This window comes from Acinetobacter sp. 226 (genome assembly GCF_048147925.1).
Taxonomy (GTDB): Bacteria; Pseudomonadota; Gammaproteobacteria; order Pseudomonadales; family Moraxellaceae; genus Acinetobacter; species Acinetobacter pecorum.
This window is the reverse complement of the sequence record NZ_JAYWYX010000014.1, coordinates 1-87,980: the sequence shown is the minus strand read 5'-3', so window position 1 is coordinate 87,980 and position 87,980 is coordinate 1. Positions and strand designations below refer to the sequence as shown.

Annotated in this window: 86 protein-coding genes and 1 riboswitch; of the genes, 27 read left to right on the top strand and 59 right to left on the bottom strand. The window is 43.4% G+C overall.

Translation table 11 applies throughout. The annotated features are described in order from the left end of the window. Positions 1 to 254, top strand: a 254-nt coding sequence (locus tag VXP95_RS08505; RefSeq protein WP_416711843.1) for a hypothetical protein, incomplete at its 5' end; no start/stop codon positions are given. Positions 255 to 291: 37 nt separating this feature from the next. On the opposite strand, the gene VXP95_RS08500 is transcribed toward VXP95_RS08505, so the two are convergent. Genes VXP95_RS08500 through ppx form a run of 5 tightly spaced genes read right to left on the bottom strand, consistent with a single transcriptional unit; the run spans position 292 to position 5,408 of the window. Continuing rightward, entirely contained in the window at positions 292 to 861 is a 570-nt protein-coding gene (locus VXP95_RS08500; protein ID WP_064094707.1) for a YggT family protein, read from the bottom strand. 19 nt (positions 862 to 880) lie between these two features. After that, positions 881 to 1,720, bottom strand: a complete 840-nt coding sequence (proC, locus tag VXP95_RS08495; RefSeq protein ID WP_064102320.1) for a pyrroline-5-carboxylate reductase — start codon at positions 1,718 to 1,720, stop codon at positions 881 to 883. Positions 1,721 to 1,722: 2 nt separating this feature from the next. Beyond that, positions 1,723 to 3,096 carry a tRNA lysidine(34) synthetase TilS gene (tilS, locus tag VXP95_RS08490; RefSeq protein ID WP_416711842.1) on the bottom strand — a complete coding sequence of 458 codons (1,374 nt, stop codon included), beginning with the start codon at positions 3,094 to 3,096 and terminating at the stop codon, positions 1,723 to 1,725. Then, complete coding sequence (locus VXP95_RS08485) at positions 3,033 to 3,857, bottom strand: acetyl-CoA carboxylase carboxyltransferase subunit alpha (RefSeq protein ID WP_064102318.1); 825 nt, start codon at positions 3,855 to 3,857, stop codon at positions 3,033 to 3,035. The genes tilS and VXP95_RS08485 overlap by 64 nt, the downstream gene beginning before the upstream one ends. A 30-nt stretch (positions 3,858 to 3,887) precedes the next feature. Beyond that, the gene (ppx, locus tag VXP95_RS08480) at positions 3,888 to 5,408 is read right to left on the bottom strand and encodes an exopolyphosphatase (protein WP_416711841.1); all 1,521 of its coding nucleotides are present in this window, start codon (positions 5,406 to 5,408) and stop codon (positions 3,888 to 3,890) included. A 261-nt stretch (positions 5,409 to 5,669) separates the two neighbouring features. Here ppx and trxA point away from each other — a divergent pair, with 261 nt between their 5' ends. From trxA to VXP95_RS08465, 3 genes are all read left to right on the top strand, one after another. Next, positions 5,670 to 5,996, top strand: a complete 327-nt coding sequence (gene trxA, locus VXP95_RS08475) for a thioredoxin (RefSeq protein WP_064094712.1) — start codon at positions 5,670 to 5,672, stop codon at positions 5,994 to 5,996. 324 nt (positions 5,997 to 6,320) lie between these two features. Next, a complete protein-coding gene (rho, locus tag VXP95_RS08470; protein ID WP_004278267.1) occupies positions 6,321 to 7,589 on the top strand; it encodes a transcription termination factor Rho in 1,269 nt (422 codons plus the stop codon). 401 nt (positions 7,590 to 7,990) lie between these two features. Continuing rightward, positions 7,991 to 8,278, top strand: coding sequence for a hypothetical protein (locus VXP95_RS08465; protein WP_064094713.1), 288 nt, complete (start codon positions 7,991 to 7,993; stop codon positions 8,276 to 8,278). Positions 8,279 to 8,377: 99 nt separating this feature from the next. Here VXP95_RS08465 and VXP95_RS08460 read toward each other — a convergent pair whose 3' ends face one another. The 3 genes from VXP95_RS08460 to pheS all read right to left on the bottom strand — a co-directional run bounded on the left by VXP95_RS08460 (position 8,378) and on the right by pheS (position 12,167). Beyond that, complete coding sequence (locus tag VXP95_RS08460) at positions 8,378 to 8,674, bottom strand: integration host factor subunit alpha (RefSeq protein WP_004783565.1); 297 nt, start codon at positions 8,672 to 8,674, stop codon at positions 8,378 to 8,380. Continuing rightward, positions 8,671 to 11,052: a phenylalanine--tRNA ligase subunit beta gene (gene pheT / locus VXP95_RS08455; RefSeq protein WP_416680324.1), complete on the bottom strand. Its 2,382-nt coding sequence runs from the start codon at positions 11,050 to 11,052 to the stop codon at positions 8,671 to 8,673. The genes VXP95_RS08460 and pheT overlap by 4 nt, the downstream gene beginning before the upstream one ends. A gap of 134 nt (positions 11,053 to 11,186) precedes the next feature. Then, positions 11,187 to 12,167, bottom strand: coding sequence for a phenylalanine--tRNA ligase subunit alpha (pheS, locus tag VXP95_RS08450; protein ID WP_004278272.1), 981 nt, complete (start codon positions 12,165 to 12,167; stop codon positions 11,187 to 11,189). Between the two features lie 159 nt (positions 12,168 to 12,326). On the opposite strand from pheS, the gene VXP95_RS08445 reads away from it, so the two are divergent. Next, positions 12,327 to 13,352: a hypothetical protein gene (locus VXP95_RS08445; RefSeq protein WP_064094715.1), complete on the top strand. Its 1,026-nt coding sequence runs from the start codon at positions 12,327 to 12,329 to the stop codon at positions 13,350 to 13,352. A 350-nt stretch (positions 13,353 to 13,702) separates the two neighbouring features. On the opposite strand, the gene VXP95_RS08440 is transcribed toward VXP95_RS08445, so the two are convergent. The 6 genes from VXP95_RS08440 to VXP95_RS08415 form a co-directional block, all read right to left on the bottom strand. Continuing rightward, a complete protein-coding gene (locus VXP95_RS08440; RefSeq protein WP_416680328.1) occupies positions 13,703 to 14,185 on the bottom strand; it encodes a GNAT family N-acetyltransferase in 483 nt (160 codons plus the stop codon). Between the two features lie 153 nt (positions 14,186 to 14,338). Further along, positions 14,339 to 14,698, bottom strand: a complete 360-nt coding sequence (rplT, locus tag VXP95_RS08435; RefSeq protein WP_004647525.1) for a 50S ribosomal protein L20 — start codon at positions 14,696 to 14,698, stop codon at positions 14,339 to 14,341. 11 nt (positions 14,699 to 14,709) lie between these two features. Continuing rightward, entirely contained in the window at positions 14,710 to 14,904 is a 195-nt protein-coding gene (rpmI, locus tag VXP95_RS08430; RefSeq protein WP_004278281.1) for a 50S ribosomal protein L35, read from the bottom strand. A gap of 185 nt (positions 14,905 to 15,089) precedes the next feature. Then, on the bottom strand, positions 15,090 to 15,512 hold the full coding sequence (locus VXP95_RS08425; RefSeq protein ID WP_004278284.1) for a YqaA family protein: 423 nt from the start codon (positions 15,510 to 15,512) through the stop codon (positions 15,090 to 15,092). A gap of 7 nt (positions 15,513 to 15,519) precedes the next feature. Next, positions 15,520 to 15,810 (bottom strand): hypothetical protein, encoded by a 291-nt coding sequence (locus tag VXP95_RS08420; RefSeq protein WP_064094717.1) that lies wholly within the window; start codon positions 15,808 to 15,810, stop codon positions 15,520 to 15,522. A 74-nt stretch (positions 15,811 to 15,884) separates the two neighbouring features. Next, positions 15,885 to 16,505, bottom strand: a complete 621-nt coding sequence (locus VXP95_RS08415) for a glutathione S-transferase N-terminal domain-containing protein (protein WP_064094718.1) — start codon at positions 16,503 to 16,505, stop codon at positions 15,885 to 15,887. A gap of 282 nt (positions 16,506 to 16,787) precedes the next feature. Here VXP95_RS08415 and VXP95_RS08410 point away from each other — a divergent pair, with 282 nt between their 5' ends. Both VXP95_RS08410 and VXP95_RS08405 read left to right on the top strand, forming a co-directional pair. Further along, complete coding sequence (locus tag VXP95_RS08410; protein WP_416680332.1) at positions 16,788 to 17,243, top strand: Hsp20 family protein; 456 nt, start codon at positions 16,788 to 16,790, stop codon at positions 17,241 to 17,243. Between the two features lie 103 nt (positions 17,244 to 17,346). Continuing rightward, entirely contained in the window at positions 17,347 to 17,898 is a 552-nt protein-coding gene (locus VXP95_RS08405) for a hypothetical protein (protein WP_416680334.1), read from the top strand. A gap of 42 nt (positions 17,899 to 17,940) precedes the next feature. On the opposite strand, the gene VXP95_RS08400 is transcribed toward VXP95_RS08405, so the two are convergent. From VXP95_RS08400 to VXP95_RS08380, 5 genes are all read right to left on the bottom strand, one after another. Continuing rightward, positions 17,941 to 18,627, bottom strand: a complete 687-nt coding sequence (locus tag VXP95_RS08400) for an HAD hydrolase-like protein (RefSeq protein ID WP_416711840.1) — start codon at positions 18,625 to 18,627, stop codon at positions 17,941 to 17,943. A 132-nt stretch (positions 18,628 to 18,759) separates the two neighbouring features. After that, the gene (infC, locus tag VXP95_RS08395; RefSeq protein ID WP_004647518.1) at positions 18,760 to 19,257 is read right to left on the bottom strand and encodes a translation initiation factor IF-3; all 498 of its coding nucleotides are present in this window, start codon (positions 19,255 to 19,257) and stop codon (positions 18,760 to 18,762) included. A 59-nt stretch (positions 19,258 to 19,316) separates the two neighbouring features. Then, entirely contained in the window at positions 19,317 to 21,239 is a 1,923-nt protein-coding gene (gene thrS / locus VXP95_RS08390; protein ID WP_416680337.1) for a threonine--tRNA ligase, read from the bottom strand. 227 nt (positions 21,240 to 21,466) lie between these two features. Beyond that, the gene (locus tag VXP95_RS08385) at positions 21,467 to 22,624 is read right to left on the bottom strand and encodes an alanine racemase (protein ID WP_416711844.1); all 1,158 of its coding nucleotides are present in this window, start codon (positions 22,622 to 22,624) and stop codon (positions 21,467 to 21,469) included. Positions 22,625 to 22,634: 10 nt separating this feature from the next. Then, entirely contained in the window at positions 22,635 to 23,921 is a 1,287-nt protein-coding gene (locus VXP95_RS08380; RefSeq protein ID WP_416711839.1) for a D-arabinono-1,4-lactone oxidase, read from the bottom strand. A gap of 233 nt (positions 23,922 to 24,154) precedes the next feature. On the opposite strand from VXP95_RS08380, the gene VXP95_RS08375 reads away from it, so the two are divergent. After that, positions 24,155 to 25,795 carry an acyl-CoA synthetase gene (locus VXP95_RS08375; protein WP_416711838.1) on the top strand — a complete coding sequence of 547 codons (1,641 nt, stop codon included), beginning with the start codon at positions 24,155 to 24,157 and terminating at the stop codon, positions 25,793 to 25,795. Positions 25,796 to 25,923: 128 nt separating this feature from the next. Here VXP95_RS08375 and trpB read toward each other — a convergent pair whose 3' ends face one another. Both trpB and VXP95_RS08365 read right to left on the bottom strand, forming a co-directional pair. Continuing rightward, positions 25,924 to 27,168, bottom strand: coding sequence for a tryptophan synthase subunit beta (gene trpB, locus VXP95_RS08370; RefSeq protein ID WP_144724093.1), 1,245 nt, complete (start codon positions 27,166 to 27,168; stop codon positions 25,924 to 25,926). After that, the gene (locus VXP95_RS08365; protein WP_416680344.1) at positions 27,149 to 27,793 is read right to left on the bottom strand and encodes a phosphoribosylanthranilate isomerase; all 645 of its coding nucleotides are present in this window, start codon (positions 27,791 to 27,793) and stop codon (positions 27,149 to 27,151) included. The genes trpB and VXP95_RS08365 overlap by 20 nt, the downstream gene beginning before the upstream one ends. A gap of 144 nt (positions 27,794 to 27,937) precedes the next feature. Then, positions 27,938 to 28,149, top strand: a riboswitch (cobalamin riboswitch). 36 nt (positions 28,150 to 28,185) lie between these two features. Here VXP95_RS08365 and VXP95_RS08360 point away from each other — a divergent pair. The 7 genes from VXP95_RS08360 to VXP95_RS08330 all read left to right on the top strand — a co-directional run bounded on the left by VXP95_RS08360 (position 28,186) and on the right by VXP95_RS08330 (position 35,804). Continuing rightward, positions 28,186 to 30,021: a TonB-dependent receptor plug domain-containing protein gene (locus tag VXP95_RS08360; RefSeq protein ID WP_416711837.1), complete on the top strand. Its 1,836-nt coding sequence runs from the start codon at positions 28,186 to 28,188 to the stop codon at positions 30,019 to 30,021. Positions 30,022 to 30,113: 92 nt separating this feature from the next. Beyond that, positions 30,114 to 30,698, top strand: a complete 585-nt coding sequence (locus VXP95_RS08355; protein ID WP_064102308.1) for a cob(I)yrinic acid a,c-diamide adenosyltransferase — start codon at positions 30,114 to 30,116, stop codon at positions 30,696 to 30,698. A 142-nt stretch (positions 30,699 to 30,840) separates the two neighbouring features. Further along, entirely contained in the window at positions 30,841 to 31,554 is a 714-nt protein-coding gene (locus tag VXP95_RS08350; RefSeq protein ID WP_416680347.1) for a glycerophosphodiester phosphodiesterase, read from the top strand. A 443-nt stretch (positions 31,555 to 31,997) separates the two neighbouring features. Beyond that, entirely contained in the window at positions 31,998 to 33,164 is a 1,167-nt protein-coding gene (locus VXP95_RS08345) for an acyl-CoA desaturase (RefSeq protein WP_064094732.1), read from the top strand. 133 nt (positions 33,165 to 33,297) lie between these two features. Further along, a complete protein-coding gene (locus VXP95_RS08340; protein ID WP_416711836.1) occupies positions 33,298 to 34,743 on the top strand; it encodes a protein adenylyltransferase SelO in 1,446 nt (481 codons plus the stop codon). Positions 34,744 to 34,816: 73 nt separating this feature from the next. Then, complete coding sequence (locus tag VXP95_RS08335; RefSeq protein WP_416680349.1) at positions 34,817 to 35,185, top strand: MmcQ/YjbR family DNA-binding protein; 369 nt, start codon at positions 34,817 to 34,819, stop codon at positions 35,183 to 35,185. 64 nt (positions 35,186 to 35,249) lie between these two features. Beyond that, positions 35,250 to 35,804, top strand: coding sequence for a GNAT family N-acetyltransferase (locus VXP95_RS08330; RefSeq protein WP_416711835.1), 555 nt, complete (start codon positions 35,250 to 35,252; stop codon positions 35,802 to 35,804). 233 nt (positions 35,805 to 36,037) lie between these two features. Here the strand turns inward: VXP95_RS08330 and VXP95_RS08325 are convergent, their stop codons facing one another. After that, positions 36,038 to 36,724, bottom strand: coding sequence for a response regulator (locus VXP95_RS08325; RefSeq protein ID WP_064094738.1), 687 nt, complete (start codon positions 36,722 to 36,724; stop codon positions 36,038 to 36,040). A gap of 13 nt (positions 36,725 to 36,737) precedes the next feature. Beyond that, complete coding sequence (gene baeS, locus VXP95_RS08320; protein WP_416711834.1) at positions 36,738 to 38,390, bottom strand: sensor histidine kinase efflux regulator BaeS; 1,653 nt, start codon at positions 38,388 to 38,390, stop codon at positions 36,738 to 36,740. Positions 38,391 to 38,525: 135 nt separating this feature from the next. On the opposite strand from baeS, the gene VXP95_RS08315 reads away from it, so the two are divergent. The 3 genes from VXP95_RS08315 to VXP95_RS08305 all read left to right on the top strand — a co-directional run bounded on the left by VXP95_RS08315 (position 38,526) and on the right by VXP95_RS08305 (position 43,186). Continuing rightward, positions 38,526 to 39,131 (top strand): hypothetical protein, encoded by a 606-nt coding sequence (locus tag VXP95_RS08315; protein ID WP_416711833.1) that lies wholly within the window; start codon positions 38,526 to 38,528, stop codon positions 39,129 to 39,131. A gap of 301 nt (positions 39,132 to 39,432) precedes the next feature. Continuing rightward, a complete protein-coding gene (locus tag VXP95_RS08310; protein ID WP_416711832.1) occupies positions 39,433 to 41,235 on the top strand; it encodes an acyl-CoA dehydrogenase C-terminal domain-containing protein in 1,803 nt (600 codons plus the stop codon). Positions 41,236 to 41,404: 169 nt separating this feature from the next. Beyond that, entirely contained in the window at positions 41,405 to 43,186 is a 1,782-nt protein-coding gene (locus VXP95_RS08305; RefSeq protein WP_416680356.1) for an acyl-CoA dehydrogenase C-terminal domain-containing protein, read from the top strand. A 61-nt stretch (positions 43,187 to 43,247) separates the two neighbouring features. Here VXP95_RS08305 and VXP95_RS08300 read toward each other — a convergent pair whose 3' ends face one another. Continuing rightward, on the bottom strand, positions 43,248 to 43,454 hold the full coding sequence (locus tag VXP95_RS08300) for a hypothetical protein (RefSeq protein ID WP_004278311.1): 207 nt from the start codon (positions 43,452 to 43,454) through the stop codon (positions 43,248 to 43,250). Between the two features lie 173 nt (positions 43,455 to 43,627). Between VXP95_RS08300 and VXP95_RS08295 the strand changes: the two genes are divergently transcribed. After that, complete coding sequence (locus VXP95_RS08295; protein ID WP_064094744.1) at positions 43,628 to 44,125, top strand: phosphate-starvation-inducible protein PsiE; 498 nt, start codon at positions 43,628 to 43,630, stop codon at positions 44,123 to 44,125. Positions 44,126 to 44,295: 170 nt separating this feature from the next. On the opposite strand, the gene VXP95_RS08290 is transcribed toward VXP95_RS08295, so the two are convergent. Further along, positions 44,296 to 44,748: an RcnB family protein gene (locus VXP95_RS08290; RefSeq protein ID WP_416711831.1), complete on the bottom strand. Its 453-nt coding sequence runs from the start codon at positions 44,746 to 44,748 to the stop codon at positions 44,296 to 44,298. 179 nt (positions 44,749 to 44,927) lie between these two features. Between VXP95_RS08290 and VXP95_RS08285 the strand changes: the two genes are divergently transcribed. After that, positions 44,928 to 45,386, top strand: a complete 459-nt coding sequence (locus tag VXP95_RS08285) for a hypothetical protein (protein WP_064094746.1) — start codon at positions 44,928 to 44,930, stop codon at positions 45,384 to 45,386. Positions 45,387 to 45,470: 84 nt separating this feature from the next. Here the strand turns inward: VXP95_RS08285 and VXP95_RS08280 are convergent, their stop codons facing one another. Both VXP95_RS08280 and znuD read right to left on the bottom strand, forming a co-directional pair. After that, a complete protein-coding gene (locus VXP95_RS08280; protein ID WP_416711830.1) occupies positions 45,471 to 46,934 on the bottom strand; it encodes a phospholipase D-like domain-containing protein in 1,464 nt (487 codons plus the stop codon). 105 nt (positions 46,935 to 47,039) lie between these two features. After that, positions 47,040 to 49,178 (bottom strand): zinc piracy TonB-dependent receptor ZnuD, encoded by a 2,139-nt coding sequence (znuD, locus tag VXP95_RS08275; protein ID WP_416711829.1) that lies wholly within the window; start codon positions 49,176 to 49,178, stop codon positions 47,040 to 47,042. Between the two features lie 141 nt (positions 49,179 to 49,319). Between znuD and VXP95_RS08270 the strand changes: the two genes are divergently transcribed. The 4 genes from VXP95_RS08270 (at position 49,320) to VXP95_RS08255 (ending at position 53,258) form a co-directional block, all read left to right on the top strand. Beyond that, complete coding sequence (locus VXP95_RS08270; protein ID WP_416680362.1) at positions 49,320 to 50,084, top strand: DUF4184 family protein; 765 nt, start codon at positions 49,320 to 49,322, stop codon at positions 50,082 to 50,084. Between the two features lie 162 nt (positions 50,085 to 50,246). Beyond that, complete coding sequence (gene aspS / locus VXP95_RS08265) at positions 50,247 to 52,031, top strand: aspartate--tRNA ligase (protein WP_064094750.1); 1,785 nt, start codon at positions 50,247 to 50,249, stop codon at positions 52,029 to 52,031. 114 nt (positions 52,032 to 52,145) lie between these two features. Then, the gene (locus VXP95_RS08260; protein WP_004278319.1) at positions 52,146 to 52,367 is read left to right on the top strand and encodes a hypothetical protein; all 222 of its coding nucleotides are present in this window, start codon (positions 52,146 to 52,148) and stop codon (positions 52,365 to 52,367) included. Positions 52,368 to 52,385: 18 nt separating this feature from the next. Beyond that, positions 52,386 to 53,258, top strand: a complete 873-nt coding sequence (locus VXP95_RS08255; protein ID WP_416711828.1) for a lysophospholipid acyltransferase family protein — start codon at positions 52,386 to 52,388, stop codon at positions 53,256 to 53,258. Between the two features lie 21 nt (positions 53,259 to 53,279). On the opposite strand, the gene VXP95_RS08250 is transcribed toward VXP95_RS08255, so the two are convergent. Then, positions 53,280 to 54,245, bottom strand: a complete 966-nt coding sequence (locus VXP95_RS08250) for a glycosyltransferase family 2 protein (protein ID WP_416680364.1) — start codon at positions 54,243 to 54,245, stop codon at positions 53,280 to 53,282. A gap of 659 nt (positions 54,246 to 54,904) precedes the next feature. On the opposite strand from VXP95_RS08250, the gene VXP95_RS08245 reads away from it, so the two are divergent. Both VXP95_RS08245 and VXP95_RS08240 read left to right on the top strand, forming a co-directional pair. Next, complete coding sequence (locus VXP95_RS08245; RefSeq protein WP_064094753.1) at positions 54,905 to 56,029, top strand: glycosyltransferase; 1,125 nt, start codon at positions 54,905 to 54,907, stop codon at positions 56,027 to 56,029. 1 nt (position 56,030) lies between these two features. Continuing rightward, positions 56,031 to 57,053 (top strand): glycosyltransferase family 2 protein, encoded by a 1,023-nt coding sequence (locus VXP95_RS08240; RefSeq protein ID WP_171254890.1) that lies wholly within the window; start codon positions 56,031 to 56,033, stop codon positions 57,051 to 57,053. 15 nt (positions 57,054 to 57,068) lie between these two features. On the opposite strand, the gene VXP95_RS08235 is transcribed toward VXP95_RS08240, so the two are convergent. From VXP95_RS08235 to mazG, 16 genes are all read right to left on the bottom strand, one after another. Further along, positions 57,069 to 58,121, bottom strand: a complete 1,053-nt coding sequence (locus VXP95_RS08235) for a glycosyltransferase (protein ID WP_416711827.1) — start codon at positions 58,119 to 58,121, stop codon at positions 57,069 to 57,071. A 6-nt stretch (positions 58,122 to 58,127) separates the two neighbouring features. Then, positions 58,128 to 58,940, bottom strand: coding sequence for a glycosyltransferase family 25 protein (locus tag VXP95_RS08230; protein WP_416711826.1), 813 nt, complete (start codon positions 58,938 to 58,940; stop codon positions 58,128 to 58,130). Positions 58,941 to 58,942: 2 nt separating this feature from the next. Then, positions 58,943 to 59,686, bottom strand: coding sequence for a hypothetical protein (locus VXP95_RS08225; protein ID WP_064094757.1), 744 nt, complete (start codon positions 59,684 to 59,686; stop codon positions 58,943 to 58,945). 38 nt (positions 59,687 to 59,724) lie between these two features. Then, positions 59,725 to 60,447, bottom strand: coding sequence for a hypothetical protein (locus tag VXP95_RS08220; RefSeq protein WP_064094758.1), 723 nt, complete (start codon positions 60,445 to 60,447; stop codon positions 59,725 to 59,727). Positions 60,448 to 60,575: 128 nt separating this feature from the next. Further along, the gene (locus VXP95_RS08215) at positions 60,576 to 61,502 is read right to left on the bottom strand and encodes a branched-chain amino acid transaminase (protein WP_416705543.1); all 927 of its coding nucleotides are present in this window, start codon (positions 61,500 to 61,502) and stop codon (positions 60,576 to 60,578) included. 24 nt (positions 61,503 to 61,526) lie between these two features. Then, positions 61,527 to 64,277, bottom strand: a complete 2,751-nt coding sequence (glnE, locus tag VXP95_RS08210) for a bifunctional [glutamate--ammonia ligase]-adenylyl-L-tyrosine phosphorylase/[glutamate--ammonia-ligase] adenylyltransferase (protein WP_416705542.1) — start codon at positions 64,275 to 64,277, stop codon at positions 61,527 to 61,529. Positions 64,278 to 64,360: 83 nt separating this feature from the next. Continuing rightward, entirely contained in the window at positions 64,361 to 65,629 is a 1,269-nt protein-coding gene (locus tag VXP95_RS08205) for a sensor histidine kinase (protein ID WP_416711825.1), read from the bottom strand. A gap of 712 nt (positions 65,630 to 66,341) precedes the next feature. Continuing rightward, complete coding sequence (yjgA, locus tag VXP95_RS08200) at positions 66,342 to 66,875, bottom strand: ribosome biogenesis factor YjgA (RefSeq protein ID WP_416680368.1); 534 nt, start codon at positions 66,873 to 66,875, stop codon at positions 66,342 to 66,344. Positions 66,876 to 66,877: 2 nt separating this feature from the next. Then, complete coding sequence (locus VXP95_RS08195; protein ID WP_064094762.1) at positions 66,878 to 67,147, bottom strand: HPr family phosphocarrier protein; 270 nt, start codon at positions 67,145 to 67,147, stop codon at positions 66,878 to 66,880. After that, positions 67,144 to 67,995 carry an RNase adapter RapZ gene (gene rapZ, locus VXP95_RS08190; protein WP_064094763.1) on the bottom strand — a complete coding sequence of 284 codons (852 nt, stop codon included), beginning with the start codon at positions 67,993 to 67,995 and terminating at the stop codon, positions 67,144 to 67,146. The genes VXP95_RS08195 and rapZ overlap by 4 nt, the downstream gene beginning before the upstream one ends. Positions 67,996 to 68,013: 18 nt before the next feature. Beyond that, positions 68,014 to 68,862, bottom strand: a complete 849-nt coding sequence (panC, locus tag VXP95_RS08185) for a pantoate--beta-alanine ligase (protein ID WP_416711824.1) — start codon at positions 68,860 to 68,862, stop codon at positions 68,014 to 68,016. Position 68,863: 1 nt separating this feature from the next. Further along, positions 68,864 to 69,673: a 3-methyl-2-oxobutanoate hydroxymethyltransferase gene (panB, locus tag VXP95_RS08180; RefSeq protein ID WP_416680369.1), complete on the bottom strand. Its 810-nt coding sequence runs from the start codon at positions 69,671 to 69,673 to the stop codon at positions 68,864 to 68,866. 53 nt (positions 69,674 to 69,726) lie between these two features. After that, a complete protein-coding gene (folK, locus tag VXP95_RS08175; RefSeq protein ID WP_416705540.1) occupies positions 69,727 to 70,212 on the bottom strand; it encodes a 2-amino-4-hydroxy-6-hydroxymethyldihydropteridine diphosphokinase in 486 nt (161 codons plus the stop codon). After that, positions 70,209 to 71,681 carry a polynucleotide adenylyltransferase PcnB gene (gene pcnB / locus VXP95_RS08170; RefSeq protein WP_191730397.1) on the bottom strand — a complete coding sequence of 491 codons (1,473 nt, stop codon included), beginning with the start codon at positions 71,679 to 71,681 and terminating at the stop codon, positions 70,209 to 70,211. The genes folK and pcnB overlap by 4 nt, the downstream gene beginning before the upstream one ends. A gap of 137 nt (positions 71,682 to 71,818) precedes the next feature. Next, positions 71,819 to 72,238, bottom strand: a complete 420-nt coding sequence (locus VXP95_RS08165) for a ComEA family DNA-binding protein (protein ID WP_416680371.1) — start codon at positions 72,236 to 72,238, stop codon at positions 71,819 to 71,821. After that, positions 72,198 to 73,010: a nucleoside triphosphate pyrophosphohydrolase gene (gene mazG / locus VXP95_RS08160; protein WP_416680372.1), complete on the bottom strand. Its 813-nt coding sequence runs from the start codon at positions 73,008 to 73,010 to the stop codon at positions 72,198 to 72,200. Before mazG ends, VXP95_RS08165 begins: the two co-directional genes overlap by 41 nt. 90 nt (positions 73,011 to 73,100) lie before the next feature. Here mazG and VXP95_RS08155 point away from each other — a divergent pair, with 90 nt between their 5' ends. Continuing rightward, positions 73,101 to 73,871, top strand: coding sequence for an SDR family oxidoreductase (locus VXP95_RS08155; protein WP_064094770.1), 771 nt, complete (start codon positions 73,101 to 73,103; stop codon positions 73,869 to 73,871). 20 nt (positions 73,872 to 73,891) lie between these two features. Here the strand turns inward: VXP95_RS08155 and VXP95_RS08150 are convergent, their stop codons facing one another. The 15 genes from VXP95_RS08150 to VXP95_RS08080 form a co-directional block, all read right to left on the bottom strand. Beyond that, positions 73,892 to 74,536, bottom strand: coding sequence for a 4'-phosphopantetheinyl transferase family protein (locus VXP95_RS08150; protein WP_416680374.1), 645 nt, complete (start codon positions 74,534 to 74,536; stop codon positions 73,892 to 73,894). A gap of 138 nt (positions 74,537 to 74,674) precedes the next feature. Further along, a complete protein-coding gene (der, locus tag VXP95_RS08145) occupies positions 74,675 to 76,084 on the bottom strand; it encodes a ribosome biogenesis GTPase Der (protein ID WP_005103252.1) in 1,410 nt (469 codons plus the stop codon). Between the two features lie 167 nt (positions 76,085 to 76,251). Next, a complete protein-coding gene (gene bamB, locus VXP95_RS08140; protein ID WP_416705536.1) occupies positions 76,252 to 77,400 on the bottom strand; it encodes an outer membrane protein assembly factor BamB in 1,149 nt (382 codons plus the stop codon). After that, positions 77,397 to 78,095 (bottom strand): YfgM family protein, encoded by a 699-nt coding sequence (locus VXP95_RS08135; protein ID WP_064094773.1) that lies wholly within the window; start codon positions 78,093 to 78,095, stop codon positions 77,397 to 77,399. The genes bamB and VXP95_RS08135 overlap by 4 nt, the downstream gene beginning before the upstream one ends. 30 nt (positions 78,096 to 78,125) lie before the next feature. Beyond that, positions 78,126 to 79,421 (bottom strand): histidine--tRNA ligase, encoded by a 1,296-nt coding sequence (hisS, locus tag VXP95_RS08130; RefSeq protein WP_416711823.1) that lies wholly within the window; start codon positions 79,419 to 79,421, stop codon positions 78,126 to 78,128. Positions 79,422 to 79,424: 3 nt separating this feature from the next. After that, entirely contained in the window at positions 79,425 to 80,546 is a 1,122-nt protein-coding gene (gene ispG / locus VXP95_RS08125) for a flavodoxin-dependent (E)-4-hydroxy-3-methylbut-2-enyl-diphosphate synthase (RefSeq protein ID WP_180038809.1), read from the bottom strand. A gap of 23 nt (positions 80,547 to 80,569) precedes the next feature. Then, positions 80,570 to 81,361, bottom strand: a complete 792-nt coding sequence (locus tag VXP95_RS08120) for a helix-turn-helix domain-containing protein (protein ID WP_064094776.1) — start codon at positions 81,359 to 81,361, stop codon at positions 80,570 to 80,572. Next, positions 81,352 to 82,152, bottom strand: a complete 801-nt coding sequence (gene pilW / locus VXP95_RS08115) for a type IV pilus biogenesis/stability protein PilW (RefSeq protein WP_005261820.1) — start codon at positions 82,150 to 82,152, stop codon at positions 81,352 to 81,354. Before pilW ends, VXP95_RS08120 begins: the two co-directional genes overlap by 10 nt. A 14-nt stretch (positions 82,153 to 82,166) precedes the next feature. Further along, the gene (rlmN, locus tag VXP95_RS08110; protein ID WP_064094777.1) at positions 82,167 to 83,402 is read right to left on the bottom strand and encodes a 23S rRNA (adenine(2503)-C(2))-methyltransferase RlmN; all 1,236 of its coding nucleotides are present in this window, start codon (positions 83,400 to 83,402) and stop codon (positions 82,167 to 82,169) included. A gap of 122 nt (positions 83,403 to 83,524) precedes the next feature. Beyond that, positions 83,525 to 83,956 (bottom strand): nucleoside-diphosphate kinase, encoded by a 432-nt coding sequence (ndk, locus tag VXP95_RS08105; RefSeq protein ID WP_064094778.1) that lies wholly within the window; start codon positions 83,954 to 83,956, stop codon positions 83,525 to 83,527. A gap of 109 nt (positions 83,957 to 84,065) precedes the next feature. Continuing rightward, the gene (gene iscX, locus VXP95_RS08100) at positions 84,066 to 84,266 is read right to left on the bottom strand and encodes a Fe-S cluster assembly protein IscX (RefSeq protein WP_064094779.1); all 201 of its coding nucleotides are present in this window, start codon (positions 84,264 to 84,266) and stop codon (positions 84,066 to 84,068) included. Positions 84,267 to 84,353: 87 nt separating this feature from the next. Then, positions 84,354 to 84,905 (bottom strand): phosphatase PAP2 family protein, encoded by a 552-nt coding sequence (locus VXP95_RS08095; RefSeq protein ID WP_144724064.1) that lies wholly within the window; start codon positions 84,903 to 84,905, stop codon positions 84,354 to 84,356. A 20-nt stretch (positions 84,906 to 84,925) separates the two neighbouring features. Continuing rightward, entirely contained in the window at positions 84,926 to 86,197 is a 1,272-nt protein-coding gene (locus tag VXP95_RS08090; RefSeq protein WP_416711822.1) for a glycosyltransferase family 4 protein, read from the bottom strand. 253 nt (positions 86,198 to 86,450) lie between these two features. Further along, the gene (locus VXP95_RS08085; RefSeq protein ID WP_064095173.1) at positions 86,451 to 86,858 is read right to left on the bottom strand and encodes a hypothetical protein; all 408 of its coding nucleotides are present in this window, start codon (positions 86,856 to 86,858) and stop codon (positions 86,451 to 86,453) included. Positions 86,859 to 86,866: 8 nt separating this feature from the next. After that, a complete protein-coding gene (locus tag VXP95_RS08080) occupies positions 86,867 to 87,916 on the bottom strand; it encodes a fimbria/pilus outer membrane usher protein (protein ID WP_416711821.1) in 1,050 nt (349 codons plus the stop codon). Positions 87,917 to 87,980 lie beyond the last annotated feature (64 nt).

Genomic DNA, 87,980 nt, shown 5'->3' with positions numbered 1-87,980 from the left:
GAAATTGCAAAAGTGCATATTCTAAAAGCGGACATTTTTACTTTGGAGAAACCGGACATTTCTATTTTGGGCTTACAGGGAGAGAGAGTGAAAACCAATATTATGTTAAAGGTATCCCCCTCTCCTTTCAGGAGAGGGTTAGGGAGAGGTTAATATCCCATCTTCTTCTTGTACAGCGATTAAAACTTGTTCACGGTTTGGGAAGTTTAACAAATCCCTCCCAACCTCCCTTTTCTAAAGGAAGGAGCAAATAAAAAAGGACGCCTCAGCGTCCTTTTCTTTTCATTCAGATTAAAAACCAGTTAACAATACAATTGCCACCTGGTTCATGATCATTTCAATCACAATCAAGGCCAGAATTGCCAGGATTGGAGACAGGTCAATCATGCCCATATTCGGCATAATCCGGCGGAAAGGTGCCAGTAATGGCTCGGCAAGTTCCTGAACTACTTCAATATAAGGTGAACGGGATTGGGTAAACATCACCACCCAGCTTAAAATAATGGTAGCGAAAATCAAGTAACGACAGAAACGGATCAAATCCTGCATCATGGTGACAAAAGTCAGAATGAGCAAATGCACAGGACCATTCGGCATGCCACCCGACAGATACATCATGCCGAAAATTTTCAGCAAATACAGCACCACTAAAAGTGCCAATGCCGCAGTATTAACCCGCCCTTTGCCCATCGTCGGGAAAATACGCCCGAATACATCTACAATTTTGGTTGCTTTGACGGTAGACAGAACGACGGGATTGTAAGGACTTACCGCAGCCAATTGCATTAAAAAGCGGAAGAATACGAGCAAAATCGCGACGTTAATGATAATGCCAAAAATTAGCGCAGAATTTGCACCCATACTTGAACTTTCCTAAAAATTAAACTGAAGATTTGCTGCTTTCACTGAGCTCTTGAGCCAGTTCCTGACTGCGTTTTTGCGCAGCAGCAAGTGCTGCCTGAATATTCTGAGAAATTTGCGCACGGTCGAACACTTCTAGTGCTGCCTGAGTCGTTCCATTTGGAGAGGTGACGTTTTTACGTAGCTCAGCCGGTGTATTTGAACTGGTGATGGCCATTTGTGCCGCCCCCAAAGCCGTTTGCAAAGTGAGTGCTGTGGCTACTTTTTCATCCAGACCTAAATTCTTGCCAGCACGAATCATACTTTCCATCATATAGAAAAAATAAGCAGGTCCCGAACCAGATACTGCAGTGACCGCATCAATCTGAGCTTCAGAGTCTACCCAAATTGTCAGGCCGGTAGAAGCTAAAACCTGACTCGCCAGCTCACGATCTTCTGCCTTTACTTCATCTTTAGCAAATAGACCATGTGCACCGGTTTGTACGAGTGCTGGTGTATTTGGCATGACACGGACAATACGGTCAGTCCCCAATAGTGCAGACAATGTTGCAATCTCGGCACCCGCAACGATCGAAATAATCAGCTTGCCGTCCAGCAAACCCTGTAATGGTTTCAATACCTCAGCTAATACCTGTGGTTTGACTGCAAACACGACAATATCCGCATTTTTGATGGCAGCACGATTATCATCGGTGACATTCACTTCTTTTTCTGCAAGCAGTGAACGTACTTTCTCGACCGGATCAGAAACTGTAATACGTGTTGGTGGCAATCCCCGTGAAATCAGCCCGCCAATCAAGGCTTGAGCCATATTACCGCCACCAATAAAGCCAATATTACAATTTAAAGCTGCACTCATGTTTAATGCTCGTCGTTGAATTCTAAAGTTGAAGAAACCGAAATGGGTAGCCACCCCCCTGCTTCACAATATGCAGATTGAGCTAACCAAAATCCTTTAGGTGTAAACACGCCTAGCATAACATTATCTGTGCTTAATATTTGAATAGTATGCCGAGTCCATGGAAATATTTGCGCTTCCTGAATGGCTTTCTTCAGAGGCCAGTGTCCAATCCGGCCATGCAGATGAATTTTCTCCCCGCCTTTGCGTGTGCGCAAATATAAGCGTTGACCGAATAAGGCGGCAGATAATCCGAAAGTAGCTGTTTGAATCTTAAATTGTCCTGAAGGCAGCTGGATCTGATCCTGTTCACGTAAAATAATCTGCTGTTCCGCTAGCTTCGGTTGCTGATCCGCCCGATAGACCTCAGCTTTTAAACGATGCAACTGCTGCTGATAACGCACATAATAAAAGCCTTGCCAATGTAAAGCTGCCTGCGCATCCAGTTTTGCCGCAATTACTTCATTCTGTACTCGCTCAACCATTTCTAGAGAAGGACGATATTGCCCTTCTCCTTTCATCCAGACAGAAAGTAGTTGGCGCTGCCGGGCTTTAGATAGGTTTAAAAATGCAGATAAATTCAGACTTTCGGCATTGCCACAGCATTTTAAATCCTGCTCCAGCACTTCCTGCAGAATATGCTGTGCATCCTGCATCAGCTCGCTGGTACGTACCAGGGCAGACTGCATTTTAGGATAACGTTCACTTAACATCGGCCAAAGAGTTTGACGGGCCCAAGCCCGGTCATAATGTATGTCCTGATTGGTCGGGTCTTCGATATTCTGAACATTCAGACCCGATGCCCATTGGCAAATCTGCTCACGGGAAACATCCAGCAGTGGCCGCCAAATCGTGAGATTTTCACGTATATCCAGCTGTTTCATTGCAGCCAGACCATCTATACCGGCACCCGATAATAGACGCAGCATCAAGGTTTCCGCCTGATCCTGCTGATGATGTCCGAGCACCAGAATTTCATCTTGCTGTAAATGTTGTAGATAGGCCTGATAACGTGAATTACGCGCTTGCTGTTCCAGGTTGCCATGAGCCACATGAACAGGCTGGAGGATGCAGGGAATATCCAGTTGCTGACACTGCTGCTGGACAAAAGTGCCCCATGCCCTGCTGATACTTTGCAGCTGATGATCCACATAGATTGCCCGAATTTTTCCCGGGCATAAAAAAAACATCAGATGCAGAAGCAGCATAGAATCTACGCCGCCACTGCATCCGATGAGAAATTTTGTTCCTGCAGGAAACTCCTGCAGCTGCTTTAAGATGCCAGACCTAAATTGTCGCTGCCAAACTTCATTAAACGCTGGTAACGTGCTTCGCATCGTGCTTGTGGTTCCATAGCTTGCAGTTCATTTAAGGCTTCTTTCAGTACCGCTTTCAAGCTGTTCATGACCTGATCCGGATTTAAATGAGCACCTTCACCCTCATCCACCACATATTCTACAATACCCATCTTCTGCAGTTTTTCTGCAGTCAAGGCTAAGGCTTCACTGGCCTGTTCCGCTTTTTCTGCAGTCTTCCATAGAATGGAGGCACAACCTTCCGGTGAAATTACCGAATAGATACTATGAGAGAGCATTACCACACGGTCAGCTACGCCAATACCGAGTGCACCACCTGAACCTCCTTCACCCAGGACAGTCGCAATTACAGGTACTTTCAGGTTAGACAGTTGCGCCAGACTGGTTGCAATGGCTTCAGCCTGACCACGTTCTTCTGCACCTACACCCGGGTAAGCACCCATGGTATCAATAAAGGTGAAAACAGGCAGATTAAAACGTTCTGCCATATCTAGCAGACGTTGTGCTTTACGGTAACCTTCCGGATTACTCATGCCAAAATTATGCTGTAATTTTTCACGGGTACTACGACCACGGTGCTGACCTACGATCATCACTGGCTGTCCATCGAAACGAGCCAGGCCACCGATCATTGCACCATCATCACCATAGAGACGGTCACCATGTAAAGCATCAAATTCAGTGAATATTTCACCAACATAGTCCAGAAATTGTGGACGTTCCGGATGACGAGCAATCTGTACTGTCGTCCATGCTTTTGATGGGGTAGCTTTATTTTTCATAGGTCAACCGTTTTCATCCCTATAAAGGTATTAATTAACAAATTGTTCAGATAGAACCGAGAGCTCAATCTCCCAATTTTTAAACTGCAACTGTTCATCATGCAGTTCAGCAATCAATAATGGCCATTGTTTGGCATCACCCGAAATACTGAGCTGCCATTGTTGCGCATTCTTGACCTTGAGTTCAATGGCAGGAAGCATCTCATCGCTACGACTGTGATTGACCAAAACCGCCAGACGAAGCAGTAAACACAGCTGTAAAAGTTTAGTTCCACCCACTTTCATCACGTCATGCTTGGCATCAGTGCGCAATTTACGCCGATGATGCGCGACCAAATGTGACAAATGATTCTGATCAACCTGTGAAAAACCGGCAATGTCAGAATGCTGCAATAAATAGGCACCATGACGATGGTAACCACTATGACTAATCGCCAGACCGATTTCATGGAGATACGCGGCTCGACGGAGTAGGTCACTATCATCACTATTCAGGCCAAGATCAGCCGCGACATCATCAAACAGTTTTTGCGCCGTTTGTACCACACGTTCTGCCTGCTTGGCATCGGCATTATAACGACCAATCAGGGCATGGACTGAACGATCACGGATATCTTCATGTTTGAAACGGCCTAACAGGTCATACATGACACCTTCACGTAATGCCCCATCAGAATAAGTCAGATACTCAATATCCAGCACATCAAAGACCGCATATAAAATGGCAATTCCTGCCGGCAAAACTGCACGGCGATCCTCTTTCAGACCTTCGAATTCCATATCCGAGACATATTTATATTTGAGCAGCTTATCTTTAAGCTTTTCCAGGCCTTCTCGCGTCAGCTGTTCGCGATCATTGCTCCATCCCATATTAATACAGATTTGGCGGCAGGCTTTAATTGTACCACTCGATCCGACGACAGCATCCCAACCGGCAGATTTATAGGTATTGGCAATTCCGGAAATTTCTTTACGTGCCGCAGTGACTGCTTTGTCAAAAGCTTTGGCACTGATTTCCCCATCCTGAAAATAGGCCTTAGTAAAGGCTACGCAGCCCATCTGTACTGATTCAGTATAAATAGGCTCGAACTCTTCACCGATAATCAGCTCAGTCGAACCACCGCCGATGTCAACCACCAGACGACGGCCCCTATTGGCCATGGTATGCGATACCCCCAGATAAATCAGGCGGGCTTCCTCACGGCCGGCAATAATTTCGATCGGTTTCGGCAAAATTTCTGCGGCTTTCTGGATAAACTCATGGCCATTTTTGGCTTGCCTTAGAGCATTTGTTGCCACGATCCGCAAGCGGTTCGGCTGAACCGCACCTAAACGCCCGACAAAACGGGCCAGACAGGCCAAACCGCGTTGCTGTGCGGCTTCCGTTAAATTTTTATTTTCGTCTAGTCCTGCGGCAAGCTGAACTTTTTCTGACATTGATGCCACTTTCTTCACTTCGCCATGATCCACCCGAGCGATGGCCAAATGAAAGCTATTTGATCCCATATCGATGGCAGCAAGTAATTCTTCATCAATCAAAAAGTCAGACATTCCAGAAATAAACCTTTAACGAATTGTGCTTAGAGTAATTCACATGCATGCAATTTAAAAGCCATTTGTAACGACATTTTTATGCCTTATTCTTTTTATGCATCGGGAACAATAGTGAGACACGATCATCACTATCGTGATCATCCATTAGACAAAATAACATTAAGCATTGAAAATTTACAGATTCCCCTACATTGTTAAAGATGGCTATGTAATACTAATAATTAGTTATCTTTAAAATATTAATCTGGAGCACATTCCATGTCTGGCAACATCGTAAACACTACTGACGAAAACTTCGAAGCAGACGTTCTTCAATCAGACGTTCCTGTACTGGTCGACTTCTGGGCAGGTTGGTGTGCACCATGTAAAGCAATTGCACCTGTACTAGAAGTACTTGCTGATGAATATCAAGGCAAGGTTAAAATCGTGAAAGTTGACGTAACTTCTTGCGAACAAACTGCTGTAAATTTCAACATTCGTAACATCCCGGCTTTGCTAATGTTCAAAAATGGTGAAGTTGTTGCGACTCAAGTCGGTGCTGCACCAAAATCTAAACTGACTGCATTTATTGATGACAATATCTAAGCAGATCATTTTTTAGTAAAAAAATACGCGACTTATGCTCGCGTATTTTTTTCGGCTATAAATTGACAAAGTCAGCATTTTCTCTTATATTTGCTACTCAAGAGATAAAGGATCCTAAATCCTGCCAATTTCTTACAAGACACATTACATAAGATGCCGCTCGGCAATAGAAATTGTTTTTCACATTTTTCTTTGAAACACTCAAACAGATCTCTGAATTGTTCTTTTTCAAATTCAATGGCTTTCGTTTGAATGCTTGTATGCGGCCGAATGTTACTCCCTTTCCAACCTGTACCTCAGAACTTTGATTCTATCTGACCACCTATGAATTTAACCGAACTCAAGAAAAAACCGATTGGCGAACTCATCAAGATTGCCGAGTTTATGGGCCTTGAAGGTATGGCCCGTAACCGTAAGCAAGACATTATTTTTGCCATCTTAAAACGTCATGCAATGAATGGCGAAGAGATTTTTGGTGATGGCGTTCTAGAAATTTTGTCAGATGGTTTTGGCTTTTTACGCTCAGCCGCAGGTTCTTATTTAGCAGGCCCTGACGATATCTATGTCAGCCCTTCTCAAATTCGTCGTTTTAACCTACGCACTGGCGACACCATTACCGGCACCATTCGTCCACCAAAAGAAGGCGAACGTTATTTTGCCTTACTTAAAGTCAACCAGATTAACTACGACACTCCTGAAAACTCACGTAACAAGATTCTGTTTGAAAACCTTACGCCATTATTCCCGACTGAACAGTTGGTGATGGAATTAGGCAATGGTACCACTGAAGATTTAACCACGCGTGTGATCGACTTAGTCGCACCGATTGGTAAAGGCCAACGTTCAATTATTGTGGCTCCGCCGAAAGCCGGTAAAACCATGCTGCTGCAAAGCATTGCTCAATCGATCGTTCGCAATAATCCTGAAGTCATCCTGATCGTTCTGTTAATTGATGAACGTCCAGAAGAAGTAACCGAAATGGAACGTACGGTTCGCGGTGAAGTCGTGGCTTCTACCTTTGATGAATCACCTGCGCGCCATGTTCAGGTTGCAGAAATGGTCATTGAAAAAGCGAAACGTCTAGTTGAGCATAAAAAAGATGTGGTGATTCTGCTTGACTCAATTACCCGTCTGGCACGTGCCTATAATACCGTGATCCCTTCATCAGGTAAGGTATTAACCGGTGGTGTGGATGCACATGCCCTAGAACGTCCCAAACGTTTCTTTGGTGCGGCACGTAATATTGAAGAAGGTGGCTCTCTAACCATCATTTCTACTGCCCTGATTGAAACTGGTAGTAAAATGGATGAAGTGATCTACGAAGAATTCAAAGGTACAGGTAACCAGGAAATTACCCTTGATCGCCGTATTGCTGAAAAACGCGTCTTCCCTGCAATGAACATCAAGAAATCTGGTACTCGTCGTGAAGAGCGCCTGATGTCAGAAGATAATCTTCGTAAGGTCTGGATTCTGCGTAAGCTGCTGCATACGCAAGATGAATTGGCGGCAATGGAATTCTTGCTGGACCGTATGAAAGAAACCAAAACCAATGATGATTTCTTTGATCAGATGAAACGTAAAGCTTCAAATTAAAATTTCAAATGAAAGGTCACCTAAGCGGTGGCCTTTTTTAAGTTGACATGAATTACACAATGAAACAATCGAGCTCTATTTATGTAAACTTATTTTTAAGTTTTTGATTAATAAAATAATCAGATTAAAAATTGTATAACTTTTAAAAACTTACCAAGCCTTTCTCCAATCTAAATGTTTCATTCCATTGTTATTTTCTGTTAAAAACTTCTTACTTTTTAGCATATTTCAGTACTTTTTTAAGCCTTGCTAGTAGCATTTAAAAAGGCGCAGTGATAGCATATTTGCAGACCAGTTAGACTGCTCCTGCATTGTTAGTACCTAACATAATTAGGAATAATAAAAGCACTTAACAGACTAACTTAGGTTTTTTTTAATCTCAATTTTTAGAGAGTGATGCCATGTTATTCAAAAAAATCGCTATTGCTGCTGCAGTTGCTACTACTTTAGCTTTCGTTGGTTGTGCTAAAAAAGCTGACGACGCTGCTGCTGACGCTAACCAAGCTGCATCTGAAGCTGTAGAAGCTGCATCTGAAGCTGAAGCTGCTGCTGACGCTGCTGCTGTAGAATCTACTTCTGAAGTTGCTGCTTCTGAAACTGCTGCTGTTGCTGAAGCTGACGCTGCTGCTGCTGTTGCTGTTGACGCTGCTGCTGACGCTACTGCTGCTTCTGAAGCTGCTGCTCAATAATCTTTTAGATTATTCAGTATAAAAAAAGAGAGCCTTGGGCTCTCTTTTTTTATTTTAAATACTGAAATTTAAAAAATAGCAGAATTTAAAAAAAGCAGATCAGTTGATCTGCTCATTTCCCACACGTTGACGAAACTTCTGTCCCGCACGGAAGGTCACTACACGGCGTGCAGAAATCGGAATCTCTTCACCCGTTTTCGGGTTACGGCCTGGACGTTGACGCTTGTCACGCAACTCAAAATTACCAAAACCCGAAAGTTTTACTTGCTCGCCTGAGATTAGCGCCTGGCTAATCTCATCGAAGAACAACTCAACCATTTGTTTTGCTTCACGACGGTTTAAACTCGTGAGCTCACTTAAATGATCAGCCATTTCTGCTTTAGTTAGTGCTGTCATGAAGCCCTCAATGTCGCTTGGTAAGTGTTTTCTAACACTTGAAGGATATTATCCATACCTGATTTAATTTCAGCATCTTCCAGTGTACGGCTTGGATGCTGCCAGAGAAGTGCAAATGCCAGTGAGCGTTTCCCTTCTTCTACTCCTTGTCCAGTGTACACATCGAACAACCAAGTTGAGTCTAAAAGCTCTCCGCCTGTTTTTTCGATAAGTCCCTGAATTTCGCTAACATTAATCTTATCATTAATTAAAAGAGCAATATCACGTCGAACCGATGGAAAACGTGATAATTCTGTAAAATTAGATACATAAGTTTGCAAAACAGCCGCTTGATCCAATTCTGCTACCCATGTGGTTGCCAGATCAAGCTCGTCTTCAAGTGAGGGATGTAAACGACCCAAGTAACCAATTGATTGACCATTCACGAGAATCTCTGCGGATTGTCCTGGATGCAACCAGCTACGCTCTGAACGTATATATTCCACTTTGACACGACCAGCAGCCAGAATTTCCTCTATATCGCCCTTAAAGTCAAAGAAGTCCATTGGCTGTGCCTTGCCATGCCAAGACTCAGGGGTACGTGCACCCGTTGCAATCAGGGCAAAGGTTGGAATCTGTTTTAAATCATGAATACTGTTCGCTTCTTGATAGTCAAAACGCAGACCTAGCTCGAAGAAACGTACCCGACTTTGCTGACGATTGATATTGTATTGAACACAAGGAATCAGGCTAGAGAGCAAGGTTGAACGCATTACCGCTAAATCACTTGAAATTGGATTCGCTAATGCTAAAGGTTTCACATGAGAATTAAGTTGCTTTTCAAGTTTTAGGTCTGCAAAACTAAAACTGATTGCCTCTTGGTAACCCAAAGTTACCGCGGTTTGACGAAGTTGGCCCAATTCGAATTGATCTTGATATTTGGCCAGCTTCACATCAATCACAGGCAAACTGATTTGAATATTGTCATAACCATGAATACGAGCGACTTCTTCAATCAAGTCTTGGTAAATCACCATATCATAACGATGTGATGGCGGCACTACAGACCACTCGCCTTCTGCTTTTACTGTAACTTCACAACCTAAACGGCTTAAAGCATCAGTAATGAACGCTGAGTCAACACTATAACCTAGCAGTTGATCAACTTGGGCTTGATTCAACTCAATTGCGTCGCGTGTTGGCAATAGGGCTGCATTTTCGGCAACTGTAATTGGCCCGAACTCACCGCCCGCAAGTTCCGCAATCAATTGTGATGCGCGGTGCATAGCGATCAATGGTAATTCAAAATCGACACCACGTTCATAACGCTGAGAAGCATCAGTATGCAGGCCAAAGCTACGCGCACGACCGGCAATATGCAGTGGCGCGAAGAATGCAGATTCCAGGAAAATTTCAGTGGTTGCATCGCTGACTGCTGAAGACAAGCCGCCCATAATACCAGCAATGGCCAATGCTTTTTCATCATCTGCAATCACCATCACTTTTTCGTTGAGTTCAACTTCTTGTTCATTGAGCAAAACTAACTTTTCAGCTTCTGTCGCTTGACGTACATGTACCGCACCTTGCACTTTACCACCATCAAATGCATGTAGCGGTTGACCCAGCTCCATCAGCACATAGTTGGTAATATCTACCAGAATGCTGTGCTGACGAATACCAGAGCGAGCCAATGCTCGCTCCATCCATACAGGAGTCACAGCCTTGGTATTGACGTTCTTGATCACACGACCCAAGTAGCGTGGGCAGCCTTCAGTCGACACAACGACTTTCTTTTCGTCGCTAATAGTCGCAGCTACTTCTTTAATTTCAGGGGCAGTCACTGGCAATTGGTTGATCACCCCAATTTCACGTGCGATCCCGCGAATACTGAAGCAGTCCCCACGGTTCGGCGTAATGCTGATGTCAATCACGTTGTCATCAAGATCCAGATATTCACGAATGTTCATACCCACTGGTGCATCTGCAGGCAGCTCTAAAAGACCGTCGATTTTATCTTCCAGATCAATTTCTGAAGCGCCGCACAGCATACCTTGTGACTCGATACCACGTAGCTTGCCTTTCTTGATTTTGAAATCGCCTGGAAGTACTGCACCAATGGTCGCAACTGGCGCTTTCATGCCGGCACGTACGTTTGGCGCACCACATACAATTTGCAGTGGCTCACCTGAACCGATATTGACAGTGGTCACACGCAAGCGATCTGCATCAGGATGTTGTTCTACTGTCAGGACTTCACCAACCACTACACCAGTAAAGGGTTTAGCTGCAGGTGCAAGCTCATCGACTTCCAGACCCAACATGGTCAATTGATCAGAAAGTTTTTCGCTATCGATGGCTGGGTTGACCCATGTGCGTAGCCAATTTTCGCTAATTTTCATTGATATAAAACCTGTAATTCAAATCTCTAGAATCCCCTCTAACTCCCACTTTCTTCCAAAGAGGGAGAGCCCTATGTCATATCTAGACACCCGTCTCCTTTTAGGAGAGGTTAGGGAGAGGTATAAATTTGTTTTTAAGCAAACTGGCGTAAGAAACGCACATCGTTTTGGAAGAACATACGTAAGTCATTCACGCCATAACGCAGCATTGCAAAACGTTCAACACCCAGACCAAAAGCAAAGCCTTTGTATTTTTCAGGATCAATGCCTGCAGCTTGCAGCACATTCGGATGCACCATACCGCAGCCCAGTACTTCCAGCCAGCGACCCCGTTCATCCATAATATCCACTTCCGCACTTGGCTCGGTGAACGGGAAATAAGATGGACGGAAACGTACTTTCAAATCTTTTTCGAAGAATTCGTTCAGCAGGTTAATCAGCAAACCTTTCAGTTCCGCGAAGCTGGTATTTTCAGCCACGTATAAACCTTCGATCTGATGGAACATCGGCGAGTGGGTTTGATCCGAATCACAACGGTAAACACGGCCTGGACACACGATCTGGATTGGTGGCTGCTGGGTTTCCATGGTACGAATCTGCACACCAGACGTATGCGTACGCAGCAAATGGTTCACATCAAAATAGAAAGTATCATGCATAGCACGCGCTGGGTGATGACCTGGAATGTTCAGTGCTTCAAAGTTGTGATAGTCATCTTCAACTTCAGGACCTGTTGCAACCGTAAAACCTGCCTTGGTAAAGAACTGGCAAATACGCTCTTGCACTTGGGTCACTGGATGGATACTGCCCACCTGCTGACCACGACCTGGTAAAGTAATATCAATGGTTTCGCTTGCCAGTTTTTGTTCTAAGGCAGCTTTATGCAGTTCTGCCTGACGTGATGTCAATGCAGCGGTAATGGTTTCACGTACAGCATGGATTTGTGCGCCGAAGACTTTACGTTCTTCAGGATCCATTTTACCAAGCGACTTAGATTGTTCCGCGAGCTGGCTTTTTTTCCCCGTAAATTGCACTCGTACTTGATCAAGTGCAGCAAGGTCTTGAGCTGCTGCAATCGCAGCGAGCGCTTCAGTGGTCAGGGCTTCCAGTGACATAGTAACTCTCAAAGCAACAGGTTAAAAAATATTTTAAAAACCCCATATTCTAACAGTTTTTAGACACTTTGATGAAGATGCGTTTTAAGGAAAATTAGATTGGCATGATTAAATATAAAAAGTATAAGATAAACACAATATCAATCAGATCAAATCACTATGGCACTCGATCAAATTTGGAAACAGCAACTGACCCTGGTCACTTATGGCAATGAATATTTGTCTCAGGGCCTGAGTTTCAATCGTTGGATTCAACATGCCATTTTTAATCAGCATCAGTTTGCCTTTCGGGATCTGATGTCACAACACCTGCTGGCTCAGCATTTTCAGATCTGGCTGGAAGGCCTGAAAAAACAAGGCGTACGCCGACTGAGCTTGCATCGCTCTGATTTACTGATTGATGAAAAAAATCCGAATGCCAATGTCGAGCTATTACCACTGGCGCATTTTATTGTCAGTCATGGTGCCAAAACCAAAACAGCCTGGATCATCGGCAAGGAACTGCCTGAATGGTACAGCGCAGACAATGATTACGAAGCTCCTAAATCACAGCAGTCCCCTTTACGCCATGAAACTTTCTGGTGTTATGAGTTAAATCCTAAACTGGCCAAGCGCATTGATGTCGATCTGGAAGCCCCAAACTGGGATGATATCCAGGCTTATACCGATCATGAACTGTTTGAAAGTAGCCTTGCCCAAGATTTTACCGAACCAGCGTATACCAATTTGCCCTATTACGGCACCATGCCTGCCATTCAGGCCGATAACGAAAGTCATTTGGCCTTAATTCCCACTGACTATTCAGCGGATTATGCTCACCAGACTTTGTACCGCCTAGACGCCTTAAATGACTTTATTCAAACAAAAATCCAGCATCCCTATCGTGCAGATGGCGAAGTACTCAGCCCGGAGCAGCAACTTAACCTGCGACATTTTTCGCAAAAAATTGATGATTTAAGTGCTAAATTCATCAGCAAAGTCGCCAACCACTATAAAACGGCACAGCTAACACCTAAAGTTGCGCCTGATCCATTTGTGGGTATGAGTACCGAAGACCGCTCACCAAAAATTTCTAAAGCAGAAAAACCTCAGGACCCAGGAAAATCCAGTTCGTCTGCAAATGTGCTGACCTTAATTGTGATTACCGTGATTATCTGTCTGATTGGCTACTATTTCGGCCTTTAACATTTTGCCAGAAAAGCTTACATCCCGGGCAGAATTCAATAGAGACGTTGATACTCAGGAGCAGACATCAGCTTGAAATAATGCTGAAGATTTTGTGATAGGTTTTGATTATCCAACCTATGATGGAATTAAGGTCAAGCAGCTGTCTGAAAATTGCAGCATTGTCGGAATGAGACCAAAGCTGTTATTTATGCTGATCGCCCGGAAATGCCCTTTTGATTGACTGGTGGAGATATTGAGATAAAAGGATAAATCAGCCCTACAGTGCAAGGGCTGATTTATTTCCCATCGTCTTTTTCCAGGGTTTAGATTTTTCTACGTTGAGCCAGCTTGCCCAGAGTCTTCAAAAATTAAATGTCCCACTGATAATATAAATCTTTAAGATTCTCACCCAGATCACTGGCATCTCCTTCACTGACAAAATAGGCGCCGGTCTTTTCATAAAAATAACGACTGGAATTCAGGTTCAATACGCTACATTGCATATGCTGATAGGATTTTTCTCGACTTAAGCCCAGACCCAATTGAACCAAATCACGTCCAATGCCGCGACCTTTAATATTTTGAAGCAAATAAAGTGCTCTCAATTCACTGATGGGTGCATCTACCGGAAAATTGAAAGCAGCAAAGCCCAGCACCTGAGCATTTTCTTCATAGACAAATACCCGTCGATTTTCCTGTTCAAGCACAGAACGCCACAAAGCGGTTCTTTGTTCTACACTCAACTTATCGAGAATTTCTTGTTTGATGATGTTTTTATAGCTTTCACGCCAGCTTTGTACGTGCACTTGGGCAATCGGCAGAACATCCTGTTGAGTGGCAAGTCGAATCATTATTTTTAAGCCTTATTTTTGATTATGCAGTTTAACAATGACTAAAAAATATAGGATTTACAATACTGATTTTTAAATAATATTTAAAATGACTACTTTTATTTAAGCATAAAAAAAGACCGCTAAAAGCGGTCTTTTTCAAGTCATAAAGACTTATGCAGCCAATGCATCTTTAGCTTTAGAAGCTAAAGCAGCAAACGCAACTGCGTCATGCATAGCGATGTCAGCAAGTACGCGACGGTCGATAATCACTTGAGCTTTTTTCAAGCCAGCGATCATACGGCTGTACGACAAACCATTTTGACGAGCACCAGCGTTGATACGTGCAATCCACAAAGCGCGGAATTGACGTTTCTTCTGACGACGGTCACGGTAAGCATATTGACCAGCTTTGATTACCGCCTGGAACGCTACGCGGTAAACGCGTGAACGAGCACCATAGTAACCTTTAGCGCGAGCAAGAATTTTTTTGTGACGGCGATGAGCCTGTACACCACGTTTTACACGAGCCATTTATAATCTCCTTAGATGTACGGGCACATACGACGAACTGAAGCAACGTCACTTACGTGAACCATTACACAGCCGCGCAATTGACGAATACGCTTAGCAGATTTTTTGGTCAAAATGTGGCGTTTAAACGCTTGTTTACGCTTAAAACCGTTAGCAGTCGCTTTAAAGCGTTTAGCTGCACCACGGCGAGTTTTCATCTTAGGCATAACAACCTCTTTTGAACACCTGTTCGGCTCGTTTGCACCATTACAAAACGACCTGCAGGTAAGGGAGCGAGTATTCTAAAGCATCTTTGTTTAAAACAAAAGCATCTTCACCCAATAAGCGAATTTAAAGAATGATTTCGCTCTGAAATAATATCCAAGACTGAATCAAGAAAATAGCTTCAGGCTTAGAACAAGGCAAAGGCCGCATAGACAAACAGATAACGTCCAATTTTAGCGATGCTGACCATCAGCAGAAAACGGGCGAAGTTTTCTTTTAATAGTCCCGCAATCAGGGTAATCGGATCACCAATGATAGGCACCCAGCTCAGCAGTAAAGACCAGTAACCATATTTCTGATAGGTCGTTTGCGCCTTGAGCATCTTGTCTGCCGAAACCGGAAACCACTTTTTATTCTTATAATGTTCAATCTTGAGGCCCAGATACCAGTTCACACACGACCCCAGAATATTCCCCAGACTGGCCACCGCAATTAACAGCACTGCATGCTGCTTGTTCTGCACTAAAAGCCCCAGCAAAACAGCTTCAGACTGTAAAGGCAATAAGGTCGCTGCACCAAAGGCCGACAGAAATAGCAGCAACAGACTCATACAGCTATTAACGGCTCAAACCCAACTTTTTCTTGGCTTTGCTGTATTCCCAACTCGACCAAATTACTGCTGCTACCATGACAATAATCCGCCCCCCTTTATACTGCTGAGTAATGGGTTCAATCGCTGCACGGAGAATTTGCTGATCTTTGGTATTCAAGGCTGCAATCACCTGATCAATATGCACAATTTCAGCAATATAAAGCACCAAACATGCAGCAATTCCAAAGAGGATACTCCAGTAAATTCGGGTATTGCTTTCAATAATCTTGGTAAAGTTCAGAAGAAAATCGTTCATATATCCATCCAATAAAAAACCACCGTAAGGGTGGCTTTATTTGCTTAAGACTATTTTAGCATAAAGGCTACAGCTTAACTGACCTGTATCGCCAGCGCTTTCTGAACTGCAGGACGTGCATTCAAGCGATCAATATATTTGGAAACCTCAGGATAATCTTCCAGGTTGATCTGCTGCCAGTCATATCGCAATAACCACGGAAATATCGCCATATCGGCAATCGAGTATTCGCCAGCCACATACTCCTGCCCGACCAGCTGTTTATTCAGCACACCATACAGACGTTTGCTTTCATTGACATAACGATCTGTTGCATAAGCAATCCGCTCAGGCGCAAAACGGCTAAAGTGATGATTTTGTCCGAGCATTGGTCCCAGACCGCCCATTTGCCACATCAGCCATTGTTCCACCTGAACACGCTTTACTTCATCAACTGGATAAAACAAACCTGTTTTTCGACCCAGATACTGCAAGATCGCGCCTGACTCAAAGATTGAAATCGGCTGACCATTCGGCCCATTCTGATCAACGATTGCTGGGATTTTATTGTTGGGAGAAATAGCCAGAAAATCGGACTGGAACTGATCATTTTCTAGAATATTGATGGGAATAATTTGATATTCCAGCCCCATTTCTTCCAAGGCTATACTGATTTTGTGGCCATTCGGAGTGCCCCAGTAATATAAATCGATCATTTTCTTTTAATACTCCCTGCACTTGTCACGTGCGATGATGTCTCCAACATAGAGGATTTAGAAGGAAACAACAAGCCTAGAGATAAAAATTATTTTATAATAAAAATCAATATATTATTAAAATTTTATATTTTTTATATTGGATATCTTGAAAATTTCAGCCACATACACATATTTATTTTTGCATAAGAATTAAGTCAGTCTTCTGCACTGTAGATGCCTCACCTGACAGATCTTATTTTCTTGTTTTTATAACTTTACTTAAATGAGAAGGTTCTAATCATGAGTAACTTAAATCTTCATCCCTTGTTTCGTCGTAGTATTGGTTTTGATCGCCTGAATGACTTTATTGATTACGCCATGCAAAGCGATACACCGAATTATCCGCCGTATAATATCGAAAAGCATGGTGAGAATAATTACCGCATCGTGGTGGCAACTGCGGGTTTTCGTCAGGAAGAACTCGACATTCGTCTGGAAAACAGGTTGCTGACCATCTTGGGGCAACCTGAAAATCAGGACAATAACGCTATCGAATTCCTGCACAAAGGAATTGCACGACGCGCGTTTAAATTGTCTTTACGCCTAGATGAGTATATTGAGGTACAACAGGCAGACTATGAAAATGGGTTGCTGATCATTGACTTGCAGCGCATTATTCCAGAAGAGAAATTACCTCGACAAATTCCGATCGGCAAGAAACTGCTCATTGAAAATATTGAAAAATCAGTGGAATAAGCTTGATTAGGCTAAAAAGCAAGGTCCGAAAGGGCCTTTCTTTTTGGCTACGGATTACCTAAGCTCATTGAGGCAATACGCTTTCTGATCATTAAAATAAGCCATGAATGCGCCAGAAAATATCCTGTTTCATCAAGCCAGCCCGATCATGCGCGCAACTGGATATCTGCTACTGTGCTGTCCGGTTGGAATATTCAGCATTTTCTATTTGAGCAGTACGGGTAGCAATTCCAGTTTTCTTCAAGGGCTGCTATTTTTATGGCAGGAGGCTCCTGGCTTTTATATTTATATTGGTGGCTTTCTTGGTCTTGCCGTACTTATGCTTGGAACTAAATTAAAAATTACCTCACACGCCATTTATTATACTCTGGCAGGTTTCCGAATCAGCCTGTGCTTAAAACGGCACTCGGTACAGTATAGTTTTCTGAATCCACACTATGATTCTCTCAAAGCACATCTCAAACGCTGGCTCTATAACATGCCAGCGCATGTCATCAGTCAACGCGATGGCACTTTGGATTTTAAATTGCACCACCCCGGTCGGATAAATCAATTTTGTCTTGGATTTTTCCGGATTCAACTGTCGATGTTTTCTCGTCAGCAGGCTCAACAGATTATGCAGGCCATACAAAGTGCCTGGAATTTCAGAGCATAAAAAAGCCATCAACTGAATACTTTTTTATACCGGGTAAACAGGTTATGGTAATAAACACGCTGTCAATTCATCCACTGTTTGACACAAATAGGTTGGTTTGGCCTCTGCCAATGCATGTGCATGGTTAAATCCCCATGTCACCGCGGCCACAGGCATACCTAAGGCTTGTGCGGAATGAATATCTGAAATTTGGTCACCAATATAAATGGCGCGTTGTGCTGAGCAATGGGTATGGCGTAATACCTTTCTAATTTGTCGCTGTTTACCATAAATTGAGGCATTTGGCATAATCCAGTCGAACAGAGCAAGACGCTGTTGGCCAAGACTGGCATGACAGTTCTCCAGCGAATTGGAGGTCACGACCGCCAAGCATATACCAGCTTGCTTTAACTGTTGCAGCAATTGATCTATTCCGTCGAACACAACAGGTTGCGGGCTGTGCTGTATACTCCGTTTACAATCCAAGGCTAAACGAATCGCGCTTAAACGTGACAAGCCCAACTCTCTACGAATGGTACGCGGTGGAAAAGATCTTAAATATTCAATGCGCTCAGCATTCAACTCAGCATATTGGTACTTGCTAGCATGCCGGTTGAATAAACCAATGAAGAGCGGGAAAGAATCGACCAAAGTACCATCCACATCAAAAATCACCACTTGATAGGGCAAGTGATGCTGATAATCTATCATCGAATCATTTTTAAAAAACTCTTTAACCCACTGCATCATAAAAAAATTATTAAATAATAAACGAATCAGGCTATAACAATTTTAATCTATCTGATTGTTTTATACTTTACATTTTCTGATTTTAATAAAAAAAGCCCTGCTGATGCAGGGCTTTTTTCGCTTAATGAGAGCTTACTTTTTCTTTTTAGGACCAAGCAGCATACCCATTTGACGGCCTTCCATTTTCGGCATCTGTTCAACAGTACCGAATTCAGCCACGTCAGCTTCAATTTTTTGCAATTGAGCTAGACCCAACTGTTGGTGTGCCATCTCACGACCACGGAAACGAAGCGTGATTTTCACCTTGTTACCTTCTTCAAGGAACTTGATGATTGCACGTAGTTTTACGTTGTAATCACCAACATCAGTACCCGGGCGTAGCTTGATTTCTTTCACCTGGACTTGATGTTGTTTTTTCTTCGCTTCTTTCTGCTTTTGCTTAAGATCAAACAAATGCTTGTTGAAGTCCATGATCTTACATACAGGTGGCTCAGCATTTGCTACGATCTCTACAAGATCAAGTTCAACACTTTCTGCTGCACGTAGGGCTTCAGCTAAGCTTACAATCCCTTTTTGCTCACCATTTTCGTCTACAAGACGGACTTCTTTCGCACGAATTTCATCATTCAAGGCAGGACGGTTTGATTTGTTACCGCCCTGTTGATTACGGTCAGGCTGTTTAATCGCTGTTACTCCACAATGTACCGGCCGCGTTCGGCTACGGCTGTTTTTACTAGATCAACGAAAGCATCGATTGACATAGTACCCAAATTTTTTCCTGAGCGGGTACGTACGTTTACTGTACCTTCCTCTACTTCACGGTCCCCAAGTACCAGTAAGTATGGAATACGCTCTAATGTACGTTCACGAATCTTAAAGCCGATTTTCTCATTTCTCAAGTCAGAAATTGCACGGATACCGTTTTCTTTAAGTTTTGCGACGACTGACTCACATGCCTCAGCTTGAGAATCGGTAATGTTCATTACACATGCTTGCATTGGTGCCAACCAAGGTGGCATGAAGCCTGCGTAGTGTTCGATCAGTATACCAATAAAACGCTCGAAACTGCCAAGAATTGCACGATGTAACATTACTGGCTGATCGCGGTCATTATCTTCAGTGACATAAGACGCATCCAGACGTTCTGGCAAGTTAAAGTCACACTGAATGGTACCACACTGCCAGACACGACCTAAGCAGTCTTTCAGAGAGAATTCAATCTTCGGACCGTAGAATGCGCCTTCGCCTGGTTGAAGTTCCCACTCAAGACCTGCAGCATCTAAAGCATCTGCCAAAGATTTTTCTGCCATATCCCAAAGCTTGTCATCACCCACACGTTTTTCAGGACGCGTCGACAACTTCATTTGTACTTCTTCAAAGCCAAAGTCTTTGTATACATCCAGTGTCAATTTGATAAAGTTTGCAACTTCAGGACCAATCTGTTCTTTGGTACAGAAAATGTGCGCATCATCTTGGGTAAAGCCACGTACACGCATAATGCCGTGTAATGAACCCGATGGCTCGTTACGGTGACATGAACCGAACTCTGCCAAACGAATTGGAAGATCACGATAAGATTTCAAACCCTGGTTGAACACCTGCACGTGACATGGGCAGTTCATTGGTTTCACCGCATAATTACGGCTTTCTGAATGCGTGGTGAACATGTTGTCTGCGTAGTTCGCCGCATGACCCGATTTTTCCCACAAGCTAAAGTCTACGATTTGTGGTGTTTTAATCTCTAGATAGCCATTGTCCTGCTGGACTTTACGCATGTACTGTTCAAGGACTTGGTAAATGGTCCAACCATTTGGATGCCAGAACACCATACCCGGTGCTTCTTCCTGCATGTGGAATAGGTCAAGCGCTTTACCGATTTTACGGTGATCGCGTTTTTCTGCTTCTTCAATACGCTTGATATAAGCTGCAAGCTGTTTCTTGTCTGCCCAAGCTGTACCGTAGATACGCTGTAACTGCTCGTTCTTCGCATCACCGCGCCAGTACGCACCTGACATCTTGGTGAGTTTGAACGATTTCAGGAATTTGGTGTTTGGCACGTGTGGACCACGACACATATCCACATATTCCTGATGATAGTAAAGACCCATTTGAGTCTCGTCTGGCATATCTTCAATTAGACGTAGTTTGTAATCTTCGCCGCGCTCGGTGAACACTTTGATCACTTCATCACGTGGCGTCATTTTTTTGATGACATCGTAGTCCTGATCGATGAGCTTTTTCATGCGCTCTTCAATCGCAGCCATATCATCTGGGGTAAATGGTTTTGCATTAAAAATGTCGTAATAGAAACCATCTTCAATGACAGGACCAATCACCATCTTCGCTTCTGGGAACAGCTGTTTAACCGCATGACCCACCAAGTGCGCACATGAGTGACGAATTATTTCGACGCCTTCATCATCTTTAGGCGTGATAATCTGTAAAGTTGCGTCTTCGGTAATTAAATCGCATGCATCAACCAGACGGCCGTTAACGCGTCCAGCGACTGTATTTTTTGCAAGACCAGGACCGATGCTTTGAGCAACTTCCATCACAGATACGGCATGATCAAACTGTTTTTGATCGCCATTTGGCAAAGTGATAATTGGCATAAGAAAATCCTTAAGGAGTGATGCCCCGTACCATGGAGCATATCACCGCGAGATTATGATCGAGGGAAAACCTCAAAAGATAAAAACGGTGGATAAATAAAAATCGATTCGAATTTTACACGGCTTGGCCGCATGATTAAACCTTTTCCCCAATAAAAATAAGATTTATCACCAAAACCATATCTGATTTAAAAAAACTTAAGCTCATTTTTTAGTTCAGAATTTTATTATTCCCGAAAAGTGTCCCACGCCATAAATTTTCCCTTGCTGTAGCTATAAAGCTGGGCAAATTGCGGAATGACAGCTTCACTTTGTGTCGGTCTCAAAAAGACGTAATCATCCACTTGTAGCCCGCAGTATTTAGGCACCAAAACCATTTCCTGATTACTGCTGCGACCATACAACATATGCGGTCGACTTTTTTCAGGATAACAGTAATTTGCCTGCCAATAACCGCCATAAATAAATAATGCTTTATGCGGATGTGGCAGACAATCAAGTATTTCGAGACCTGGAAGCTGACTATAAGGCAATACCTTTAGAATTGGCGCAGCAATCAATAAAGCACAGTTCAAGGTAGAGAGATGATCCAGATCAAAATCACTCGGTTTGAGCAGCATGGAACCAAAAGCCAGATCATTGCAGACACTTTGCTGGCAATGCTGCATAAAAGTAGTGCTTCCCCCACCATTAAAACACAGACCTTCATGCCATAAATCAGGGAATTGCTGCTGCAAAATAGTTTTATAGTGCTGATAAATCTGCTGCGATTGCCGATAGCTTTTTTCAGGACATTTCAGTATTTTTGGCAGTTTTGCCACATGCGCATCATAACCCATCAAGCCAGACAGTTTCAGATATGAGGAATATTGCTGAATCAGTTTAAGTAAGGCGACAAACTGTGCCTGACTGCTTACACCTCCGCGATGCAGGCCCACATCAATTTCAATGTTGACATTCAGGCAAAGATTCTGGCTTTGCGTGAATTGCAGATATTGCTTCAAACGCTCTATATCATCAATCAGCCACTGGATATTTGCTTTATTCTGACTAGAGGATTTTTGGTAAAAATGTTTTAGCGCCTGAACCGGCATGGGTTTTCCCAGCAAAATATCGGCCTGTTGAAATGTCCCTATAATCTCCAGCAGATGGGGCAAATGAAAGACCATAAAGCGCCGGGTATTCAGTTTCTCACTGGCCAGTTGAAGTAACGGGGGACTCGCCAAGGATTTTACTACCAGACGTGGTTTTAACTGCGCAGGTAATCTTGATTGTACCAGACCCAGATTATGCTGATATTGGGTCAAATCCAGAATCAGTTGCGGTGTACCAGTCCCCTGCTGTTTTAAGTCCTGCGTCAGTTGCTGAAAATACTCTGTTTGCATCGCCAAAGCCTCAGTTTCCAGATAAAAATAATTGTTTTAGGTACGGATTCAGCCATTTTTTCTGTGGATCCAGTTGCTGACGTACTCGCATAAAATTATCCCATTTCGGGTAGAGATCACGTAGCGAAGCAGCGCTCATGCTATGCAACTTGCCCCAATGCGGCCGTCCCTGATATTTCTGTAAAATCGGTTCAATCAGATCAAAGATGGTCCGGTAATCCTGTTTATAAAACTGGTGAATCGAAATCGAAACCGCGTCACACTGATAAAAAGGACTCAGCCAGATATCATCGGCTTTGACATAACGAAACTCGATGGGAAAAAACATCGGCACCTGATGTTTGCGTAAAATATGCAGAATCTCGTCCAGACACTGCAATCCCGAATCGACCGGAATCTGATATTCCATTTCATTAAATCTGGTCTTACGCGGAGTTGGAAAAATTCTGGATGACCAGTCTACATAACGAGTCGGTTTGACAAATACACCGAGCAGTTTTTGCAGATAAGGATTCGTCTGGGGGAAAAGCCGTGTCAACTCGGAACATAAGGTCAATAAAGTATCTTCCGAAGGCCAGCTCTCTTGCCTCGGCTGAACGTCATCTTCTGTTTCATCCAGAGTTTTCAGCATTACTTGATCAGCATGCAGAAAAGCCCAAAACTCAATATGTCGATGCTGATATTTCCATTGCTCAATATGCGTAAAAACATCTTTTAATGAACACAAACGGATTTGTTCTTTTAATTTGTAGCGTGGCCGATTTTGCAGGGTAATTTTGGTCAACACCCCCAAACTACCCAGTGCTACCCGTCCAGCCTGAAATATCTCGGTATTCTGCTGGGCATCGCATTGCAGCAGCTCTCCCGCTGCAGTCAGTAATTCAAAGCCTTCCACAAAAGCAGATAAACAGGGTAAATCGATACCGGTGCCATGGGTTCCGGTGGAAATTGCACCAGCCAGACTTTGCTGGTCAATATCACCCTGATTGATTAAAGCCTGATTAATGGCTGCTAGTTCTTTACCTAGATTATATAAACGGGTACCGGCCTGGACAGTGCATTGGGATTTCGCTTGATTAGAGGCCACCACACCTGTGAACTGATCAAGATTAAGCAGTCCTTTATCTGTTTTGGCGAGTGGGCTAAAGGAATGCCCTGCACCTACTGCACGCATCTGCGCCTGGGACTTCACCAAATTTTGTAATTCATTCATTTCTCCAGGCTGAAAAATGTGAGGAGAACTCAACTGGCTTCCTGACCAGTTTCGCCATGTGGCATCTGCCTGTTGTATTTTCATTATTATTCCTTGGCTTATATAATTTGAATGGCTCAATTAGAGTAAAATACCTAAAAAATCAAACATGGGAACCCATGGGTTCAAAACATTTAAACAGGATTAAATATTTACATTAATATTCAATTACTTAAAATTATTAAAATCGTACTCGACTAAAGCATAAATGCAAGATCCCCAAGAAGTACATATCTTTTCAGCAGGATATCAAAATAAATATAGAACGGAGTTTTACCATGGTTAGCGCATATGATGAATTACCGCGTACCCCCGCGAATTTTGTAGCTTTGTCACCTTTACGCTATCTGGATCGTGCAGCTTATATTTATCCAAATCAGAATGCGATTATCCACGGAAAGCGTCGGATCACCTGGCGTGAGAAATATAACCGTTGCCGTCAGTTTGCTCACCAGCTGCAAAAATTAGGCATCGGCAAAAATGACACTGTTTCTGTCCTGCTGCCTAATGTCCCTGCCATGATTGAAGCACATTTTGCCGTACCGATGGCAGGTGCAGTCCTCAACACCTTAAATACTCGTCTGGATGCCAAAACCCTTGCCTTCATGCTGGAACATGCTGAAAGCAAAGTCTTGCTGGTCGATCCCGAATTTACTGCACTTGCAGCAGAAGCCCTCGCCCTGATTTCACACGATATCTATGTCATTGATGTGGCTGATGAAGAGTTTGAAGGTGAAGAGCAGCGTATTGGTCAAATCGAATATGAAGACTGGATTGCCCAAGGCGACGCAAACTTTGAATGGCATTTACCCCAAGATGAATGGGATGCCATCAGCTTAAGCTATACCTCCGGCACCACCGGCAACCCAAAAGGTGTGGTCTATCATCATCGCGGTGCCTACATTAATGCAGCCAGTAATATTATTGCCTGTGGCATGACACCCCGCGCCACCTATTTATGGACCCTGCCGCTATTCCACTGTAATGGCTGGTGCTTTGCCTGGACCATGGCGGCCAACGGCGGAACCAATGTCTGCCTGCGTAAAGTCGATGCTGAACTGATCTTTAAGCTGATCGCTGAACATAAGGTTGATTACTTCTGTGGTGCACCGATTGTCCTGTCGATGCTGATCAACATGCCTGAAGAGAAAAAGACCAAGTTTGAGCACCGGGTCGAGGTCATGGTGGCAGGTGCTGCTCCTCCTGCGGCCATTATTGAGGGCATGCGCAATATCGGCATTAATGTAACGCATGTCTACGGCTTGACAGAAACCTATGGCCCTTCTGCACTATGTGCATCTCAGGCAGGCTGGAGTGATTTATCCATTCAGGAACAGGCACAGTTGCACTCCCGTCAGGGCGTACCTTATCCGTTGCAGGATGGCATGAAAGTGCTTGATCCCGACACCATGCAGGAAGTACCACACGATGGACAGACCATGGGTGAGATCATGTTCCGTGGCAATATCGTGATGAAAGGCTATCTGAAAAATCCCGAAGCCACCGCGGAAGCCTTTGCAGGAGGCTGGTTCCATACTGGCGATCTGGCGGTATGCCAACCGGATGGTTATGCCAAAATCACTGACCGCTCCAAAGACGTGATTATTTCCGGTGGGGAAAATATTTCCTCGCTTGAAGTCGAGGAAGTATTATATCGACATGCGGCCGTACTCACTGCAGCAGTAGTTGCCAAGCCTGATCCACGCTGGCAGGAAGTGCCATGTGCCTTTATTGAACTTAAAGAAGGTACCCAGGCCACTGAAGAAGAAATTATGGAATTCTGCCGTGAGCATCTGGCCCGCTTTAAAGTGCCTAAGGATGTGGTGATTACCGAGATTCCAAAAACTTCGACCGGCAAACTGCAGAAATTTGTTTTACGTGAATGGGCTAAAGAACGCGCACAAGGTGAGTTCTCTTAACTCCAGATAAGCAGGTTCCCGCAAAATCTGTCCGATAAAAAAAATCGTGCTAAGTTTTATTAGCACGATTTTTTATTTGAAATAACCTCTCCCAAACCCTCTCCTATAAGGAGAGAACTTTAAGGAACTTACATCTCAACCATTTCTACGCCATCAATGCGTGCCACAGTCATCAAGTCCTTATCACCACGACCTGAAACCGTCGCAATAATAATCTGATCCTTGTCCATGGTCGGTGCAAGCTTGGACACGTATGCCATGGCATGTGCACTTTCCAGCGCCGGAATAATGCCTTCAATCTTGGTCAAGTCACGGAAACCCTGTAATGCTTCAGTATCTGTAATTGGTACATAGTTCACACGCTCCATATCTTTCAGGAAGCTATGTTCCGGACCCACACCCGGATAGTCCAAACCTGCAGAAATTGAATGGGTTTCAATGATCTGACCTTCTTTATCAGACATCAGGTAAGTCCGGTTACCATGCAGTACACCGACATGTCCGGCATTTAACGGCGCAGAGTGCTTACCAGTTTCAATACCCAGACCTGCTGCTTCTACTCCGTACATTTTCACGTCCTGATCATTCAGGAATGGATAGAACAAGCCCATGGCATTGGATCCACCACCGACACATGCGACCAGTGCATCTGGCAGACGGCCTGCCTGTTCCTGAATCTGACGGCGTGCTTCACGACCAATGATCGACTGGAAATCACGAACCAGTTGCGGATATGGATGTGGACCTGCCACGGTACCAATGACGTAGTAAGTTGAATCCACATTGGTCACCCAGTCACGCATGGCTTCGTTCATGGCATCTTTCAATGTTTTAGATCCACTTTCTACCGGCACAACCGTCGCGCCTAATAAACGCATACGGTAGACGTTCATCGCCTGACGTTTTACATCGTCTGCGCCCATGAATACTACGCATTCAAGACCTAAACGTGCTGCAATCGTTGCCGTTGCTACACCGTGCTGGCCTGCCCCTGTTTCGGCAATAATACGTTTCTTGCCGGAAAGCTTCGCCAGTAAGGCCTGACCGATTGTATTATTTACTTTGTGAGAACCGGTATGGTTCAGGTCTTCACGTTTCAGGTAAATCTGTGCGCCACCCAACTCTTTCGACCATCGTTCAGCATGATATAAAGGACTCGGACGACCGACGTAAAACGCCATGTCACGGTCAAATTCTGCCAAAAACTGCGCATCATCTTTCATACGAAAATAGAGCTTTTCCAAGTCTTCTAAAGCCGCCATGAGTGTTTCTGACACAAAACGTCCGCCATGAATACCGAAATGCCCGCGTTCATCCGGGAATTGGGTATAGTCAACTGCCTGACTGTTCTGGCTAGTACTTTGCTGATCCACGATGGACTCCTTGCATAAAGCGTTCTATGAGTTGTTGGTCTTTAATACCTTTTGCGGACTCGACACCGCCACTCACATCCACGGCATACGCCTGTGTGGTGAGAATTGCCTGTTCGATATTGTCAGGATTTAAACCGCCTGCCAAGATCAAGGGAATATTGAGTTTGGGAAATGTATCCCAATCGAAGCTGTGCCCTGTGCCACCTTTCAGGTCAGGATGCCATGCGTCTAACAGTACTGCACTTGCGCCTGCATCTTGATAACGCTGAATTTCTGCAACCACATCCAGATCAGGTTGCACCTGAATGGCTTTATACCAGCGGCGCCCCACCTGCTGGGCGATGGCCTGACATTGTTCAGGTGTTTCATCGCCATGAAATTGCAAAATATCCAGCGGTACTTTATTTAAAATCGCCTGGATTTCATCTGCGCGACTATTTACAAATAAACCTACGGCCTGCACATAAGCTGGAACCGCCCGGATCAGGATTTCAGCCTGCTCTAAAGTGACATGCCGCGGACTCGGTGGATAAAATACAAATCCTATCGCATCACAGCCAGCATTGACTACGGCATGTACATCTTCAACTCGGGTGATTCCACAAATTTTGGCACGGGTTCGCATATTATGTTGGCTCTATATCTACCAATGTATTGAACAATCTATAAGATTGGGGCAAATCATTGTAATGCAATTTTCCTGACTTGCGTAAAGTTCATCCGGATTATTCTTGATGCAGATTGTGTATCCGCCATCCTGACTTTATACTGCGCTCACTTTGCAGCAAGTCCAAGCCTTCAGGCTTTAGGGAAGCTGGTGTAAATCCAGCACTGCCCCCGCAACGGTAAAAAATGAAACGTATCTCAATTTAAACCCTTCGGTTTACACCACTGCATCTTGATGTGGGAAGGTGGATATACAGCAAAGTCGCTGCTTTGCACATTTAAGTCCGGAAACCTGCTTGTTGTGTTCTATAACTCAATCATTCACGGGGAAGTGAATGTATGGAGCATTTCATGTCTATTCAATTTCAACCTACTGCCTTGGTAGGTGCGATCGCACTTGCGTTGGGTACCACTTCATCTGTTCATGCCGCCGAGCAAAAAGTTGCAAAAGCATCTTTAGATACCATTGTAGTCACGACGACTCGCTCTGCAGAAAAAATTGAAAATGTGCCAGCACGTATTTCGATTATTGAACCTGCAATTCTTGAGCAGTCACCTCTTAAAGCACTACCAGATTTACTCAAAACAGACCCAAGTATTAATGTTGTGCAATCGGGTGGTTATGGCCAGCAAACTTCTATTTTCTTACGCGGCACCAATTCCAATCAAGTTTTGGTACTACGTGATGGTGTTCGTTTAAATACAGCCACCACAGGTACAGCGTCTATTCCATTTTTAGACACCACAGATCTTAAACAGATTGAAGTCTTAAAAGGCCCTGCATCTGTGCTTTATGGCACAGATGCAATTGGTGGTGTAGTGCAGTTTGTAACAAAAACGCCTGAAAAAACAGGTGCCTTTGTAACAGGTGAAATTGGCGAGAATCAAACCTACAAATCAATTATTGGTGCTGACCTGGCAGAAAATGGGGTGTATGCACAGATTCGCGGTCAGGTTTTAGAAACTGACGGCACACCTGTATTCAATATCAATGACAACCGTAACTACAATTATGATCAAAAAGGCTATAGTGCAAAATTCGGTATTGAAAAAGAGCGTTATGCAACATCACTCGATTACAGTCAAAATTCAGGAAATGTGCAATACAGTAATTGGGGTGCATTTTCCAGCCAAGATTTTGAAAATGAAATTGTAAATTTAAAAGGTCGTATTAACCCAACACAAACTACTGAAATTAATGCACGTCTATCTCAGTTTAAAGATGACTTAGATCAGGTCACCTCAAGCAGCTTTGTACATAGCACCACGCAAGAAGCAGAAATCTATGGCAAATGGAATTTCACGGCAGCACAAAATGTTTTACTGGGCATTACCCAGCGTAATACCGATGCAAAAACCCAGGCTCTTGATGAAGACATTAATTCAACAGGCTACTATATTCAGCACCAGTATCAGACAAATAGCTTAAGCACTCAGGTGGGTGTGCGTATCGAAGATAACGAAAAATTTGGCTCACATACCGTTGCACAAGGTGGTATCCGTTACCAACTGCTCCCTAATACCAGCATTTATACCAATATTGGTTCAGCATTTAAGGCACCGACTTTAAATGATATGTATGCTTTTGGCGGCAATGATCAATTGAAGCCTGAAGAAAGCATTTCGTATGAAATGGGGATAGATCAAAAACTTCCATTAAATATTTTAGCAGGTGCTTCCGTTTTCTATACGGAAGTCGATAATTTAATTAATTCGGTATGTATTATTGATTGTGGAGAAGGATGGTTTCCAACGACCGTTTACCAAAACCAGAACATTGATGAAGCCAGGATGACTGGCGGCGAATTGACGGCACAATGGGCAAAAGATCAGTTCTTTATTAATGCCGGTTACACTTATGTCAAAACTGAAGATACGAAACAGAATTCAGAGCTGTTACGTCGCCCTCGTCAGTCATTCACTGTATCGACAGGTCTACAAAATGCGGATTACGGTTTAAGTGCTGCACTGGTAGCAAAATCGAAAGCGAAGGACTTTAGTCGTGATATTCCAGGTTATGCACGTGTTGACTTAAATGCCTATTGGAATATTAATCCAACAGTTAAACTGTTTACTAACATTGAAAATGTCGGTGATGTGAAATACAAAACTGTGCATAGTGCTGGCGACCAGTACTATGTGAACGGTGGCCGACTCGCTTCTGCGGGTGTGACCTTTAAATACTAAGTTCAACCTTTTTAGAAATACTTTTGAGAATCATGTCATGCCTATGGCATGATTCTTTTTATATTCAGCATTTAAAAAATCAAGGAATTCAAATGGGTCACCGTTTAAGTAAAATCTACACGCGCACAGGCGATTCGGGTACTACAGGGCTTGGTGATGGCTCACGCGTTGCCAAAGATGACTTGCGTATTACCGCGCTGGGTGATGTCGATGAGCTGAATGCAGTAATTGGCGTATTACGCGCGCAGATTTCTGCAAGCACTATTGAAGATAAAACTCCTTGGGATAAATCCTTAAGTCTGATCCAGCACTGGCTATTTGATCTGGGTGGTGAAGTGTGTATTCCGGGTTTTAATCTGGTGCAACCGGTATCGATTGAGTTTCTGGAAAATGATATCGACCGTATGAATGAAGCTTTGCCGATGTTAAAAGACTTTATTCTGCCTGCTGGAACGCTGGTGTGCAGCTTTGCCCATCAGGCTCGTGCAGTCTGTCGTCGTGCCGAACGCAGCGTGATGTCAGTCCACCACCGTGACCAAAATATTCAGGCTGCATCGCTACAACTGCTGAACCGTCTATCCGACTGGTTATTTGTCGCATCGCGTACCCTGCAACGCGCTGAGGGTGGTTCTGAAGTGCTCTGGCAAAAAAATATCAATGACAGCATCGAAAAGTAAAATCAGCTTCCAGATTAGCATCTAAAAATACGCGTCAGATGTGTCTTGATTTTATAGGGCATCTGACGAAAATAGATAGTGTCATCCTTCTGTCACGTAGCCCTCGCAAAATGAACTTAACTTTCCCACTCATGAGCATCTTATGCGCATAATTGGACATCGTGGTGCACGTGGCGAAGCCCCTGAAAATACCTTGGGCGGTTTTCAGTATATTCAGGAAATCGGCATTCGCGCCGTTGAGTTTGATGTTCGTCAACTCAAAGACAATGCTTTAATCATCATGCATGACGACAATTTTGTTCGTACCACCGGCTTGCAGAAACCTTTGTATGAGTGTAACCGTCAAGATCTTGTCCAATATAATCATGCAGTCAAATGGTCAGAATGGAATAAAATCGAAGCCACTCCGCTCCTTGATCAAACCTTAAATGTCATTCGAAATTTTGAACATATTGAAGTTGAAATCAAAAGCGTTGACTCCGAAGCAGCAGCCGAAAAAATAGCATTAGAAGTCGAACAACAACTGCAAGGCTATGAGCAGGCAGCTATTGTTACCAGCTTTGATGCGAAAATCCTGAATGCATTGAAACAGCAAAACTCCCGCTTAAAACGCGGCTTGTTGATTGAAACTGATGTCAAACATCAAGCCATTGATCAGGCGCTGGAACTGGGATGCTGTCATATTGGCTGGATGAATGAACTGGTTAGCCAAGGCCTGATCCAAGCTACGCAGGCGGCCGAGCTAAATATCAGTGTCTGGACGGTCAATGATGTGACGCGTGCCAAGCAGCTTCGGGACTGGGGTATTCAGGGCTTAATTACAGATTATCCAAAACTGATGCTGCAACAGCTTTAAAGTACTAGCCTCATTTACATAATAAATTTGCAGTTATCTTCTTGTTGATATCTTTACCCTCATCAATTTTTAAAAATAGAGAATCTGCTTAAACTTATGCTAAGTCTAGGTTAACTTAGGTTTATTTTCCGCATCTGTCTGCAAACCGACATGTAATCTTGTAGAAATTATGAACAACCCTTTCAGCTATCCTAACCCAAAAATAAAAAAATAAAAGGTTGATGATCCTCAGTCACTTAGACAGAAATCAGGGTTTATCCAGCTTGGAAAAATGGCAGTTTTTGTCGGCTTATTCCAAGACTCACAAGTACAATACAACCGTACAATAATGCTAGTGCAGCCCTAGACCACATGCTAATATGAACAAGATAGGCTGCTGTTAAAACGAACAGCGGTTTCTGCTTATTGTTAAACCTTTCGAGGTTCTAGGAGTGCTGTTGGAGATGAATGCTCCCTTACCCAAAGCCCCCATCAACTGGATTGCTGTGTTTGCATTGGTATTTTTACCAATCGTAGCCCTGATTGCGATTCCGTTGTATGCGTATCACCATGATTTTAGTGTTGCCGCTTGGATCAGTATGTTTGTTTTACTGGGCGTAAGCAGCCTTGGCATTACAGCAGGATACCATCGCCTGTGGGCACATCGTGCTTATGAAGCCACCTTACCATTAAAAATCATCTTGATGATCATGGGTACATTTGCAGTACAGAATAGTATTTTATTCTGGGCATCTGGTCACCGTACCCATCACCGTCATGTTGATGACGTGGAGCAAGACCCGTACTCGATCAATCGAGGCTTCTGGTATGCACATATCGGCTGGATGTTACGTGATTATCCATCCGGTGTAGCCAACTACAAAAATGCGCCAGATCTGTTGAAAGATAAAGTAGTGATGTTTCAGGACAAATACTACGTTCCATTAGTGATTGCCGTTCATGCCGCAATTTTATTACCTATTGGCTTGATGGTAGGCGATGTCTGGGGTGTATTGCTGTTAGGCGGATTAATGCGTTTAATCCTGAGCCATCACGTCACTTTCTTCATCAACTCACTGTGCCATATGTGGGGGAATCGTCCATATACTGACGAAAATACTGCGCGTGACAATTTTGTACTCGCAATCGCAACTTGGGGTGAGGGTTATCATAACTATCACCATATTTTCCAGTACGACTACCGTAATGGCGTGAAATGGTGGCAGTATGATCCAACCAAATGGTTGATCTGGACCTGCTCTAAACTCGGTTTAGCAAAAAACTTGCGCCGTATTCCTAGCTTTAATATTAAAAAAGCGGAATTGGCAATGAAGTTTAAATATGCTGAACAGGATCTTGCAGTTTATGGCCATGACGTTTCTGAAGATATCTCGACAGTGAAAACCAAGATTGCACAGGAATATGATGCTTTTACCCAAACTTTAAATGACTGGGCGAAGTTGAAAGAACAGGAAATTCAGGTCAAGAAAGCATCGATGGCTGAAAAGATTCACCAGATGGATGACAAATTGAAAGTTGAATTCCAGCTGGTAGAACAACGTCTTTCCCATCACCGTGAGACCTTGAACTTACTGGTTCGTAATTTGAAAAAATCTGCAGTTTCTCAATAAAAATCTGTCAAAACGAAAAGCCCCGCTCGGGGCTTTTTTTATGCTGAAAGATAACGTGAACTCTCGCTTATACAACAGTTTTATACAACTATCTTTGTTATAGTTCATTTACTCCTAGCCTGTACTGAATGCCATGTATTTTAATTCTCGCTATCAAACACTTCCGTCCTGTCTCTATCATCATCAGCTTCCCCTTCCGTTAAAAGGCGCAAAAGCCGGACATTTTAATGCTGCATTGGCAGAACAGCTGCAATGGTCGGAGGAAGACAAGGCAAAATGGGTCGAGATTTGTAGTGGTCAGAAAGTCTTTGCTGAGTTTGAACCCTTAGCCATGGTCTATGCAGGTCATCAGTTTGGACAATGGGCAGGACAATTGGGAGATGGTCGCGGGCTGCTGATTGCACAAATTCTGGATAAAAATAATCAGACCATTGATCTACACTTAAAAGGTGCTGGGTCTACGCCTTATTCGCGTATGGGAGATGGCCGGGCCGTACTGCGTTCAGTGATCCGTGAGTATCTGGCGGGTCATGCCTTAAATGCTTTGGGTGTGGCATCCAGTAATGCAGTTGGTTTCACTTCATCTACTCAGGGGGTACAGCGCGAAAAGCTAGAGCCGGGCGCGATGATGTTGCGTAGCTCAGACTGCCATATCCGTTTTGGCCATTTTGAGTGGATCAATCAATATCAGCCAGATGTATTAGCTGAGTTCACGCAAAAATGTATCGAGTGGCATTATCCGGAATGTCTGCAAGCTGAACAGCCAATATTAGCCTTTGCCACCAAAGTCATTCAGCGTACTGCCGTCATGATTGCCAAATGGCAACTGGTCGGTTTTGCACATGGCGTCATGAATACTGACAACCTGAATATTACCGGCTCAACACTCGACTTTGGCCCTTATGGTTTTATGGAACGCTTCCGTCCGAACTGGATCAATAACCATTCCGATTATCAAGGCCGTTACACCTATCAGCAGCAGCCCAGTATCGGACACTGGAATTTATGGATGTGGCTGAATAACCTGATTTCGCTCTGCCCTATAGACTATGATAAAGAACAATGGAAACAGGATCTGTCCCAATGTCTGGAACACTATGAACCAACTTTCCTGGAACATTATGAGCATGGTTTAAACCAGAAAATGGGGTTGCTAAGTTTCCATAAAGACAGTTTTGACTGTGCAATGGCCTTCCTGCGAATTTTGCAAAGTGAGCAACTGGACTACACCCAGAGTTTTATCCGGTTGCAAAATAAAGACTATGAAGCCCTTAAAGATGATTGCCTGGACCGACGCCAGTTTGAAGCATTCCTGGCGCAATATGAATCTATCCGTGAACATCAGGATATAGAAGAATTGGATGCCGCCATGCAACTGGCCAATCCGCATTATATTCTGCGGAATCATATGGCACAGAAAGCCATTGAACTGGCAGAGCGGGATGATTTTTCTGAAGTCGACCGCCTGTTTAAATTATTAAGTCAGCCTTATCAGAAACAGTCAGGTCTGGAACAGCCTGAAGATTTAGCACCATTGCCAAGTGATGTGCCAGAAGTCATGGTCAGCTGTTCTTCTTAATTTATTCACATCTAAAATAAAAACTGTGGATAATTTAAACACTATCCACAGTTTTTTTATTTATTCACAGCTTATGACCTTACACACTCTTACTGCCCAAACTGCTTTAAAACTTCCTGAACTAAAAGTCACCCAGCCTTTTGGTGAGGGCTGCGATGTTTATAAAGTCATGGATAAAGTCTTTATGCTGACTTTTCATTTGCGAGGTAAAGCTGCCATTAATTTAAAAGTCGAGCCTGAGCACGGTGCAATGCTGCGGGATATTTATCCATATATTCGTACTGGCTGGCATATGAATAAACAGCATTGGATTTCAGTTTACGAGAGTGAATATCTGGATGAAGCTTTGATCCAAGATTTGGTACTGAATTCTTATGAGCGGGTGGTAGCAAAGTTAAATAAAACAGATCAACAGAGAATTAAATTACTTAGGAGCATTTAAGCTGTACTTGAATAAACTGATCATATATTTTTAAACTAAGGCTAGAATTTTAAATTAAATAACTATGAAAACTCACAAAGTATTAGCTTCGCCTATAAAAACTGATCGTCTAAATTTACGTAAATTTCAGACTGGGGATGAAAATTCTCTCTTTACTGAATATTTCGGAGACTGGGAAGCGAGCAAATATCTCCAGAGAATGCCACATAAAAATATAAGTCAGACAAAAAACATGTTGGAAAATTGGTGTGGGGTCAACTGGGAAGACCCAGATAAAAATTTTGCCTGGATTGTTAGCGACAAGAAAACGGATTTGGCTCTGGGAATTGTATTGCTTTTTAATAAAGAGAATTGTGGGGAAATCCACTTTGGACTAGGAAAAAAATTTCAAGGACAAGGATTCATGCAAGAGTCACTAAAAGCTGTAATTACCTATTTAAAAAATAATAGCACTCTTGAAAGAATTGAGACTTTTTGTAATGCAGAACATAGCAGATCAAAAAGCGCCCTGATGAAATCAGGTTTCACCCAAACAGGCATTTTAAAAAATTGGGCAAGATTTCCTTTAATCGGTGAGGATACTAGAGACTGTATTCATTATTATATTGAAATAAATTAAAATATTGATAGCCAACAGTTTTTCGCACTCAATCAGAATCTAAAAAAGTAATAAATAATTTTCAGAATAAGTTCTTAACCATCAAAAACCCTAGGTTTCAGAACCCTCTAAAAATGATCCAGGAGGCATTATACAAGTGTCCTGTTCTTTTCATAAAATCAAAAGAATAATGCTTTATAAAAAAAGCGAATAAGTACTCACCCATTCGCTTCTCTTAAACATTAAAAACTTAATCAGTCTTCAGGATATTCAAAACGGTAACCGACCCCATACACCGCCTGAATCCACTCATGACGGTTACCGGTTTCAGCTGCATCGGAAATCTTGCGGCGCAGGTTTTTGATATGACTGTCAATGACCCGGTCTGCGACATCAAAACTGTCCGGATTGATATGATCCAGCAATTGCGCACGAGAATAGACCTGTCCAACATGTTCCAGGAATAATTCCAGTAAACGGAATTCAGTCGGTGTCAGGTTCAAAGCTTTTTGCTGGTACCAGATCCGTTGCTGGGATTTGTCCATGCGGAACAGGTCATTGCTTTCCGGTTCTGATTTACGGTCCAAACGACGTAACACAGCCTGTACCCGTGCTACCAGCTCCTTTGGACTAAATGGCTTACAGATATAATCATCAGCCCCCATATTCAGCCCCAGCACGCGATCAATCTCTTCGGTACGCGCGGTCACCATGATAATTGGCAAATCTGACTGTTCTCGTACTTTACGGCAAATGGTCAGACCGTCCATACGCGGCACCATCAGATCCAGAATCATCAGACTCGGTTTACGCTGGGTAAAGCTGTTATATGCTTCCTGCCCATCATGAAACATACTGACCTCAAAACCAGCAGCTTCCAGATAGTCTCGCACCAACTGTGCAAGTTCGATTTCATCTTCAACCAGCATGATATGTTTCATCAATATATTCCCTTCATGGTTTCATTTGTTTAGGAAAGCTCAGCTTGCATCGCAAGCCACCCAACGGTGAATGTGCAAAGCTTAAACTGCCGCCCAGCGCCTGAGTAATTTTACATGATAATGCCAAACCAAGGCCGGTTCCGCCAGTGGCCCGGGTACGTGAATCATCGACACGGTAGAAACGTTCACCAATACGTGCCAGTTGTTCATCAGTCAGGCCATATGGACTGTCATCGACATACAGGGTCCATTCTTTATCATCCTGTGTGGTATGAATATGAACCTGCCCGCCTGCTTCAGTATAGCGAATACTGTTGCTCAGCAAGTTCGCCACAATCTGTTTAAAACGATCCAGATCCAGATTTAACTCAGTACCTTCACCCTCTGCAATGACTGCCAATTCAGCCTGTTCAAAGTTCGGCTGGAAGTTGATGAGTTCCTGCTGTACCACTTCCCACGGATTGACCGTCGAGAAATAAAATTGCAATTGCTGGGCGTCTGCCTGTGCCAGTGCAGCCAGATCTTGAGTCAGCTTTTTCAGGCTACTCACCTGCGCCAGCATGGAAGCAAAATGCTCAGGGGTCGGTTTACGGATTCCATCCTGCATTGCTTCAATCTGCGCCTGCAATACTGCCAGCGGGGTTTTTAATTCATGCGAAGTATCTGCCACCCACTGACGGCGTGAGGTTTCATGCTGATCCAGAATTACCGCCAATGCATTTAGTTCATTGGATAAATCACCCAGTTCATCATTGCGGTTCACTTTAATCTGATATTGATAATTACCCTGGGTTAAGGCTCGCGTACCATTCAGCAGACGTTGAATCGGCTTTTTAAAATAAGTCGCCAGTAACAGGGAAGCAATCAGACTTGCCAGAACGCTGAGTGCATATACCAGAAATAAATAACGCTTCTGGTTACTGAAGAAATTGATACTTAAGGCATCATCCTGATCCAGTACCGGTTTTAAGCCCAAATAGCCGACAATCTGGTTATTTACCATAATCGGACGATAGGAGACCTGCTCATCCGAAGCCTCACCGACCACAAAACGACGCTTGGCATCATACAGGGAAAGACGTGAACTGAGACCAAGACGATCCGGCATCTGGATAAACTGCTTCTTGCCGGTCGGTTGCTGTGCTGGCTGTTCCCCCTTCTTGCGGTCAGCTCTAAACAGATTCTGATTGGAGCTGAGCGGGAATTTCAAACCTTCAAAGGGCTGAAACTGGGACGGCAAATTAGATGCCAGCACACGTAATTCTTCTTCATTGACCTGACGTTGTGGCAGCGCCGGATCTACCATACTGGGTGCGACCTGAGCCAAGGTCTGTTCCTGAAAATAACGCTGCTGCAAGGCAATATCATACTGACGGCGCAGCCACCAGCGTGATAAACGGTCATAATCATCCGGTGCAGCTTCACCTTCTATCTGGAGAATCTGTGCCTGAATCGCATTACCCCAGTCCTGATAGACCGCATAGACATCTGCCAGATTTTCAATCACATAATCCAGCTTCTGCATTTCGACATCGGCGACATAGCGGGCAAAATTACGCTGCATATTCAGATGCAATACACCCAGACTCACCGTGGTAATGACCAGCGTGGTCAACAGTACAGTCAAAAATAGACGTAATGCAATGGGAATACGGCGAATGTTCAAAATAGAAATCTCAATTTTTCTTCTATATTCATTATTGTAGCGAACACTGCATCAAAAAATCCTTCATTGTTTCTACATCTTTATTGTTTAATCTTTAACGATCAAAAGAATCAGACCTTTAACGGGATAAATCATATGCAAACCATGACAAAAATAGCATTAATCAGTGCCAGTGTTTTATCAATGGGTGCCTTGACTGCCTGTCAATCTACCAGCAATGTGCAAAGCAGTGATCACCCCCACATGATGAAACATCATGAAGGTAAAAAACATCATCTAAACCCTGAACAGCGTGAGCAGTTTAAGGCGAAACGTGCAGAACGGATGCAGTTTGCCAAACAGCTTCAACAGGCCTGCGACAATAAAGCGGCTGGTTCAGCCATTCAGGTCAAGAGTAGCGATAAAACCATAGATGGTACCTGCCAGATGGTCTTTAAAGCAGACCGTAAAGAGATGAAGGGTCAACGTGGCGAATATCGCGGCATGCAAGCTGAATATGGTCCAATGCGTGGTGACATGCGTGGAAGCATGATGCGTGGCGAAGTCCTGACTGATGCCCAACGTGCAGAATTAACCAAACAGTTTGATCAGCGTCTGGCTCAACGTCAGGCACATCAACAGGCAATGCGCCAAGCCTGTCAAGGTAAAAAAGACGGTACTGCAGTACAGATCAAGATGGGTGAACACACCATCAATGGCAAATGCCTTGTTCGTTTCCAGCCTAAAGCGCCTGCCTATTAATACATAAGAATCAATGCGTCACCATCAGCACCTTCGGGTGCTTTTTTATTGGGGGCACTTTCTTGCATACAGTTGACTATTCCTTTCCTGCAGAATATGACTAAAGTCTTTATACGCAAGACATTTAAGGTACTATTCAGATTAATCTTTGACTTTACAGTCACCAACAAATCACCTCAAAAAGCTTGTACCGCAAGGGAAGTTGTTGCACGATTAGACTATTCCAAACCATGTCAGTGACGACAGGTTTTAGTTCATCTAAGATTATAACGCTGGTTCAACCAGTATTGAGGAACCCGATATGCCACAATACAAAGCGCCTTTACGTGATATGCAATTCGTTTTGCATGAGTTATTAAATGCTGAACAACACTATGCAAATCTCCCTGCATTCCAAGAAAACGTAAGCCGTGAGCTGGTGGATCAGTACTTAGAAGCTGCAGCAGACTTCTGTGAAAATGAATTATCTCCTATTAACCAGACCGGTGACCGTGAAGGCTGTACCTGGAATGATGGCGTTGTCACCACTCCAACTGGTTTTAAAGAAGCATACCAAAAATATATCGAGCTGGGCTTCCCTTCTCTTTCTGCTGAAGAGCAATATGGCGGCCAAGGTCTTCCTAACTCTTTAGGCATCACAATTTCTGAAATGGTCGGTACTGCGAACTGGGCATGGGGTATGTACCCGGGTCTGTCTCACGGTGCAGTTCGTACTTTAGAACACCACGGTTCGCAAGAACAAAAAGATACCTATCTGCCTAAACTGGTTTCAGGCGAGTGGACGGGTACCATGTGCCTGACCGAATCTCACGCAGGTTCTGATCTGGGTATTATCCGTACCAAAGCCGAGCCACAAGCTGACGGCAGTTATGCAATCTCTGGCGAGAAAATCTTTATCTCTGCTGGTGAACATGACATGGCAGAGAACATCATTCATATTGTACTGGCTCGCCTTCCTGGCGCACCGAAAGGTACCAAAGGTATTTCTCTGTTCATCGTACCAAAATTCAACCTGAATGCTGACGGTTCAATCGCTGACCGCAATGGCGTACGTTGTGGTTCGATCGAACACAAAATGGGTATCCATGGTAACGCAACGTGTGTGATCAACTTTGACAATGCTAAAGGCTTCCTGATTGGACCTGAAAACCGCGGCTTGAACTGCATGTTCACGTTCATGAACACAGCACGTATCGGTACAGCAGTTCAAGGTCTTGCAGCATCTGAAGGTTCATTCCAAGGCGCACTTGCATATGCAAAAGACCGCCTGGCAATGCGCTCTCTTTCTGGTCCTAAAGCACCTGAAAAAGAAGCAGATCCAATTATTGTGCATCCTGCGGTACGTAATATGCTGTTGACGCAAAAAGCATATGCAGAAGGTGGTCGTGCACTAGTTTACCTGTTAGCACAATATGCTGACGTGGTTGAACATGCACCGGAAGAAGCAGACCGTAAATTTGCAGACAACATCTTGTCTCTGCTCACACCTATCGCAAAAGCCTTCCTGACTGAAACTGGTTCTGAAGCTGCGAAACACGGTGTACAGGTATTCGGTGGTCATGGCTTTATTTCTGAGCACGGTATGGAGCAAATTGTACGTGATACACGTATCGCTTGCCTGTACGAAGGTACGACTGAAATCCAGGCACTGGACTTGTTAGGCCGTAAAGTTCTGGGTACTCAAGGTGCAATGTTGAAAGACTTCACCAAGATCATCCATAAATTTGCTGAAGCAAACAAAGACAATGCTGCAATGAAAGAGTTTGTTGAACCGCTTGCGGCATTGAACAAGGAATGGGGTGACCTGACCATGCAGATTGGTATGCGTGCGATGCAAAACCCTGAAGAAGTGGGCGCAGCTGCGGTTGACTACCTGTACTTCTCTGGTTATGTAACCCTTGCCTACCTATGGGCACGCATGGCACTGGTTGCTCAGGAAACACTTGCTGCCGGTACAACTGAAGCAGACTTCTACAATGCCAAGTTGACTACTGCACGTTTCTACTTCAAGAAAATCCTGCCACGTGTTCGTGCACACGTTGACGTGATTGCAACAGGTGTAGAGCCGTTAATGACTTTAGATGCTGAACACTTCGCATTCTAAGTTAGTGCAGTTTTAAATGCATAATAAGAAAAAGGACGGTCATCATCAGGCAGTCCTTTTTCTTTATAAAGCGTTACAGAATTAACCTTTAGTCGTCTAACATTCAGATTTTTAATGCTTTAGACTGACTCAAAACAACCCAATCAAACAATAAAACAGGTGACACACTATGCCAATTTATAACGCGCCACTTGCTGACATGAAATTCATTCTGAACGATGTTTTCAATGCAGAACAGTTCTGGCAAGCCAATGAAAACCTTGCCCACTTGGATACTGCTACAGCAGAAGCTATTCTTGAAGAAATGGCGAAGTTTGCACAAAATGTCACGCTTCCTCTGAACCGTACAGGTGATGAAGAAGGTGCAAAATATGAAAATGGCAATGTCACCACACCTGCTGGTTTTAAAGAAGCATTCAAACAATATGCTGAGGGCGGCTGGATCGGCCTGGGTGCTGATGCTGAATGGGGCGGCCAGGAAATGCCAAAAATGCTGACCGTTCTGTCAGATGAAATGCTTTTTGCCACCAATCCATCTTTCATGCTCTACCCGCTTCTTTCAGTGGGTGCTGGTATGGCACTGAACAGTTATGGTTCTCAAGCGCAAAAAGAAACTTACCTGCCTAAAATTTACTCTGGTGAATGGTCAGGTACCATGTGTCTAACTGAACCGCATGCAGGTACCGATCTTGGTATTATCAAGACCAAAGCTGAACGTAATGATGATGGTACTTATAGCATTACTGGTACCAAGATTTTCATTACTGGCGGTGACCATGACCTGGCTGAGAACATCATTCATTTAGTTCTTGCAAAAACGCCTGATGCGCCTGCCGGCTCTCGTGGTATTTCCCTGTTCATCGTACCGAAATTCCTGGTCAATGCAGATGGTTCACTAGGTGAGCGTAATCCGGTTGGCCCTGGTTCAATTGAACATAAAATGGGGATCAAGGCATCTGCGACTTGTGTGATGAACTTCGACGATGCGAAAGGTTACCTGGTTGGTAAAGAAAACGAAGGGCTGGCGGCAATGTTCGTGATGATGAACTATGAACGTCTGTCAATGGGTATCCAGGGCTTGGGCGCTTCTGAGTTTGCTTACCAAAATGCTGCGCAATATGCCACAGACCGTTTACAGGGCCGTAGTGCGGCTGGCGTTCAGTCGCCAAACAAACCTGCGGACAGTATTCTAGTGCATGGTGATGTACGCCGTATGCTGCTGAATGTACGTGCCAATAATGAAGCTTCACGTGCATTCGCCGTGTATGTAGGTCAACAGTTGGATATCACCAAATTCTCGACTGATCCTGAAGCGGTGAAAAAAGCCAATGACCGTGTTGCGCTATTAACACCAATCGCGAAAGCGTATTTAACGGATACCGCATTCCAAGCGACATTAGATGCACAAATGGTCTTCGGCGGTCATGGCTATATCCGTGAATGGGGTCTAGAGCAATGTATCCGTGACCTGCGTATTTCCCAGATCTATGAAGGCACCAATGGCGTACAGTCACAAGACTTGATCGGCCGTAAAACCATTAAATGTGGCGGCGAATATATCTCTGAATATATCTCTGAAATCCGTGACTTTGCCAATAGTCTGGATGCGGACCTGAACTTCATTAAAGATGCCACACTGGATGCCGCGACTGAAGTTGAATCAGTGACTCAGTACATTCTGGAAGCAGCAAGAGAAAGCCATGACTTTCCGAATGCGACTGCAGTGGACTATCTGCACGCTGTAGGTCTGTTGAGCTTCTCTTATATGTTCGCGCGCATTGCCAATGCAGCGAAAAACAAAGAGGGTGAGTTCTATCAAAATAAACTCGCTCTGGCACGTTATTTTGTGCAACGCATTTTGCCTGAACTGGCATTACGCATTACTAAAGTGAAATCAGGTTCTGACGTCATCATGAACTTCTCTGAAGATTATTTCACGACTCAAGCTTAAACTGAAAATCTGCAATAAAAAACGCCTGCATCAGCAGGCGTTTTTTATGAAAATGCAACAATTAAACTTTTTGAATCAATAAGGTATCTGGCTGATTATTACTCTTCGGATTCAGATGTTTATTCACAATTTTGATATTCCCCTCAGACTCCAATGACTCGCACAGTTCCACCACCTTTTGCATATCTTCAGCCTTAATGCCTACGCCGAGGATTAATTTTTTTCCGGCTTCTAATTGGCTAATTTTTGTTTGAATTTTATCTAACACTTTTTTCTCCTATTTATTCAATGTACCACCCATACAATATAGCAATTTAGTCTAAAAAAAGCGCAAAAGTTCAAATAATTTAATCTTTATTTTTCATTCAATCATTCTGTGCATGATCTTTGCACGTTATTCTGTAAATATCTTTATTTCACATGAAAAATCAGGAGGATAATATGTCCATATCTCGTTCGAAAATTGAAAAATTTGAAGCCCTCCTCGACCGTTTCGGTAATCTTGCTGTAGAAAGCTTTCATTATATTGCCCTGTTTATTATTGGCTGTATGGTGATCTGGTCTGCGGGCCATACCGTCATCGATATTCTGACTGTCAAACAGTTCGCCACCATTGACGATATTCTTTTACTGTTTATTTATCTGGAACTTGGCGCCATGGTCGGCATCTATTTCAAGACCAACCATATGCCGGTACGCTTCCTGATTTATATTGCCATTACCGCCCTGACCCGTTTGCTGATTGCAGATATTCAACATACCCATAAGGCCAGCATGGATCTGGTCATTATTACCGGTTCAATCCTGATTCTGGCTTTTGCAATCTTGGTGGTGCGTTATGCTTCATGGACCTATCCATCGGTGATGCGTGACAAACATAGTGAAAAGCCCCTACCGCCCGGCAAAACGCCACGTCCAGAAGATGATGAACTGGCATAGTCTTTTAAGCCCTCTTTTTTTGCACTTCAGCTTAAAGCAATACTTAAGCCTCGTTCAGGGTTTAGGACTATTGATCTCAAGTAACCTCTCCTCACGGGAGAGGAAACTATTTTGGTCTTTCTGGTTATTTACGTTTATAACTGAATTATCCGTTCAGAATTTAGAACAGTTTAACGATTTGACATCAGCACATAGCGTCCGTTTTCATAAATCCAGTAGCTGCCACGCGGTGGTGCTGGTAACCCTAAACGCTGCCAATCGGTAATTACCGTATATCTCGAACTTTCAATCCGGGCAACATTCGGATCACCATTGACCCAGCTATAACTATTCGAATTTTGATAAATAGTGGTCGGTGCCTGATACTGAATATTGAGGCCGCTTTGACTCTGCGCAGGCGGATAACCCCAATGTGATGGGTGTTGCGGGTAATGTGGTCGCGGTGGCACCGGACGTTGCGGGTAATGCTGCCGTGGTGGATCATAAGGTCGTGGTGCACTACGATAATTCGGTACAGAACGGTCTACACCACTGTAGCCCACCCAGGCATTTCCAGCCATACTCTGTGCAGAAGCTCCCAATAGCAATGTAGCGAATATTGCACCCGATAATACTATTTTCATTTGAGCTTCCTCTAAATATCCTGATTATATTTTAAACAAAATAAATGCAGGAAATATGAATAAGCTTGTAGGACCTGCAATTTTTTGTAATGCGCTTGCATGTTTTCATTCTGGCAGGCACATCGGCAGGCGGCTGCTTTATGCTAAAATTGCTTTTTTAATGTTTCGAGTTGAATACCGTGGCTGATTTAAATTTCGATCGTTTATATGAATATTTTTCTAAAGTGCCGAGTGTTCAGAAAGAGCGAATTGATAGCTATGGCTCAGATGGCAAACAGGCATGGTGGTTTAAATTTCAGATTAATGTAGATCATCCGCTGGCGTGGCAAACTGTGCAAGAGCTGGGACATGTCCTAAATTATATTTCTAAAAATGAACGTCTTCCGACTCAGTTTCTTCCCGTATCACCTCCACCGTACATGAATGGGGTTGCCAAAGATTTCCTGTCCTGGGTGATCCAGTGTAATCACGCTGATTTCCCGCCAGACGTGGTCTGTGACTGGCTAGAAGCGCGTCTACCCAATCCGGTCGATGATGAAACCCAATGGAAAATTAAAACTGATATTTCTGAACTGGATCAATTAACGGATAAAGAGCTGGATCAGCTGGTTCCGCCAAATCCAGAATCAAAAAGCTGATCATAAAATATCTCCCTAAGTCCCTCTTTTTCAAAGAGGGACTTTCCTCCCATTTTTTAAAGAGAGGTCAGGAGGAATTTAAAATCAAAACGTCGACCAGCCACTCCATTCCATAAAGCGGTACAGCCAGTATTTCCATCGTGAATCATCCTGATAGGCAGCATAATCAAGACTTGCTTTTTGGCCATTCTGGTTCGACCAAGAACTATTAAAATAACGCTGGGCATCGACGAACACACTCCCCTGTGATGACCCAACTACACGCAAATCAGTTTCCAGATTATAGTTTTTCAGGTTACGGGCTGTGAAATTGGCTGAACCTAAAATCATTTCAGCTTGCTGGGTATTACGCTTGATGATCATCTTGCTATGACATTGCTCCCCTTGGGTATTACACCAACGTACCGGAATGCCAGCCTGATGCAGTTCCCAAGCCACCTGCCGGTTTGGAATCCCGTTCTTTTCACGGCCAAAAGCATCTTTGTTGGGATCGAGCAAAACCCGAACCTTGACACCACGATCATGAGCCGCGATCAGGCTTTTAATAATTTTGCGTTCAGACAGATAAAACATCGCCAGATCAATCTGTTCATTGGCTTTTGCCGTCTGGATCAGGTTCAGAATCGCGTCATAAATGGCTTTTTCTGTCAGCACCTGCACCTGTGGCTGGGTATTCTCTGCCTGAAAATCCCCCGCAACGATCGCTGGCATATTGGCATGTGACATCATGCCTACAGACTGTTCCGTTTTCAGAATGTCTACGGCTGTAGTCCCCCAGACTAACAAGCCAATATTGGAATGCCGTGAACTGCCATCATGCGGGTTCATGGAGGTGACTAGAGCTTTCCAGCCCTGATCGGTATCCACCACTAAAGTTTTACGATGATTGGCTTTAAAATTAAATAAATCAAAATAACTGCGCAGGGTAATTTTTTCTGGTCCAAATGGATTTGGTAACCAGCCTTTTTCCGGGTTATTGCCAATGCCCTGGCAACATAAATACCAGAAGCCTGACCAGCCCGGATTGGAAGCCCGTAAAGGAAGAAGATTGGTTTCAATGACATCGATGCCGTGCTGGCGCAACGCCCGATACTGTTCGGACTTGACCCCGCCATAGACCGAATTGATCGGATCGGTAATAAACTTGATTTCCACCTCAGGCTGTACCAGACGTTTACTGATCAGAGCATCCGTCAGCTGTTGACTCAATGCTTGATGCTCCTGTTTCGAGGTTCCGGTTTGCTGATTAAACAAAAACATATCCAGCACAATCAGTGATTTGGCCTCTTCAATCATTTTCAGCATTTCATTGAAAATGCGATGATCCAGATGCTGTTTTCCTTCTGCATCCAGATAGGTCTGATCGGCCAGAAACTTGACTTCGGCATGACGCAGCTTGCCCGTGTAATTCAAGCCTTCCGGTAAAGGCTTATAAGTATGATAAATGGCAGATGCCAGATAACTGACTGCCAGCAGACTGATGGCTAAGGCCGCATAACGGCGAGTCGACCAGTTCAGTTTATTGTGAATTCGTTGAAAGATACGCATAAGAAAAAACCTAACCCAATATGTTCAGGCTAGGTTTTATCTGATGATTTTTCAAGTAGATTTCAGTGATCTCTATTTGATTTGACCTGTTAGTTTATGAATATATTAGAAATCATACTGCAGGCCGACGGTAAAGTTGCGACCCACCTGAGGAATATTGGACAGGAATGAAGTATGTGAATACACCTGATCATCAAGCAGATTGTTGGCTTTGAAATAAACCCGGTAAGCATTTTTATCTGCAATGCTATTGGCATAACTTAAGCCAACATTCACCATATTGTAGCCCTGGGTTTCATTTTCATAACTGGCAATCTTGTCCTGATTAAAGACATGATAATATTCAGCCAGACCTGACCAGCCATCGGCAAAGTCTGCTTCGACTTTGGTTCCTAAGCGGCCCGCGGGTACACGTGGTGCATTTTCACCTTCAATCTTGCCACGCACATAGTCACCAAAAACACTGACTTTATACATGTCATTGATCTGGTAACCTGCCTGTGCCTCAGTCCCATAGAATCTGGCTTTGTCTTGGGTATACTGCACACCGCGTAAATTACCTTTCTGCGCTATTGTTTCGCCATAAATATAATCATCGAACCAGTTGTGATACACATGCACATGGTAATCCAGTTGATCACCTTCATAATGCAGACCCAATTCAAGATTATTTGAAGTTTCTTTATCGAGGTCAGGGTTACCGAGTTCATACGTATTGGTGGCAAAATGCAGGCCATCCGCGTACAGCTCTTGGGCCAAAGGCAAACGCTGCTGATGTGATCCCACCACAGAAAGCTTGTAGTTTGGTGCAAATTTCCAGTTGGCCGCAGCAGATGCAGATACGCCAGTGCCTGAATAATCTTTCTGCTCCGAATCTACTTTCACTTTTTGATGTTCAACGCGTGCGCCCAACTCGACATGCACATCGCCGAACTGTTTATGTTCCAAAGCAAATAAGCTGTATTTCTGGGTTTTGGTGTCTGGCATGAACACCTCATGATTATGACCAGCATGTTCGCTATGATCATGCTCATGTCCTTCATCATCATGCTCGTCATGGTCATGGAATTCTGGAGCGGATAAATTAATTTTCTGCTGTGAAAGCTGTGTTCCAATCACCCCTTCCCAGCCTGCAACTGGCACATGCACCAGTTCTAAACGACCGTCATAGCCCTTACTTTTAAAATTACTGATCACTTCGCTTTCTTCAAGCTCATCATGTTCATAGTCAGTAAAGCTGGCATGCGCACGCAGTTTTTCAACACCGGCAAATGGTTGTTCCAGTTCGGTACGCACCTCATAACGCTCGGATTTTAAATCCACCCAAGGTCCAGCTGTTTCTTCATGATCGTGCGCATCCTCATCTGGTTTTGGGCAGTGAAAATGATCTCCATGAATTTCACAACCGTGATATTCATGACTATGTCCCGGCAAGCCATACTGATCCTGACGGTTGCTATAGGACAGACCGACAAAACCTCGGTCCTGAATCCATGAACCGCCAATATTCACCGTTTGCCCTTCGGCAAAGGTATTGCCTACACGGCGTTCTTTATGAAAGTGGGAGTGATCTCCATGCGGCTCTTCGACGATATAATCCGGGGCAATATAATCATTAGCTTTACGTTTTGAACCTTCTACACGCAAAGCAAAGTTTTCACCAATACCCGCTGTCACACCAGCACTTGCCAGTTTCTCGTCACTGCCTGAGTTATAACGTAGACCCACTGTACCTTCCAGGCCATCTTCAGGCATTTGGGTCGGAATTTTCTGATCAGTGACATTTACCAGACCACCAACTGTACCAGCACCATAAAGCAGCGTAGATGGACCACGAATCACTTCAACCTGTTTGGCAAGAATCGGATCAACGGTGACAGCATGGTCAGGAGATAAAGTGGACACATCCGCTGTTTCAGACGCATGCTGCAATACTTTTACGCGTGGCCCATCCTGACCACGAATAACGGGACGGCTGGCACCGCTGCCAAACTGATTGGAATAAACCCCCAGCTCATCTGCCAAGGCATCACCAATGGTCGTCGCCCGTTCAGACAGCGCTTTCTGGTCTACGACATGATCTGCAACCGCAAAATCTGCCGCTGTTTGCACCAATGGATGAGCTTGCACCTGAATGGTATCCAAAGTCTGTACAGGTATTGAAGATAAAGTTTGTTCTGCAAATACCGTAGGCGCAGTGATAGCAAAAATTGACAGTGTTATTAGATTCTTAGGAAAGGACATGACCGAAGCTCAAATTCAGTATTTTGGATGAATGTTATAATATAACATTTCATTATTTTTGCAATCCTTTACGATAATGAGCTGAATATTTTATTAGAATGTCTTTCGAATATTTTTTATTACATTAAAAACACTATTTTTATGCCCTTTACTTTGTCGCATGCTGTGCTTGCTCCACCCATTTCACGTTTAAGCGGAAATCGGCTTCCGATTGCTGCACTGGCGATTGGCTGTATGGTGCCCGATTTATATCGTCTCTTTACTTCGAGCAATTCAAATATCACGCATTTATGGTCTTCGCTGATTCATCCTGACCTGTGGATTGGACTTATTTTCTGCATGATCTGGTATGGTCTATATCGCCCAGCCATTTACCGTTTCATCGGTATTCAGCATGAGTTAAATATTTGTAGCATCCTTTCTGCATTAAAGTTTTTCTTGGCAGTTTGTCTGGCACTGATTGTCGGTACAGCAAGCCATTTAATCTGGGATGGACTAACGCATGTCGACTTTCGTACTTTTGCCTTTCATGATTTTTTAGCCCAACAGTTTCAGCTGTTTGGCAACAGTTATCCCTTGCATCGGATTTTACAGATCGGCACGTCCGTGATTGTTTTGCCGTTTATGCTGTGGATGAGTGTGCACTACTATAAAAAGCATCAGCAATATCTGGCAGTCAGCCGAAAAATCAAAGTGTTTGCGTGGAGCTTAGTCCTGTTTTCTGTATTGACCGGCCTGTTTTCTGTTTGGGATTATGCGCGCTATATTCCTACAGATGTCTGGCGATCGGATCTGTACTATTTTACTGGCCGCTCGATCAATGAATTTAGTCAGGGCTTTCTGATCACCTTCAGTCTAGGTTGTTTATTGTTTTTATTTTTGGACAGAGATCGCCGGATGGGTTAAATAAAGCACTGGCTCCAGGTTCTTTCACCGTAAAATAATATTGTTTTTGACTCAAGTTCTTGTGACAACATGCCCAAAGAGGCATAATCTTAACTTTACTCAAAGCGGTACGCTGTTTACGTATTCGCTGACCTTAAACCATATAGTTGGATTTCTAACGCTATGATGCGAACTCATTACTGCGGTTCTTTAACCGAAGCTCAAATTGACCAGACCGTAACATTATGCGGTTGGGTGCACCGTCGCCGTGACCACGGTGGTGTCATCTTCCTTGACATGCGTGACCGTGATGGTCTTGTTCAAGTGGTCATTGACCCGGATACTCCTGAAGCATTCGCAACTGCTGATAAAGTACGTTCAGAATTTGTCTTAAAAATTACAGGCCGTGTACGTCGCCGTTATGCAGGCACAGAAAATGCCAATATGGTGAGTGGTCAAATCGAAGTTCTGGGTAAAGAAATTGAAGTTCTTGCTGCGTCTGAAACTCCGCCATTCCCGTTGAATGACGAAAACACTAATATTTCTGAAGAAATTCGTCTGAAATACCGTTTCCTGGACATTCGTCGTCCAGAAATGCTAGATCGCCTACGTTTCCGTTCTAAATTGACTAACCTGATTCGTAACTACTTCGAGGACAATGGTTTCCTGGACGTTGAAACTCCGATCTTGACTCGTGCGACTCCTGAAGGTGCACGTGACTACTTAGTGCCTAGCCGTGTATCTAACGGTAGCTTCTATGCACTACCACAGTCTCCGCAGCTGTTTAAACAGTTGTTGATGGTCGGTGGTATTGATCGTTACTACCAAATTGCTAAATGTTTCCGTGACGAAGACTTGCGTGCTGATCGTCAGCCTGAATTCACACAAATCGACGTTGAAACATCGTTCATGAGTGACGATGACATCATGGATTTAATGGAAACTTTAACGATCAAGATGTTCAAAGAACTTCTAAACGTTGAGTTTGATAAATTCCCACGTATGACATACAACGATGCAATGCGTGACTATGCATCTGACAAACCAGATATGCGTATTCCTTTGAAATTGGTTGACGTTGCAGACTTGATGCAAGACGTTGAGTTCAAAGTATTCGCAGGTCCTGCGAAAGATCCTAAAGGCCGTATCGTTGCGCTTCGCGTACCGGGTGCTGGTTCACTTCCACGTAGCGCAATTGATGAATACACCAAATTTGTAGGCATCTACGGTGCGCGTGGTTTGGCTTATATCAAAGTTAACGAACTTGAAAAAGGCATCGAGGGTCTTCAATCTCCAATCGTGAAATTCATCGAGCCAATCGTGCTGGATCTATTGAAACGTGTGGGCGCTGAAAATGGCGATATCGTGTTCTTTGGTGCGGACAAAGCCAAAGTTGTAAATGATGCAATGGGCGCGCTTCGTGTGAAGATCGGTCATGACATGAATCTTGCGACTTGCGAGTGGGCTCCGCTTTGGGTCGTTGATTTCCCAATGTTCGAAGAAACAGATGACGGCAAATGGACCTCTGTTCACCACCCGTTCACGCTGCCTAAATCAAGCGTTGAAGAAGTGAAGAATAACCCAGGTGCTGCACTTTCAGTTGCGTACGATATGGTATTGAATGGTACTGAAATCGGTGGTGGTTCACTGCGTATCTATAACCTTGAAATGCAAAAAGCCATCTTTGAAGCATTAGGTATTTCTGAAGAAGAAGCAGAAGAGAAATTCAGCTTCTTGCTAAATGCCTTACGTTATGGTGCGCCTCCCCATGGTGGTCTGGCCTTCGGTCTTGACCGTCTGGTGATGTTGATGACAGGTGCATCTTCAATTCGTGACGTAATTGCATTCCCGAAAACCAAAACTGCTGAATGTCCATTGACTCAAGCACCAGCACCAGTTGAATCAAACCAACTGCGTGACCTTGGTATTCGCTTGCGTGAAAAACCAAAAGCTGAATCTCAAGAATAATTCTTGACGTTTTAAGTGAAAAAGCCCTGCCTTGAGTGGGGCTTTTTTGTAAGATTGAGTCGCATCTGGAACAGTGGCATAATAGCCATAGTTTTTAATCTAAGGTAATTAGCAATGGCTATGCGTCCTGCAGTTCGTAATCGCAGCATTATGCTTATTGTATTTTCAGTGGTTCAATGGCTGTTCATGCGCTATATCCTTGCCAACAATCTGTTCAATCTCGATACCAACGACCGTATTGTATATTTTTGCCTGAGTAGTATTTTAGGTGCCCTGCTGATTTTTGTGGGTTTGATTTATATGGTGCTGAAGGGCAATCCGGATAAAGATCTATAATCTGACCGTCTGGATCACATGTACACCATACTCAAAAATTTCTCCAAGCTTCCGTTAAGATTCATTCAAAATCTTGCACAACTGGCCGGATCTCTTTTGTATCTCAGCCATTCTTCTGCACGCCAGGTGACAGAGATTAATCTGGCATCTGCCTACCCTGACCTATCTGAAGCTGAACGGGCTGATTTAACAAAACGCAGTCTGAAAAGTCAGTGCATGACCTATGCAGAATCAGTCAAGATTTGGGGCTCATCTCCTGAATACGCGCTGTCTTTAATTCAGGATGTGCATGACGAAGATATTTTCCTGCAAGCTTTGCAAAATCCTCATGGCTGTTTGGCCGTGGTGCCACATTTTGGTACGTGGGAGCTGTTGAATGTCTGGGTGAATCAACACACCTCTCCTGTGATTATGTACAAACCCAGCAAGAATGAAGACATCGATCGTTTTATGCTGCAAGCCAGACAACGGCTCAAGGCGACCCTTGTTCCAACAGATGATTCTGGTGTACGTGCTGTGTTTAAGCATCTTAAGCAAGGTGGTTTTTCTGCAATTTTGCCAGACCATGTTCCTAAAGAATCCGGGGGAATTTATTCTTATTTTTATGGCCAGAACGCTTTATCTTCTACCTTGCTTTCCAAACTGGCAGCTAAAACACAATGTTCAGTGGTCGGGCTGAGTTGCCTCAGACGCAAGGATCTTTCAGGCTATGATATTGTGGTGACCCCAATTTCTGACGATATTTTATCGAAAGATTTACAGCTTTCTGTAGATACTTTAAATAAAGAAATGGAGCGTATGATTAATGTCGCGCCAGAACAGTATTTGTGGGGTTACAAGAGATTCAGACGTCTAGCAGGCGGTGTTAATCTTTATAAACCGACTCATTAAAATTATGTGGTGTAATAATTGTCAGAAGATAGACCGTCGCGAACTGAGCCAGTTTTTATACCAGTAGAACAGTTTTGGATATTGTAGCATCAGTCGCTTTTCCCGGTTCAAATGCTGTAATTTATCCTGGAAATAATCCAGATCGTGATGAATACGATGTAAAAATTTGCTGTAGATAGCAAAACCCAGTTTAAGGTTCCGTTCAAACAGGGCCAAAATGAGGTGCTCATACAATATCTGGAAATAGGGATTTTCTAACTTATCTCTATACAGGCTTAAGCCATATTCCAGACTCTTGATATGTTCTGGCTTAATTTCACCATTGGTAATACTGTCTGCCCTGTAACGGTACCTGAACAGAGGCTCGGCAATTTCATAAATGATGAGGCCTTTACGATACAGGAATGGAATCGACAGCATGTCTTCGTAGAAATGATTTGGTGGAAACTGAAAGTCCTTTAAAAGTTTACGGTTATACACTCTTAACCATGTATACCAATAGTTTTTAAGAAACACGCGTTTTAAATAATCTGTATCGGCATAAACCAAGCCTGTCTGTTCAGCCAGTACCAGCGGTTTAGTCCCATACTGTTTATTTTCCATCAGTGCATTAAAGTGAATTAATTCCACCTCTGGTGCCTGCCTAATGACCTCTAAAATACGCGCTACAAAATGAGGCTCAACATAATCATCAGAATCCAGATAGGCAATATACTGCCCCTTCGCCACCGCATAACCATTATTACGCGCCATGCTAAGACCCTGATTTTCTTGGTGGATAATACAGATCTTGGCCTGAGATGAATGGGTAGCAAGATAGGCTTCCAAAATTTCTATTGAACGGTCTTTACAGCCATCATCGACAATAATGCATTCGACCTCTGAACTCAGCTGGGGTAATAATGATGTAATACAAGCTTCAATATAGTCCTCTACCCCATATACAGGGATAATGATAGATAACACATAAGGATAGCTTGAACTCATTTTTTTCTTCACTCAAATTTAACTAAGCCTTTATTATTGCTTTTATCAGAAATTTTTCTTCTTATTGAGGTATTTTTGTTCTAGCCGGAGTGTTAAGTGTAAGTACCCGTATACAGATATAGCTAACTTTATAATCAAGATATAATCATCATGCATAGGAGCCATACTTTTGCAGCTTACACCCTTTGGTTCGGATGGATAATCATAGTGATGACTGTCGTTTAATGCCAAGGCACGCAAAATAGCAGTACTACAACTCTTCGAAAGCGATAGACGCCATTATGACTTATACAGGCGGGTTATAAAGCTGATGAAAATAATCTGATGTCTGGTGCTTAAGCAGCTTTAAAAATCAAAACAGTCTGTATTTATCAAATGGCATCTAAAAAATCAATATTCAGTGATCAGGCCAAATTACCTTAGACACGGTGCATTAGCAGGTTATGATATTGTGACCGCCCCAATTTACGGTGACCTTTCATCAAAAGATTTACATTTCTCTGTCAATATCTTAAATCAAAAACAGAAAGTGTGATTTATATCACTCTAAAACAGTATTTGTCAGGATATAATCAGTGGAGAGCCTTACAAGACATGCGTAAAAATCTTTATAATAAAGATTATCAATAAATTTCTACTTAATAAATCTATAGCGTCTGATGAAAAAAGAATTTAATCAATACCATATATTATTTATAGTGGATCATCTTAAAGGAGGGGGTGCAGAAAAAATTCTTCTTGATACCGCTACAAATTTAGAAAAGACTGGGCATCAAGTCACGGTTGTACCATTAAATCATCATGAGATTAAAATGGACATTCCCACGAATCTTAACTTCATAAAAGAAAGTTTTAATCAGTGTATTTGTTCAGGTAAATTACTCAGAAAACGAGAAACACCAACAGCCGATATAGAAAAGATTAATACAATAATTTCAGATATACAGCCGGATCTTATTATTTTATCGCATGCATTTGCATTCTGTCTTTCCGATTTTATCAGTGGAAATATATGGTTATGGATACATGGCGAGATTTTCAAATCATCCAGAAAACAGACCAATAATCCTTTCAGATGGTATAAAGAATACCGAAGACATTATCTCGATAAGAAATATTTTATTAAACTTTTTGACGGAAAAAATATTATTACCGTTAACCAGAATCTGGAAAAAGATTATAAGCACTTATTACCCCACTCACAAATTTTAACAATTTATAATGGTCTTGATATAAAACATATTGAGCAACAAAAATTAATAGAAGCCCAAAAGATCTGGGATTGCATATTTGTTGGTCGTTTAAGCCAGGAAAAACAGCCAGAACATGCTATCAGGGCATTTGCAAAATCTGAAAAAGCGAAAAACCTGCTGATTGTAGGAGAGGGTGATTTAAAGCCTTCACTACAGGATTTATGTAAACAACTAAATATTGAAAGTCGCGTAGAATTTATGGGATGGGTCAACAATCCGTATCCATATATTCAGCAAAGTCGGTTATTAATTTCCAGCTCGGGCAGTGAAGGTTATGGTTTAGTCATCTCAGAAGCACTTTACCTTGATGTTCCTGTAATTGCCTATAATGTAAGCGATGCGATTTCTCACCAATTGAGCATCGCAAATTTAGAAGAAAATTTGGTTACTCCCCAAAATATAGATGAATTGGCAGAGAAAATAGATCAAAATCTGAATCAAACCTATCGTACTTCTTTTGAGAAAAAACTGCTCTCAAATGAAACGATGGTTAATAAATTTTTAAACCTTATCAAGAATGATCATTACTAAAATGCTTTATTTAACTATCATCATCCCCATTTATAATGTTGAGAAGTATATTGTTGACTGTCTTCAAAGCATCATCGACCAGTTAGATGATCGGATTGAGATTCTATGTATTGACGATGGCTCAACAGATCATTCTATTGAAATTTTAAAAGATTATTTGAATCAGCAACCTAAATCTCTCGTAAAAAATATCAGAATCTTTCAACAGAAAAATTCAGGTGTCAGTTCTGCTAGGAATCTCGGTATTTCACATGCAAAAGGTACATATCTTACTTTCGTGGATCCAGACGATGTACTTTTAGAGACTTACGTTAAAGAGATAAATTTAGCTCTTTTAAATAATGTAGATGTAGTGAGTTTTGGATATAAAAAGCTTTCTGAAGATTTAAAATCAAGTACTGATCAATTTATTCCTCACTTTGTCAATCAACAGATTAGTAATTTACCCAGCAGTGAAAATGCTCTCATTGAAATTTTCAACTATAATCGCTGGTTTTCTGGAATTCATGTCTATAAAACCAGCCTGTTTAAAGATACTAAATTCCCAGAACTAACTCACTATGAAGATGCAGCAACCATTCCAAGTATAATGATAAAAGCCACATCATTTTATACGATTCCTAAACCCTTATATGGATACCGGATACGCTCAAGTAGTGCTACAAACTCTAAACAAGGTGCTAATATTGATAAATCGTTGGCCTGTCTCGAACAACTTATTCCAATACTCATTGAGAAAACCAAGGTACAGGCGATTTTTATCATTCCATTAATGCATTTTTTTTATATTTATATCCATCAAAGTACCAAATACAAAAATAAGCAGACTGCAAAACTGAACTGGAAAAAATTTTCTCAACAAATTCAGCAATTGCCTTTTTCTGGCAAATTAATCAAAAATGAGCATAATCGACTTTTATACCAGTGCTTAAATTTGGGAATAAATGGGTTTTACCTGTCCAAATTAATGAGTCGCCTTTTACGTTCCCTCAAAAAGCGCTTAAGGAAGCCTTATCATCAATAATCAGCTTTAAATAATTTAAATAATGAGATCTAAATATTGGCTGGCGGCATAATCAGGTAAAAATTTTCGATCCAAGCTAACTGGATTATTATCTGTTTGCTGTGCATATGCAGAAATTTTATCTGATAATGCCGAAATGTCGCCAGGCTTAACCAAACTATCAGATGGCAAAATTTCATTGGGACCTGATGGGCAATCAGTACTAATTACAGGTGTACCCAAAGCTAAAGATTCTAAAATGACCAACCCCAACCCTTCAAAATCAGATGACAACACCATAAATTTTGCATGCTTCATATAGGGATAGGGATTTTTTTTAAAACCTGTAAAAACAACTTTATCTTCAATACCTAAATCTTTAACTAATTTTTTAGATGCCTCTAATAATTCGCCCGTACCCACCAAAACCAATTTTTCCTGAACATTCGCTTTTGCATACGCTTTAATTAAAACATCATGGCGCTTCTGTTGTTTAAATTTTCCAACATTCACAATATAGGGTGTATCAATATCTGGCACATATTCGCTAGCTGTTGAAACGACTTGCTTAACATCAATCGGGTTATAAATAGTGGTTATTTTGCTTTTACGGCCAAAAACCTCAATAAAATCTTTCTCAACACCTTGACTGACTGCTACGCATGGTTTCGCCAAATAAATCTTGGTGAGCTCTTTTCGCATTCCTTCCAGTCTTTCACCATATTCCAGACTGGTCGTGTTATGAATGACTAAATGAACATTAGGCAATTGGCTTTTAGACAAAATAAAATCGACAGGCAATAAGTTTGAAAGCACTAGATCAGGTGTGCCGATATTTTTTAGTACAAATTTATCAAATGCTTTGGCTGCAATACCGGAACGCATAAATTTAGGAATTGCACGATATTTTTGATAATCAAAAAAGTGGAGTTTTACGCCTTCAGGTATCGGTAAATCTATAATATTTTTAAAATAGACAATATGCGCTTCATGACCCGCATCAATTAAACCCTTTGCCAAAGTTAAAGCAAAACGTTCTGCCCCATTTCCCTGTAAAGTAAAAATAGCCAATACGATGGTTTTTTTCATACAGTATTAATCCTGAATAAATTTTTCTTGATTCAATTTAATCATTCTTTTTTCTGCTCTCCCCATCACTTGTAAATATCGTATCGCCATCGCAATTTGTCCCGCTAATCGTCTTTTTTTGAACTTGTATTTTTCTTTGATAGAGCTGAATTCAGGCTTAAAGTGTTCAGAACGGCCAATAGTCGAATCAAAACACCCTTGTTGCAGGAGGCCATATGCGCCAAGCTGGTCTTCTTGAATAATCACTGCAGGTTCAGCTTGCAAACAATGTAATTCATAAGCAGAAAATATAAATCCATCTGCAATTGCCGGTGCAGTTTTTGCCAAACGATTTAATAATTTTTGCGCGCCACTCGGGTAGAGGATATAACCTGCTGCTCCGGTACGATCTTGATATAAATCATATAATTTGACCTGAGTATGATCTAAGGTACACACGGGTGTCCGACTTATAATTTTTTTACGGCTTCTTACTTCCAGATTAATTAAGTCCACATCTGGAAATTGTTGCTGTTCAATTTCGTTTAAAATTTCTTTTGCATTGGAAGCCAGTACTGCATCATCTTCAAGAATTAAACAGGGCTGATTCCTTTTTAGTACTTCTTCCCAGGCTTTTTGGTGACTGAGAAAGCAAGCCACCTCAACTTTACGCAAAGGCCTTTGCCAGCCAAAACCAAGTTTTTGGTATTGCTCTTCGCTCAGATCAGCAACTGAAAATGCTTCTAATATTTCAAAATCCAGTCCTAATTTCTCAAATTGTCTTTTTTGAAAATCACGACGATCCTGTGAACTTTTTAAATTGATAATTAAAGTATTCACAATTACCACCATCTCGTCTTTTCACGAGTGTGACGCTGTTTAAAACGTGAATATACATTATTATTCTGATCAAGCTGTAATCTGTCAAAAATCTCAATTACAATTTGACCCAGTTCATGGGCCTCACATATTTGCTCGAGACGCCAGCGCATATTACGTAAAGTATCATCAGTTCCAACCGCAAATGCAGCCGTACCATCAAATAAGGCATAACGCTGTTGCTGCAATAACTGCTGATGTTCCGGATTTACTGTTAAAGACTGGTCACATAAAAAACGTTCAGTTTCCTGTAGTTTAATAGTGTTGATCAGTACCACTGCATTCATCAGAATTGCTTGTAATAGCGGATCATCTTCTAAATCAATAAAAGTATCACAGGCAGAAATTAACCAGCGTGTATTTAATGAAGCCAGTAAATAGTCACGCTCACTCAACCATAATTCTTTAAATCTTGCATAGTTATTCTGAACATCAACTTCACGACGAATGAGTACAATCAAGCTGGCATGATAATGATTGAGCGCAGACTGACCCACAAATTCCTGTTCAAGCTGTTCAATATGTTCATTTAAATCTTTAGCCGAACCATAGGTATAGCGAACTTCTTCACCACCAATCATCTGGTTTTTAAGTGCATCGAGGTCTACGTCATTAAACTGAGCGTAGACCTTGTCTGCCCCAAATCGACGTTGATGGCGACTAAATGAAAACCATTGTTCGAATTTACTTTTTTTTCTCACAGGCATTTGAAATCAAGTCTCTTCCAATCCTACATTTATTCCGCTTACTGCCACGCATCCTTAATCCACTGCGATGGCAGCACATAACGATACCATTTACCACCCCCACCATTCACTGCATCTGGCGGATTAATCTCACCATGAAAAACAATGATTTTGGCACCTTCAGGTTTTACCGGCGGCTTAAAATAAGCCATCGGAATTTTTTGCAGGCAATGGTATTTGTAGCTCTTACACCAGCTCTCTGGCCAGTAGCTCAGTTTCTTCTCCCGATCTACATACCAAGACAGATAAGCCTGCTCATTACGGAATTTTTGACGAATTTCATCAAAATGTTCACGGAAATAAGGTAACAGACCTGGGAAAGCACCCAGTTTAAACCGGTAAACCGAACTGTTACCGGTAATACGCCACGGCCGTTTCCAGTCATGAATAATCAGAAAGTCGCCCGGATAGGTAAAGAACTCATCGATATTATCGACAATCACCACATCAAGATCGAGGAAGAGTGCATTGCCTTCTAAACCATAAAGATCAGGTTCAAAAGTGGACAGCTTGTTCCAGCCACGCTCAGGCGCACCTTCAGGCAATGCCAAAGGTGGAATAGGGAAACATTGTACTGCAGGATCAATGCCTTCAGTACGATCCGTCAGACAGACCATTTTAAAGTCCACTGTCGTATGTCGTTTAACCATATTGTATAAACGATTGACGTATTCCGAACCGTATTTGGTTCCCCATTTCATACAAATAACGATGTTACTCATTGCGTATGCCTAAGCTCATCTTAAAATCTTCTTGATGCTGAATATGATGACATAAGTTCGGCAGAATAAGTACATCAGTTAAAAAAAACCTCTCAAATGAGAGGTTTTTTCAAGCAGTAAATTCTGAATTACTTCACATAAGTTAACCAGTGTGCATATTTAGGATCTTTGCCCTGAACCGCATCAAAGTAAGCTTTCTGGATTTGAGTGGTGATTGGACCACGTACACCCTCACCAATCTGACGATCATCGTATTCACGGATTGGTGTTACTTCTGCAGCAGTACCGGTAAAGAATGCTTCATCTGCAATGTAAAATTCATCACGGGTAATACGGCGTTCAATTACGTCATAACCCAAGTCTTTAGCAATGGTAATAATGGTTTGACGGGTAATACCATCCAACGCACCACCTGCGATATCAGGCGTATGAATCACGCCATCACGTACCAGGAATACGTTTTCGCCTGAACCTTGACATACATAACCTTGCGGGTCGAGCAGCATTGCTTCGTCATAACCTGAATGTGCCACTTCCTGATGCGCAAGAATCGACAGCGTGTAGTTGCCTGATGCTTTGGCCTTACACATAGTGACGTTCGGATGATGATGGGTAAATGAAGAAGTTTTTACGCGAATACCCTTCGCCATTGCTTCTTCACCGAGGTAAGCACCCCAGCTCCATGCCGCAACTACGGCATGAATGGTATTGTCAGTTGCAGCAATACCGAGTTTTTCAGAACCAATAAAAATAATTGGACGTAAATAGCAAGACGCTAATTTGTTTTCACGAACAACATCAATTTGAGCTTGCTCTAATGCTGCTTGATCAAATGGAACTTTCATTTGATAAATTTTTGCAGAATTCAACAAACGCTTCGTATGTTCTCTCAGACGGAAAATAGCCGTTCCATTCGGGGTTTCATAAGCACGGACACCTTCAAACACACCCATGCTGTAATGCAAAGTATGTGTTAATACGTGAGTTTTTGCCTCACGCCAGTCAACTAGTTGTCCATCTTGCCAAATGAAACCATCACGATCAGCCAAATTCATGCCACAAACTCCAATTTCTCACAATTATTCACTATCCAGTACAAAGTCTGCACTTGGATCAATCAGTCTTTGCCATAACTTGCAAACGGTCATTCGGGTATCGTGCCAGTCGCTTGCAGACACTTGCATGGATTGATTTGCAAGGGCTAAGCGATGGCTCTCGGCGCGTTCACGGAGATAAGCTTGAATCAGAGCAGTCGCATCGTCGCTGGATAAGCAACCTGATTTTGCGGCATCCTCAAGAATTCGTACATTGTCGGAGAAATGGGCGAGATCTTTATTCGTCCCACTCCAAGCCAACACCGCATACTGTGCCATAAATTCGATGTCTACGATACCACCTGCATCTTGTTTTAAATGAAAAATACCATCTTTTTTTTGCTCTTTAGAAGAACCGAGATGCTCCTTCATTTTCTGACGCATTTTCAGTACTTCTGCCCGTACATAATTTTCATCGCGAGGCTGAGTCAGAATATCCCGGCGCAAAACTTCGAACTTTTTCCTTAAACTCATTTCACCCGCAATTGGACGGGCTCGTACCAAGGCCTGATGCTCCCACAACCAGGCGCTCTTGAACTGATATTGTTCAAAGGCTTTTAAACTGGTCACTAAAAGTCCAGCTTCACCCGATGGACGCAAGCGGGTATCGACCTCATAAACACGCCCATCCAGAGTTTGCGTGGTCATGAGGGACATGAATTTTTGCGCCACGCGCATGGCAAACTCAAAGCCACTGATCGGCTTGAGTCCATCTGTATCGGTCTGCTCACTCATATAGTGAATAAAGACCAGATCCAGATCCGAGCCATAACCCAGTTCAATTCCACCGACTTTACCATAACCAATGACTGCAAAAGCCGTATGCTCGACTGAACAGCGCTGCCCTTCTGCATCCAGAGGAAAACCATGTTTTTTCGCAACAATCTGATAGGCCAGATGCAGCGCTGCATTCACCGATACTTCAGCAATATCGGTCAAGGCATCGGAAACTTTCATTAAAGGACTTTCAGCCAGCACATCACTGGCGGCCACAGCAAGTACATTGGATTTTTTAAACAGGCGCAAAACCCGCATCTGGTCTTCGACCTGATCAATTTCAATCCGTAAAAGTTGCTGGCGCAAGGAATCTTCCAGATCCTTACGTTTTGGCAATTCAAAATCCATCGACAGGAATTCATCCAGTAGCACCGGATAATGGGTCAGTTCTTCACAAATCCATGGGCTGACCGTGGCCATCTTCACCAGTCGCTGCAAAGCCCCTTTACTCTCAATTAACATCACCAGATATACCGTACGGCGCATTACCGATTCCACCAAGGGCATCAGTCGTACCAGTGCTGTCTGCGGATCATCTGACTGTAAAACTGCTTCGATTAAATGTGGCCAAAAAGTTTTTAAACGCTGCACTGCTTTGGCTGGTAATTTTTTTAAGGCATGCCCATTCCAAAACTCATAGACAAGATTTTTTGCATTGTCATCCAAAACTTCTTGCAGTCGGTTTTCTAGCTGTGAAAAACTTTCAATCAGGGTATCCGGACCATTTTCCTTAATCAAATGATCAAACTGATACATCACCTTGCTACGCTTCGCATTGAGATACGCCATAAAGCTGTCCCAATCGGCAAAACCCAGGGTATCTGTTATACGCGCCCTTAATTCTGGCTCAGTCGGCAATGATTGTGTTTGCTGATCATTCAGTGCCTGAATCGCATGTTCAACCCGGCGCAGAAAAAGATAGGCATCTTCCAGTTCCTGTACTGCCTGTTCGTCCAGCAATTCGGCATCATCCAGATGATTCAGATTCACCAGACACTGGCGATCCTGCAATTCAAGCTTGGCGCCGCCGTAAATCAACTGGAAAACCTGCACGATAAACTCGACTTCGCGAATGCCGCCAGCTCCGAGCTTGATATCATCTTCTATATTCCGGCGTTGTACTTCACGCTCGATCATGGCTTTCATTTCGCGCATGGCTTCAAAAGCACTGTAGTCGACGTATTTACGAAATACAAATGGTCGGGTCATCTCCAGCAGCTCATCGCCTTCCGGACTTGGATTGACAATCCGTGCTTTGATCCAGGCATAGCGCTCCCATTCACGCCCATGCTGGCTCAAATATTTTTCCAAGGCCGCGTGACTGATTGCCAGTGCTGAACCATCTCCCCAGGGACGCAGCCGCATGTCGACGCGAAATACAAAACCGTCAGCAGTGATCTGATCCAGCAAATGAATCAGTTTCTGCCCCCAGAGTATGCAAAATTGCTGCACATCAATACATTTACGCCCATCGGTTTCACCCTGCTCGTCGAAGGCGAAAATCAGATCAATATCACTGGAAAGATTAAGTTCTTGTGCCCCGAGTTTCCCCATGGCAATGACAATAAGATCCTGTACTTTTCCATTATAGCCAATCGGTTGGCCATACTTGGCAACAAGCGGAATACGGGCAAAATCTTTTGCTGCACAGATGCTGGCATCAGCAAAATCGGAGAGTTCTTGGGTCAGAGTGATAACATCGGTCAGTTGGTTGGCATCCTGCCAGATCCAGCGAAACATCAGACGGGCCCGCAGAATACGCATTGCACGCATCCAGGCGGCTTCATCAGTAATATTCAGGATGCAGTCCTGTACCAGCTGATCAATGTATTCCCGACTGAGTGAACCCTGAAACTGGTCAATTGCATAATCCTGTTCCAGCAAACTCTGGTGATTGGCCAATACCTGTTCCGCATATTGGCTGGCTCTTAAGGTTTTCTGCAATTGTACTGCATTCATCACTCAACTCTTCCCCTGAAACATTCTGCTTAGTTATAGCAGGAGTTTTGTCTCAAGGGGAATGTTTAGTTTGAAATTTATTTTTAAGACTGCTCGGCCTGCAGGTCTTCAAGCACCAGTGCCTGATGATCATTGGTGACCATCGGTAAATACACGGTAAAGATAGTGCCTCTGCCCTCTTTGGAATTCACACTAATTTGACCATGATTCAGATCAATAAAGCGCTTGCACAGTACCAGACCTAAACCGGCACCTTTCTCTTCAGCTGTACCTCTGACACTGACACCAAGCGTCGGTTTGAACAGATTCTGCATCTGCTCTTCAGTCATGCCCAAACCTGTATCCTGAATGGTAATTTTAACCTGCTCGCCTTCCATTTCGGCTGCTAAAATGACTTTACCGTCTTGATCGACTGGCGTAAATTTCAGCGCGTTGGACACCAGATTCTGCAATACCGAGGTAATCATATTAATATCCGCATGAACCTTAATGTCTTCCGGGATATTGTCGATTAATTCAATCTTTTTCTTCAAAGCCAGACTTTTCAGTACACTGCAGACAATTTTACTGGACTGCTTGAGCTCATAATTAATCGGATGATAAACAAAGCGTCCACCCTCTGCCATCGCCCAGGTCAGCAGGCTTTCCAGCAGATTATAGGTAGCTTGCGCATTATCATATAAATAATCCGCAATGCTCTGAATACTAGATTCATCCAGTGTGTCACGTTCCTGCGCCAGGACTTCGGAAAAACCCAGCAAGCCATGAAATGGCGCACGCAGATCATGCGCGATAATTTGGAAAAATTTGGTTTTACTGAAGTTTTGTGCACATTGCTGTTCATATAACTCTTTCAGATTATTATGTTCCTGATTGAGTTTGATACGATTCACTAAACTTTCAGCAAATTGTTTTACAGTGGCAATATCTTCCTGATCAAACAGGTCAGTCTGATCATCAAAGAACACAACCTGACCTAAAGAATCACCTTGACCCGATTTTAAATTAAATGCGACAAGTCGCTGATGCATCACGCCAAGACTTTTCAAGTAGTCTGACAGTTCTGCATATGCGGGATGCAGGCAATCTATCACATCTGCCTGTAGCAGATATGCAGGTATACTAACATCCTGGGGAGCATGCAGACCCCGGAAACCACGCGGACAGCTGTACCAGATATAAGGTTCCGTATGAAAGCCGATAATACTGGTTTTAACATCCAGGACTTTACGGGCAACATTACAGAAGGTGTCTAATAAATTATCAGAGGTATAGACACCTAAAATGAGAGATATACGGCACGAGCTTAAGAGCTCCGTATTCTGACCGACCTCTAGCAGTTTTAGTTCCATGTCTGCCTCTTTGAATGTTTATAGAATATAGGAAACACAGCCGACCAAATTTATACAATCAATAACAAAGATTCTATATTTACTCAACGATGAAAACTCACATATAGATTAAAGGATTTGTTAACCTGTTTCTATCCAGATACATTAACAGCCACAAAGCACTGATATTTAATTAATTAAGAATAACTTGAAAATTTGTTATTCAAAAAAAATGCTACATAAGTGTTTGAAATTAATATATCTCACCTTAAATAAACATGTTTATTTGTACTCACCTTAACACACTATTGACCAAAAAATACCCAGCATCGCTTTTTACCGTGCTTTAAATAAAAGCTAATCTTTTTTCAATGATATAGCTTTAGAGTGAGATCAAATAAATCACTTCCCCACTGATTATTTTCACTCCTATCCAACTCAGAATGAGCTTTTAATTATTAAAATTATCTTAACAATTATACGGTAGAACATCTTTGAAATTTAGAATTTCGATCAAAAAAAATTCACAAAAGCAGCTGAGAATTGTAAATGAATTACATTCGTTAACAAATTAATTGCGGAATTTTTTTGTTTTATTGATCTATCTAGTGATAGAAATGAAAATCAGGAGAAGAAAAGACAGAGGCTATAGGTAATTCATATTTAAGAAAATTAAATTAAATCTGGCATAAAAAAAGCGGCCTATAAAGACCGCTTTTTCAAAAAGTAGAAATTAGTTATCTGAAATCAGCGCTACTTGCTGTACATAGTTAAACAGCTTTAATTTGGACGCATTCACTTCTTCTTCAGCAGCCTGATTTTTTAAATCACGATGCACCCGAAGATAATGCTGGCGCAAAGTATGACGCTCTGTCGCATTATAGGTTTTGGTAAACTCATTGATGGCTGGATCACCATCTTTGACAATTCGATCAACCCAGCGCTGTAATTGGGCTGTCTTTTTCAAACCTTGCTTCGGGGTAAGATAAGACAAAATCACGGTTTCATTTTCATTGCGCAGCAATTTGCCTATCCGTGAAAATTGACGACGACGTGCTTCATGAGAACTAATTGCTTGCACATCAAGCAAAGCCTCAATCAAACGCTCATCTACGGGTAAGTTTTTAATTTGTTTAGCGCTCAGCTCTGCAAGCTGTGCACCTAAAGCGGCCATACGCTGGACCGCTTTTTTCTGTTCGGTTTTACTTGCGCGCCCCTCTAAAGACTCAAAATCTTCTTCAGTTAAACTGTTCGGTCGACGTGCCACGATTAATCTGCCTCATAAAATTTTGCTGCAAATAGTGCCTGAATTTCAGATAAGGCCTTGTCCTCGTCTGCTCCTTCAATCACTAAGCGTAAAGTTGTTCCTTTGCCTGCACCAAGCATGAGCAAGGACATGATATTTTTAGCATCTACCAGTTTTTCAGTCTTGCCAATCTGGATACTGGAACGAAACTTAGTGGTAACTTCTATCAGTTTACCAGATGCGCGTGCATGTAAACCCAGTTTATTAATTACGTCAACTGTCGTATCTATCATGACCAGTGCTTCATTTCTCGATGGAGGACTTGAATAGACCATTTTGCCTCAAGCGCTTTTTTTAGTCTATCCACAATATAAACAGAACGATGCTGACCACCGGTACAGCCAATCGACACGGTCATATAATGGCGGTGTCCCTCGGCAAAAGTTGGCAACCATTTATCCAGAAAATGATAAAGGTCATTAAACATCTCTTCGACCTGATCGCTCTTTTGTAAAAATTCCTGCACCGGCTGATCCAATCCTGAAAATTTGCGCAGTTCTAGCTCCCAATGCGGGTTCGGCAAGTGCCGGACATCAAAGACATAATCCGCATCGAGTGGAATCCCGTGCTTATAACCAAAGGATTGCAAAATCAGGATCAGGTTATCGGCCTGTCCCAGCTTGGACAACAGCGTATGTTTCAGGTCATGCACGCTTTTGTCGGTGGTATCGATATGCACCGTAGAACGCAACTGAATCGGCATCAACAGGATTTTTTCCTCCTGGATACACTGATTCAGACTTTTAAAGCGTGACGCCAGAGGATGTGGCCGGCGCGAGGCACTGAAGCGTGCAATCAGCTCCTGATCCTGCGTAGTCAGATAGATAATATCGACCGAACCATGCTGCTGTAACTGCTCAAATACATGATCAAATTCTTGTAAATCTGCCCGGGTACTGCGTACATCTACACCCAGCGCCAACTGTTCCAGGTTGTTTTCACTGTCCAGTTTTGCCACGATTTCGGGAAGCAATGCCAAAGGCAGATTATCAATACAGTAATAACCCAGATCTTCAAGCACCTGTAATGCAGATGATTTACCTGAACCAGATTGCCCTGTGACAATTAAAATGCGCTTCATGCATGCTACCCTTTCATCTTAGCCGGCAGTATATTTGACCTGCAAGTTGTCGATTAGACGCGTATTTCCCAGCTTTGCAGCTACAAATAACACAAGATCTTGATTAAACGTATGAATTTTTTGTAATTCCGGAGTGCGGGCTTCAACATAATCAATAACGAAACCGGCATCGGTTAGGCTCTGGCGAATTTCGGCCAATACCGTATCCAGTTCTACGCATGCATGTAGCTGCTGTTCAGCCTTTTGCAAGCTCTGGTAAATGACCGGTGCGATGGCACGCTGTTCTTTGCTTAAATAACCATTACGAGAACTTAAAGCCAGACCATCTTCTGCACGGGCAATCGGCACACCAATCACTTCCAGCGGAATATTCAGGTCTTGTACAAACTGCCGAATGACCGCCAGCTGCTGATAATCTTTCTGGCCGAAGAAAGCATAATTCGGCTGTATGATGTTAAATAATTTAGTCACCACCACCGCCACACCATCAAAATGGCCAGGGCGCTGCGAACCGCATAAATCATTGGTAATTTCAGACACACTGATATTGGTCAAGCGCGGTTTTTTGCCATACATCTGTTCCACACTTGGAGCAAAGACAATGTCACAACCGACTTCAGCCAAAAGCTGCTGATCCTGTTCAAGCGTGCGCGGATAGCTGTCAAAATCTTCATTGGGTCCAAACTGGATCGGATTGACAAAGATACTGACCACCACCACATCACACAACTTACGCGCTTCACGTACCAGATTTAAATGTCCCTGATGCAGATTACCCATGGTTGGTACAAAACCAATGATCTTGCGCTTGGCACGTGCGGGATTTAATGATGCAGCTAATCCCTGAATGGTGGTTTCTGTTTTCATCTTACAATTCAACCTGAAAAGTCTGTTCTGGTGCCGGAAAAGATCCATCTAAAACTGCCGCATGGTACGCTTTAAAAGCATCCAGAATGGCAGTAGCACCCGATTGTTCCTGCATAAAATTACGTACAAATTTTGCGGTATGGCCAAAGGTCAGACCCAACATGTCCTGAACCACCAGTACCTGGCCGTCTGTAGCTGCACCCGCGCCAATACCAATCACGGGAATCTGTGGAAACAGTTCGGTGATTTCCTGGCCAAGCTGTGCAGGTACGCATTCAAGTAGCAATAGTGCAGCACCTGCCTCTACCACTGCCTTACAATCTGCAATAAGCTGATTAGCAGCTTCACGGGTACGGGCCTGCAGTTTATAACCACCAAAAACATGTACCGATTGCGGAGTCAAACCCAGATGCACACATACCGGAATACCGTTCCGGGTCAGTACCTGTACGGTTTCCGCCAGCCATGCACCGCCTTCCATTTTCACCATTTGTGCGCCGGCCTGCATCACGGTTTTCGAGCTTTGCAAGGTATCGTTTAAGGTGGCATAGCTCATAAATGGCAAGTCAGTCATGATAAAGGCATGCTGGTTACCACGGCGTACCGCAGCCGTATGATAAGCCATATCAGCAACCGTAACAGGCAAAGTCGAGTCGCGACCCTGAATTGACATTCCCAAAGAATCGCCAATTAAAATGCTATCGACTTGGGCAATTTCCATGGCTTTGGCCATACTGGCATCATAACAAGTCAGGCATGAAAATTTGCGTCCATCAGCTTTGAAGCGTCTTAAATCACTCAGACTGACCATGAAGATGTTCCTCTATGATTGAAGTTCTCTCGAACATACCAATAACTTAAAAATTAAATATTTGCCCAGTTGCTGTCATCGAGTACCGTGAGGGTCGATTGTTTGACGATGTCCAGATCTTTTAAGAATGTGTCATTGACCTGTATTTCAGAATCAATATCCAGAAGTGGGATCAAGACAAAATCACGCTCTAATACCCCGACATGCGGCACGGTGAGACGTTCATTTTGAATCTGCTCGTTACCGTAGATCAGTAAGTCCAGATCCAGCGTACGTTCACCCCAATGCCGCAAACGTACCCGACCTGCTTCCTGCTCAAAAGCTTGCAAACGGTCCAGCAAGCTTAAAGCAGCCAGATCAGTCGTTAACTGTACAACGGCATTCAGATAGTTTGGCTGGTCCTGAGGTCCCATGGGTGGACTTTGATACAGATGCGAGGTTTTTACCTCACCCAATGTCGCCAGTTTCTGTACAGCTTCTGCCAGAATCTGGCGTGAATCGCCCAAGTTACTGCCCAGGCCAATATAAGTCACGATCATTGTGTTGGCCCAAATACCACCTGACTCAGATCACGTTTTACCCGCTTGCGTTTCATAATCGGATGATCTGCGCCAATTTCACCACTGGCACTGGCTGCCACATGCGACAGAGGTTTTACCTTGTCTTCAAACTTGGCTTTACGCGCCCGGCGGTTACGCGGCTCAGGTTCATTTACCAACGGTTCGATCTCAACGGAATCTTGCTGCTGCGTCAGTTTCTGTTCCAGAGGTTCTTCTTGACTTGCCTTACGCCGGCTCTTGGCACGCTGACGGTTATATTGGCTAATGGCACGCTCTTTCTCGTCACCACTCATTTGCTGGTAAGCATCCCACCAGCTGCCCATCTCCTGTGCAGTCGCATCACCTGATTTTTCACGCAACAGCAAAAAGTCAAAGCCGGCACGGAAACGTGCATGGCTGGACAAAGCTTCGATTTGCTGTGGTTTAGGATTCAGCAAACGGGTCTGCATTTCCCAGATTTCACGAATAAAGGTTTCTGCAAAGCGCGGAATAACAGTACGGGTTGCCTGGCGTTTTAACACGTCAAGACCAGCTTGGGCACGTGCTTCAGCCGCTACTACACCTTTATTCAGATAGAATTCGCAACGTTCCAGAAATGGCTGCCATAACAGCACTGCATAGAAAAATGCCGGGTTGATGGTTTTGCCGATAGAAATGCGCTGATCGGTATTTTTTGCAGCGCGTTCCATAAACGGCGTAATTTTAGGTTTGATATCTGCAAATAACTGCTGCCAGATTCCAAAATCGATCAGCATCGGCAAGACACGATTCAGATGTCCCATGGTGAACAGTTTCTGTGATTCATCATAAAGTCGATGTGGGGAAACATCACGCAGCAACTGGGTCATTTCCGGAGTGAAAACCTCCAGAATTGCTTCATCAATATTGAAGTTCAGTTTGGCGGCAAAACGCAAGGTTCGTAGCATCCGCACCGGATCTTCTTCAAATCTTAAAGCCGGATCACCCAGTAAGCGTAACGTTTTGCTGTGAATATCATCCACTGCATTGCAGAAATCCAGCACAATGCCCTTGCGCGGCTGGTAGTACATCGCATTGATGGAGAAATCACGACGGGAAAAATCCTGTTCGATGCTACCCCAGTTATTATCACGCAGAATCATCCCCGCAGCCGAGGTCACTGCTTTTTTGGGTGGTGCACGGAAAGTTGCTACTTCAACCAGTTCCCGTCCCGAATAGACATGGGCCAGTTCGAAACGTCGCCCGATAATTCGACAACGCCGTCCGAAAACTTCCTTGACCTGAGCCGGGGTGGCATTGGTAACTGCATCGAAATCTTTAGGATTCAAACCTAACATCAGATCTCGAACACCACCACCCACGATATAAGCTTCATAGCCTGCCTTGTTTAAGGCATCAATCACATCGAGAATATAAGAAGGTAATTGAGCGGTTGATAAACCACATTTTGACGCGCGCAAAGTTTGCAAAAGACGCTGTCTCCTACGTCTGAACGTAAAATTCTAAGATGACGCTAATCATATCGCTTACACGACTAAAGGGCAATTTGATTATGTCAATCCTGCGAGTCAAATCAATCAACTAATCCATGATCCATATGGCCGCCCTACAAAGCGAGTTTCGCCTTGTTTTTGGCAAATAAAGCCGGTCCAATGCCTTTGACCTGCTGAATATCTTCAATGCTTTTGAACTTACCGTTTTTTTGCCGATACTGAATAATGGCTTCAGCCTTCTTCTGACCAATCCCGTGCAATTCCTGCAACTGTTCGAGGCTGGCACGATTCAGGCTGATTTTGTCAGTAGCGGAATCTGACAATGCAGGCTTGGCCAGATAATGATTGCTTTCTGATGTGGCAGTAACAGCGGCTTTTTTCTTCAGCCGCGCATCATGTTGCTGCTGTTGGGTCTTCCATTCCATATAATCGGTGGCAGTTGCATGCACAGTCCCGATAGAAATACAGCCGAGCCAGCAACCCAGAACAAGATTAATCCATGTCGGACTGATTTGATAAGATATTTTTTTCATGTGCCACTCTTTGTTTTATTTGTAATTTGGCCTGTTCCCAGAGCTGATCAAGTTCAGCCAGTGACAGCTTTTCCAGGTCTAATTGTTGTAATTGTGCCTGATCTTCCATCAAGGCAAAGCGGGTCCGGAATTTATGGATTGTCCCCAATAATGCCATCTCGCTGGAAATGCCAAGTTTACGACCAACATTGACCAGAGAAAATAAGCAGTCGCCAAATTCTTCCTGTATTTCATCGGAATGTTGTCCGGCTACCGCTTCTTTTAATTCAGCCAGTTCTTCTTCCAGCTTGGCATAAGCACCCGCCATGTCTGGAAAATCAAAACCGATTTTGGCGACATTTTTTTGAATTTCATCGGCCTGCACCAAAGCCGGTGCATGTTTAATATCATCTAGGCGTGAACGCGGCTTACCCTGCTTTTCTTGCTGTTTGATTTCTTTCCATAGCTCAGACACATCTTCCGGACTCATTTTTGCAAATTGTTCAGCCTGAAATACATGCGGATGACGGCGAACCAGTTTATCGGTAATGGCCTGCACCACATCCTGAAAATCGAAAGCCCCCTGCTCGCTGTACATTTGCGACTGGAACACCACCTGTAGCAGCAAATCACCTAGCTCATCGCGGACATCGTCGACTTTTCCAGAGCGTACAGCCGCTTCGACTTCGTAAGCTTCCTCAATCGCATATTTGGTCAGAGATTCGGGGGTCTGTTGCTGATCCCATGGACATTTTTCACGTAATTCGCGCATGATCTGGAGTAGTTGTTCCATGTTTAAAAACCTCTTTTTTACCAAATAGTCGCGTCAATCTGCCGGTTTCTTGTTATGCTCAAAAAAAAAGACAATAAGGAGATCAAACACATGCACAGTATATTGATTAGTGGCGCAGCACAAGGAATTGGGGCAGCAACCGCCCAGCTATTTTACCAGCACGGCTATAAAGTCGGTATTTATGATATCAATACGGCACAGGCTGAACAGCTGGCCCAGCAACTGGGCGAACATGCCAAAGCCGGCTTTCTCGATGTGGCCGATTATGCTTCCTGGGAAACAGCCTTGTCTGAATTTTCGGCCTGGGCGGGGGAAATCAATATTCTGGTCAATAATGCCGGGATTTTATATTCAGGCCCTTTTGAAGAAACTGATATTACGGCGCATCATCGGACTCTGGATATTAATGTTAAAGGAGTCATAAACGGCTGTCATGCCGCTTTTCCTTATTTAAAAGAGTCTGCATTTGCCCGCATCATTAATCTATCTTCAGCTTCGGCAATTTATGGACAGGCCGATTTAAGCAGTTATTCCACCAGCAAGTTTGCAGTGCGTGGCCTGACTGAAAGTCTGGATATTGAGTGGCAACCCTATGGAATCCGGGTATTGGATGTGATGCCGCTTTTCGTTAGTACGGCCATGGTCAAAGATATGCAGGCAGAAAGTATTAAAAAAATGGGCGTGCATTTAAAAGCAGAGGATGTAGCGCAAGAGATTCTTAAACTGGCACAGCTCAAAGATTCAATCTGGCAGGCAACCCATCATCCGGTTGGTTTCAAAAGCCAGTTTTTATTTCATTTATCGCGAATGAGTCCGCAATTTGTGAATCGGCTGAGCAACCTGATCATTGCCAGAAAATAAAATCTGAGATTGATTCTGGCCTAGACAATGTGATGAAGCTGAATCACCGGAAATCTCAGCCCGTTGCAAGAGTGCTCACTTTGCCAGGCCACGGTGAGCATGTAGCCAGCAAGCGTATAATTTTGATAGGCATAGACGCCAATCTCTGGATGTTCGCAGCGCCCGCCATTTTGCTCAGGATGAAGATTGGTATTCAGTTCATTCAGGTTGATCCGGATTCCCAAGCCTGATGCCTTTAACACGGCCTCTTTGGTCGTCCAGACCTTGAACCAGTATTCGGGATCATAATCCAGCACTTGCCACTTTTTGATTTCCTCAGGATGGAAGGCATGTTGTGCCAAGGCTTCAAAACGGACTTTACGGCTCAGTTCTTCAATATCGATTCCCAAGTTCTGAACTTGCTTGCTCGTGGCCAAGGCGTAGAAATTCTGGCTATGGCTATGATTAAAACTGAAGTCTGGATAGTCATTTAAATAAGGCTTGCCAAAATTCGTCCGTACCACCTGTTGATCGCTAACTGGCAATTCAAAAGATTGGGATAAAAGCTGATTGCGCAAAAATGCCACTTCGCGTTTCCGTTCGGCAACCTGGGTTTTGCGGTCTGACAATTGATCACATGCCAGATCAGAAAGTTGATGCAGATGAATTTGAATCAGCCGAGCCACGTGAATCCATTAAAAAGATGTCAATTGATTTGAGTGTAAAAGAATTTACACTTTTATTGGGAGAGAAATTCATTATTTTCTCAAAATAAAAAGCCCGCTGTACGCAGGCTTTTCATCCGAAAAATTTAAACTATAGAATTAGCGTTTAAATTTCTTCTCGGCTTTCTTGAACTTCTGTACATAACGACGTTTACGCGCAGCTGCACGCTCATCCACTTGAGACTTACGGCCTTCAAACGGGTTTTCAGAAGTTTTAAACTCGATTTTAATCGGTGTACCTTCAAGCTTGTACACTTTACGGAACACGTTTTCCAGGTAACGGCGATAATCTGCAGGAGTTTTATCCACCTTGTTACCATGAATCACGATCGTTGGCGGATTTTGTCCACCCATATGTGCGTAACGCATTTTAATACGACGACCCTGAACCATAGGTGGTTGGTGAGCCTCTGTCGCATCATTTAAAATCTGGGTGATTTTTGCCGGTGACACTTTTAAGCGCGATGAATCATAAGCACGGTGAATCGATGGATAAAGATCGCCCACGCCCGTTCCATGCAATGCAGAAATCAAATGCACCTTCGCCCATGGAATAAAATCGAAGCGACGCTCTACATCGAGCTTACATTGCTTACGATCATATTCAGTCATGTTATCCCATTTATTGACTGCAATAACCATGGCACGACCCGCTTCAAGTGCATAGCCAATCAAATGCAAGTCCTGCTCAACAATACCATCACGTGCATCAACTACAACAACAATGACGTTGGCATCTTTCATTGCCTGTAAAGTTTTAACAATCGAGAATTTCTCAATCATTTCATCAACTTTACCTTTACGGCGCACCCCGGCAGTATCAATCAGGGTATATTGACGGCCATCACGCTCGAATGGAATATAAATCGAGTCACGTGTTGTACCCGGCTGGTCAAATGCCACCACACGCTCTTCACCGAGCAAGCGGTTCACCAGCGTTGATTTACCTACGTTTGGACGACCAATAATCGCTAAACGCAGACCCGTGTTTTTGTCATGCTCTTCCGGATTTTCATCTTCCGGTACATCGGCAAGTACATCTTCCAGCATTTGCTGGACACCACGACCATGGCTGGCTGCGACTTGTAACGGCTCGCCCATACCCAGTTTGTAGAATTCAACCAGGGCAGCTTCAGCATGTACACCATCAACTTTGTTGGCAACCAGAAAGACTTTTTTGCCTAAAGTACGCAATTCACGGGCAATCTGTTCATCAGATGCCAGCAATCCGGCACGCGCATCCACCACAAAAATGATGATGTCAGCTTCATGAATGGCAGTCTTGGACTGCTCTGCCATGTAGGAGTCAATCCCACCTTCATTTTCGCCAATACCGCCAGTATCGACCACAATGAAAGATTTATTTTGATAGGTAGCATCGCCATATTTACGGTCGCGTGTCAGACCGGCAAAGTCTGCCACCAATGCGTCACGGCTCTTGGTAATCTGGTTGAACAGCGTTGATTTTCCGACGTTCGGACGACCAATGAGCGCAATTACGGGTTTCATAGAGTAACCTTTATTTAATATCAGGCGTCAAAGTGGCCTGAACATCAGAAAGCATAGGAAGATATAAGGGGTAAATACCCTAAATAAAAACACGGGGCATTGATTTTTCAATCACCCCGCGTTCAAAAAATACGGTTGTGGCTAGTTTAGCATAAGGCTCGTTAAAATTAACGGTTCTGCCAAATGCTTAATGCGCCCTTGCGTGTGGAAACATACAGCTGGTTGTCGATGACGCGTAAGTTACGCACTTCTCCAGAAGTTTTTGCACGACCGGTAATCTGTCCGGTACGCGGATCAATCAGGTGCAAAACGCCATCCAGATCGCCAACTACAAGATCAGTACCCAGCATCACCGGGTTACTTAACTTGCGATTCAGCAACTGGTCATTTTCCCAAAGAAGTTGACCTGAAGTAATCTCAAAGGCTTTGATTTTGCCATCAGTTTGCGCCACAAATACGCCATTGCCCACAACTTCTGGACGCTGGATACTGCTGGCATCTTCACTCCAGACTACCTGTTGTGAAGCTAAATCCAGTACAGTCACCTGACCTTGATAGCTAGTAGTCACCACAAACTGGCCTGCAACCACTGGTTCACCATCAATATCCACCAGACGCTGAATATCAGAACGCCCGTCAGACACTGCTACACGGCGCTGTAATTTCGGTATACCACTTAAGGCATCCAGCACGTAGATGTAAGCATTGGAAGAGCCAATCAGCACATTACGCGCATCTAATGCAACCGGTGCAGCCATGCCGCGCAGGCTGAATTGTACATTAGGCAAATTATAAGTCCAGACTTGTGCGCCTGTCGCGATTTCATGCGCATACACAGTACCGTCATTGCTCACGCTAATGACACGCCCGGCATGAATTAATGAAGGGGCCAGTAAGGCACCGGTCAATTGCGCAGTCCATTTTTGCTCGCCGGTTTGCTGATCCAGCGCAAACAGTTGGCCTTTCTGGTTACCGACAACAACGATTCCCTCAGCTGCTTCAACACCGGAACTTAAACCATCTTTACTGACTTTTTTCTGCCACAGACGCTGCTTGCCATTAAAAGCAGAAACTTCACCTTTTGGATCTATCGCAAAAACCACGCCATTGTCTGCATCCAGACGTAAACGCAATGGATCGGCAGCCTCTGTCGCAGCCACACTAGTGGAAAATACGGGCACCAGTGTTTTGGCTTGGGTCAGTTTTGGAAGTGGATTCGGTTTTACTTCTGGAACTTTATTGGTTTTACCTGCACAGCCAGCCAATGCAAGCGTTAAAACAGTCAAGGCACAGGTAATTTTGTATTTTCTATTCATTCAGCTTCTTCCGCTTGTGTTTCTATAATTGGGCGTTCGATTTCCGGATCATCGACCAATACGCCTACGCTTTCGAGCTTCATCTGTAAAATCTGACGTTCTTCTTTACGTTCAATCAAAGCATCCCATGCACTTTGATATACTTTTTTAGCATTTTCAATATCATTTTTGGCAACATAGATATCGCCACGAGCTTCATCGGCGGTTGCTTTGAATGCAGGCTCAGTCACTGCTTCTAAAGTTTTTAATGCAGCATCATATTTTTTCTGCGCCAATTGTGCATAAGCCAGACGAAGTTTGACGACCTGAACCAGGCCTTTATCGTCTACTTTCGAGTTTTCAACTTTCTGTAACGCTTTCTCAGCCGCAGCATAATCTTCTTTGTCATAAGCCAGTTTTGCCATCACCAGCTGGGTCTGAATCGCCTGCGCTGAATCAGGGGCTTCCTTGACAATTTTATCTGCAGTTTCAGACAGCTGAGCAAAACCATCGCCTTTCGATGCCTGTGCATCATCCATCAACTGCTGAACTCTGGCAGTGTTCATTTGCGACTCTGCCAGGTTTTTCTTCTGCCAATATTCCCATCCGAAAAAGGCAATCAGCGCAATTAAAATCCCGGTAATCATCGAAGAACCATATTTCTTCGTAAAGGATTTTAAGCTTTCAAATTGTTCATCACCACTCATTGCGCTCATGAGATTACCCTTTTCCTAATGTTTTATCGATTATTTTGAAGAAATTTTAGTACTAAAAAGTGCAACGAAGTCCGTAAATGGTACATTCGATTGCTCTGCAGTTGCCAGCTCTTTCACAGTAAATGCCTGAGCTTCCAGTTCACGTTCCCCTAAAATCGCCGCATATAAAGCACCGGCCTGATCGGCCTTTTTCATTTGCGATTTCATTGAACCCTGTGAGCCCACTTTCAGTCGAATCTGACTGCCCGCTGCTTCCAGCTGATCCCGAATCTGCTCCGCAATAACCAAAGCCTTACCTTGAGCAGCCGGTTCAGCCACCAGGAATACTTCACAATCACGTGTTGGGGTATTGTCTTCAACCTGTTCCAGCAGAAGCAATAAACGTTCAATCCCCATGGCAAAACCAACAGCAGGGACAGATTGATCAGGCTTGCCTTTAAGTTGCCCCACCAGACCGTCATAACGGCCACCGGCACAGATCGTACCCTGTGAACCCAAATGGGTTGTGGTCCATTCAAAAACAGTTTTGTTGTAATAGTCCAGACCACGTACCAGTTTTTGATTGATCACAAAACTGATGCCTGCATCGGTCAAGTACTGTTGTAACTGGGTAAAATGCGCCAGCGTTTCTTCACCCATAAAATCATGAAGTTTCGGTGCATTTTCCAAGATGCTTTGTGTTTTGGCATCTTTAGAATCCAGAATACGCAGTGGATTGGTGGTCAGACGACGCTGAGAATCTTCATCCAGATCCGCTTTATGCGACTCCAGAAATTCAACCAGTGCCGCACGATATGCTGCACGCTCATCCGACTCACCGAGTGTATTTAACTCAAGCTGAACCTTGTCTGCCACACCCATACGTTTCCACAGACGCGCCGTCATCAGAATCAGTTCTGCATCCATATCTGGCGTTGCCACACCAAAGGTTTCTACACCAAACTGGTGAAACTGACGGTAACGGCCTTTTTGCGGTTTTTCATAACGGAACATGGGTCCGATATACCAGACGCGAGGCGTCGCACCGCGCAGCAGGTTATGCTCCAGCATGGCACGCACACAACCCGCCGTCCCTTCAGGACGCAGCGTCAACGACTCAGGCGGATTACCCTTGTCGAGGAAGGTATACATTTCTTTTTCAACGATATCGGTTGCATCACCAATCGAACGTTTAAACAGATTGGTCTGTTCTACGATAGGCAAACGGATTTGTTGATAGCCATAGGCATCCATCAAACCGGATAGATGCTGTTCAAGACGTCTCCAAGCTGGGGTTTGCGTTGGGAGAATGTCATTAAAACCTTTGATTGCGACGATTGAACTCATGATCTACTCAGGAAAACTTGTACGAATAATTTCTTTAGATTTAGCTTCTTCAAGCTCGGAAACACGTTGACGAACCATGGTTTCGATTTCATCAACCAATTGATTCGTGTCAATTAAATGGCTCTTTTCACCATTACGGTACACCAGTGAACGTGGACTTGCACCCACTACACCAATATCCGCTTCTTTGGCTTCGCCCGGCCCATTGACCTTACAGCCAATGACAGAAACATCCATTGGGGTACGAATATCTTCTAAACGCTCTTCAAGTTGCTGCATCACTGAAATCACATTAAATTCCTGACGTGAACAGCTTGGGCAGGCAATGAAGTTAATCCCGTTGGAGCGCAAACCCAGCGATTTCAGAATATCAAAACCAATTTTAATTTCTTCTTCAGGCTCGGCAGCTAAGGAAATACGCATAGTATCCCCAATGCCTTCCATCAGCAGGCCGCCCAAAGCGATCGCAGATTTAACCGAACCGGTACGGTAAATACCCGCTTCTGTGACACCCAGATGGAGCGGATTATCAATTTGCTGTGACAGCAAACGATACGCATCCATGGTCAGGAACACATTCGATGCTTTGACTGAAATTTTGAATTCCTGGAAATCCAGACGGTCTAAAATATCGATATGGCGCATCGCAGATTCAAGCAATGCCTGACCTGTCGGCTCGCCATATTTCTTTTGAATATCTTTTTCCAGGGAGCCGGCATTAACACCGATCCGCATGGAAATGTCGTTATGACGTGCTGCGGCCACGACTTCACGAATTTTCGCTTCAGAACCGATATTGCCCGGGTTAATACGCAGGCAGTCTGCACCCAAATCGGCAACTGCCAAAGCAATTTTATAATCAAAGTGAATATCGGCGACCAAAGGCACATTGACCTGCTTGCGAATTTCACCAAATGCCGCCGCCGCTTCCATCGTTGGCACAGAAACCCGCATGATGTCTGCACCAGCATCGACGCAGCGCTGGATTTGTGCAACCGTAGCTGCCACATCACAGGTTTCAGTATTGGTCATGGACTGGATACTGATTGGTGCATCACCACCCACATAAACTGAACCCACACGAATTTTACGTGTTGGACGACGTTTAATTGGATTTACGATCATTGTTCTGCTCTACTCTTGATCTGTTAAGGTGATAAACGGAATTCTGCTTTTCCGTTCACAGTGTAGGGTGACAATGAAATATTTTCATTATTCAAACTGAGCGATACAGCCGATGCATCATCCAGACGAATCTGGAATGGCGCTTCGCCATTGAGCTGCAAGCTTGATGCCTGACGGCCAGTTGCCAGAACATTGCCCGCCGAGTCTACAATATGCACAGAGGTCGGACGCTTAAACTCAAGTTTCAACTGGTCGCCCGAAAGCGCGTTACCTGTATCCAGATTCAGAATCTCGACATTAGAAGCGCCCACTCCAGAAACTTCACTGCTATTTTGTGAATTACTGCTTGACCAGTTCTGAATCATGGCAAACAGTGCACCCAAAATCAGTAGCACTACCAGCGTAATAAAAATGCGCTTTAACCACTTACGATTGCGGTCCCGCTTGGAGCCTGGCAATTTCCCCATAATTTTAATAGGAGAATTGTTCAGGGCATGATTCGGCAGCAACCCGGTATCATTGGTATAAATTTCATCAAAACGCTGAATAATGCTTGAAGCATCAACACCCAGAAATTTGGCATAAGTCCGGTAATAACCTTTAATAAAGGTCGCTTCAGGCAAAGACTTATATTCGTCCTGTTCCAGTGCAGTCAGGGTTTTGAGCGGAATATTCAGCTCTTTCGCTACATCTTCCAGATTGCGTTGCTGATTGATACGAATCTGGCGCAAGTACTCGCCCGGACGTTGAATATTTCCTAACGCATTTGGAGCTACGCTCGAATGATTCGATGGTGAATTAGGATTTACTTCCATACGGCCTCAGTACTGTACTGTAATTGCAAATAACGTTGGTATTCCTGGCTTTCAGGAAAGAGTGCACGTAACTGGTTGACCAATACCTGCATACCCAACTGATCACCTCCGGCACGCGCAGTGCGAATGCCAATCCAGAGTGCACGGGCACCCTGATTTTTCTGCCCCACACCACGCACAAACTGTTGATACATTTGTGTCGCCGCCGGGAACTGCTGGTTTAAATAAAATATTTCTGCCAACTCTAACATTGAAATATAAGAATCGCGATTGGCTTGCAGTGCCTGTTTGAATGATTTTTCAGCATTTGCTGTATCACCCAGTTTCAGGTAAATCCGCCCCATATTTTCCAGTGCGCGGAATCGCTGATCATAACCCAACGTGGCACCAGCAATTTGAAACTGCTCGATCGCATCGTTATAGCGTTCAAGCTGATATAAATAGGTGCCGTAATTATTTCGCGCCTGCGCATTTTTCGGATCGGCCGAAATCGCGCGCTTGAAATAATGATCTGCTTTTTCGAGATTAAGCTTACTACCTTCCTGTTGCAGTAGCACACCCATCATCATATTTGCTTGAGAATCACGCGGAGTAGTCTCAAGTGCCTGATCCAGCGCACGTTTGGCTGCATCCAGGTCACCTGTTCTCAGATATTCTACCGCCAATTGGGTACGGACTTTGGTGGCCTTTTCAGGGTCTTTCTGACCCAGATCTGGCGTCTGACACGCGACTAAAACCAAAGACACACATACTGTTGAAATCAAAGCAAACTTTGATGTTAGATTTCTCAACTGGCGACCTCTTATTATCCTTGTGAGCGCATGATCTCATTCGATTGCGCAATTTTCTTTTTCCACTGTTCCGCACGACGGGTACGGTCAGCAACTTGTCCGACTAACTGTCCGCACGCGGCATCAATGTCATCACCGCGTGTCTGACGAATCGTACACACAAAACCGGCATCAGACAAAGTTTTTTGGAAAGAAATAATCCGGTTGCGGCTTGAGCGGCCATATGGCGCATGCGGGAACGGATTAAAAGGAATCAAATTAATCTTGCTTGGCAAATTCTTCAACAGCTTAATCATTTGCTGCGCATGTTCAGGATGGTCATTCACGCCATCTAACATCACATATTCAATCGTTACATGTTTACGTGAACTTTCATTCCCATCTTTGGCAATATAACGCTGACATGCAGCAATCAGCTGCTCAAGCGGATATTTTTTATTGATCGGCACCAGCTCGTTACGCAGTTCATCATTTGGCGCATGCAATGAAATAGCCAGCGCCACGTCAATATCTTTGACCATCTGATCGATTTTCGGCACCACACCAGAAGTCGATAAAGTCACACGACGTTTTGACATGCCGTATGCAAAGTCATCCAGCATAATGCGCATTGAATTCAATACTGCATCGTAGTTGAGCAATGGCTCGCCCATGCCCATCATCACCACGTTTGTGACTGAACGTTCACGCTCAAGTACAGGCACATCTTCCATATAGGAATAATTCGCCATCCAGAGCTGACCGATAATTTCCGCCTGGGTCAAATCGCGCTGAAAACCCTGTTTACCGGTCGAACAGAATGAACAGTCCAGTGCACAGCCCACTTGTGAAGAAATACACAAAGTGCGACGTAAACCACTGCGATGTTCAGCAGGAATCAGTACCGTTTCAACAAGAGAACCTTCACCATCGCCAACACGGAATACCCATTTACGGGTTCCATCTTTGGAATAGTTTTTATGCACCACTTCCGGTGCTTTAATTTCACAAATCTTTTCCAGTTTTTCACGTAGTTTGCCGGAAATATTGGTCATTTCAGCAAAATCGGTCACGAAGAACTGGTGAATCCATTTCATGACTTGCCCGGCACGAAACTTCTTCTCACCCATATCCTCAAAGAATTTCTCCATTTGCGGACGAGACATGCCGAGTAGGTTCACTTTTTCTACAGCATTTTGCTGTGCCGGAGTGGACGGAGATGGTTGCTGTGCAGCTGAAACTGCAGATACAGCGACGACTTCAGTACTCATGTGTATTACCTAAACCATGCCTAAAGATGAAAGGAGAAGCTCAATATGTGAGCAAAGAATTATTCAGAGAATAAAAAAACCAGATAAGTATAATAACACTTATCTGGCTTGAATACTGCGAATTAACGAGTACGTGGAGCAATCTCAGTTTGCGCGAAGAAGTAGTTAATTTCGCGGTCAGCAGATGCTACAGAGTCAGAACCGTGAGCAGCATTTTCGTCGATGCTTACAGCGAAATCTGCACGGATTGTACCAGGAGCAGCTTCTTTAGGATTTGTCGCGCCAAGGATGTCACGGTGAGCAAGAACAGCATTTTCGCCTTCAAGAACTGAAACAACAACTGGACCAGAAGTCATGAATGCAACTAGGTCAGCAAAGAAACCACGTTCTTTATGCTCAGCGTAGAAGCCTTCAGCTTCAGCTTGAGTCAAATGTTTCATTTTAGTTGCAACAATTTGAAGACCAGCTTTTTCAAAACGAGCAAAGATGTCGCCGATGTGGTTTTTAGCAACTGCGTCTGGTTTAACGATAGATAAAGTACGTTCGATAGCCATGATGGCTCCTTAAGTCAATTGTTGACATGAAATTTTGGCGCATTATACCGAGATAATGCGCATTTTTCTGCTTTTCATCTGTAAAAAAATGCTTTTTTAAGATGAGGGCTTAGCGTGCCTCGTCAATCCATGCCATTTGAATAGCTTCCAGCAGACCTTCAGTCGACTTGGTCGGATCATCTTCAAATTCAGGCAAGGCACATACCCAGGCATGTAAATCGGTAAAACGAACCCACTGCGGGTCCACATCAGGATGCGCTTCGTAGAGTTCAATCGCGATATCGAGAGTATCTGTCCAACGTAAACCCATCTCTATTTCTCACCATAATTGCTTTGATGCTGTACTTTAACAAATCTGTGAAAATCTGCGAGCCTTTGTCCCGGCTTTCATTTATTTTTACAACACAATATTTAAATAAGGTGCAGTCAGCACAATGGCAATTGCCATCATACCACCCAGAATAGCCCCAACCACCACATCACTTGGATAGTGCAAGCCCAACACCATTCTGGACACTGCGACCAGAACTGTAAAAGGCAACATCAGCATCAGCAATAAAGGGGCGACATAGCCTAAAACAGTGGTTGCCATGACAGCATGCAAGGTATGCCCGGAGGGAAAACTAAAATGGTCCAGGGGATGTTCACCTAGACGGATGACCTGATGCACCTGATAAGGACGTGGTCTCACCGTTTTAATTTTTAGCATCTTGTAAATGATAGTCGCTACGGTGCTTCCCAGAATTAGATAAACAATCTGTAAGGTATAGATCAGGCCTTGCATGATCCAAACCAGTAACAGCATGAAATACCAAAATGCGCCATTCCCTAAGCGACTAATGATTTTAAAAAAAGTAGCAATTCGTGCTGAATGCGAAAAATGATTCAGATAGACACAGCCTTTTAAATCAATTTCCAAAAACTTAATTTTTACATTCTGGAGTTTCACACTGTTGCTCCTTTCTTGTTTTATATATTGTATTCCTGATGCCGTACCAGTGAATACAATGCTTGTTCAAACTGCCGGACAGGATACTGCCAGCCGACCGTTTCTGCCTTTTTACGTGCTTGTACGCCCATCTGTCGCAATCTGTGCAGATCAGGCAATCCAAGCAACTGCTGGATAAAATCCTGCTGGTTGCCAAGCCTGCTTAACCATCCTGTTTGACCATGCCGCACATGTAAATTTGCACAGGCATAATCATAAGCAATCACCGGTAAGCCACTGGCCATCGCTTCCAGCACCACATTTCCAAAGGTCTCTACCTGACTGGCAAAACAGAACACATCGGCACTGGCATAAACTTCAGACAGGTTTTTCCCGGTTAAGCTGCCAGTAAAAAGAATGCTGCCATCCTGATTCAGCTGTTGCAGTCGGGTCCGGTCTGGCCCCTCTCCCACAATCACCAAACGTATATCTTGCTGGCGCAGAACAAAGTAGGTTTTGATCAGCACGTCAATTTCCTTTTCAGGCGAGAGCCGTCCAACATACAGCATCACACGGGTATCGCCTGAGACTCCCCAAGCATAACGCAAATCCGATGAGCGCCACTTTGGTGAAAATGTATCTGGATCAACACCTCTGCCTACGATTGCCACCGGACAGGATATACCAAACTGCTTTAAGGCTTGAGCAGTATCCCGACTTGGGACACAGGTTAAGTCAGTATTGTTATGAAACCACTTTAAATAGCCCTGAATGGGTTTAAGCAAAAAAACCAGATCAAAAAACCGGCTGAACTCCTGAAATGACGAATAAAATCCGCTAGATACTGGAATTTTATGAAATTTTGCAAGCTGCTGAGCTGCTAATCCTAAAGGTCCCTCAGTTACAATATGAATAATATCCGGCACAAAAGCTTCAACAGCTTGATGAATTTTCAGGAATTGTGGTCTGCCAAACTGCAAATTGCTGTACTTGGGAATGCAATGTGCCTTAACCAAACATTCGTTATATGGTTTGAATTCGGTACAGACGTGATGTTGTTCAGGACGAATTAATAAAATCTTATGTCCCTGCTTTTGCAATCCTTTGCAAAGTTGTAATAACGCATGGGCAACGCCATTGATTTCAGGAGGCCAGGTTTCAGTAACAATGGCAATTTTCAAACGGGAACGGGTCAGATCATCTAAGACCATTTTGTCATGAGTAGCCTGTTTACGTTGTTGTTTTAAATCAAACCGGATTTTTTGAATAACAGGCTGTTGCTTTAATAATTCTGAGATGGACATGGGCTGCATCTCGCACCTATTTTATTTGTATATTTGATCCACTATAAGCAGAAGATATGACCAACTCATGAATCATAAAAAGAAAAGAAAAAGAGGATTATTTTTAATAATTATTAAGCGGATCAATAAATGAATCTCTATCAACTTCATCTCACTCGCCATAAGGACGCATTTTTATATAAATCTGTATTTCAATCTGATGCCCACCTCAAATGAAGTGCACCAGTTATGATCTTATTTCAAGAGCAACAGCCTGTGAAAATTAGAAGGAAATATCTATCGAAACCCGATCGCTGTATCTGCCTGCGGGAACTCCATTTAAAGGATTATCCTCAAGCTGAACTGAAACAATGTATTTTTGTCGCTGGGCTGCCCCCTGATTGAGCCTCACCCCCCACAAATTACTGTTGGCACCAGTCAAATTTAATTTGGTACGTAATTTATAAGGGCCATTGGAAACATAGCTCACACCACTTGAACTGACCAGATTCTGACTATTAAACAGGATCGAATAGCCAGTATCGCATGAAATATTAAATGAAGTGGCGGACTGACTACGCTGGTAACTCGCCAGACGTAATTCCGGATTCGTAAATCCATCAATTGAGCAATGTTGGGCATTCGCAATCCCCCCCATGCTCACTAGAATAAATAAAAAAAGTTTTTTCATTTTTACACCTATCTGCATATGGTTTCCAAAATTTGATTTTCTGAATTTTGAAATTGATTTTGAGGAACAATCAATTGAGCCTGGCATTGCTGGCCACCTTGTGTTTTTATTTTAAGCCGGTATTGTCCGGGTTGAATCAGATATAAATAGACAATCCCCTGACTGTCCACAAAAGATGGATCACTGCTTAAGCCCTCAACCACCACTTCTGAACCTGCTATTAAATTATTTTGTTTAAAGTCTTTTATTCTTAATGGAATCCGCTTGGTTTTATGAATAGGGAAATCTAATTTATATCCGCGTTGATCCAGGCCAATTATTTTCTTGGAAGAATGTGTAAAAGTTTCTTCCATCGACAATTGGTTATGGTCAAAAGAAATATCATAATTAATATAAGGGATAATATTATGTATAAACATATAACCGTTATTATTGGTACTTCCTACCAAAGTAGCAGAGCGATAGATATCTAACTCTGGATGCTGATCTACATTGACCAATGCAAAGGCATTATCTGCATATTTGGTAAATGCTACCTTATTCCCCAGCCAAACTAAGGCCCCGTCAAACACGGCCTGTGAATTGCGCTGGTCTTCAAACTCATCATGTGACAGCTGCAAATTCCCGATGCTGGTTTTCCATAAACCGTAGGCATTATAATTAACTTCATTATCGCGCTGATTTACTCCGAGAATATAATCGAAACCATTTTGGGTCATGGTTCTTCTACTATAACTTAAGCCAGTTTCATTATTATCAGTATCATGATCTAGATAGATTTGACCTTTCCCCTCCCAATCATAAGAAAAAGCAATGTTAAACCCTCCATCATCACCATCTCCAAAATCTTTGAAAAAACCAAAACTTGTATATAAATTATCTGTTAGTTTTTTTGATGCTCTAATATCAAAAATTTTACGATCATCTTCGAAAAAATCTTCAGTAGCGTAACTTGACTGCTGAATATAACTGAGATTTAAACTGTCAATAATTTTTAAATTAGAAAAATTAAAATAGATAATATCTGAAGTTTTAAGATTAGAACGGCTTTGTTGCACAAACCTATCTGTAAAGGGTTTTTCAGCGATATAATTTCTAAATGAAGAAGCCTACACACAAAAT

What these genes read in the sequence shown, in the direction of transcription:
- VXP95_RS08500 (WP_064094707.1), bottom strand. Translation starts at nt 861, where the DNA reads ATGGGTGCAAATTCTGCGCTAATTTTTGGCATTATCATTAACGTCGCG.
- proC (WP_064102320.1), bottom strand. Translation starts at nt 1,720, where the DNA reads ATGAGTGCAGCTTTAAATTGTAATATTGGCTTTATTGGTGGCGGTAAT.
- tilS (WP_416711842.1), bottom strand. Translation starts at nt 3,096, where the DNA reads ATGCGAAGCACGTTACCAGCGTTTAATGAAGTTTGGCAGCGACAATTT.
- VXP95_RS08485 (WP_064102318.1), bottom strand. Translation starts at nt 3,857, where the DNA reads ATGAAAAATAAAGCTACCCCATCAAAAGCATGGACGACAGTACAGATT.
- ppx (WP_416711841.1), bottom strand. Translation starts at nt 5,408, where the DNA reads ATGTCTGACTTTTTGATTGATGAAGAATTACTTGCTGCCATCGATATG.
- trxA (WP_064094712.1), top strand. Translation starts at nt 5,670, where the DNA reads ATGTCTGGCAACATCGTAAACACTACTGACGAAAACTTCGAAGCAGAC.
- rho (WP_004278267.1), top strand. Translation starts at nt 6,321, where the DNA reads ATGAATTTAACCGAACTCAAGAAAAAACCGATTGGCGAACTCATCAAG.
- VXP95_RS08465 (WP_064094713.1), top strand. Translation starts at nt 7,991, where the DNA reads ATGTTATTCAAAAAAATCGCTATTGCTGCTGCAGTTGCTACTACTTTA.
- VXP95_RS08460 (WP_004783565.1), bottom strand. Translation starts at nt 8,674, where the DNA reads ATGACAGCACTAACTAAAGCAGAAATGGCTGATCATTTAAGTGAGCTC.
- pheT (WP_416680324.1), bottom strand. Translation starts at nt 11,052, where the DNA reads ATGAAAATTAGCGAAAATTGGCTACGCACATGGGTCAACCCAGCCATC.
- pheS (WP_004278272.1), bottom strand. Translation starts at nt 12,167, where the DNA reads ATGTCACTGGAAGCCCTGACCACTGAAGCGCTCGCTGCGATTGCAGCA.
- VXP95_RS08445 (WP_064094715.1), top strand. Translation starts at nt 12,327, where the DNA reads ATGGCACTCGATCAAATTTGGAAACAGCAACTGACCCTGGTCACTTAT.
- VXP95_RS08440 (WP_416680328.1), bottom strand. Translation starts at nt 14,185, where the DNA reads ATGATTCGACTTGCCACTCAACAGGATGTTCTGCCGATTGCCCAAGTG.
- rplT (WP_004647525.1), bottom strand. Translation starts at nt 14,698, where the DNA reads ATGGCTCGTGTAAAACGTGGTGTACAGGCTCATCGCCGTCACAAAAAA.
- rpmI (WP_004278281.1), bottom strand. Translation starts at nt 14,904, where the DNA reads ATGCCTAAGATGAAAACTCGCCGTGGTGCAGCTAAACGCTTTAAAGCG.
- VXP95_RS08425 (WP_004278284.1), bottom strand. Translation starts at nt 15,512, where the DNA reads ATGAGTCTGTTGCTGCTATTTCTGTCGGCCTTTGGTGCAGCGACCTTA.
- VXP95_RS08420 (WP_064094717.1), bottom strand. Translation starts at nt 15,810, where the DNA reads ATGAACGATTTTCTTCTGAACTTTACCAAGATTATTGAAAGCAATACC.
- VXP95_RS08415 (WP_064094718.1), bottom strand. Translation starts at nt 16,505, where the DNA reads ATGATCGATTTATATTACTGGGGCACTCCGAATGGCCACAAAATCAGT.
- VXP95_RS08410 (WP_416680332.1), top strand. Translation starts at nt 16,788, where the DNA reads ATGAGTAACTTAAATCTTCATCCCTTGTTTCGTCGTAGTATTGGTTTT.
- VXP95_RS08405 (WP_416680334.1), top strand. Translation starts at nt 17,347, where the DNA reads ATGAATGCGCCAGAAAATATCCTGTTTCATCAAGCCAGCCCGATCATG.
- VXP95_RS08400 (WP_416711840.1), bottom strand. Translation starts at nt 18,627, where the DNA reads ATGATGCAGTGGGTTAAAGAGTTTTTTAAAAATGATTCGATGATAGAT.
- thrS (WP_416680337.1), bottom strand. Translation starts at nt 21,239, where the DNA reads ATGCCAATTATCACTTTGCCAAATGGCGATCAAAAACAGTTTGATCAT.
- VXP95_RS08385 (WP_416711844.1), bottom strand. Translation starts at nt 22,624, where the DNA reads ATGCAAACAGAGTATTTTCAGCAACTGACGCAGGACTTAAAACAGCAG.
- VXP95_RS08380 (WP_416711839.1), bottom strand. Translation starts at nt 23,921, where the DNA reads ATGAAAATACAACAGGCAGATGCCACATGGCGAAACTGGTCAGGAAGC.
- VXP95_RS08375 (WP_416711838.1), top strand. Translation starts at nt 24,155, where the DNA reads ATGGTTAGCGCATATGATGAATTACCGCGTACCCCCGCGAATTTTGTA.
- VXP95_RS08365 (WP_416680344.1), bottom strand. Translation starts at nt 27,793, where the DNA reads ATGCGAACCCGTGCCAAAATTTGTGGAATCACCCGAGTTGAAGATGTA.
- VXP95_RS08360 (WP_416711837.1), top strand. Translation starts at nt 28,186, where the DNA reads ATGTCTATTCAATTTCAACCTACTGCCTTGGTAGGTGCGATCGCACTT.
- VXP95_RS08355 (WP_064102308.1), top strand. Translation starts at nt 30,114, where the DNA reads ATGGGTCACCGTTTAAGTAAAATCTACACGCGCACAGGCGATTCGGGT.
- VXP95_RS08350 (WP_416680347.1), top strand. Translation starts at nt 30,841, where the DNA reads ATGCGCATAATTGGACATCGTGGTGCACGTGGCGAAGCCCCTGAAAAT.
- VXP95_RS08345 (WP_064094732.1), top strand. Translation starts at nt 31,998, where the DNA reads ATGAATGCTCCCTTACCCAAAGCCCCCATCAACTGGATTGCTGTGTTT.
- VXP95_RS08340 (WP_416711836.1), top strand. Translation starts at nt 33,298, where the DNA reads ATGTATTTTAATTCTCGCTATCAAACACTTCCGTCCTGTCTCTATCAT.
- VXP95_RS08335 (WP_416680349.1), top strand. Translation starts at nt 34,817, where the DNA reads ATGACCTTACACACTCTTACTGCCCAAACTGCTTTAAAACTTCCTGAA.
- VXP95_RS08330 (WP_416711835.1), top strand. Translation starts at nt 35,250, where the DNA reads ATGAAAACTCACAAAGTATTAGCTTCGCCTATAAAAACTGATCGTCTA.
- VXP95_RS08325 (WP_064094738.1), bottom strand. Translation starts at nt 36,724, where the DNA reads ATGAAACATATCATGCTGGTTGAAGATGAAATCGAACTTGCACAGTTG.
- VXP95_RS08315 (WP_416711833.1), top strand. Translation starts at nt 38,526, where the DNA reads ATGCAAACCATGACAAAAATAGCATTAATCAGTGCCAGTGTTTTATCA.
- VXP95_RS08310 (WP_416711832.1), top strand. Translation starts at nt 39,433, where the DNA reads ATGCCACAATACAAAGCGCCTTTACGTGATATGCAATTCGTTTTGCAT.
- VXP95_RS08305 (WP_416680356.1), top strand. Translation starts at nt 41,405, where the DNA reads ATGCCAATTTATAACGCGCCACTTGCTGACATGAAATTCATTCTGAAC.
- VXP95_RS08295 (WP_064094744.1), top strand. Translation starts at nt 43,628, where the DNA reads ATGTCCATATCTCGTTCGAAAATTGAAAAATTTGAAGCCCTCCTCGAC.
- VXP95_RS08290 (WP_416711831.1), bottom strand. Translation starts at nt 44,748, where the DNA reads ATGAAAATAGTATTATCGGGTGCAATATTCGCTACATTGCTATTGGGA.
- VXP95_RS08280 (WP_416711830.1), bottom strand. Translation starts at nt 46,934, where the DNA reads ATGCGTATCTTTCAACGAATTCACAATAAACTGAACTGGTCGACTCGC.
- znuD (WP_416711829.1), bottom strand. Translation starts at nt 49,178, where the DNA reads ATGTCCTTTCCTAAGAATCTAATAACACTGTCAATTTTTGCTATCACT.
- VXP95_RS08270 (WP_416680362.1), top strand. Translation starts at nt 49,320, where the DNA reads ATGCCCTTTACTTTGTCGCATGCTGTGCTTGCTCCACCCATTTCACGT.
- aspS (WP_064094750.1), top strand. Translation starts at nt 50,247, where the DNA reads ATGATGCGAACTCATTACTGCGGTTCTTTAACCGAAGCTCAAATTGAC.
- VXP95_RS08260 (WP_004278319.1), top strand. Translation starts at nt 52,146, where the DNA reads ATGGCTATGCGTCCTGCAGTTCGTAATCGCAGCATTATGCTTATTGTA.
- VXP95_RS08255 (WP_416711828.1), top strand. Translation starts at nt 52,386, where the DNA reads ATGTACACCATACTCAAAAATTTCTCCAAGCTTCCGTTAAGATTCATT.
- VXP95_RS08250 (WP_416680364.1), bottom strand. Translation starts at nt 54,245, where the DNA reads ATGAGTTCAAGCTATCCTTATGTGTTATCTATCATTATCCCTGTATAT.
- VXP95_RS08245 (WP_064094753.1), top strand. Translation starts at nt 54,905, where the DNA reads ATGAAAAAAGAATTTAATCAATACCATATATTATTTATAGTGGATCAT.
- VXP95_RS08240 (WP_171254890.1), top strand. Translation starts at nt 56,031, where the DNA reads ATGCTTTATTTAACTATCATCATCCCCATTTATAATGTTGAGAAGTAT.
- VXP95_RS08235 (WP_416711827.1), bottom strand. Translation starts at nt 58,121, where the DNA reads ATGAAAAAAACCATCGTATTGGCTATTTTTACTTTACAGGGAAATGGG.
- VXP95_RS08225 (WP_064094757.1), bottom strand. Translation starts at nt 59,686, where the DNA reads ATGCCTGTGAGAAAAAAAAGTAAATTCGAACAATGGTTTTCATTTAGT.
- VXP95_RS08220 (WP_064094758.1), bottom strand. Translation starts at nt 60,447, where the DNA reads ATGAGTAACATCGTTATTTGTATGAAATGGGGAACCAAATACGGTTCG.
- VXP95_RS08215 (WP_416705543.1), bottom strand. Translation starts at nt 61,502, where the DNA reads ATGAATTTGGCTGATCGTGATGGTTTCATTTGGCAAGATGGACAACTA.
- glnE (WP_416705542.1), bottom strand. Translation starts at nt 64,277, where the DNA reads ATGAATGCAGTACAATTGCAGAAAACCTTAAGAGCCAGCCAATATGCG.
- VXP95_RS08205 (WP_416711825.1), bottom strand. Translation starts at nt 65,629, where the DNA reads ATGGAACTAAAACTGCTAGAGGTCGGTCAGAATACGGAGCTCTTAAGC.
- VXP95_RS08195 (WP_064094762.1), bottom strand. Translation starts at nt 67,147, where the DNA reads ATGATAGATACGACAGTTGACGTAATTAATAAACTGGGTTTACATGCA.
- rapZ (WP_064094763.1), bottom strand. Translation starts at nt 67,995, where the DNA reads ATGAAGCGCATTTTAATTGTCACAGGGCAATCTGGTTCAGGTAAATCA.
- panC (WP_416711824.1), bottom strand. Translation starts at nt 68,862, where the DNA reads ATGAAAACAGAAACCACCATTCAGGGATTAGCTGCATCATTAAATCCC.
- panB (WP_416680369.1), bottom strand. Translation starts at nt 69,673, where the DNA reads ATGGTCAGTCTGAGTGATTTAAGACGCTTCAAAGCTGATGGACGCAAA.
- folK (WP_416705540.1), bottom strand. Translation starts at nt 70,212, where the DNA reads ATGATCGTGACTTATATTGGCCTGGGCAGTAACTTGGGCGATTCACGC.
- VXP95_RS08165 (WP_416680371.1), bottom strand. Translation starts at nt 72,238, where the DNA reads ATGAAAAAAATATCTTATCAAATCAGTCCGACATGGATTAATCTTGTT.
- mazG (WP_416680372.1), bottom strand. Translation starts at nt 73,010, where the DNA reads ATGGAACAACTACTCCAGATCATGCGCGAATTACGTGAAAAATGTCCA.
- VXP95_RS08155 (WP_064094770.1), top strand. Translation starts at nt 73,101, where the DNA reads ATGCACAGTATATTGATTAGTGGCGCAGCACAAGGAATTGGGGCAGCA.
- der (WP_005103252.1), bottom strand. Translation starts at nt 76,084, where the DNA reads ATGAAACCCGTAATTGCGCTCATTGGTCGTCCGAACGTCGGAAAATCA.
- bamB (WP_416705536.1), bottom strand. Translation starts at nt 77,400, where the DNA reads ATGAATAGAAAATACAAAATTACCTGTGCCTTGACTGTTTTAACGCTT.
- VXP95_RS08135 (WP_064094773.1), bottom strand. Translation starts at nt 78,095, where the DNA reads ATGAGCGCAATGAGTGGTGATGAACAATTTGAAAGCTTAAAATCCTTT.
- hisS (WP_416711823.1), bottom strand. Translation starts at nt 79,421, where the DNA reads ATGAGTTCAATCGTCGCAATCAAAGGTTTTAATGACATTCTCCCAACG.
- ispG (WP_180038809.1), bottom strand. Translation starts at nt 80,546, where the DNA reads ATGATCGTAAATCCAATTAAACGTCGTCCAACACGTAAAATTCGTGTG.
- VXP95_RS08120 (WP_064094776.1), bottom strand. Translation starts at nt 81,361, where the DNA reads ATGGAAGTAAATCCTAATTCACCATCGAATCATTCGAGCGTAGCTCCA.
- rlmN (WP_064094777.1), bottom strand. Translation starts at nt 83,402, where the DNA reads ATGAGTACTGAAGTCGTCGCTGTATCTGCAGTTTCAGCTGCACAGCAA.
- ndk (WP_064094778.1), bottom strand. Translation starts at nt 83,956, where the DNA reads ATGGCTATCGAACGTACTTTATCTATCGTTAAACCAGACGCAGTTGCT.
- iscX (WP_064094779.1), bottom strand. Translation starts at nt 84,266, where the DNA reads ATGGGTTTACGTTGGACAGATACTCTCGATATCGCGATTGAACTCTAC.
- VXP95_RS08090 (WP_416711822.1), bottom strand. Translation starts at nt 86,197, where the DNA reads ATGCAGCCCATGTCCATCTCAGAATTATTAAAGCAACAGCCTGTTATT.
- VXP95_RS08085 (WP_064095173.1), bottom strand. Translation starts at nt 86,858, where the DNA reads ATGAAAAAACTTTTTTTATTTATTCTAGTGAGCATGGGGGGGATTGCG.